The organism is Amycolatopsis sp. NPDC051128, assembly GCF_040682715.1.
Classification (GTDB): domain Bacteria; phylum Actinomycetota; class Actinomycetes; order Mycobacteriales; family Pseudonocardiaceae; genus Amycolatopsis.
The window spans coordinates 1-87654 of the sequence record NZ_JBFBBN010000044.1 but is presented as its reverse complement, the minus strand read 5'-3'; the positions used below and the strand labels follow the sequence as shown (position 1 = coordinate 87654).

The 87654-nt window shown below is 72.1% G+C and carries 69 protein-coding genes and 1 pseudogene; 31 read left to right on the top strand and 39 right to left on the bottom strand.

The genetic code is table 11. From position 1 onward, the window contains the following. Window positions 1-202: 202 nt before the first annotated feature. The 3 genes from AB0M82_RS34235 to AB0M82_RS34225 are packed head-to-tail and all read right to left on the bottom strand — an operon-like array spanning window position 203 to window position 3485. Entirely contained in the window at window positions 203-829 is a 627-nt protein-coding gene (locus AB0M82_RS34235; protein WP_364730981.1) for a TetR/AcrR family transcriptional regulator, read from the bottom strand. A 41-nt stretch (window positions 830-870) separates the two neighbouring features. After that, window positions 871-1839 (bottom strand): phosphotriesterase-related protein, encoded by a 969-nt coding sequence (locus AB0M82_RS34230; RefSeq protein WP_364730979.1) that lies wholly within the window; start codon window positions 1837-1839, stop codon window positions 871-873. Next, window positions 1839-3485, bottom strand: a complete 1647-nt coding sequence (locus AB0M82_RS34225) for an AMP-binding protein (protein ID WP_364730976.1) — start codon at window positions 3483-3485, stop codon at window positions 1839-1841. The genes AB0M82_RS34230 and AB0M82_RS34225 overlap by 1 nt, the downstream gene beginning before the upstream one ends. Before the next feature lie 343 nt (window positions 3486-3828). Between AB0M82_RS34225 and AB0M82_RS34220 the strand changes: the two genes are divergently transcribed. After that, window positions 3829-4668: a hypothetical protein gene (locus tag AB0M82_RS34220; protein ID WP_364730974.1), complete on the top strand. Its 840-nt coding sequence runs from the start codon at window positions 3829-3831 to the stop codon at window positions 4666-4668. Between the two features lie 43 nt (window positions 4669-4711). On the opposite strand, the gene AB0M82_RS34215 is transcribed toward AB0M82_RS34220, so the two are convergent. Further along, entirely contained in the window at window positions 4712-7813 is a 3102-nt protein-coding gene (locus AB0M82_RS34215) for a glycoside hydrolase family 2 TIM barrel-domain containing protein (protein ID WP_364730971.1), read from the bottom strand. A gap of 153 nt (window positions 7814-7966) precedes the next feature. Between AB0M82_RS34215 and AB0M82_RS34210 the strand changes: the two genes are divergently transcribed. Further along, a complete protein-coding gene (locus AB0M82_RS34210) occupies window positions 7967-8791 on the top strand; it encodes an enoyl-CoA hydratase-related protein (RefSeq protein ID WP_364730969.1) in 825 nt (274 codons plus the stop codon). 113 nt (window positions 8792-8904) lie between these two features. Beyond that, window positions 8905-9420: a dihydrofolate reductase family protein gene (locus AB0M82_RS34205; protein WP_364730966.1), complete on the top strand. Its 516-nt coding sequence runs from the start codon at window positions 8905-8907 to the stop codon at window positions 9418-9420. 18 nt (window positions 9421-9438) lie between these two features. On the opposite strand, the gene AB0M82_RS34200 is transcribed toward AB0M82_RS34205, so the two are convergent. The 3 genes from AB0M82_RS34200 to AB0M82_RS34190 all read right to left on the bottom strand — a co-directional run bounded on the left by AB0M82_RS34200 (window position 9439) and on the right by AB0M82_RS34190 (window position 11886). Beyond that, window positions 9439-10209 carry an SDR family oxidoreductase gene (locus AB0M82_RS34200; RefSeq protein ID WP_364730963.1) on the bottom strand — a complete coding sequence of 257 codons (771 nt, stop codon included), beginning with the start codon at window positions 10207-10209 and terminating at the stop codon, window positions 9439-9441. After that, on the bottom strand, window positions 10206-10958 hold the full coding sequence (locus AB0M82_RS34195; protein WP_364730960.1) for an SDR family oxidoreductase: 753 nt from the start codon (window positions 10956-10958) through the stop codon (window positions 10206-10208). Before AB0M82_RS34195 ends, AB0M82_RS34200 begins: the two co-directional genes overlap by 4 nt. A gap of 118 nt (window positions 10959-11076) precedes the next feature. Next, a complete protein-coding gene (locus AB0M82_RS34190; RefSeq protein ID WP_364730957.1) occupies window positions 11077-11886 on the bottom strand; it encodes an alpha/beta fold hydrolase in 810 nt (269 codons plus the stop codon). A 141-nt stretch (window positions 11887-12027) separates the two neighbouring features. Here AB0M82_RS34190 and AB0M82_RS34185 point away from each other — a divergent pair, with 141 nt between their 5' ends. Next, complete coding sequence (locus AB0M82_RS34185) at window positions 12028-12180, top strand: hypothetical protein (protein WP_364730954.1); 153 nt, start codon at window positions 12028-12030, stop codon at window positions 12178-12180. Between the two features lie 138 nt (window positions 12181-12318). Beyond that, window positions 12319-12897 carry a helix-turn-helix domain-containing protein gene (locus tag AB0M82_RS34180; RefSeq protein ID WP_364730952.1) on the top strand — a complete coding sequence of 193 codons (579 nt, stop codon included), beginning with the start codon at window positions 12319-12321 and terminating at the stop codon, window positions 12895-12897. Between the two features lie 22 nt (window positions 12898-12919). On the opposite strand, the gene AB0M82_RS34175 is transcribed toward AB0M82_RS34180, so the two are convergent. Continuing rightward, on the bottom strand, window positions 12920-16303 hold the full coding sequence (locus AB0M82_RS34175) for a TM0106 family RecB-like putative nuclease (protein WP_364730950.1): 3384 nt from the start codon (window positions 16301-16303) through the stop codon (window positions 12920-12922). Window positions 16304-16427: 124 nt separating this feature from the next. Between AB0M82_RS34175 and AB0M82_RS34170 the strand changes: the two genes are divergently transcribed. Together AB0M82_RS34170 and AB0M82_RS34165 are read left to right on the top strand one after the other, a co-directional pair. Then, window positions 16428-18014: an SMI1/KNR4 family protein gene (locus AB0M82_RS34170; RefSeq protein WP_364730948.1), complete on the top strand. Its 1587-nt coding sequence runs from the start codon at window positions 16428-16430 to the stop codon at window positions 18012-18014. 227 nt (window positions 18015-18241) lie between these two features. Further along, window positions 18242-18634, top strand: a complete 393-nt coding sequence (locus AB0M82_RS34165; RefSeq protein WP_364730945.1) for a hypothetical protein — start codon at window positions 18242-18244, stop codon at window positions 18632-18634. 13 nt (window positions 18635-18647) lie between these two features. Here the strand turns inward: AB0M82_RS34165 and AB0M82_RS34160 are convergent, their stop codons facing one another. Together AB0M82_RS34160 and AB0M82_RS34155 are read right to left on the bottom strand one after the other, a co-directional pair. Next, window positions 18648-19379: a metallophosphoesterase gene (locus tag AB0M82_RS34160; protein WP_364730942.1), complete on the bottom strand. Its 732-nt coding sequence runs from the start codon at window positions 19377-19379 to the stop codon at window positions 18648-18650. Then, a complete protein-coding gene (locus AB0M82_RS34155) occupies window positions 19376-20185 on the bottom strand; it encodes a nucleotidyltransferase family protein (protein WP_364730939.1) in 810 nt (269 codons plus the stop codon). Before AB0M82_RS34155 ends, AB0M82_RS34160 begins: the two co-directional genes overlap by 4 nt. 743 nt (window positions 20186-20928) lie before the next feature. Here AB0M82_RS34155 and AB0M82_RS34150 point away from each other — a divergent pair. After that, the gene (locus AB0M82_RS34150) at window positions 20929-21600 is read left to right on the top strand and encodes a lytic polysaccharide monooxygenase auxiliary activity family 9 protein (protein WP_364730937.1); all 672 of its coding nucleotides are present in this window, start codon (window positions 20929-20931) and stop codon (window positions 21598-21600) included. A 186-nt stretch (window positions 21601-21786) separates the two neighbouring features. Here the strand turns inward: AB0M82_RS34150 and AB0M82_RS34145 are convergent, their stop codons facing one another. The 6 genes and pseudogenes from AB0M82_RS34145 to AB0M82_RS34120 all read right to left on the bottom strand — a co-directional run bounded on the left by AB0M82_RS34145 (window position 21787) and on the right by AB0M82_RS34120 (window position 27614). Further along, a complete protein-coding gene (locus tag AB0M82_RS34145) occupies window positions 21787-22557 on the bottom strand; it encodes a sugar phosphate isomerase/epimerase family protein (protein WP_364730934.1) in 771 nt (256 codons plus the stop codon). A 174-nt stretch (window positions 22558-22731) separates the two neighbouring features. After that, window positions 22732-23121 (bottom strand): transposase family protein, encoded by a 390-nt coding sequence (locus tag AB0M82_RS34140; protein WP_364730986.1) that lies wholly within the window; start codon window positions 23119-23121, stop codon window positions 22732-22734. A 43-nt stretch (window positions 23122-23164) separates the two neighbouring features. Then, a pseudogene (locus AB0M82_RS34135) lies at window positions 23165-23452 on the bottom strand (IS5/IS1182 family transposase); the annotation flags it as partial. A gap of 697 nt (window positions 23453-24149) precedes the next feature. Beyond that, on the bottom strand, window positions 24150-24965 hold the full coding sequence (locus AB0M82_RS34130; RefSeq protein ID WP_364730931.1) for a hypothetical protein: 816 nt from the start codon (window positions 24963-24965) through the stop codon (window positions 24150-24152). Window positions 24966-25105: 140 nt separating this feature from the next. Beyond that, window positions 25106-26563, bottom strand: coding sequence for an RICIN domain-containing protein (locus tag AB0M82_RS34125; protein WP_364730928.1), 1458 nt, complete (start codon window positions 26561-26563; stop codon window positions 25106-25108). 199 nt (window positions 26564-26762) lie between these two features. Further along, on the bottom strand, window positions 26763-27614 hold the full coding sequence (locus tag AB0M82_RS34120) for a substrate-binding domain-containing protein (protein ID WP_364730926.1): 852 nt from the start codon (window positions 27612-27614) through the stop codon (window positions 26763-26765). Between the two features lie 411 nt (window positions 27615-28025). Here AB0M82_RS34120 and AB0M82_RS34115 point away from each other — a divergent pair, with 411 nt between their 5' ends. After that, window positions 28026-29399 (top strand): serine/threonine-protein kinase, encoded by a 1374-nt coding sequence (locus AB0M82_RS34115; RefSeq protein WP_364730924.1) that lies wholly within the window; start codon window positions 28026-28028, stop codon window positions 29397-29399. A 25-nt stretch (window positions 29400-29424) separates the two neighbouring features. Here AB0M82_RS34115 and AB0M82_RS34110 read toward each other — a convergent pair whose 3' ends face one another. Continuing rightward, window positions 29425-30396: a helix-turn-helix domain-containing protein gene (locus AB0M82_RS34110; RefSeq protein WP_364730921.1), complete on the bottom strand. Its 972-nt coding sequence runs from the start codon at window positions 30394-30396 to the stop codon at window positions 29425-29427. Window positions 30397-30874: 478 nt separating this feature from the next. Then, a complete protein-coding gene (locus AB0M82_RS34105; RefSeq protein WP_364730919.1) occupies window positions 30875-31993 on the bottom strand; it encodes a substrate-binding domain-containing protein in 1119 nt (372 codons plus the stop codon). Window positions 31994-32279: 286 nt separating this feature from the next. On the opposite strand from AB0M82_RS34105, the gene AB0M82_RS34100 reads away from it, so the two are divergent. From AB0M82_RS34100 to AB0M82_RS34065, 8 genes are all read left to right on the top strand, one after another. Further along, window positions 32280-33632: a protein kinase gene (locus AB0M82_RS34100; RefSeq protein ID WP_364730917.1), complete on the top strand. Its 1353-nt coding sequence runs from the start codon at window positions 32280-32282 to the stop codon at window positions 33630-33632. A gap of 250 nt (window positions 33633-33882) precedes the next feature. Beyond that, window positions 33883-35421: an amino acid adenylation domain-containing protein gene (locus AB0M82_RS34095; protein ID WP_364730915.1), complete on the top strand. Its 1539-nt coding sequence runs from the start codon at window positions 33883-33885 to the stop codon at window positions 35419-35421. Beyond that, window positions 35418-36629 carry a hypothetical protein gene (locus AB0M82_RS34090; protein WP_364730913.1) on the top strand — a complete coding sequence of 404 codons (1212 nt, stop codon included), beginning with the start codon at window positions 35418-35420 and terminating at the stop codon, window positions 36627-36629. The genes AB0M82_RS34095 and AB0M82_RS34090 overlap by 4 nt, the downstream gene beginning before the upstream one ends. A 10-nt stretch (window positions 36630-36639) precedes the next feature. Beyond that, window positions 36640-37419 (top strand): enoyl-CoA hydratase-related protein, encoded by a 780-nt coding sequence (locus tag AB0M82_RS34085; protein WP_364730911.1) that lies wholly within the window; start codon window positions 36640-36642, stop codon window positions 37417-37419. A gap of 1 nt (window position 37420) precedes the next feature. Beyond that, complete coding sequence (locus AB0M82_RS34080; protein ID WP_364730983.1) at window positions 37421-37930, top strand: sigma-70 family RNA polymerase sigma factor; 510 nt, start codon at window positions 37421-37423, stop codon at window positions 37928-37930. Further along, window positions 37927-38289 carry a zf-HC2 domain-containing protein gene (locus AB0M82_RS34075; protein WP_364730908.1) on the top strand — a complete coding sequence of 121 codons (363 nt, stop codon included), beginning with the start codon at window positions 37927-37929 and terminating at the stop codon, window positions 38287-38289. Before AB0M82_RS34080 ends, AB0M82_RS34075 begins: the two co-directional genes overlap by 4 nt. 279 nt (window positions 38290-38568) lie before the next feature. Then, on the top strand, window positions 38569-40050 hold the full coding sequence (locus AB0M82_RS34070) for an arabinofuranosidase catalytic domain-containing protein (protein WP_364730905.1): 1482 nt from the start codon (window positions 38569-38571) through the stop codon (window positions 40048-40050). Window positions 40051-40285: 235 nt separating this feature from the next. After that, window positions 40286-41314 (top strand): LacI family DNA-binding transcriptional regulator, encoded by a 1029-nt coding sequence (locus AB0M82_RS34065; RefSeq protein WP_364730902.1) that lies wholly within the window; start codon window positions 40286-40288, stop codon window positions 41312-41314. 304 nt (window positions 41315-41618) lie between these two features. Here AB0M82_RS34065 and AB0M82_RS34060 read toward each other — a convergent pair whose 3' ends face one another. Genes AB0M82_RS34060 through AB0M82_RS34040 form a run of 5 tightly spaced genes read right to left on the bottom strand, consistent with a single transcriptional unit; the run spans window position 41619 to window position 47316 of the window. Further along, on the bottom strand, window positions 41619-42647 hold the full coding sequence (locus AB0M82_RS34060; protein ID WP_364730899.1) for an ABC transporter permease: 1029 nt from the start codon (window positions 42645-42647) through the stop codon (window positions 41619-41621). Then, a complete protein-coding gene (locus tag AB0M82_RS34055; protein ID WP_364730896.1) occupies window positions 42640-44142 on the bottom strand; it encodes a sugar ABC transporter ATP-binding protein in 1503 nt (500 codons plus the stop codon). The genes AB0M82_RS34060 and AB0M82_RS34055 overlap by 8 nt, the downstream gene beginning before the upstream one ends. A gap of 35 nt (window positions 44143-44177) precedes the next feature. Next, complete coding sequence (locus AB0M82_RS34050; protein ID WP_364730894.1) at window positions 44178-45233, bottom strand: sugar ABC transporter substrate-binding protein; 1056 nt, start codon at window positions 45231-45233, stop codon at window positions 44178-44180. After that, window positions 45230-46003 (bottom strand): SDR family oxidoreductase, encoded by a 774-nt coding sequence (locus AB0M82_RS34045; RefSeq protein ID WP_364730892.1) that lies wholly within the window; start codon window positions 46001-46003, stop codon window positions 45230-45232. Before AB0M82_RS34045 ends, AB0M82_RS34050 begins: the two co-directional genes overlap by 4 nt. Then, complete coding sequence (locus AB0M82_RS34040; protein WP_364730889.1) at window positions 46000-47316, bottom strand: enolase C-terminal domain-like protein; 1317 nt, start codon at window positions 47314-47316, stop codon at window positions 46000-46002. Before AB0M82_RS34040 ends, AB0M82_RS34045 begins: the two co-directional genes overlap by 4 nt. Before the next feature lie 277 nt (window positions 47317-47593). On the opposite strand from AB0M82_RS34040, the gene AB0M82_RS34035 reads away from it, so the two are divergent. From AB0M82_RS34035 to AB0M82_RS34015, 5 genes are read left to right on the top strand one after another with little or no spacing between them, the layout of a single operon-like run. Further along, entirely contained in the window at window positions 47594-48445 is an 852-nt protein-coding gene (locus AB0M82_RS34035; protein ID WP_364730887.1) for a fumarylacetoacetate hydrolase family protein, read from the top strand. Next, window positions 48442-49293, top strand: coding sequence for an amidohydrolase family protein (locus AB0M82_RS34030; protein WP_364730885.1), 852 nt, complete (start codon window positions 48442-48444; stop codon window positions 49291-49293). The genes AB0M82_RS34035 and AB0M82_RS34030 overlap by 4 nt, the downstream gene beginning before the upstream one ends. After that, window positions 49290-49508, top strand: coding sequence for a hypothetical protein (locus AB0M82_RS34025; RefSeq protein ID WP_364730883.1), 219 nt, complete (start codon window positions 49290-49292; stop codon window positions 49506-49508). Before AB0M82_RS34030 ends, AB0M82_RS34025 begins: the two co-directional genes overlap by 4 nt. Further along, window positions 49505-50323 (top strand): asparagine synthase-related protein, encoded by an 819-nt coding sequence (locus AB0M82_RS34020; RefSeq protein ID WP_364730881.1) that lies wholly within the window; start codon window positions 49505-49507, stop codon window positions 50321-50323. Before AB0M82_RS34025 ends, AB0M82_RS34020 begins: the two co-directional genes overlap by 4 nt. Before the next feature lie 28 nt (window positions 50324-50351). After that, complete coding sequence (locus AB0M82_RS34015; RefSeq protein ID WP_364730879.1) at window positions 50352-51059, top strand: FadR/GntR family transcriptional regulator; 708 nt, start codon at window positions 50352-50354, stop codon at window positions 51057-51059. A gap of 555 nt (window positions 51060-51614) precedes the next feature. Here the strand turns inward: AB0M82_RS34015 and AB0M82_RS34010 are convergent. After that, a complete protein-coding gene (locus tag AB0M82_RS34010; protein ID WP_364730876.1) occupies window positions 51615-52382 on the bottom strand; it encodes an FCD domain-containing protein in 768 nt (255 codons plus the stop codon). A 361-nt stretch (window positions 52383-52743) separates the two neighbouring features. Here AB0M82_RS34010 and AB0M82_RS34005 point away from each other — a divergent pair, with 361 nt between their 5' ends. From AB0M82_RS34005 to AB0M82_RS33990, 4 genes are read left to right on the top strand one after another with little or no spacing between them, the layout of a single operon-like run. Further along, window positions 52744-54111, top strand: a complete 1368-nt coding sequence (locus AB0M82_RS34005; RefSeq protein WP_364730873.1) for an extracellular solute-binding protein — start codon at window positions 52744-52746, stop codon at window positions 54109-54111. After that, window positions 54108-55013: a sugar ABC transporter permease gene (locus AB0M82_RS34000; RefSeq protein ID WP_364730871.1), complete on the top strand. Its 906-nt coding sequence runs from the start codon at window positions 54108-54110 to the stop codon at window positions 55011-55013. Before AB0M82_RS34005 ends, AB0M82_RS34000 begins: the two co-directional genes overlap by 4 nt. Beyond that, window positions 55003-55935 carry a carbohydrate ABC transporter permease gene (locus AB0M82_RS33995; RefSeq protein WP_364730869.1) on the top strand — a complete coding sequence of 311 codons (933 nt, stop codon included), beginning with the start codon at window positions 55003-55005 and terminating at the stop codon, window positions 55933-55935. The genes AB0M82_RS34000 and AB0M82_RS33995 overlap by 11 nt, the downstream gene beginning before the upstream one ends. A gap of 25 nt (window positions 55936-55960) precedes the next feature. Beyond that, on the top strand, window positions 55961-57922 hold the full coding sequence (locus AB0M82_RS33990) for a hypothetical protein (protein WP_364730867.1): 1962 nt from the start codon (window positions 55961-55963) through the stop codon (window positions 57920-57922). Here AB0M82_RS33990 and AB0M82_RS33985 read toward each other — a convergent pair. From AB0M82_RS33985 to AB0M82_RS33955, 7 genes are all read right to left on the bottom strand, one after another. After that, window positions 57907-59250 (bottom strand): jacalin-like lectin, encoded by a 1344-nt coding sequence (locus AB0M82_RS33985; RefSeq protein ID WP_364730865.1) that lies wholly within the window; start codon window positions 59248-59250, stop codon window positions 57907-57909. The two genes, AB0M82_RS33990 and AB0M82_RS33985, sit on opposite strands and share 16 nt — an antisense overlap. A 173-nt stretch (window positions 59251-59423) precedes the next feature. Continuing rightward, on the bottom strand, window positions 59424-61319 hold the full coding sequence (locus tag AB0M82_RS33980; RefSeq protein ID WP_364730863.1) for a phosphatase PAP2 family protein: 1896 nt from the start codon (window positions 61317-61319) through the stop codon (window positions 59424-59426). Between the two features lie 136 nt (window positions 61320-61455). Next, on the bottom strand, window positions 61456-65712 hold the full coding sequence (locus AB0M82_RS33975; protein ID WP_364730860.1) for a glycoside hydrolase family 38 C-terminal domain-containing protein: 4257 nt from the start codon (window positions 65710-65712) through the stop codon (window positions 61456-61458). A 7-nt stretch (window positions 65713-65719) separates the two neighbouring features. After that, window positions 65720-67018, bottom strand: coding sequence for an extracellular solute-binding protein (locus AB0M82_RS33970; protein ID WP_364730857.1), 1299 nt, complete (start codon window positions 67016-67018; stop codon window positions 65720-65722). A 44-nt stretch (window positions 67019-67062) separates the two neighbouring features. Then, the gene (locus tag AB0M82_RS33965; RefSeq protein ID WP_364730854.1) at window positions 67063-67926 is read right to left on the bottom strand and encodes a carbohydrate ABC transporter permease; all 864 of its coding nucleotides are present in this window, start codon (window positions 67924-67926) and stop codon (window positions 67063-67065) included. A 47-nt stretch (window positions 67927-67973) separates the two neighbouring features. Then, on the bottom strand, window positions 67974-68945 hold the full coding sequence (locus AB0M82_RS33960) for a sugar ABC transporter permease (protein WP_364730851.1): 972 nt from the start codon (window positions 68943-68945) through the stop codon (window positions 67974-67976). Between the two features lie 184 nt (window positions 68946-69129). Continuing rightward, complete coding sequence (locus tag AB0M82_RS33955) at window positions 69130-70239, bottom strand: ROK family transcriptional regulator (RefSeq protein ID WP_364730849.1); 1110 nt, start codon at window positions 70237-70239, stop codon at window positions 69130-69132. 214 nt (window positions 70240-70453) lie between these two features. On the opposite strand from AB0M82_RS33955, the gene AB0M82_RS33950 reads away from it, so the two are divergent. Both AB0M82_RS33950 and AB0M82_RS33945 read left to right on the top strand, forming a co-directional pair. After that, window positions 70454-71374 carry a BadF/BadG/BcrA/BcrD ATPase family protein gene (locus tag AB0M82_RS33950; protein ID WP_364730846.1) on the top strand — a complete coding sequence of 307 codons (921 nt, stop codon included), beginning with the start codon at window positions 70454-70456 and terminating at the stop codon, window positions 71372-71374. Further along, a complete protein-coding gene (locus AB0M82_RS33945; RefSeq protein ID WP_364730844.1) occupies window positions 71371-73368 on the top strand; it encodes a hypothetical protein in 1998 nt (665 codons plus the stop codon). The genes AB0M82_RS33950 and AB0M82_RS33945 overlap by 4 nt, the downstream gene beginning before the upstream one ends. A 198-nt stretch (window positions 73369-73566) precedes the next feature. On the opposite strand, the gene AB0M82_RS33940 is transcribed toward AB0M82_RS33945, so the two are convergent. Next, window positions 73567-74571 carry a sigma-70 family RNA polymerase sigma factor gene (locus AB0M82_RS33940; RefSeq protein ID WP_364730842.1) on the bottom strand — a complete coding sequence of 335 codons (1005 nt, stop codon included), beginning with the start codon at window positions 74569-74571 and terminating at the stop codon, window positions 73567-73569. Between the two features lie 129 nt (window positions 74572-74700). Here AB0M82_RS33940 and AB0M82_RS33935 point away from each other — a divergent pair, with 129 nt between their 5' ends. After that, complete coding sequence (locus AB0M82_RS33935; RefSeq protein WP_364730840.1) at window positions 74701-75285, top strand: dihydrofolate reductase family protein; 585 nt, start codon at window positions 74701-74703, stop codon at window positions 75283-75285. A gap of 5 nt (window positions 75286-75290) precedes the next feature. Here AB0M82_RS33935 and AB0M82_RS33930 read toward each other — a convergent pair whose 3' ends face one another. Then, window positions 75291-75902 (bottom strand): TetR family transcriptional regulator, encoded by a 612-nt coding sequence (locus tag AB0M82_RS33930; protein ID WP_364730837.1) that lies wholly within the window; start codon window positions 75900-75902, stop codon window positions 75291-75293. Window positions 75903-75993: 91 nt separating this feature from the next. Here AB0M82_RS33930 and AB0M82_RS33925 point away from each other — a divergent pair, with 91 nt between their 5' ends. Both AB0M82_RS33925 and AB0M82_RS33920 read left to right on the top strand, forming a co-directional pair. Next, complete coding sequence (locus AB0M82_RS33925; RefSeq protein ID WP_364730834.1) at window positions 75994-76575, top strand: dihydrofolate reductase family protein; 582 nt, start codon at window positions 75994-75996, stop codon at window positions 76573-76575. 95 nt (window positions 76576-76670) lie between these two features. After that, window positions 76671-79052, top strand: coding sequence for a penicillin acylase family protein (locus AB0M82_RS33920; RefSeq protein ID WP_364730832.1), 2382 nt, complete (start codon window positions 76671-76673; stop codon window positions 79050-79052). Between the two features lie 28 nt (window positions 79053-79080). Here the strand turns inward: AB0M82_RS33920 and AB0M82_RS33915 are convergent, their stop codons facing one another. The 6 genes from AB0M82_RS33915 to AB0M82_RS33890 form a co-directional block, all read right to left on the bottom strand. Further along, window positions 79081-80217 (bottom strand): NAD(P)/FAD-dependent oxidoreductase, encoded by a 1137-nt coding sequence (locus tag AB0M82_RS33915; protein ID WP_364730830.1) that lies wholly within the window; start codon window positions 80215-80217, stop codon window positions 79081-79083. 407 nt (window positions 80218-80624) lie between these two features. Then, a complete protein-coding gene (locus AB0M82_RS33910; protein WP_364730828.1) occupies window positions 80625-82028 on the bottom strand; it encodes a tryptophanase in 1404 nt (467 codons plus the stop codon). Window position 82029: 1 nt separating this feature from the next. Further along, entirely contained in the window at window positions 82030-83184 is a 1155-nt protein-coding gene (locus tag AB0M82_RS33905) for a cation:proton antiporter (protein WP_364730825.1), read from the bottom strand. Beyond that, window positions 83177-84535 (bottom strand): tryptophan 7-halogenase, encoded by a 1359-nt coding sequence (locus AB0M82_RS33900; RefSeq protein ID WP_364730823.1) that lies wholly within the window; start codon window positions 84533-84535, stop codon window positions 83177-83179. Before AB0M82_RS33900 ends, AB0M82_RS33905 begins: the two co-directional genes overlap by 8 nt. Next, on the bottom strand, window positions 84535-86331 hold the full coding sequence (locus AB0M82_RS33895; protein WP_364730820.1) for an amino acid adenylation domain-containing protein: 1797 nt from the start codon (window positions 86329-86331) through the stop codon (window positions 84535-84537). Before AB0M82_RS33895 ends, AB0M82_RS33900 begins: the two co-directional genes overlap by 1 nt. Then, window positions 86324-87097 carry an alpha/beta fold hydrolase gene (locus AB0M82_RS33890; RefSeq protein ID WP_364730818.1) on the bottom strand — a complete coding sequence of 258 codons (774 nt, stop codon included), beginning with the start codon at window positions 87095-87097 and terminating at the stop codon, window positions 86324-86326. The genes AB0M82_RS33895 and AB0M82_RS33890 overlap by 8 nt, the downstream gene beginning before the upstream one ends. Between the last annotated feature and the right edge of the window lie 557 nt (window positions 87098-87654).

The following is an 87654-nucleotide window of genomic DNA, read 5'->3' as shown; positions in this document are numbered from 1 at the left end:
TACCGGTGCTCGCAAACGGCGGTGAATGTCGCATTGAGGGACATAGAGTCCCTCAATGCGACATTCACGGCCTTTCCTTGACCGCTTGCGCGGCAGAGGAATCCTTAACTACCCGGCCTTGGGCGTTCGGTGCATCCAACGCACCCAACGCCACATTGGGGCGCAACCCCGGGCCCCGTCAACGAACCTTGGACGCGCGGCACTAGCCGGCCGGCGGGCGCAGCGCGTCCAGGAGCAGGTCCGCGTAGTGGTCGCCGATCTGGCGCGCCGTCAGCGAGCCGCCGCGGCGGTACCACGAACCGAGGTGGTGCACCGCGCCGAAGAAGAAGTCCACGACGACGTCCGCCGGCTTGTCCGTGCGGAACTCCCCCGACGCCTGGCCCTCTTCGACCAGGCCGCGGAAACGCTCGTGGTACTTGCGGCGCTCGGCGCGCACCGCCTTCTGCTTGTCCGGGGACAGCTGGTGCATCGACTGCAGGAAGATCGTGTTGTCGTCGAGGTTGTCGATGCTGGACACCACGACGTCGGACGCCGCGGCGGCGAGGCGCTCCCGCAGCGGAGCGTCCGAAGAGGCGACGCTTTCCAGCTGCCGGGTCTGCTCGCGCAGGACGCGGGCGTAGATCTCGTAGAGCAGGTCGTCCTTCGAACCGAAGTAGTGGTACATCGCGCCCTTGGTGACGCCCGCGGCCTCGACGATCTCCTGGACCGACGTGCGGTCGAAGCCCTTCTTCGCGAACAGCTTCGTGGCGTGCTCCAGCAGCCGCCGGGGCACGGCGGCCTGGTCGTCGCCGGTGACCTCGCCCGGCTTACGGGCGCTTGCTCGCGTCACGGCAAGACCCCCTCCTCAAGTCGAACGCACAGGATAACGGCTCACGGCCGCCAGGCCAGGAACCGCCGTGGGTTGTCGACGAGCATCGTCGTGATGTCCGTTTCGGACACCCCGCGCTCGCGCAGCGCGGGCAGCACGTCCCGGGTGATGTGCAGGTAGTGCCAGTTGGGCGCGATCGACGGCAGCTGCTCGGCGGGCAGCCAGTCGATGTAGCAGGAGGCGTCGTGCGAGAGCACCATGCTGCCCGCGTAGCCGCGTTCGCACAGCGCGGCGACGGTGGCGACCCGCTCCTCGAACGGCAGCAGCAGGTCGAGGCCGAACCGGTCCATGCCGAGGAGCGACCCGCGGTCGGCGAGCTCGGTCAGGTACCCGAGGTCCGTCGAGTCGCCCGAGTGCCCGATCAGCACCCGGCTCAGGTCGACGCCCTCGGCCTCGAAGATCGCCTGCTGCTCCAGCCCGCGCCGTGTGCCCGCGTGCGTGTGCGTCATGATCGGCGCGCCGGTTTCGACGTGCGCCTTGGCGACCGCGCGCAGCACGCGCTCGACGCCGGGCGTCACACCGGGTTCGTCCGTGGCGCACTTGAGCAGCCCGGCCTTGACGCCGGTGCCGGCGATGCCGTCGCGCAGGTCGCCGACGAACATCGCGACGAGCGGGTCCTCGCCCTGCAGCAGCGTGCCGGGCCCGCGGAAGTGCAGGTAGTGCGGGACGTCGTTGTAGGTGTAGAGCCCGGTCGCGACGACGATGTTGACCTCGACCTCGGCGGCGACCCGCTGCACGCGCGGGACGTAGCGGCCGAGCCCGATCACCGTCGGGTCGACGATCGTGTCGATCCCGGCGTCCTTCAGCTCCTTCAGGCGCCGGATCGCCTCGGGGACGTGCTCGTCCTCCCGGAACCCTTCGTGCTCGGGGTAGTTGGCGGCGAATTCGGGACTGAGCACGAAGAGGTGCTCGTGCATGAGCACCCGGCCCAGCGCTTCCGGCGCGATCGCGCCACGGACGGTCTCGACCATCAGCCCCTCGCTCGCAGTTCACGGCGCAGGATCTTGCCGCTCGTGGTCTTCGGCAGCTCGTCGAGCACTTCGATGGCGCGCGGGTACTTGTAGGCGGCGAGCCGTTCCTTGCACCAGGCCACCAGCTCCCCCGGGTCCGCGGTCGCGCCCGGCGCCGGGCTGACGTACGCCTTTACCGTCTCGCCGCGGTATTCGTCGGCGATCCCGACGACGGCGGCTTCGCGGACCGCCGGATGCGTGTAGAGGACGTCTTCGACCTCGCGCGGCCAGACCTTGAAGCCGGACGCGTTGATCATGTCCTTCTTGCGGTCGACGACGTAGACCCAGCCGCGTTCGTCCATGAACCCGATGTCGCCGGTGAGCAGCCGCCCGCCGGGCAGCGCCTCGGCTGTGGCGTCCGGGCGGTTCCAGTAGCCGGAGACGACCATCGGGCCTTCGACGGCGATCTCCCCTGCCTGCCCAGGCGGCAGCTCTTCGCCGTTCTCCCCGAGGATCCGGACGATCGTGTCCGGCACCGGCAGCCCGATCGAGATGGTGCCCGACGCCGGGTCGATCGGGGCTTCGAGGGTGCCCGGCACGACGACGCAGCCGGCCGTGGTCTCGGTCAGGCCGTAGCCGTTGTGGATGTAGTGCCCGGTCTTCGCGCGGAAGGCCTCGACGACGGCGGGGGGCAGCGCGGCGCCGCCGGAGTAGAGCCGGGCGAACGACGCGAAGTGTTCCCGGCTGAAGGACGGGTGGGCCATGAGCGCCATGTAGGCCGTGGACGGCCCGACCGTGTACGACGGCTTGTGTTCGAGGAAGGCGTCGAGCACGACGCCGGGTTCGAAGCGGTAGGCCAGGGCGAGCGTGCCCTCGATGTCGATCGCGGAGCCGATTTCGCAGACCATGCCGGTGATGTGGAACAGCGGCGCGAGCCCGAAGAGCGTCGAACCGGCGGGAAGGCCGCTGAAGGCAGCGAGGCCGGCGGCGTTGGTGCCGACGTTGCCGTGGGTGTTGGTGGCGCCCTTCGGCGTGCCGCTGGTACCGGAGGTGTAGCTGATCAGAGCGGTGTCGCCGAGGGCGAAGCCGGGTTCCGGGGGCTTCGGGCCCGGGGTGGCGGCGGCTTCGAGGAGTTCCACGGCGCCCGGGGTCTCCTCCCGGACGACCTTGCCGAGCACGCGTTCGTCGTCGCGCGTCTGGAACTCCAGCTCGCTGGTGGTGAGCTTGATGTCCACGCCGGCGGCCGTCTCGCCGATGTAGTCGTTCCAGCCCCGCTGCGAGCAGACGATCGCCTTGACGCCGGCGTCGGTGAGCACGTGGGTGAGCTCGCGGTCGCGGTACATCGGGTTGACCGGCACCACGATCCCGCCCGCCTTCCACGCGCCCAGCAGCGCCAGCACGAACTGCGGGATGTTCTGCAGCACCAGTGCGAGCCGGTCGCCGCGGGTGAAGCCGTGCGCGAGCAGGTACCGGGCGATGCCGTCGGAGAGCTCGTCGACCTCGCGGTAGCTCAGCCGCGCGTCGAAGTACGCGATCGCCGCCCGGTCGGGGACGTGGTCCGCGGCGCGGCGGAACGTCTCCGGCAGCGTCGTCGGCTTCGCCGGTCCCGCGGCCCGCGCCCGTTCGTCGTAGCTCGCGAGCCAGGGCTTCGCGTCGTACCAGCTCATCCAGCGGCCTCCTTGCACACCGACCAGTCGGTATGCCGACGCTAGGAGGCCACAGCTGCCGCGTCAAGTCCCACTACGTGGCAAGAATTGCCCACGACAATTCCGGCGCGCCCAAACAATGCAGTCAGACGACACCCTTCACCGCAGTACACGTACCCCGGTTCGAAATGGTTCAGATGTACTTTTCGGACCGGATAACACTGGACAAACCCCTGGCAGAGAGGTCACGATGACAGCGGCGACCCTCCTGGGGCCGCCCCATCCGGAAACTCCGCCGCATCCCCCGAACGCGGCGGAGTACCCATATGTTCACGCTAACTCATTCACGAAAACGGAGTCATTCATGCCTGCTACCGGTGGACGACACCGCCTATCCCGGCGGACGAAGATCGCGACGGCGGCGTTCGCCCTCGCGATCGCGGGCGGCGCACTGGTGATCGCCACGACCGTCGGCGACCCCGGCGCCGCCAACGCTGCTTCCGGCGGCCAAGCGGCGGCCGGACAGATCAGCTGCCCCGACGTGGCGAGCAAGCTCCCGGCGATCCCCGCCCAGGCCCAAGCCGAGGTGCAACGCAACCTCACCTTGCTGAACACCCAGATCAGCGAAGCCAACAACCGCCTCGCCACCAGCGTCGGGCAGGGCGGCCCCAACTTCGTGCAGAACGCCATCCTCGGCCCGCTCCAGGGCAAACGCGAATCCACCATCGACCGGATCGCGATCGCCATCGGCCGTCAGGGTGAGAAGCCCCAGGGCCTCGGCGGCCTGGCGGCGTGCTCCGTCGGCGGGCAGTCCGGCGCGGGTGCCGGCGCGCCGGCACCGGCTCAGAACCCGGCCCAGAGCAGCGGAAACACGGGCAACACCGGCAACGCGGGCCAGAACGGGAACGCGGGCAACGCCGGGCAGATCAGCTGCCCCGACGTGGAAAGCCAGCTCCCGGCCATTCCCGCCCAGGCCCAGGCGGAGGTCCAGCGCAACCTCGAACTGCTGGACACCCAGATCGCCGAGGCCAACAACCGGCTCGTTACCAGCGCCGGCCAGGGCGGCGCCAACTTCGTGCAGAACGCCATCCTCGGCCCGCTCGAGGACAAGCGCGTGGCGACGATCAACCGGATCGCGACCGCCATCGGCCGCAACGCCGCGAAGCCGCAGGGCCTCGACGCGCTCGCTCCCTGCTCCCGGTGACCTCCGGGGCCCGGCGAGGGGTGCGCCTCGCCGGGCCCGCGGGTCAGCCGGCCGAGAGGGCGCTGATCCGCAGGAATCCCTTCGCGGTCATCGTGACCCGCACCTCCGTGGTGGTGACCGGGTCGAACGAGAACGTCGTCGGGTCGTTCGACCCGGTCCCCCACGTGATCTTCAGGTTCCGCACCGGTTCGAAGCCCCGGGCGGTGCGGTGGGCGACTTCGACGGCGGCCGGGAGCACCAGCGTCTTGTCCACGACGAAGTTCGCTGTGACGGTGCCCAGCCGTCGCGACGTCGGCCAAGCGAGCGAGACCCAGTCCTGCGCGCGCGGCCGGCTCACCGCCTTCAGCGTCGCGGTCGCCTGCTTGACGTAGAAGTTCGACCAGCCGGTCGCCGGGTCGCCGTCCAGCATCGCCGACGGCAGCGTGTTCGGCGCCCCCGAGTAACTCGCGTCCACCGCGGTGAAGGCCTGGCTCGGGGTCACGTCGACAGCCCGCGCTCCCGGGCCGTGGCGCTGCCCGAGGTTCGTGCCCGGCACGGTGACCTTCCCCGGCGCCAGTCCCGGCGCGCTCGCCGTCACGGTGATCGGGCCCCGGCCGCCGGTCGCCGCGATCACGGCGACGGCCTGGCCGCGGAACGCCGGGATGGTCGGCTGCTGGTAGCTCTGGGCGAGTTCCTGCCGCCCGTTGTCCACGCCGGCGACCCGCCCCGGGCCGCGGACGGCGAACCGCAGCTCCGGCTCGGCGCCGGGCACGACGACGCCGCGGGCGTCCACGACGGAAGCGGTCACGAACGTCATCGCGCCGGCCACCACCGCGTCGCCGCGGGATTCCGTGGTGAGCTCGACCGCGCGCGGCGGCCCGGCCGTGACGAGCTGGTCGCGGGCCACCTCACGGCCGCCCGAGCGGGCGATCGCGGTCAGCGTGCCCGGCTCGAAGGGCACGCTCCAGGTCAGGTGCAGCTTGCCGGCACTGCCGTTCGGGCTGGTGTAACTGCCGGAGGGGTCGTTCTTGTCGTCCCCCGCCGGTTCGGTGGTCTCCAGGTACGGCCGTCCGTCCACTGTGGTCTTGTGGTCGAACTTCTTCACCCCCAGCGACTTCCCGTTGAGGACCAGCTCGACGGTGTCCACAGTGGAGTAGACCCAGACCGCGACGGGTTCGCCGGGCCGGTGGTTCGTCCAGTCCATCGGGGTCAGGTGCACCATCGGCGCGGTGGTCCACTGGCTGCGGAACAGGTGGAAGGCGTCCTTGGGCAGGCCGGCGCTGTCGACCGCGCCGAAGAAGGACGTCTTGACAGGGAAGACGTCGTACGGCGTCGGCTCGCCGATGTAGTCCTGGCCGGCCCACAGGAACTGGCCGAGGCAGAACTTCCGGTCGCGGTCCTTCTTCAGCGAGTACTCGCCGCTGAACGTCCACGAGGCCAGGTTGTTGTCGTAGGACGACGTCGCCCGCTTGCCCGGCGTGTGGTTCTCCCCCGTGTTGAGCAGGTCCGGGTCCTGGTACACCCCGCGCGTCGAGGTCTCCGACGACGACTCCGACTCGAAGAAGAACTTGTCCGGGTACTTCGCGTGCAGCCCGTCGATCGACTGGGCGGTGTTGTAGTTGACGCCGAGGCCGTCGAGCTGCCGGAGGATCAGGTCCTGGGGCGAGCCCGGCGAAGGCACGCTGCGGTAGCGGTCCGTGCCCATGATGACCGGCCGGGTCGGGTCGATCCCCCGGACCACGGCGATCAGTTTCGCCGCGATGGCCGGGCCGGCCGCCATCGACGCGTCCGGGACCTCGTTGCCGATCGACCAGAGCACGACCGACGGCGAGTTCTTGGCCGCGTGGACCATTTCGGCGATGTCGCGTTCGCCCCACGCGTCGAAGTCCCGGTGGTAGTCGTACTCGACCTTGCCGGTCCGCCAGCAGTCGAACGCCTCGACCATCATCAGGATCCCGAGCCGTTCGCAGACGGTCACCAGCTGCGGGTCGGGCGGGTTGTGCGCGGTCCGCAGCGCGTTGACGCCCATCGCGAGCATCAGCCGCATCTGGTGCTCCAGCGCGGCGGGGTCGATCACCGCGCCGAGCGCGCCCTGGCTCGAGTGCAGGTTGACCCCGCGCAGCTTCATCGGCTCGCCGTTGAGCGAGAACCCGTGGTCCGGGTGGAATTCGGTGTACCGGAAGCCGAAGTCCGTGGTGGTCGTGTCGAGCACGCGGCCGCCCACGACGACGTCCGTGCGCAGCCGGTACAGCCGGGGCGCGCCGACCGACCACAGCTGGGGGCGGCTGACGCTCTGGGTGGTGACCGCCGTGGCCGTCCGTCCGGCGGCCACGGTCACGGTCGTCGCGCTCTTCGCCGCCACGCGGCCCGCCGGGTCGGTGACCGTCGTGCGCACCTCGGCCGTCACCGGGGCGGCGGAGTCGTTCGCGACTTCGGTGGCCACCCGAGCGCTGCCGCCGCCCGTGGCGACGTCGGGGGTGGTGACGAAGGTGCCGTGCCGGGCGACGTGCACCGGCTCGGTGACGACCAGCCGGACGCGGCGGTAGATCCCGCTGCCGGAGTACCAGCGGCTGCTGGGCAGCGGGTTGACCGCCCGCACGGCGAGGACGTCCGGGGTCCGGCCGTCGGTGTGCAGCCGTCCGGTGAGGTCGAAGGCGAAACCGGTGTAGGCGTACGGGTGGTTGCCCAGCAGTTCGCCGTTCAGGTACACGTGCGCGTCCGAGTAGACGCCGTCGAACTCGATCGAGACGCGTTTGCCGGCGAGCGACGGCGGCAGGGTGAACGTCTTGCGGTACCAGCCGAGGCCGCCGCGGAAGAACCCGGACCCGCTGCCCGTGCTCCCCCGGTCGACCGGCGGGAGTTCGATGCTCCAGTCGTGCGGGAGGTCGACGACCTGCCACGCCGAGTCGTCGAAGGCGGGCTCGGGCGCGCGGTCGTAGCGGCCGCCCGGATCCGTGACGTCGTCGGCGTTCGCGAGGACGAACCGCCAGCCGGTGCCGAAGTCGGTGGTCCGGCCGCCGACCGCGACCTCCGGCCGGGTGAGCGTGCCGGCGGCCCTGGCGACCGGCGCGAACGCCGACGTGACCACGGCGGCGCCGACCCCGCCGAGTACCAGCCGTCTGCTGGGACCCCTCTGCTCCGGTTCGGACGTGGGAGAATTCGGCATCGGAAATATCCCTTCCGGCGGCGGAGCGGGGTGCTCGCGGGCGCGGAAAGCACTATTGCACAAGGGTTTCCGGTCGATCAAAGGCTTCGACATTTTCGAACCGGATCCGCTGCCGCGCGTAGCACCTGGCGGATCGCCAAGCGACCGCTTAGCATGACGACCGACCCCGAGGAGGCGGCCATGACGGAGTCCACTGTGGATGGTGTGCGGTACGCGGTGGACGGCGCGGTCGCCACCTGCACGTTCGACAAACCGGACCGCGCCAACGCGATGGACGTGCCGATGCAGGCCCGGTACGGGGCGCTGCTGCGGCGGGCCGACGCCGATCCGCGGGTCCGCGCGGTCGTCGTCACGGGCGCGGGCAAGGCCTTCTGCCCCGGCGCCGACCTGGGGTTGCTCGACTCCATCGCCGCGGCTCCGCCGGCCACGGGTGGCGGGCACGAGAACTTCCGCGACGTCCTGGCGGCGGTCTCGGTGGGCGTCCCCGTGGTCGCGGCGGTCAACGGCGGCTGCGCCGGGCTGGGGTTCGTCATCGCCTGCTCGGCGGACGTCCGCTTCGCCGCGGCGGGCGCCCGGTTCACCACGGCGTTCGCCCGTCGGGGCCTGATCGCCGAATACGGCGTCGCGAAGCTGCTGCCGGAGCTCGTCGGCCAGGGCCGGGCCCGCGACCTGCTGCTGTCCGGCCGGACGTTCACCGCGGAGCAGGCGCTGGACTACGGCCTGGTCCAGGAGGTGGTCCCGGCCGGAGAACTCCGGCTGCGCGCGCACGCCTACGCGACCGAGCTGGCGACCTACAGCGCGCCGCGCTCGATGGCGGTGATGAAGGAGCAGTTCACGCGCGAGACAGCGCTTTCCCTGGAAGACGCCGCGCGGGAGGCGACGGCGTTGATGCTGGCGTCGTTCGGCCGTCCGGAGCTGGCCGAGGGCCTGGCCAGCTGGAACGAACGCCGTCCGCCGCGCTTCCCGCCTCGTGAGTGAGAAACTGTGGTGACCCTGTTTCCCACTCACGACGGCCGCGGCAGGACCGATGAGTTTCGGCGGCCCAGGGAGTCGGTACGGATGTTCCCGGCACTCGACGGAAAGCAGGTCCGATGGCCAAGCTGCTCTACGCCTTCAGCGCCTCACTCGACGGGTTCGTCGCCGGGCCCGGCGGCGACATGTCCTGGCTGACCCCGTACCTCGGCCCCGATCCGGTGGTCGACGAGCTGATCCCGCGGATCGGCGCCCTGCTCGTCGGCCGCCGGACGTTCGGGGGCGACGACCCCCACCGCGGCACCGAAGCCGAGGGCAAGGCCTTCGGCGGCGGCTGGGAGGGCCCACAGTTCGTGCTCACCCACCACGCCCCGGCCCCGGTGCCGGGCGTCACCTTCGTCGGCGACCTGGCCGAGGCCGTCACGGGGGCGAAGGAAGCCGCGGGCGAAAAGTACGTCAACGTCCTCGGCGCCGACGTCGCCCGGCAGTGCCTCGAAGCCGGTCTCCTCGACGAGATCCTCGCGCTACCCGTCCCGGTGCTCCTCGGTGACGGGGTCCGGATGTTCGACCGCCCCGGCGGCACCGCGATCAGGCTCGAGCGCCTGCGCCCGCACTGGTACCGGGTGCTCCGGTAGGCGCCGCCGACGGCCGGCTCACTGCGGCCCGAGGGCCTCTTCGACCTTTCGCTGCAGCTTGTTCATCCCGCCGAGCCAGCGGTCGGGCTCGGCGGCCCGCGCCGCGTAGTAGCCCGCGACCTCGGGGTGCGGCAGCACCAGGAACCGCTTCTCCTCGATCGCCGTGAACAGCGCGTCGGCCACCTGCTCCGGCTCGATCGCCGACGCGCCCATCAGCAGCTCGCCCGCGGCGCCGGCGCTCTCCAGCATCGCGGTGCGCACGCCCTGCGGGCAGATCGCCTGCACGGTGAGGCCCCGGTGCCGGTAGGTCGCCGACAGCCACTCGGCGAACGCCAGCGCGCCGTGCTTGGTCACCGAGTACGGCGCGGACCCGAGGCTGGTCAGCAGCCCGGCCGCGGAGACCGTCGCGACGAAGTGCCCCTTGCCGCGCTCGAGCCACGCGGGCAGCAGCAGGTTCGCCGCGCGGACGTGCGCCATGACATTGACGTCCCAGGTGCGCGCCCAGACCTCCTCGGGGCTTTCCGCGCCGCCGAAGGGCGCGATTCCCGCGTTCGCGCAGAAGACGTCGATCTCGCCGAGCGTCCCCCGCGCGCTCTCGACCAGCTTCGCGACGCCTTCGGGGCTGGCGACGTCGCCCGTGAACGCCGTCCCGCCGACCTCGGCCGCCACCTCGGCGGCCTTGTCGCCGTCGAGGTCGGCCACGACGACCTGGGCACCGTCGGCGGCGAAGCGGCGGGCCAGCGCGGCCCCGATGCCGCCGCCGCCCCCGGTGACGACGACGCCGGTCACAGGCCACCCCCGAGGGTCACGCCGCCGTCGAGCACCACGGTCTGCCCGGTGATCCAGCCGGCGTCGTCGGACAGCAGGAACGCGACCGCCCCCGCGATGTCGGACGGCAGGCCGAGCCGCTTCATCGGGTACGCCGAGGCGACCTCCTCCTCGCGGCCCTCGTACAGCGCGGTCGCGAACTTCGTCTTGACCACGGCCGGGGCGACGGCGTTGACCCGGATCTTCGGCCCCAGCTCGGCGCCGAGCTCGACGGTCAGCCGGATCAGCGCGGCCTTGCTGACGCCGTACATCCCGATGCCGGGCGACGCGCCGAGGCCGGCGACGGAGGCGACGTTGACGACGGCGCCGCCGTGCTCGCCCATCCACGCGTCGCGGGCGCGCTTGGTCCAGGCCAGCGGCGCGAGCACGTTCACGGCGAGGATCTTGGCCGCGGCGGCCGGGTCGATGTCCAGCGCCGGGCCGTAGGCGGGGTTGATGCCGGTGTTGTTGACGAGGTAGTCGAGCCTGCCGAAGGTCTCGATCGTCTTGGCGACCGTCTCGTCCTGGTGGTCGGTGTCGTCGGCCTTGCCGGCCACGAACATGGCGACGTCGGGGCCGCCGAGCGAGTTGACGGCCTCCTCGAGGGCCTCGGGCTTGCGCGCGGTGAGGCACACCTTGGCGCCGCGCTCGACGAGCGTCTTCGCGATCCCGAGGCCGATGCCCCGGCTGGCCCCGGTGACGATCGCGACGCGATCCTTGAACGAGTTCACGGCAGTGTGTCTCCTTCGGGTGTGGTGCCCGGCACATACCAAGCAGTCGGTCAGTGGCCATTATGCGCGATCCGGCCAGGGTCTCAAGGACGACCCACGTCACACCGGACGAGCGTGCTCAGCGCGGAACCAGCGACGTCACCGCCTCGACCAGCTCCCGCCCTTCGAGCAGCACCGGGTCGTTGTGGTCGGCGCCGGGGATCTCCACCAGCCGGGCGGACGCGGCGGCCGCCACCTCGCGGCTCTGGGCGGGCGGGACGATCGAGTCCCGGCTCCCGAGGACCACCACGGTCGGCACCCGCAGGCGCGCGACCTGCTCCTTGACCGGGAACCGGTCGCGCAGCAGCAGGCGCACCGGCAGGTACGGGTAGACCTCCGCGCCCACCGCGGCGAGGTCCACGAACGGGGACCGCAGGAGCAGCCCGGCGGGCGGGTGTTCGAGCGCCAGCTCCGTCACGACGGCGCAGCCGAGGCTTTCCCCGTAGAAGACGACGCGCCCCGGCGGGGTCCGTTCGGTCAGGAAGCGGTAGGCCGCGCGGACGTCGAGCGCCAGGCCGGCTTCGCTGGGATCGCCCGGGTTGCCGCCGTATCCCCGGTAGTCGAACACCAGCACGGCCAACCCCGCCTCCGCGAGCTTCGCGGCCAGCGGGGCCCGCCCGGCCCGGTTGCCGCCGTTGCCGTTCGCCACCAGCACCGCCGCCGTCGGCGCCCGTCCCGGCGGGCGGACGAACCAGGCGCCCAGCTCGAGCCCGTCGGCGGTGCGGAGGCGGACGTCTTCGGCGCCGGGCAGCACGCTCGCGGCCGCGGGCACCGGCGCGGGATCCGGCAGGTAGATCAGCCGCCGCTGGACGGCCCAGACGGCGGCGAGCACGAGGACCACGACCAGCACGGCCACCAGCATGACTCGCACGACCACGGTCCTAGTCAAGCGTGACCTCCACCCCGCGAGTATCCCCCGCGGGAAACGACATGGTCGCGATCTGGCCGGAAGCGGCGAACTTCTTCAGCGAGAAGGAACAGGCCGCAACTGGCCTTCACGGAAGCGGTCACGCTGATTGCCGACGGCGGCGTGCCGGATGACGTCTACGCCCGGGCTCTCAGGGAGTTCGGCGAGGCGGAACTGGCCCAGTTGCTCCCGCTGATCTTCAGCATCGACACGGGGAACCGCATCGCCATCACCACGGCCAAGGTGCCGGGCACGGACGAGCGAGTGGCCCGGTAAGCGCCCCAATGTGGCGTTGGGTGCGTCCAACGCACCCAATGTGGCATTCGGTGCATCCAACGCACCCAACGCCACATTGGGGTTTTCACTCGGAGGGGGGATTTCCGCTACGCCGCTCAGCTCTTGAGCGGCGCCTCGATGCTCCACTCACGAGCGGCCCGCCGCCTCTACGCCAGCGAAGGCCTGGAGGTTTCGATGGCGTCGGTGGCCCGCGAGGCCGGCGTCGGCAAGGCGACCCTCTCCCGCCGCTTCGCCACTCGTGACGAGCTCGTCAACGCCGTCTTCACCGACCGGATGGAGGCCTACGCCGCGGCCACGAAAGCGGCGCTCGGCGACCCCGACCCCTGGCACGGCTTCACGCACTACGTCGAGACCATCTGCGGGATGCAAGCCGCCGACCGCGGCTTCGCCGCCGTGCTCACCGTGAGCTTTCCCGGCGCGACGGCCGCCGAAGCCCGCCGGACCGAGTCCTACCGGGGCTTCCTGGAACTCATCAGCCGCGCCAAGGCCACCGGCCACCTCCGGGCCGACTTCACCTCCGAAGACCTCGTCATCCTGCTCATGGCAACGCCGGCGTCATCGCCGCCACCGGCGACGCCGCACCCGGCACCTGGCGCCGGCTCATCGGCCAGCTGCTCCGCGCCTTCGCCACGCCCGGCGCCCCGCTCCCGCCGATGCCCGGCTCACCGCCTTCCGCCGACCTCTACCGGGCCATGAGCCGCGTGCCCTGACGCCGCGGCTACCGCGTTGGCCAGGGCGCCGCTCCGGTCATCAGGCCGATCATGCCCGCGACCAGCCGCATCTCCGCCACCGTCCGGATGTCGGCCTCGACGAGCCGGGGCGAGCACACGAGGATCGCCAGTGCCTGCGCCCGCGAGAGGGCGACGTTGAGCCGGTTGCGGGACAACAGGAAGTCGAGCCCGCGGGGCAGGTCGACCGCCGACGACGACGTCATCGTCGTGAGCACGACCGGGGCTTCCTGACCCTGGAACCGGTCGACCGTGCCCACCCGGACGCCGGGGAACCCGGCCGCCTCCAGCGCCCGGCTCACCGTCCGAGCCTGCAGGTTGTACGGCGCGACGACGACGATGTCGGCGTCGCCGAGCGGCCGGGCCGGGCCGCCGTCCGTCCACAGGCGACCGTGCACATCGGACACGATGCGGACGACCGCGTCGGCTTCCTCCACCGAGCGGGTCGTGTTGCCGTGGTGGTCGACCTCGGCCAGGTACAGGCCCGCGGCGACGCCTTCGATCGCCCGGCCGGCGGCCGAGGGGTGGGCGTGCAGGCGCCCCGCGTAGGACAGCTTCGACACCGGTTCACACACGGCCGGGTGCATGCGCCGCGTCTCGTCCAGGAAGTAGCCGAGCTCCGGCGGCATGATGTCGGCCTCGCCGATCAGGTGCCCCAGCGCCGACGCCTCCGCGCCCGCCGGGTGCGTGCCCTGCACCACCTGGGGCAACTGCTGCGGATCGCCCAGCAGCAGGACGTTCTTGGCGCACATCGACACCGCGAGCGCGTCGGCGAGGGCGAACTGGCCCGCCTCGTCGATGATCAGCAGGTCGAAGGGCTCCTCGCGGATCGCGGCGTTGGCGAACGTCCACGCCGTCCCGCCGACCAGGTGCCCGGTGTCGTGCTCTTCCCGCCACTTCACCAGCGCCGGGTTGCTCTTCGGCTGTTCCCACGGCGCCGCCGGGTCCGGGGTTTTCTTCGCCCGCTTGGCGCACGGCAGCTCCGGCGCGGTCTTCTTCGCCGCGCTCAACACGTTCTCCACGGCCTTGTGACTGGTGGAGGTGACCGCGACGGTCCGCCCGGCGCGGACCAGGCGGGCGATCAGCTTCCCGGCGAGGTACGTCTTGCCCGCGCCCGGCGGGCCCTGCACCGCGAGGGCCGAGCCGTCGAGCGCCTCGACCGCGTCGATCACCGTGGCGACCAGGTCCTCCCCCGGTTCCGGCAGCGCGGCGCCACCCCGCAGCCGCGGGGGCGTCCGGCGGAGCAGGTCGACGCCGGGATGCCGCGGCAGCACCGGCAGCGCGTCGACGACCAGGCGGGCGAGATCGGCCACCGCCTCGTCCTTGGGCGAGGGCCGCACCGGGCTGCCGGGCAGGATCGCGACCGGCCGGTCGGCGGTGGTGGCGTCCGGCGGGCAGCTCTCCGCCAAGGTGAGTTCCACGGCGGAAGCGGCGACGACCTTGGCGTCGCGGGCGGTCGCGCCGTAGCGCAGCCGCACGTCGTCACCCGGCGCGAACGGGTGCGGGTGGTCCGGGTCGCACGTGACGAGCAACGTGCGCTTCGCGGTGCGGACCCGGCCGGCCGGCGGCACCCACTCCCCCGCTTCGAGCGACACCGGGACGGCGCAGGCGGTGTCGACTTCGAGATCGCCGAGCGGCGCGGCCAGCCGGCGGAAGTACTCCCACCACGAGGGGTTCGTCTCGCGGCGGTGGTAGCCGACCGACGCCGCCAGCAGCGCGCGGGCCCGCTCGTCGCCGGTGAAGTCACCCGGGTCGTCCGGCAGCCCGTCGAGCAGCGGGTCGACCAGCGCGGCCAGCTGGGCGGCGCGTTCGGCGCGGCGCTCGGCGGCGACGTCCTCTTCGGCCGCGCGGATCAGCGCGTCCTCGGCGGATTCCTCGGCGGCCGCCGGCGGTTCGACGCCGGCCTCGGCGCGGACCTGGTGGAGGAACTCGAACAACCGCAGCGCCGAAACGCAGTCGTACTCGGTGTTCTCCCCGATGCCGCGCAGGACTTCGGCCGCCCGTTCCGGCTCACCGGACCGGGCGAGCGTCAGGTACTCCTCGTACGCCTCGACGTCCGACATCGCGGTCTTCGTGCTGCCTTCACGGGTGCCCGGCTGGTAGAGCGGCTCGAGGTGCCGGATCGAGTACGACCGCTGCGAAACGCGCAACGCCTTGCGCACCACCGCGTGCAGGTCCACGACCGCGCCACCGCGCAGCAGTTGGTCGACGGCCTCCTCGCGGGTCCCGTGCACCGCCGCGAGCCGCTTGATCGCGGTGACTTCGTACGGCGCGTAGTGGTAGACGTGCGAGCCGGGGTGCTCGGCGACCCGGGCCGTGGCGAAGTCGACGAACTCCTCGAACGCCCGCTTCTCCTGGGCCCGGGTGTGCGCCCAGAACGGGGTGAACCGCCGGTCGCCCTCCGCGGTGAGCGCCCCGAACAGGTACTCCAGCCCCTCGCCCGCCAGCGCGTGCGGATCGCCCGCCAGATCGAGGAAGACGTCACCCGGGGCGGGCGCCGGCAGGCCGGCCAGCGCGCACGCGTCGACGATCTCGTAGGCGACCTCACCGGTGGCGTCCTGCCGCACCTGGAGCGCGGCCTGGGCGCGCAGGGTCGCGAACGACGTGACGGACAGGTCCCGCGGCCGGTCGCCCGGCGCGGCCGAGGCCAGCGCGTCGATCGAGCCCAGCCCGGCGGCGACCAGCTTGCGGCGCTGGTCGCCACGCATCCCGGCCACCAGCGAGAGATCGCGGTCGGCCTCCCGGGCCGACGCGCAGTGCTGGGCGAACCCGCAACCGGCGCAGGCCGGGCGTTCGTCGGCCCACAACCGGGCCGGCAGCCCCGGCGCCCGGCCGCGCAGCCGGGCCCGCAGGCGGTCGACCAGCGGCCGGAAGTCCTCGACCCGCAACGTCCGGGTGCTGCCGTCGTCCAGCCGCAGGTGCAGGTTCGGCCCGGTCGGCCACCCGGCCCGGCGCACCGCGTCGGCGCACGCGGTCAGCCGCACCACCGCGGCGGGCTTCGCCTGGCGCGCCGGCTTCGCGTCGTACACCTCGTAGCGGCCTTCTTCGTCTCGGATCAGGAAGTCCGCGCACGCCGAGGACTCGCCGTCGCGGAAGACGGCCCGGTGGATCACCGGCGCTCCCGACCGCAACGCCTCCGCCGTCGCTTCGGCGGCGGCGACCGAGTCGGCGTCATCGATCTCGACCACCGCGCGTCCTTCACCGCGGAGCCGGGCGAGCATGGCCTTCGCAGCGGCGCGGGCGCGCCGGACCTCGGCCGGATCCGGCCCGGAACCGGGCCGCGGCGCCCCCGGCAGGTCCGCGGCCAGCGCCTGGTTCAGCACGCTGCGGTGCTCGCATTCGAGCAGGTCGGCGAGATCGGCTGGGGTGTACATCGCCGCGGAGTCTGACACGACGGGAGACCCGGGCCGGAGCACCCCGCCCCCGACACGCCGACCGCCGGGCGGCCGCGCGGCGACGCGCGCGGTTTTGTCGGACCCCGTCGCTAGGCTCCGCCCCATGACCACGGGGGACGCCGGATTCGGCGAGATCGCGAGAGCCATGGCCGAAGCACTGCGCGCGGGCGCCGGCGCCGGGTGGTCGGCCGCCACCCTGCAGCTGCGGCACACCGGTGGCGCCGTTTCGTGCCACGCCTGGAGTGACGTGCGGACGCACCTGGCCGTCGACTACACGCCGATCGCCGAGGTCCTCTTCGAACGGCCGCCGGCGGCGCTGGAGGTCCGGCTGGCCGCCGGCGGTCACTACACCTTCACCGCCCAGCCGGACGTCGCTTCCGTGTCACCCGGGCGGATCGTGTTCGACGCGGAGTTCCGCTACCCCGGGCACCCGCGGCCCGGCCTGCCCCGGCCCGCGGCCGCGGCGCCGACCGGGGCGCCGACGGATCCGGCCGTGCTCGCCGACGTCACCCGGCTCGCCGGGGAGTTCGCCGAGCGGTACGCCGCGATCAAGGGCGCTCCCCCGCCGTGGCCGTCCGGCCGCACCGAGGCCGACCTGGCCGCCGCCGAAACCCGGATCGGCGTGCGGCTGCCGGAAGACCTGCGCGCGCTGTACCGCGTGGCGGACGGCGACCCGCGGGAGAGCGGCCTGCTCGGCCCCTACTCCCACGACCCCCTCGACCGGCTCGTCGAGACGTACCTGGGGGGCGAACCCGGTTCGTACGGCTGGGAAGACGAGCCGGACGACGACGGCGTCGTGTTCGAGACGGCGCCGCCCGGACGGGTGAAACGCCTGTCCCGCAACGACTGGTGGGTCACCTTCGGCGGCGACCGCGCGATGAACTACCTCGCCGTGGACCTCGACCCGGCCGAGCGGGGCCGCTCGGGCCAGGTCGTCGAATACGGCCGGGACATCTACGGGCCCCTGCGCTACGTCTCGGCGTCGATCACCGACATGCTCACCGAGGTCGTCGAGGCCCTGCGCGCCGGCCGGTACGAAGACCCGGGAGATCGGTACCTGTCCCCGGAGACCGGGCTCCGCGACGACCCGGCGCGGTCTTACTCCGAAGTCATCTCGGACGCGGCCGACCTGGACCTGGCCACGGTGGTGGCCGGGTTCCCCGGGCGGGAGCTGGTGCAGGAGGTCTACCTCAACGACCCCGGCGACGTCGGCCTGGCGGTGTTCGAACCGCTGCCGTCGCTGCGGCTGCTGAGGGTCAACCGCGCCGGCGCGGTGCTCCCGTCGATCGGCGGGCTCGGGGCGCTGGAGTCGCTGCAGATCGACGCGCGGCAGGTCGATCTCGCCGCGGTCGCCGGGCATCCGGTGCTGTGGGACCTCCAGCTGGACGGGGTCGCCGAACCGCTCGACCTCGCCGTGCTGCGCACGCTACCCCGGCTGACCCGGCTGGGCCTCGCCGGATCGGCGGTGCCGGACTGGGGGCCGGTCTGCGACCTGCCGGCCCTGCGGGTGCTGAAGCTGGACGCGGACCAGGTGCGCGCCCTGCTCGCCACCGGCCGGCCGCTGCCGCGGCTGGCCGCGTTGTTCGTCACCGGGCGGACGACGCTCCGGGAGATGAGCGAGCTGCGAACTGCCTTCGGCGGTGGCGATGACGGGGACGCGGTTATCGACATCTCCGGAGCCCTGCCGTGATTCGGTCACGCTGACACAGCCCAGGCTGACCGCGAACCAACAGCCACCATCCCCCGAACGAGCTACCCGCGAATGCCCACCGCATGGTGACGATTCCGGGCCACCGCGGCTCCAGCGTTCCGTCGCAGCCGCGCCGCCCCGGTTACGCCTACCGCCGGGGCCTGGTCACCTAGACGGACGTGAGATGCTCGACCGCGCAAGACAGTCCCAAGCGGAAGGCGGAGCAGGTGACCAGCTGGACCGACGTGATCAACTTTGTCCGGACCCGGTACGAGGTCCTGGAGGAGTCGGACGGCTGGCTGCGGTTCCGGCTCCACGGCCCCGGCGACCGGACCCAGCAGGCGACGGCGCACCACCTCCCCGACCAGGACGGCGCCGCCTGGGTGGAGATCTCCTCGCCGGTGGGCTGGGCGGACTCGATCGACCTGCGGAAGCTGCTCGAACTCGCGGGCGGCGCGGCGGCCGGCGGCGCGGCCGTGGTGGACGGGGTCGCGCTGCTCAAGCACACCGTGCCCCTGGAAGGGCTCAGCATCGAGCACGAGTTCGAGCGCCCGCTCAAGTCGGTCGTCGCCCGGGCGGACGCCTTCGAGCACGAGCTGACCAAAGCGGACGAGTTCTGATCCGTTCCCGCCGCTACCGGCGCGCCGCCAGCTCGGCCGGATGCAGCTCGTAGAGCGCGTACGCCTTCCTGATCACCGGTTGCGCCACGTTCCGCACGCGCACCCCGCCCGGCGTCACACCCTGTTCGCACCCGAAGTGGGCGTGCCCGTGCAGGGCCAGGTCCGCGCCCACCTCGTCGATCGGCTCGCACAGCAGGTACGAGCCGAGGAACGGGTGGATCTCGGGCGGCTCGCCGTGCAGGGTCCCGGAAATCGGCGCGTAGTGGGTCAGCGCGACGACGACGTCGGTGTCGAGGCTGCACAACGCTTCGCGCAGCGAGTCCGCCGACGCCATGGTGTGCTCGACGAAGTCCTTCATCTCCCGCTCGCCGAAGCGGCTGGCGCACTTGCCGGCAAACCCGCCGCCGAACCCCTTGACCCCGGCGACGCCCAGCGACCCGTCCGGCAGGTCGAAGCGGGCCGCGTGGCCTTCCAGCACCACGACCCCGGTCTCCCGGAGCAGGTTCGCGATCACCTCGCCCGAGTCGCTGTGGTGGTCGTGGTTGCCGAGGACCGCGGCGATCGGCACGCCCAGCCCGGCGAGCTCGTCGGCCACCACGCGGGCTTCCTCGACGGTGCCGTGCCGGGTGAGGTCACCGGCCAGCAGCAGGATGTCGGCGGTGCCGGCCAGGTGTTCCAGCGCCGGCCGGAGCAGGCCGCGGGAGTCCTCGCCCAGGTGCACGTCCCCGACCGCGGCGATCCTCATCGGCTGATCTCCTCCGCGCCGGCCGGTTCGCGGACGTCGGCGACCCGGACGTCGTTGTGCACCAGCTCTTCGGTCAGGTATTCGGCGACGACGGCGTCCACCTCCGCCTTCCGCGCGGGGCAGGTGACTTCGCCGGTCAGGTGGACGTGGTCGCCCCGCACGGTCACGTGCACGCCGAGCTCGGCGGTGCGGGGGTCTTCGGCCAGGACCCGGCTGAGCCGGGCGACGAGATACTGCGGTGGTTCGGGCACGAGTGCCTCCTTCGGGTCGATGACGGACAGGTCGCCGAGCAGGCTCAGGAACGCCCGGGCGTAGGGGGACGCCGACACCTGGACGGCGACGTCGGTCCAGTCGACCTGCTCGCGTAGGTCGCGGGCGATCTGCAGCAGCGGCTCGAAATCGCATCGGTGTGCGCTCAGCACGAGCAGCTTGTCCACGAGCAGGTCGGTGGCGGAGACGACCGGCGCCGCGGTGGACCCCACCCGCATCAGCGCGGCGCGGTCGAGCAGTTCGTCGGTCACCGGCCGGTGGTTGGGCCCGTAGATCAGGTCGACGAGGATGTCGCCGTCGTAGACCTTCGTCAGCCAGTCTTCCGGCGGGTGCACGCGGCGCAGCCCAGCGGCGGTGAGGACCTCCGCCGCGCGTTCGGCGTCTCCGGGTTTGAGGAACAGGTCGACGTCGTGGTCCGACGGCGGGCCGCCGCGGGCGTACACCGCCAGCCCGCCGGCGACGGCGAACCGGATGCCCGTGCCATCCAGCGCGGTCACGACGCGGGTCAGGCTCTGCAGCAGCGCCTCCGCTTCCATGCCCGGGGGTTACCCGCCACCGGGCCGGGCCTAACCGCCGTTCACGACCGGCGGGCCGGGGAGCCCGATGCCCGACCTTGGATGGGTTGAGTGGCCTGCCGCAACCGGTCGTGCGGAGCGCTCCGAACTCGCGTTCGCCGACAGCGTCCACGTGGACGGCGGGAGCGGTCGCCCGGATGATCGGCCTGCCACCGTCGCCGCGGGGCGCCGGCCCACCGGTCCTGCTGTCCTGTGTGGACGGTGAGCGGCACGCTGCCGCTGGAGGCGCTGTTCTGCGCCGTCCCGTTGATCGCCGGGTGCCGCGGGTCCCGCGCTGTCTCCTGCCGACCGGTTTATCCCGGAACCGCCCGGGTAGCCAGCCGCCCTGTCGATGGCTTCCGTCGGCACCCACCGAAGGCGCGGAAGTGCCTCTCCGGGTTAGTTCAAGTCCCCACCGGACACGGCGGTTCGTGCGCCCTCGCCCGCCCTCCGGTGACGAATTCTCCAGATACGCCTGGGCGGCGCAGTCACGCGGCGCCGCGCTCACGGCGCGTTCCCGGGCACGGGACCGATCAGGGGACGTGAACCGGGATCCCTCGGCCGTTCAGGAGCCGTTCAGTACGGCGCCGTGGCGGAAACCCAGGCACCACAAGGAGTTCCTGGTGGTTTGTTCCTGGCCACCGGCGACCGCGACCGCGTATGGTCACCGACGCATGATTGGGAGCGCTCCCAACCGATCGGTTCGCCGGACGAAGGAGGACAGTGTGGTTCCCCGACGGATTCGCCCTCGCAAGACCTTGCTCTCCCTGGTGGTGACGGCCGTGGCCGCCGTGCTGCTGGGCGGAGTGCTCACCGGCGTCGCCGACGCGCACGGTTCCGCCACCGACCCGCCGTCGCGCAACTACGGCTGCTGGAACCGCTGGGGCAGCGACTTCCAGAACCCGGCCATGGCGACGCGGGACCCGATGTGCTGGCAGGCCTGGCAGGCCGACCCGAACGCGATGTGGAACTGGAACGGGCTCTACCGCGAAGGGGTCGCGGGCAACCACCAGGCGGCGATCCCCGACGGGACGCTGTGCAGCGGCGGCCGCACGCAGAGCCCCCGGTACAACGCGCTGGACAAGGTCGGCGCCTGGCAGATGGCGAACAAGGACAACCGGTTCACGCTCACCATCACCGACCAGGCCCGCCACGGCGCGGACTACCTCCGGGTGTACATCACCAAGCAGGGCTTCGACGCCGCGACCCAGCCGCTGGGCTGGGGCAACCTCGAACTGGTCGCCCAGACGGGCCGCATCGCCCCCGCGGGGCAGTACCAGGTCACGGTGAACGCGGGCGCCAGGACGGGGCGGCACATCGTCTACACGATCTGGCAGGCGAGCCACCTCGACCAGTCGTACTACTTCTGCAGTGACGTGAACTTCTCCGGTCGTTAGCCCGAGCCGGGCCGCGGCCGTCGTCCCGCCGACCGCCGCGGCCCGGGCTTCGTACCACGCGGGCCGATGCGAAGAGAACTCGGTGGCGCCCCAAGATCGCACCCTGCCGCGGCACTACGCCATCCGGAGGATTCCGGAGATGCCCTCCACGTAACCGGCCAGGCGGCAGTCAGCCGAGTGGCCGCACTAACGCGGTGCGTGCCGGTCGACCCAGGCCGCCGCCGCGCGCAGCGGGACCTCCACCGGGGCGAGCTCCGGGTACCACGCCTTCTCCCACTCCAGGGAGACCCAGCCCGGCCACGAGCGCAGCAGCTCGCCGCATTCGCCGAGCGGGACGGCTCCCTCCCCCGGCGGCACCGGCGTCGGGTCGTCCCGGCTCACGGCGTCCTTGACCTGGAAGTAGCCGAGGTAGGGGCCGAGCACCTCCTTGGTGGTGGCCGGCTCCTCGCCGGCGCGCCACGGGTGGACCGCGTCCCACAGCACCGCGGCCAGGTCCGGCGCCCCGAACCCGGCGACCAGGCTCACGGCCGCCGCCCCGGTCGGGTGGGAGTCGTGCGTCTCGACCAGCAGCCGCACGCCGGCGTCACGGAGGTCGTCGAGGACGGCGGCGATCCGGGGATGCGCGTCGCCGTCGCCGCCCGGGAAGACGCGCACCGCCGGCGTGCCGATCCGGTGCGCCAGCTCGATCAGCGCCCGCAGTTCGCCGATCACCGGCCCGTCGGCGCCCGGCGCGGCGACCTTCGCGTACCCGGCCAGGCACGCGACGGCCAGCCCCTCGTCCGCGAGGCCGGACCGCACGCGATCGACGGCGGGGCCGGGCAGTCCCAAGTGGACCTCTTCGTCCGGGTGCACGCGCAGCTCCAGGCCTTCGCAACCGTGGGCGAGCGCGGTGCGTGCGGCGTCGCGCACCGGCTCGCCCGGCATGCCCAGCGTGCTGACCGCGAACCGCCACCCCATCGACAACCTCCACCCGTCGTGTCGATCATAACCCGGAAAGCGCTTACCGACCGTTCGCCACGGTCCACGGGTCCAGGTCGCGCCGGGCTGTGACGGCCGGGCTCATGCGCCCCAATGGGGATTTTTCATCCTGGTTTGTGCTGGTCGGGGTGGGTTGACAGGGTCTGGTAGTGGTCAGGCCGTGGCGTGCCGGGCGGTGTCGCGGGCGCTCTGCTCGTGTTGGGTGAGTACGAGCAGGGCGCGGATGAGGGTGGTGGCGTGGCGGGGGTGGAGGCGGAGTTTGTCGAGGATGTGCCAGGTTTTGAGGGCGGCGAAGCCGCCCTCGACCGCGCAGCGCAGCGCGGAGAACACCGTGTTCGCGGCCTGTTGGGCCTCGGTGAGCGGTCGTTTGGCTTCGGCTTTGTAGGGGGTGAGCACCACCTGCTCACACGGGCCGCCGCAGATGTCGCAGTCTCGTGTTTCGCGGACGTCTTTGTGCCAGCCGTGGAAGGCTTTGTCCGCGGCCGGGGTCAGCCGGTGCTGGTGGAGTTGTTCGCGGATGCGGTGGTGGCGGGCGGCGGTGATGTCGGCGGTTTTTGCCTGGCAGGGCTGCTGAGACGTAGAGCAGCCGGCCGTGTTCGTCGGTCAACCCGAGGACGTTGAGGCCGTGGTGTTTGTGTTTGCCGCTGTAGTGGCGGCGGTTGTTCTTGCCGGTGCGGCGGCGGGTGCGGATCAGGGTGCCGTCGGCCAGCACCACCACGGCCCCGCGGGCGGCCAGTCTGCGCAGGACCCGGGGCAGTCTGGGGGCGCGGCCGGCGAGCAGGGTGATGACTTCCAGCAGCCAGCGGCGCAGGGTGGAGGCGGAGATCCCGTTCGGGGTGGCCAGGTCCAGCAGGCGTTCGTCTTTGCGCAGCATCGCCAGGACCAGGATCGCCTGCTGGGCCGGGGTGACCTTGCGCCAGCGGGAGCCGATCTTCGCCCGGTGTGCGGTGATCAGGCTGGTCAGCCAGGCGATCGTGGCCGCTGATACCGGCAGGGCACTGCGGTAGGAGATCGTCGCGGTGGTGGGGTGTGAGACAGTGGGCGCGGAGCCCCCGGACGTTTTTTCTTGAGTCACGACTTGATCAACATCCGGGGGCTCCGCCGCGTTCCCGACCAGAAGCCGGCAACCACCAAACCCCGTTACCCCACAACCACAACCAGCGCTGTCAACCCCACTGACCAGCACCAACAGGATGAAAAATCCCCAATGTGGCATTGGGTGCGTCCAACGCACCGAACGCCACATTGGGTGCGTTGGACGCAACCAACGCCCAAGGCCGGGCAGTTAGCTGCGGCAGAGAGCTGTCAAGCTGCCCGATTAGCCCGATTAGCCCGGTTTCAGGTGCTCGCCCAAGGCCGTGAATGTCGCATTGAGGGACATAGAGTCCCTCAATGTGCCATTCACGGCCGTTCCGTTGACCGCTTGCGCGGCAGAGGAATCCTTTAACTACCCGGCCTTGACCCAACGCCATATTGGGGCGTAAGCCGGGCGGGCGCGGCGCACAAGAGCGTCAATGCCCGCACCCGGGGTGCTCCCGGGTGCGGGCAGTGGTCCGGTTCGCCGAGCGGAGCTAGCGGGCCTTGTTCTGACCGCGTCCGGCGGGGGCGTGGCCGTTCGTGCCTTCGGCGGGCTTCCCCGCCGGCTGCGTGACCGTCTGGCCGGACGGTGCCGGCGGTGCCGCCTTGGGGGTCGCGGGCTGCGGCGGCTTGACGGCCGTAGGCGCGGCAGGCGCCGTGGGGGCCGCCGGCTGTCCGGACGGGGACGGCTTCTCCGATGCGGGCTTCTCGGCGGGCAACGCGGCCGTGTTGTCCGACGACTGCGTCGCGGGCTTCTCTTCCGGTCGCGCGGCGGTCTCGTTCTCCGCCAACGGGTTCGACCGCCGGACCTGGACGACGGCCGCGATCGCGGCGGCCAGCACGCCGAGCGCCACCAGCCACGGCCAGCGAGCCCGCCGGGTGCGATCGCCGCGGGCCGCGCTCTTCGCCTCCTGGAGCGCCACGGCCAGATCGCGCTTCGCGGCCGCGACGGTCTTCCGCCGCCGACGGCCCGACTCGCCCGCCGACCCGACCACGGCCGCGACGGCCTGCGCCGCCTTGCGGCCCGGGTCGCGCATCTTCCCCGCCCTGGCCAGCACTTCGTCGCGGGCCGCCGTCGAGTTCGCCAGCACGTCCCGGCGCGCGGCCCGCGTGCTCTTGTCCAGTTCCTTGGTCGCCGCACGGCCCACCTTCGCGAGTTCACCCGCGCTTTCGGCCAGCTTCCGGTCGGTGATCTCGACCGCCCGCGCGGCCGCGGCCGCCCCCACCCGCGCGGCTTCCGCGGCGAGATCCCGTACGCCGGCCGCCGCCGTTTTCACCGATCGTCCGACCGGAGCGTCGCCCTGGCTCATGTGATCACCTCTCACTCGTCGCAGCAGGCGGAGGCCTGCCAAACCTCACAGTGAGGGCTACCCACTGGACGGCCGTCCGGAACCTGAACCACGCGAGCGGGCGAACTCCGGGGACGGGCGTTCACGTATATGTACGCCGTTCAGCCGGCGGCGACGATCTTCCACCTCTGGTTCCCGCTCGCGCTGTCGCCGTACTGGTCCAGGTCGGCGCCGCTGCCGGCGCTTCCCATGCCGTCGATGTACTTGCCGGTCGCCCGGTTCCTGATGCGCACGTTGTTGGCGTCGGTCACCACCGACCACTGCTGGTTCGCGCTGCCGCTGTCGGCGTACTGGGCCACGGCGGCCCCGTTGGCCGTGCGGCCCGCGCCGTCCAGGTAGAGACCGGTGGCGCGGTTCTTGATGCGCACGTAGTTGCCGGAGTTCTCGACGACCCACTGCTGCTCGGCCCGGCCGGCGCTGCCGCTCCCCTGGCCGGCGGTGGAGCCGGTGGCCGTGCGGCCAAGGCCGTCGATGTACAGGCCGGTGGCGGCGTTGACGATCCGGACGTAGGTGCCGCCCGCGTCCCCGGCGCCCCAGGCGTACTGCAGCCGGGCCAGCCCGGACGGATTCACCAGCGACAGCTTGATGCCCGCCCCGGTTCCGCTCTTGGTGGTCATGCTGTACCAGTCGCCGTCGCGCAGGCCCGGCCAGTACACGCTGCCCATGCCGAGGGCACGCAGTTTGCCGCTGACGCCGCGGATGTAGTCGGCGAAGAACGATCCGCTGGGAACGTTGTAGTCGATCGTGTCGTAGTGGACGCCGTTCTTGCTGCCGGGCCCCATCGGGCCGCCCCATTCGGTGGCGACGGTCCGGGCGGCGTACGCGCCGATGTAGCCGGCGATGTGGTTCGCCCACTCGGTTTCGCTTTCGTAGCCGGCGAAGAACGAGTAGTCGTGCACCGCGAGCAACGTGTTGTCGAGACGGTGGTCGTCGCCGACTCCGGCGACGTTCTGGGCCAGGCCACCACCGTCGAGGATGACCCGGCCGCGCGGCACGGCGGAGTACCGGTTCAGCCAGTCGTTGTACATGTTGTCGAGGCTGCCGATGTTGTAGCCGGCCGGCTCGTTGATGACCTCGAAGTAGGCGTTCGGGTTGCCGCCGTACTTCGCGACCACCTTGTCCCACATCTGGTAGAACGCGGTGGTGCTCACCGGTTTGCCGCCGGTGTACGCCCAGTAGGCCAGGATCACCTTGCCCTTGGTCAGCGCCGTGTCGATCGCCCCGGTGTAGGTTCCCCAATAGCTCGAAACGGTCGGCTCGTTGATCGGCATCCGCACCGTGTTCGCCCCGGTGATCGAGTACATCTGCCCGACCACCTGCTCCGCCACCGCGGCGGCGGACGTGTACGTGTCCCCGGAACCCAGCCCCGACGGGTACAGCACCCCGTTGACGAAGTTGTCCCGCTGGTCCGCCCAGTTCACGCCCTTGAACTGGGCGGTGGACGCGTTCGCCTGGTTCGGGCCGACGGCGAGCAACCCACCGGCGAGCGCGAACACCGCCAGCAGTCTGAGCAGAATGGAGAAAGCTCCGCGAGCAACCACCTGGTTCGGCGATCCCATGGGTCATCCTTCCCGAAGCCGGCGCCGGTGCCGGCCGAAGTCGGCGTCGGTACCATCGATAACGGAACCGGCCGCCGCGACGCCACGATGCGATCGGAAAAGCTCAGGAACGGTCAAAACCGAAGGCGGTATCCCGGTTCGACGGCGGCGACCTCCCGGTTGTTTCGACGATTCACGCCGAAATTCCCGCGATCGGCGATCACCACGGCGGCGGCGCGGTGCTCCCCCGGACCACCAGCGTGGTCGGCACGAGCGCGCGCACCTCATCCGAGCTGCCCGAGACGATCCGGTCGAGCAGGGTCCGCACCGCCCGGTGGCCGAGTTCGTCGAAGGACTGCCGGACCGTGGTCAACGGCGGCCAGAAGCACGCGGCCTCGGCCATGTCGTCGAAACCGGCGACACTGACCTCACGGGGCACCGAGCGCCCGGCCTCGCGCAGGGCGCGCAGCAGGCCCAGCGCCATCTGGTCGTTCGCGGCGAACACCGCCGTCACGGCCGGGTCCCGGCAGAGCACCTGCCCCAGCCGGTACCCGGAATCCGCCGACCAGTCCCCGACCACCGCCAGCGGGATGTCCCGGTCGTAGCGGATCAGCGTCTCGCGCCAGGACCATTCCCGGCGTTTCGCCGCGAAGGAGTCCATCGGCCCGGCGATGTGCCAGACGGTCTGGTGCCCCAGCTTCAGCAGGTGCTCGGTGGCCAGCGCGGCGCCCTGGACCTGGTCGGTGTCGACGACCGGATGACCGGCGCGCGGCCGCGAATCGACGACCACCACCGGCACGCCGTCCGGCAGCTCGATCTCGCGCCCGTTCACCTCGTGGTCCCCGACGAGGACCACCACGCCGTCGACGGCTTCCCGGTCGAGCCGCCCGACCACCTCCACGGGGATCAGGGTGGTCGCGTAGCCCTCGGCCGCCGCGGCGGTCGCGATGGCCTCGAGCGTCCGGCTGCTGCCCAGCGTCCCCAGCGTCGACGCGACCACGCCGATCGAGCGGAATCGATCGTGCCGCGGCACGTCCGCGATCCGTGTGGCGTCCAGGTCTTCCGGCTCCACCCCTGGACACCTCCCGGTAGCCCGCGAGAACCACTAATCGTCCCGCGCGGAGACTAAGGAGAACGGGGCGCCACCGCAAATCCCGCGATCGCCGCGCCGTCGTGATCATTTCGACACACCAGGTCGCGACCACTTTCGCGGAGCCGGCTCGCCGAAGCGCCCGGACGGAGCAACCGCCAGGCCCACTTGGCCGCCGCGAGCACGAAATCACCGAATTCGACGAGGCCGGTGCGCGCACGGACGGCCGTCGGGCAACTTTCCCGCCGCAAACCGGCGGAATGAGACCTGGGACACATCGGTCATCTGCTAAGAAGTGCACCGTCAATACCGTGCCGCTGATTCAGCCGGGCCGAAAGACTGACGCGGATTCGAGCCGGCGGCCGGTTTCGACAATCGTCGTGAGGATCCGGGGTGGGTTTCGAAGAACGCGTGATCAACGGCCGGTACCGGTTGCTGGACCGGGTCGGCCGCGGGGCGATGAGCGTGGTGTGGCAGGCCAAGGACGAGCGGCTGGACCGCGTGGTGGCGGTCAAACAGCTGCTGCAGGACCCGGGCGCCGAGCCGGCCACGCTCTTCGACAACTGCGAGCGGGCGATCCGGGAGGCCCGGCTGGCCTCGCGGCTGAGGCACCCGCACGCGATCGCGGTGCACGACGTGTTCGAAGACGCGGGCTCGATGTACCTGGTGCTGGAATACCTTCCGTCCCGGTCGCTGACCGACCTCCTCGTCGAGCAGGGGCCGATGACCGAGCACGACGTGGCCCGGATCGGGCACCAGATCGCCTCGGCGCTGGCCGCCGCGCACGCCGCCGGCATCCTCCACCACGACGTCACGCCGAACAACGTGCTCGTCACCGACGACGGCACCGCCAAGATCACCGACTTCGGCGTCGCGCGCTCGCTCGGCGAAAGCCCGATCACCGGGGACGGCGTCGTGGTCGGCACCCCCGCCTACCTGGCCCCGGAAGTCGCCGCCGGGCACGGGGGCGGCCTGCCTTCCGACGTGTATTCGCTCGGCGCCACGCTGTACACCGCGCTGGAGGGCGCGCCGCCGTTCGGCTCCGGTGACGACCTGATCGCCCTGCTCCGGCGGATCACCGACGACGAACTCGTCCCGCCGGCTCACCCGGGGCCGCTCGCCGGCGTGGTGGTGCGGATGCTCGGCCGCGACCCCGCGGGCCGCCCGTCGATGCCGGAAGCGGCGAGCCTCTTGGCCTCGGTCGCGGCGCCCGCCGCCGCCCCGCCCGTGGTCGCGCGCCCGCGACGTCCGCACCGGGCGGCCGCGGCCGGGATCGCCGCCGGGGTGCTTTCCGCGGGCGCGGTGTTCGCTCTGACGCCGGCCGGCCGTCCCGAGCCGGCGGCGGCCCCCCTCGAACCGCCGCCGGCCACCGTGACCGCGAACCACACCGTCCACGCCACCACCACGGCCACGCCGGCGCCCGCGCCCCGGCGGACGGCCTCCGCGGTCCCCTCGGCCCGCTCCGGCTGCACCGCGCGCTACGAGGTGACGACCTCCTGGCCCGGCGGGGCCCAGGTGCAGGTGACCGTCCACAATGAACAACCGGCGCGCCTCGGCGGCTGGGTGGTCAGCTGGGTGCTGCCGCCGGGGACGGACATCCGCGACCTCTGGAACGGCACCTTCGTCGAGAACGGCTCGACGGTGGTCGTCACCGACGCCGGCTGGAACGCGTTGCTCGAAGGACACGCCACGACGACGTTCGGGCTGAACCAGAACGTCACGAACAGCGGCGGCGAAGTCCCCGTCCTCACCTGCCGGCCGAGCTGACCGGCGCGGCGATGGGGCGCATGCCTCACTCCGCGGTGCTATCGGGCACCACCGCGGTGGAGAGCAGGCCCTGCTGAGCCGCCCGCATGCCCGCCTGGAACCGGGTTCGCACGCCGAGGCGGTCGAGCAGGTCACTCGTTCGCCGGTGCAGCGTCCGCAGGCTGACGCCGAGCTGCCGGGCGATCGCCTCGTCCTTGAGGCCGGCGGCGAGCAGGAGCAGCAGCCGCTCGTCGAAGCGGTTCTCCGGGTTCCCGGCGTCCGCGCGCCGGTCCGGCGGCACCGACGCCTCCCACAGCATTTCGAAGAGCAGGACCAGCACGCCGAGCAGTTGCGGCGACCGCACCACCAGCACCCCGTCGGCACCGGCCGGGCCCGCCACGAAGGGCAGCAGCGCGACCGCGCGGTCGGCGATCACCAGCTCCGTCGGCGGCCGGTCGTGGATCCGCACCTGCGTGGATTCGCCGACGGCGCGACCCGGGACCGTCCAGTCCGCCGGGGAGCAGATCCGCCGGCCACGCACGCCGCGCCGGCCGGGATCCGGCCAGTCGTCGTCACCGGGCTCCGGCGCGTCGGCGCCGGGCAGGCGGCCCAGGACCAGCAGCTCCCGCTCCGCCGTGGCCAGCACCTGCCGCAGGCGGGCCCGCACGGCCCGGGGACCCGCGACGAGCTCGAGGCGGTCTTCACCGCGCTGGGAATCCGCCGAGGGAAGCATGGCGAGTAACAGCTCCGCCTCGGCCTTGGCCAGCGCGGCGGCCTGCCGGTACCGCGCGAGCACCACCTCGACCGCGGTGTCCGGGGCGGCGGCGACGTACCGCGCGGGGCGGCCCGCGAGCGGGCTCACCACGCCGAGTTCGGTGAGCCGTGCCAGCGCGCGGCCGACGGAGCGGTCACCGAGACCCGCCTTCTCGGCGACGTCGGCCCTGGTCAGTCCCGGGTTTCGCAGCAGGACCAGGTACACCTGATCGTCGTCGGCCGGGACGCCGAGCCGTTCCAGCATGCCTGACCTCCCAGGTCGTCCTCCTGGGAACACGGAAACGATCAGCGCAACCCGTTGGACCGAACGGGCCATCTTCGGTTTGGCCAAAGGCGGCTTCGAGGGGTTTCTTGGTCTCGAATGCAGAAACCGGTGGCCGGCCGGGCGCGATACATCAGCCGGCCACCGGCGATCGGGGATGTCCGGGCAGCGTCTTCACCGCCACGAACATGAATGATTTTCACGAAAGGTAGGGCACCGCCGCCTGCCGGTCAACGGCGGGGGGTCGAAGACCAAACCGTATTGTGACGAAAGCCCGGCGCGACCGGCCACCCGACGGTTGATCATCGTACGAATGAACGCGATCGCCGACGAGCAATTGGCACAAACCAGCCAGCCGGACGGCCTGGCCGATTCCTGCCACCGGCGCGCTGAGCACGGGCCACCGCCTCGACGCGGCCGGTGGGCGAATCGTCGAATTCCCGCCCGCCCGGTATTTCCGTCATTCCCCGGCCGGAGCCGTCGCGAGCGCGCCACACGATTCCCGCACGACCAGGGTCGGCCAGAGCTGGACCCGGTGGACCGGCCGGTCACCGGCGTCGGTGACCCGCGCCAGCGCCAGTTCCGCGGCCAGCACGCCCAGCCGGTGCTTCTGCGGGCAGACCGCGGTCAACGGCGGGTCGGACGCCGCGGCCACTTCGTCGTCGTAGGTGACGACCGCGAGGTTCCCCGGCACCGCGACGCCGCGATCCCTGGCCCGCTCGACCAGCCCGATCGCCTCCCGGTCGGAATGCACGAGAAGGGCGCGGACCCCGTCGCGGCACAGGCGGGAAAGCAGGTCGTCGTACGACTCCGCCCAGCCCGCCGAGCCGTAGGGCGGCACGTCCGTGTCGCCGGACCCGCCCGCCTCCAGCCCGAGGGACTCGATGGCCTCGCGCCACCCGCGGCGCAGGGCGTGGCTGGTCGGGCTGGAGCGCGACGTCACGAGCCCGACCCGCCGGTGGCCCAGGCTCACCAGGTGGCGCACGGCCAGGCCGGCGCCGAGCGCGTGCGCCGTCGTGGCGGCGTCCAGGCCGAGGGTCGGCAGGTCGGGCGGCGGCAGGCGCTCGACCAGGACCACCGGGACGGTGAGGGAACCGAGCCAGCGGAGCAGTTCCCGCCCGGCCCGGCCCTCGGTCGACGGGGCGACCAGGAGGGTCTGCACGCCCCGTTCCAGCAGGTTCGCCACCTGGCGCCGGTCTTCGGCGGGGTCGTAGCTCGACGCGCGCAGGACCAGGCGCCCGCCCGCGGCGGCCACCGTCGTCTGGGCACCCCGGATCACCGGCGGCCAGTAGTACTCCACCGACGGCGCCACCATGCCGACGACCGCGCCGGGCGCCACCGGACCGGAGGCCGGCCGGAGGCCGCTCCGGTGGGGCTCCGGCTGTCCCGCGCGGACACGGGACAGCGTCACGCCGCCGTGGACGCGGTCGAGCAGGCCGCGATCGGCCAGTTCGGTCACGTCGCGCCGCACGGTCACGGCCGAGACGCCGAGCCGCTCGACGAGGTCGGCCAGCCGGACGGTGCCGTGCCGCCGCACCTCGGCGAGGATGATCTCGTGGCGCTCCGCGGCCAGCATCATCGCGCACGCTCGCCGCGGCGGGGAACCGGCGCACGGCCCGGGGAATCCGAGGAGACCACGGTGCCTCCCGATCGTTCCTGATCGAATTCGAGCGAGTTGCCGACCGGGAACTATGCCACACGGGGAAGGGCGGCCCCACCTTTCCGGGAAAGGCACAATCCGTTGCGCCGCACGGACCCGAACGGCCGAATGCCGCCACCCAGGTCAGTGAGATCCGCCGAACCACCGAACCGATCGCCGTTCGCCGCCGTATCCCCGGTAGAGATCGTCGAGGCGGGGAGCACCTGTGGCGCACGAAGGCCAGCTGATCGCGGCGCGCTACCGGCTGCTGAGTGCGATCGGCCGGGGCGCGGCGGGCGTGGTGTGGCGGGCCTGGGACGAGCGGCTCGAGCGCGTCGTGGCGCTCAAGCAGCTCGCCCGCGAGCCCGTGGCCGACGCGGCCGCGCCGTTCCGCTCCGTCGTGCGGGCCATGCGCGAGGCGAGGGTGACCGCCCGGCTGAGACACCCGCACGCCATCACCGTGCACGACGTCGTCGAGGGCGACGGAACCCCTTACCTGGTCATGGAGTACTTCGCTTCCCGGCCGCTGACCGAACTGCTCGAAGAACACGGGCCGCTCGATCCCCGGCGGGTCGCGCGGCTCGGCAGGCAGGTCGCGTCCGCGCTCGCCACGGCGCACGCCACCGGGGTGCTCCACCGCGACGTCTCGCCCAACAACATCCTGGTCGCGCCGGACGGCACCGCGAAGATCGCGGACTTCGGGGTGTCCCACGCCATGGGCGAGGGCACGATGACCGGCGGCGGGCTCGTCGTGGGCACGCCCGCCTACCTTTCCCCCGAAGTCGCGAACGGCACGGAGGCCGGCTACCCGTCGGACGTCTTCTCCCTGGGCGCCAGCCTGTACACCGCGGTGGAGGGCCAGCCACCCTTCGGCGTCGGGGAGAACCCGCTCGCGCTGCTCAAGCGCGTGGCGCTGGGCGAAATCGGCGCACCGCTCAACGCCGGGCCGCTGACGGCGGTCCTGGAGCGGCTGCTCCGCCGCGATCCCCGCGAGCGGCCCGGCATGGCCGACGCCGCCACCCTGCTCGCCGCGGTGGCCGAAGATCGGACGCCGTCCCCGCCGGCCGATCCGGGCCGGGCGGCGGCGCCGTCCGCGCGCCGCCGCGCCCTGACGCGAGGGGCCGTGGCCGGCTTCCTGGTCGCGGCCGGTGTCCTCGTCGGCGTTTCCGTCGTGCCCGGCTCGGGAGCGGACGCGGGCCCGGCGGTCCAGGCCCGGGCCACGGTGTCCTCCTCGGCCGCACCCGCGCCCTCGGACGTCCCGGCGGCTTCCCCGCCGGTCTGCAGTGCCCGCTTCGAAGTCACCAAGTCGTGGATGGGCGGGTACCAGGTCCTGGTCACCGTGCGCAATGACGGCCCGACGCCGCTCGGCGCCTGGACCGTGACCTGGAAGATGCCCGGTGGCGCGCGCGTCGACGACCTCTGGAACGGCAAGCTCGTCCAGCACGGGCCGACCGTGACCGTCGTCGGCGAGAAGTGGAACGCCACCGTGCGGGCCGGGGAGTCGACGACCTTCGGGCTGATCGCCGTGGCGAAGACACGGCTCGAAGCCATGCCTGCCCTGGCGTGCGAGACCCGCTGACGCCGGCCGTGGCGCATCGCGCCTCGCGAGTGTCCTCTAAGGACGGACCAGGCGAGCCGAACTACGTGAATCCTTGAGACAAAAGGGAAACCGTTCCCGACCCATCTGCGGCGATCTTGGAAGCGCTCCCATACCCGAGGGTAGCTTCGCCGTGCCGGTTTGTAAAGGCCGTGTCCGGATTGAACAAACGGCGGGGGTATCTCGTTCCAGTGGGTTGACCGCGACAGCTCGATGAAGGGGCACATTCATCGTGACAGCACCGTTCCAGCTCTCCGCGTTGCACCCGCTCACCCCGGCCGACCGCGCGACCTTCCAGCTCTTCGGGGCCGGACCAACGGCTCTGCCTCCGTTCAGCCGAATTCACCACGCCATCCAGGCGTGGGCCGCCCGCTGTCCACATGAGACAGCCGTGGAGCACCTCGGCGAGTCCCTCAGCTACGCCGAACTCGAGCACCGGGCCGATCGGCTGGCCGGCCTGCTCACCGGGCTCGGCGTGCGCCCGGGCGACCGGGTCGGGCTGTTCCTGACCCGGTCGATCCCGATGGTCGTCGGCATCCTCGCCGTGCTCAAGACGGGTGCGGCCTATGTGCCCCAGGACGTCAGGATCACGCCCGCCCGGCAGCTCCGCGACATCGTGCGCACCGCGGGCATCGGCATCGTGCTGACGACCGCGGCGCACGCGTCGAGCCTGCCGGCGGGCATCGGCGAGATCGTCCCGATCGACACGGTGCCCGACGGGACGCCACCCCGGCCGGCCGGGCTACCCGGCGGCGACACCGCGATGGTGATCTTCACGTCCGGGACGACCGGGCGGCCCAACGGCGTCCAGGTCACGCACGCCAACCTGTGCAACGTCCTGCTCACCCGGCCGGGTTCGCTGGGCATCGGGCCGGGCCGGCGCGTCGCCCAGCTGCTGAACATCGCGTTCGACATGGCCGCGTGGGAGATCCTCGGCACCCTGGCCAACGGCGGAACCCTGCTGATCCGCGATGACGACATCCAGCGGGCCGCCGGCCGCGCCGACGTCATCATCGCGACGCCCAGTGTCCTTTCCGGACTGGACCCGGACGCCTGCGGCCGCGTCCGCACGGTCGCGGTGGCGGGCGAGCGGTGTTCGCCGGCGCTGGCCGAAACGTGGTCGCGCCGGGCCGTCTTCCACAACTCCTGCGGCCCCACCGAGGTCACGATCGTCAACACGGTGCAGCGCTACCGCCGTGACGGTGTCCTCACGATCGGCCGTCCGGTCCCGAACACCACGGTGTACATCCTCGACGACGAGCTGAAGCCGTGCCCGGTCGGCGAAGTCGGCGAGATGTGGGCCGGCGGCGCGTGCGTGACCGCCGGCTACCTCGGCAACGAAGTCCTGACCGCCGAGCGCTACCGGCCCGACCCGTTCCTGGGCGGCCGGCACCGGATGTTCCGCACGAGAGACCTGGCGCGGTGGACCCCGGACGGGCAGCTGGAACACCACGGCCGCACCGACGACCAGGTGAAGGTGCGCGGCTTCCGGATCGAACTGGACGCCGTCACCTGCGCGCTGGAGCAGAGTCCGGGCTGCGTGCGGGCCTCCACCGTGCTGCACGAGGGCCGGCTGGTCGGGTTCGTCAGCCCCGGCACCGTGTCGCCGGATTCCGCGCGACGGACGGTCGAGGAGCGGTTGCCGTACTACAGCGTGCCGACGGTCATCCTGCCCGTCGACCGGCTGCCGGTCACCGACCGCGGCAAGGTCGACCGCCGCGCGCTGCTGTCGCGGCTGGACCAGCCGGGAGTGCTGGAGACCGTGGCGTGACGGAGACACCGACGCGGCGGACCACGGTGCCGCCGGCCGAAAGCTCGCTGCGCGCCCGGCTCCGGCGTCGCCCCTTCACCCCGCACAACCGGCTCGCCGCCGCGGTCGTGCTGGTGAATCTCGGGTGTTTCGCCGTCGACGCCCCGGCCATGATCGCCGCCAACCTCACCCTGGCGGTGCTGATCCGGCAGCAGTACGTGATCAACCTGCTGTTCCGGCTCGCCACCGGCGCGCCGAAGCACTGGCCGCTGCGGGTCCGGTGGGCGCTGGGCAAGGTCTACCACTTCGGCGGCCTGCACGTCGGGGCCGCGTGCTGCGCCACCGCGTGGTTCCTCGTCCTGGCCGCGACCACGCGGGCGGACATCCTGACGTGGACGATCGCGGCACTCCTGGTCGCGCTGGTGGGGTTCGCGCTCCCCGCGGTCCGGGCCCGCCGGCACGACCGGTTCGAACGGACCCACCGGTTCGGCGGCTGGGCCGTGCTCGTCCTGCTCGCCGTCCATTCGGTGCTGTCCGGCGACCGGATTTCCCTCTGGCTCCTGCCGGTCGTGGTCGCCAGCGTGGTGCTGCCGTGGCTGCGGCTGCGCCGGGTCCCGGTCCGGATCGTCCGGCCCTCGCCGCACGTGGCCATCGTCCACTTCGACCACGGGGTGACCCCGTTCGCCGGGTCCTCCACCGCGGTGAGCCGCAATCCGTTGGTGGAGTGGCATTCCTTCGCGAACGTGCCCGCTCCCGGCCGCACCGGGTTCCGGCTGACGATCTCGCGGGCCGGGGACTGGACCGGCGCGCTCATCGACGACCGGCCCGCTCGCGTGTGGGTCAAGGGGATCCCGACCGCGGGCGTGGGGAACATCGACAAGCTCTTCACGTCGGTGGTGTGGGTGGCGACCGGCAGCGGGATCGGGCCGTGCCTGCCCCACCTGCTCTCGGGTGCCACCCCGGCGCGCCTGGTCTGGTCGACGCGCCATCCCCGGCAGACCTACGGCGACGCGCTCGTCGACGAAATCCTGGGGGCCCAGCCGGACGCGATCGTCTGGGACACCGACAGCACCGGCAAACCCGACCTCGTCGCGCTGGCCTGCCAGGCCTGGGCCGAATCCGGCGCCGAGGCCGTGATCTGCATTTCCAACAAGAAGACCACCTGGCACGTCGTCGAAGAACTGGAAGCCCGTGGCATCCCGGCCTTCGGCGCGATATGGGACTCCTGAGGAGACGGCAATGGACTACCGGACACTCGGCACCGAGACGCGGGACGGCATCACGACCGTGACCGTGACCCGCCCCGAAGCACGCAACGCCCTCTCCCGCCGCACGCTCACGGAGCTGCTCCACGTGGTCGGCGGCGCCACCGGCCCCCTGATCCTCACCGGCGCGCCCGGGCCGGCGTTCGTCGCCGGCGCGGACATCCGCGAGATGGCCCGGATGACCCCCGAAGAGGGCGAGGAGTTCGGACGGCTCGGGCAGGCGGTCACCAGCCTGCTCGAATCCGTCCGCGTCCCGGTGATCGCCTGCGTGGACGGCTACGCGTTCGGCGGCGGCTGCGAGCTCGCGCTGGCGTGCGATTTCGTCTACGCCACCGAGAAGTCGGTGTTCGGTCAGCCGGAGGTGACGCTCGGGCTGATCCCGGGCTTCGGCGGGTGCGTCCGGCTGCAGCAGCAGGTGGGGCCGGCCCGCGCGCGGGAGCTGATCTACTCCGGCCGGCGGGTGGACGCCGCCGAAGCACAGCGGATCGGTCTGGTGAACGAGCTCTTCCCCGACCGCGACGCCATGCTCACGGCCGCGCGGCACACGCTGACCGCGATCGGCCGGAACTCGCCGTCCGCCGTCTCCCTGTGCAAGGCCACCATCAACGCGGCCCGCGGGCAGGACGTCCGCACCGGCCTGCTGGCGGAGCTGGCCGCGTTCCGGCAGGCGTTCACCACGCCCGACCGGCACGAGGGCACCGCGGCCTTCCTCGCCAAGCGCGAGCCCGCGTTCTCGCGGCACTGGGAGGTGTGACATCAACGAGAGCCGCACCGCCCAGCTGCGTGTCCTGCACGACGAGCACGCGCCCGGGCTGTGGCGCTACGTGCTGCAGCTCACCGGCGACGACCAGTTCGCCCACGACGTCGTCCAGGAAGCGCTGCTGCGCGTCTGGAAGACCCCCGGCATCCTCGAACAAGGAATGGCCGCGGCGCGGGCGTGGCTCTACACGGTGGCCCGCAACGTGGTCATCGACGAGCGGCGCAGCGCGCGGGCCCGCCGGGAGGTCGGCAGCGAGCACGTCCCGGAGCCCCAGCGCACGGACCCGACGGAATCGGCGCTGGACGCCTGGCTGGTGGCCGACGCCCTCGTCCAGCTGACCCTGGACCACCGGACCGTGATCCTGCGCGCGTACTACCTCGGGCAGTCGGTCGCCGAGCTGGCCGAGGTCCTGGAGATACCACCGGGCACCGTGCGGTCGCGGCTGCACTACGGTCTCCGCGCCCTCCGCCTCGCGCTGCAGGAGCGGGGGGTGACCGGGCCTTGAACACCCCGGCGGACCCGTACCGCGACTGGGATGTCGCCTACGTACTGGGCTCGCTCTCCCCCGCCGAACGACGGGAGCTCGAGCGTCATCTCGCCGAGTGCCCGACCTGCGCCGGCAACGTCGGCGAGCTGGCCGGGATGCCGGGCATCCTCGCCTCGTTGTCCCCCGAGCGGGCGCTCGAGCTCCTGGACCCGGCCGGGCCGCCACCGCAGGCCCCGCCGCGCCGGCTTTCCCGGCTTTCCCGGCGACGGGAACGAGCCCGCTTCGCCGCGGCCCTCGCCGGCGCCGCCGCGGCCGGCGCCGCGCTCGCGCTGGCCGCCGCCCGAGCGAGCCGCGGGAACCAGGCCCGGCGCCGGTGACGCGATCGGCGTCGTGGCCCTGAAAATTACATTTCCGGGATGAAAGTTACGTCCGCGCCGAGGCGGTCGAAAGCCGTTGATGAGTAGTATCCCATCGACTCCGCGGCTCGTCCGGAAAAATCTCGAACCAGGCCATGCCGTGCTCTTGACTGGGTACCGGACCAAGCGCTGTCATGGGTGGCCAGGATGAGCCGGACTCATGGGGGAACGAGTCCGCGCGGCGAGCACCAAACTCAGCAGCCAACGTCCTCCTCGGACGGCGACCCCCGGGAGCAAGCCATGAATTCCGCGTCCTCGCTGAGGAAGCGCTTACTCCGTCCGGTACCCGTGCTGACGGTGCTGGCGGCGGTCCTGGCCGGCACGGTGACCATGCCGGCCGTGGCGTCGGCGGCCTCGGCGCCACTGGTGAGCGCGGCGTCCGGGCGGTGCCTGCAGGCGAAAGGCGCCGTGGACACGCCGGGGACGGCGCTGGAGATCCGGGACTGCACCGGCCAGGCGAGCCAGGCGTTCGAATTCACCGCTGCCGGTGAGCTGCGGGCGGCGAACGGCACCCGGTGCGTGGACACCGCCGCCAGCCCGCCCTCGGCGGGCACCGCGGCGATCATCGCCACGTGTGGCGGGCAGGCCGGCCAGCAGTGGCGGGCGAACGCCGACGGCTCGGTCACCGCTGTCCAATCAGGACTCTGCCTGGACGTCAACGGGGCGCAGACGGCCAACGGCACCGCGGTCATCGTGTGGACCTGTCACGGGCAGACCAACCAGAAGTGGAGCCAGCCCACGACGCCGCCACCTCCAGGTGCCAGCCCCTGCGACATCTACGCTTCCGGTGGGACACCGTGCGTCGCGGCGCACAGCACCGTGCGGGCGCTGTACAGCACGTACAACGGCAACCTCTACCAGGTCCGGCGCTCGTCGGACAACACGACCCGCAACGTCGCCGTCCTGGCCGCGGGCGGTGTCGCGAACGCCGCGACGCAGGACTCGTTCTGCGCCGGGACCTCGTGCGTCGTCACCGTGGTCTACGACCAGTCCGGCCGGGGGAACGACCTGTGGTACCAGGGTTCGAGCCAGGTGCCGGGGTCGCCCCAGAGCAAGCCCGCGAACGCGACGTCGGAGTCGCTGACCGCCGGCGGGAACAAGGCCTACTCGCTCTACATCAACCCCGGCAACAGCTACTGGCGCAACGGTTCCGCCACCGGCGTCCCCACCGGGAGCGCGCCGGAAGGCATGTACATGGTGACCAGCGGCACGCACGTCAACAGCGGCTGCTGCTTCGACTACGGCAACAGCGAAACCACGCGCAAGGCCGACGCCGCGGGCGCCATGGACGCGATCAACTTCAGCAAGCAGTGCTGGTTCGGCGGCTGCTCCGGCACCGGCCCCTGGGTCCAGGCCGACCTCGAATGGGGCCTGTTCCCCGGCGGCAGCAAGAGCTGGAACCCGAACCAGCGGGCCTTCACCAGCAAGTTCGTCACCGCGACGCTGAAGAACAACGGGACGACGCGGTTCGCGATGAAGGGCAGCAACGCGCAGTCCGGCAGCCTCGCCACGCTGTGGGACGGCGCGCTCCCGTCCGGGTACAACCCGATGAAGAAGCAGGGAGCGATCATCCTGGGCAGCGGCGGTGACTGCTGCAAGCCCGACGGCGGCGCCAACCTGAGCGCGGGCACGTTCTACGAAGGAGCCATGGTCTCGGGCTATCCGTCCGACGCCACCGAGAACGCCGTGCAGGCCAACATCGTCGCGGCCGGCTACCGCTGAACCGGAGTCTTCGCCGGCGACCCGCGCCGGGTCGCCGGCGAACCCCTGCCCACCACCGGCCTTCGAGGGACCCTGACATGAGGCGACACCACCTCGGCGCCGCCCGCCGGGCCCTGGCGACGGACGGCCGGATGACCCGCCTCCCGGCGGTGAGGGGGAAATCCGTGAAGCGCCAGTACCTTTCCGGTCCGGAAAGCGTCTTCTCCCCTTGCGCGAAGCCGCTACCCTTGACCCGATGAATCCTGACGGCGAGGTACCCGGAACGCCCACACTGGCCGACGTGGCGCGCGCGGCCGGCGTGTCGACCGCGACCGCGTCCCGGGTGCTCAACGGCTTCGCCCGGGTGCGGCCGGAAACGCGGCAGCAGGTCGAAGCCGCCATGCTGGCGCTGGGCTACGCCCGCCGTCGCGCGGTGGCACTGAAGGACCTGCGGCGCACCGGGTCGATCGCGCTCGTGGTGTGCGAGGAGATGCGCCGGCTGTTCACCGACCCCTACGTCGGACGAGTGGCGACCGGGGCGAACCGGGAGCTGGCCGGGGCCGGCCCCCACCTCGTGCTGCTCACCGTCCCCGCCACGGAGAACGGCCGCGCGTCGGCCATGCGTTACCTGGGCGAGGGCCACGTGGACGGAGCATTGGTCGTCAGCATGCGCGGCAAGCGGTCGCTCGAACCGGGCCGGCTCGGCGTTCCCGTGGTCTTCTGCGGGCGTCCCCCGGGCCGCGAGGACGCCGACCGCTATTCCTATGTGGACGCGGACAACCGGGGCGGCGCGGAGCAGGCCATCCGGCACCTGATCACCGGCGGCCGGTCTTCGATCGCGACCGTCGCCGGACCGCAGGACATGGCCGCGGGCGCCGACCGGCTCCTCGGCTACCAGCACGTGACCCGCGAAGCCGGCTGCTTCGATCACCGGATGGTGGTGTTCGGCGACTTCGGTCAGGCTTCCGGCGAGCACGCCACGGCCCGGCTGCTGGAGCGCAAACCGGAGGTGGACGCGATCTTCGCCGCGTCCGACCTCATGGCCGTCGGCGTGCTCCGCGCGTTGCGCCGGGCGGGCAGGCGCGTCCCCGACGACGTGGCCGTGATCGGCTTCGACGACCTCCCGATCGGCCGGCACGCCGACCCGCCGCTCACGACGGTGCGCCAGCCGGTCGAGGACATGGGCGCCCGCATGACGCGTGAGCTGCTGACGCTGATCACCGGGCCGGACACCCCCCGGCGCGCGGTGTTCGACACCGAGCTGGTGATCCGCGAATCAGCCTGACGCCCACGATTCCGGCAGCACAGCCCGGCGCCGCAGCGGCCCAGCTCATGCGCCCCAACGTGGCATTCGGTGCATCCAACGCACCGAACGCCACATTGGGTGCATCCAACGCAACCAACGCCACATTGGGGCGCTTCAGACCGGCCGGACGCCCACGATTCCGGCAGCACAGCCCGGCGCCGCGACGGCCCAGCTCATACGCCCCAATGTGGCATTCGGTGCATCCAACGCACCGAACGCCACATTGGGTGCATCCAACGCAACCAACGCCACATTGGGGCGCTTCAGGCCAGCGGGCGCGTCGTCAGGTTTGCCGCTTGCCGCTGGTGATGCGGGACATCACCAGCGCGACCAGGATGATCGTCCCGTTCAGCGCGCCGATCCACTGCGCCGGGACCCCGGCCAGGGTCAGCACGTTCTGGATCATGTAGAGCAGGAGGATGCCGGTGAACGCCCCGAACAGCGTGCCGCGGCCGCCGTTGAGGCTCACGCCGCCGATGACCGCGGCGGCGAACACGGTGAAGATGTAGCCGTTGCCCTGCCCCGAGGCGACCGAAGCCAGCCGTCCGGACAGCAGGAGCCCGCCGAGCGCGGCGAGCACGCTCGCGCCGATCAGCACGATCCACACGACGCGGTCGGTCCGGATGCCCGCGGCCTTCGCCGCGTCCGGGTTGCCGCCGATCGCGTAGAGGCTGCGGCCGAACCGCGTGTACCCGAGCAGCACGATCCCGCCGGCGAACAGCAGCACGCAGATCCAGATCGACGCCGGGACCCCGGCCCACAGGGTGGTGCCGAGGTACAGCATCCCGTCGGGCAAGCCGAAGAAGGTCTGGCCGCCGGAGATCCCGGTGAGCAGGCCGCGCAGGACGATCAGCATGCCGAGCGTCACCACGAACCCGCTCAGCCCGAACCGGACGATCAGCACCGCGTTCAGCGCGCCCACCAGCACCCCGACGGCGAGCACGACCAGGACCGCGGCCCACCCGGGCAGCAGCCCGAGCGAATGGCCGCCGCCGACGGTCAGCCAGGCCGCCACGCCGGGGGCCAGCCCGAACGTCGATTCCAGCGACAGGTCCATCTTGCCGACCACCAGGACCATCGTCTGCGCGAGCACCAGCAGCGCGATCTCCGACATCGTCTGCAGGATGTTGATCAGGTTGTCGTACTGGAGGAACACCGGGTTCACCAGCTGGCCGACCACGGCGATCGCGATGATGCCGGGCACGAGGGCGAAGTCGCGCAGCCGGGCGAGCGCGAGCCGGTGCGCACCGGGCGCCGCGGGGGCGGTGGCCCTCGGCTCGGCGTCGTGGAGCGCGGTGGGGGTCTCAGGCATCGAGGTCGACTCCTTCCATGGCGGCCACGACCTCGCGGTCCTGCCAGCCTGCGGGGAATTCGGTGGCCGGCCGGCCGTGGGTCAGCACCACCAGCCGGTCGCACAGGCGCAGGTCGTCCAGTTCGTCGGAGGCGATCAGCACCGCGGTGCCCGCCTCCGCGGCTTCGGCGATCTTGCCGAGGAGGAACTCCTTGGACCGCACGTCGACGCCGGCGGTGGGGGTGATCAGGACGAGCAGCCGTGGGTCGCCGGCCAGCGCGCGGGCCAGCACGACCTTCTGCTGGTTCCCGCCCGAGAGGGCCGAGACCGGCAGCTCCGGCCCGGGTGTCTTGACGGCCAGCCGGGTGATCATCGTCCCGGCCAGCCGGTCGCGCTCGGCGGACCTGACGAAGATGCCGGGGCCGAGCCGGTCCATGACGGTCATCGTGGCGTTGTCCGCGATGGACATCTCCGGCACGAAACCCTGGTGGTGCCGGTCTTCCGGGACGAACCCGACCCCGGCGGCCAGGGCCGCCGGGACGTCACCGGGCCGGATCCGGCGGTCTCCGATGTGGACGGTCCCGGCGTCGGCCTTGCGCAGCCCCACGACGGTCTCGGCGACCTCGGTCTTGCCGCTGCCGCCCGCCCCGGCCAGCCCCACGATCTCGCCGGGGGCGACGTCGAAGGACACCCCGGCGTAGACGGGATCGAGACTCAGGTCGCGCACGCGCAGCACCGGTGGCGCACCGCGGCGCGCCGACGTCGTGCGGGCCTCGGCCGCCGAGCCGGTGTCCTCCCCCGTCATCGCCGCCACCAGCCCGGCGCGCGGCAGGTCGGCCACCGGCGCGGTCAGCACGTGCCGGGCGTCGCGGTAGACGGTGACCGTGTCGCAGATGTCGTAGACCTCCTGCAGGTGGTGGCTGATGAACAGGAACGTGACGCCCTGGCGCTGGAGCTCGGCGATGTGCTCGAACAGCCGCGTGATCGCGGCGCCGTCGAGCTGCGCGGTCGGCTCGTCGAGGATGACGAACCGCGCGCCGAACGACAGCGATCGGGCGATCTCGACGAACTGGCGCTGCTCGACGCTCAGCTCCCCCGCCGGACGGCGGACGTCGACGGCCACCGACCAGCGGTCGAGCAGCTCCTCGGCCGCCCGCCGGACGGCGGACCAGCGCAGCAGGCCACCGCGGGTCTCCTGCCGGTTGAGGAACAGGTTCTCCGCGACGGACAGGTCCGGGATGATCGTGGACTTCTGGTACACGCACGCGACCCGGGCGCGCCACGCGTCCCGGTCGGCCGCGCGCGGCGCCGGTTCCCCACCGAAGAGAACGGTTCCGGAGTCCGGGCCGGTCAGTCCGGTGAGGACGGACACCAGCGTCGACTTGCCCGCGCCGTTGCGGCCGACGAGGGCGTGCGTCTGTCCCGGAAGGACAGTCAGGTCGGCGTGGTCCAGCGCGACTGTGGCGCCGTAGCGCTTGCACACCTGGTGCGCCTCGACCACCGGCACGGTGCTCATGTTCGCTTCCTCTCTGAAGCGGGACGCCGGTGGCGTCAGCCCTTGCTGTTGCCCCACAAGGACTGGTCGTCGACCTTGACGCTGGGCACCGGCCCGAAGGTGGCGCCGTCGGCGGTGACCAGCGGCGCGGCCAGCTGGTCCTCCATCAGACCCTCGCGGATCTGGAGGATCGTGCTGTCGTGGTCGGTCTTGCCCGGCACCGGCTTCTTACCCGCGATGGCGTCCTTGACGTACTGCAGGGCGTATTTGGCGAACTGGTCCGCGGGCTGCGAGACGGTGGCGTCGATCTCGCCGGCGCGGATCTTGTTCAGCTCCTCGGCGATCCCGTCGTTCGACACGATGAACACGTGCTTCGGGTCCGTGGCGGGGACGAGCAGGCCGCGCTGCTTGAGCAGCTGGAGCGTCCCGGCCAGCGCGAAGCTGGACTCCATGTAGACGCCCTTGATGTCCGGGTTGGCCGTCAGCCGGGTCTGCAGCTTCTGGGCCGCGGTGTTCGCTTCCCAGTTGGTGGCCTCGCCGAACACGGTGACGCCGGGGAAGTTCTTCGCCATGCACTCGTTGAACGCCTCGGTGCGGTCCCGGCCGTTGATCGAGTCGAGACCGCCTTCGAGCATCACGACCTTGCCCTTGCCGCCGAGCTTGGTCCCGAGGAACTGGCAGGCCTTCTCACCGTAGGCGCGGTTGTCCGCGCGGACGACCATGTAGACGTCACCCTGGTCGGGGCGGGTGTCCACGGAGACGACGGGGATCTTCTTCGCCGCCAGCTGCTGCAGCGTCGGGACGATCGCGGCGGTGTCCTGGGGCGCCATGACGACGCCCTTGACGCCCTGGCTGATCATGGTCTGGACGTTCGCGGTCAGGTTCGCGATGTCGTTCTGGGAGTTGGTGGTCTTGAGGTCGAGGGCGAGTTCCTTGGCGTACTGGGGAACGTACTTGATGTAGGCGTTCCAGAAGTCGGTGTCGGAGCGGGGGTAGTCGACGCCGACGACCGTGCTGCCGGAGGCCCCGGTCGAGCCGCTTCCGCTGCAGCCGGCCAGCGTGGCCGCGGTCAGCACGCCGGCTACGGCGGCACACAGGACTGAGAACTTCATGACCTCTCCTCGTTGAGCGGTGGGGGACGGAGCCGCAGGCCGGCCATGCCGCCGTCGACGGCGAGATCGGTGCCGGTGGTCGCACCGGCGTCCGGGCCGGCCAGGTAACAGATGGCCGCGGCGACTTCTTCGGCCGTGACCAGCCGTCCGGTCGGTTGCCGGGCGGCCAGCGCCGCCAGCTCGGCTTCGGGGTCTTCGGCGGCGGCCAGCAGCCGGTCGATCCACGGGGTGTGCGCGGTGCCGGGGTTGACGCAGCAGACCCGGATGCCTTCCCGCAGATGGTCGGCGGCCATCGCGCGGGTCAGCGCCAGCACCGCGCCTTTCGTGGCGCTGTAGAGGGCGCGCTGCGGAAGCCCGGCGGTGGCGGCGATCGAGCAGGTGTTCACGATCGCCGCGTGCCGGGAGCGGCGCAGGTACGGCAGCGCGGCCCGGCTCACCCGGACCATGCCGACCACGTTGACGTCGAACACCCGGTGCCATTCGGCGTCGTCGTTGTCCTCGACGGTGCCCTGCGCGCCGATCCCCGCGTTGTTCACCAGGATGTCCAGGCCGCCCAGCCGGTCCACGGCCTTGGCGACCCCGGCGCGCACCGACTCGTCGTCCGACACGTCGGCGAGAACGCCGGTCAGCGGCGGCCCGGCCGTTTCCTGGAGATCGAGGCTGACGACGTCGGCGCCGCGGTCGGCCAGGAGCCGGGCCGTGGCCAGCCCGATGCCCGAGGCGCCACCGGTGACGACGGCACGCAGGCCTTCGAACCCCCGCGTGCTCACGCGACCACCGCCTTGGCGGTGTCCTGCCACACCGGGCCGTCCGGGAACCGGTACCGGGCCACGGATTCCGCGTGCAGGCGCGCCCCGAGTCCGGGCCGCGTCGGGGCTTGGTAGTGCCCCGCCGTGATCCGCACCGGATCGACGAAGTGCTCGTGCAGGTGGTCCACGTACTCGATGACCCGGTCCTGCTGGGTCCCGCTGACCGCGACGTAGTCGAACATCGACAGGTGCTGCACCATTTCGCAGAGCCCGACCCCGCCGGCGTGCGGGCACACCGGAACGCCGAACTTCGCGGCCAGCAACAGGATCGCGATGTTTTCGGTGACACCGGCGACGCGGCTCGCGTCGAGCTGGAGGATGTCGATCGCCCCGGCCTGCAGCAGCTGCTTGAACATCACGGCGTTGTGGGTGTGCTCGCCGGTGGCGACCTTGATCGGGGCCACCGCCCGCCGGATGGCGGCGTGGCCGAGCACGTCGTCCGGGGACGTCGGTTCCTCGATCCAGTACGGGTCGAACTCCGCCAGCGGCGCCAGCCATTCGATGGCCTGGTCCACGCCCCAGGCCTGGTTGGCGTCGAGCGCGATCCGGATGTCCGGTCCCACCACCGTGCGGGCCAGCCGCAGCCGGCGGACGTCCTCGTCGCGGTCGGCGCCGACCTTCAGCTTGATCTGGGTGAACCCGTCCCGCACGGCTTCGGCCGCGAGCTTGGCCAGTTTCTCGGACGAGTACCCGAGCCAGCCGGGGGTCGTGGTGTAGGCCGGGTACCCGGTGGCGAGCAGCTCGGCTTGGCGCCGCGCCCGGCCCGGCTCCGCGCGCCGCAGGATGTCCAGCGCCTCTTCGCGGGTGAGCGCCTCCCGGAGGTAGCGGAAGTCGACCAGCTCGACCAGCTCCTCCGGCGGCATCTCGGAAAGCAGCCGCCAGACCGGCTTGCCTTCGAGGCGGGCCTTCAGGTCCCAGGCCGCGTTGACGATCGCGGCGGCGGCCATGTGGATGGCGCCCTTCTCCGGCCCCAGCCACCTCAGCTGGCTGTCGCCGGTGAGCCGGCGCGAGAAGCCGCCGAGGTCGGAAAGCGCTTCCGCCAGCGGCATCCCGAGCACCAGCGGGATCAGCGCCCGGATCGCGGCGACCTGGACGTCGTTGCCGCGCCCGACGGTGAAGGCCAGGCCGAACCCTTCGTGCCCGCCGCTGGTCCGGATCGTCACGTAAGCGGCCGAGTAGTCGGGTTCCGGGTTCATCGCGTCGGATCCGTCGAGATCGAGCGAGGTGGGGAACCGGACGTCCACGGCGTCGACGGCACTGATCACTTCGACCACGCGGCCACCTCTCACTAGGCTTCGATGCCCGGCGCCCCGATGCCGGTGAACGGCGCTTAAAGCCGGGAGACAACATATGTATGGCTACGCGGAGGGCGGGCGATTGTCCAGACCGTGTCCGTAACGCGGCGATAACTTGGACTCCGCGTGACTGGTGTTGACACCGAGTAGCACCGGTCGCGATCCGCCGAAGAACTCTCGACCGAGACATCATATGTCTGTTAGGTTCCGAAGCGGCTCGATTGGGCAGCAGCGTGCACTCGCGGAGGACTCGACGATGCGTTTCCAACGACTGGGCGACCGCGGCCGGGAGATCCCCGTCGTCCTCGACGCGACCGGGCGGGCGTGGGACCTCCGGCCACTCACCGCGGACATCGACGGGGCCTTCCTGGCCGGCGACGGCCCCGCCCGGGCCGCGGCGGCCCGCGGCCGCGGGACCCTGCCGGAGCTGGACACCGAAGGTCTGCGCGTCGGCGCGCCGGTGAGCCGCCCGGGGAACCTGGTCTGCATCGGCCTGAACTACTCCGACCACGCCGCGGAGACCGGCGCCGAGCCGCCCCGCGAACCCGTCGTGTTCCTCAAGGCCACCAACACGATCGTCGGCCCCGACGACACCGTCCTGCTCCCGCGGACCAGCGCCAGGACGGACTACGAGGTCGAACTCGCCGTCGTCGTGGGCCGGACCGCGCGCTACCTCGCGACCCCGGACGACGCCGCCGGGGTCATCGCGGGCTACGCGGTCTCCGACGACGTCAGCGAGCGCGACTTCCAGCACGAGCGCGGCGGGCAGTGGACGAAAGGCAAGTCCTGCGAGACCTTCAACCCGCTCGGCCCGTGGCTCGTGACCGCCGACGAGGTGAGCGACCCGCAGGCACTGGGCCTGCGGCTGGCGGTCAACGGGCAGCCCCGCCAGGAGGGCAGCACGAAGAACATGCTCTTCGGCGTGCACCACATCCTCTGGTACCTGAGCCAGTTCATGGTGCTCGAGCCCGGCGACGTCGTGAACACCGGCACGCCGGCCGGGGTCGCCTTCGGCGCCAACGACTTCCCCTACCTCGCCGAAGGCGACGAAGTGGAAGTGAGCATCGACGGCCTGGGCACCCAGCGCCACCGGGTGGGCCAAGCATGACCCGGGTCGACGCCCACCACCACCTCTGGGACCTGTCCGCCCGCCGTCAGGACTGGCTGGAGGGCGCGGAGATGACGCCGATCCGCCGTGACTTCGGGGTGCCGGACCTCGAAGCGGTGACCGGGCGCGCCGGGGTCGGCCGGACCGTGCTCGTCCAGGTCCTGCCCGACCTCGACGAGACGGTGGAGTTCCTGGCGCTGGCCGCGGCGAACCCGCTGATCGCCGGCGTCGTCGGCTGGGCCGACCTGACGTCGTCCACTGTGGACGCCGACCTCGCGCGGCTGCGGGCCGCGCCCGGCGGAGAGCTCCTGGCCGGCATCCGCCACCTGGTCCAGGCGGAACCGGATCCGCGGTGGCTGGTCCGCGACGACGTCCTGCGCGGCCTGCGCGCGGTCCGCGACGCCGGCCTCGCCTACGACCTGCTCGTCGTGCCGCACCAGCTGCCCGCGGCGATCGAAGCCGTGCGGGCGGTGCCCGGTCTCGCCTTCGTCCTGGACCACCTCGGGAAGCCCCCGGTCGCCACCGGCGAGACCGAGCCGTGGGCGGGCCACCTGAAGACCCTGGCCGCCGAACCGGGGGTGACCGCCAAGCTCTCGGGCCTGGTCACCGAGGCCGACCGCGAGCGCTGGACGGCCGCGGATCTCCGCCCCTACGTCGAGACCGCGCTGGCCGCGTTCGGCCCGGACCGGCTGATGCTGGGCTCCGACTGGCCGGTGTGCCTGCTCGCGGCCGGCTACGAAACCGTGTGGCGGGCAACGGAATCCCTGCTCACCGAGCTGACCGGCGCCGAGCGCGCCGCGATCTCCGGCGGCACCGCGAGCCGGGTCTACCAGCTGGATCGGCGATGACGACCGTCAAGCTCGCCCGCGGGCGAGCCGGGCTCGACCTGACCATCGACCCGGCGGTTTCCGAAGCCGGGCCACCGCCGCGCGAGCTGTTGGTCCCGGCGATCCTCGAAGGGCCGGCCGGGATCGTGCGGCGCGACGACGTCGTCGCCGCGGCCCACCGGCCCGGGCCGCTCCTGCGGGCGGTCTCCGCGCCCGCCGTCGCGGCGGTCCGGTGAGCACCGCCCGCCGGGCGGGCTCGCTGGTCGACCGGCTGGCCGCGCTCGGCCCGGTCGCCGTCGCCTTCTCCGGTGGCGCCGATTCGGCGCTGGTCCTCGCCGCCGCCGTCCGGGCCGCCGGGCCCGCCGACGTCCTGGCCGTCACCGCGCATTCCGCCGGCCTCGCCGCGGCGGAACTCACCGCCGCGCGGGCGTTCGCCGCCCGCCTGCGCGTCACCCACCTGACCGCGCCGGCCGCCGAGCCGGACCAGTCCGCGAACGGCCGCGACCGCTGCTCCTTCTGCGGGGCCACGGTGCTCGGCACGGTCACCGCGCTCGCCCGGTCCCACGGCATCGCGGTCGTGGCCACCGGCACGAACGCCGACGACGCCATCGGCCCGTTCCGCCCCGGCAGCCGGGCGGGCGGCGAAGCCGGCGTGGTCACTCCCCTGCGTGACGAGGGCCTCCGCAGAGCGGAAGTGCGGGCGATCAGCCGGCTGTGGGGTCTGTCCACAGCGGACAAACCGGCGATGCCCTGCCTGGCCGGCCGGGTGCGGTACGGCGTCCCGGTCACCGTCGCCACGCTGGCGAGGATCGAGCGGGCCGAAGCCGCCGTCCGGTCCGTGCTCGGCCGCCGCGGCCTGGTCTGCCGCCGGCTGCGCGTCCGCGACCTCGGCGGCCGCGCCCGCGTCGAGCTCGACCGGCCGCTGGCCGAGCGGCTCTGCCACGACACCGAGCTCCTGGGCGTGGTCCGGTCCCAGGGCTTCGCCGAAGCGGCCGTCACGGTCTTCCGCTCCGGCGCGCTCAACCACGCGCCCGCCGGGCCACTAGGGTGATCAGCAGGCGGAATCCGAGGAGCACACCATGTCGAGGTCCTTGACCGACGAGGCGATCGACCGGATCCGGGGCTTCGTCCAGTCCGGCCGGTTCCCCGCCGGTTCGAAGCTGCCGCCGGAGCAGGAACTGGCCACGGAGCTCGGCATCTCCCGCAGCCCGATGCGCGAGGCGGTCAAGGCGCTCACCCTGGCCCGCGTCCTGGAGATCCGGCGCGGCGACGGCACCTACGTCACCAGCCTGGCCCCCAGCCTGCTCCTCGAAGGGCTCGGCAGCGCCGTGGCCCTCATGGGCGGCGGCAGCGTGCTGGAACTGACCGAGGTGCGCCGGCTGCTGGAGCCCGCCGCCACCGGGCTGGCCGCCACCCGCATCACCGACGAGCAGCTCGCCGGGGTGGCGGAGCTCCTCGACGCGATGCACGACGCGGTCGACGACGTCGAGCGCCTCACCGTGCTGGACGCGGCCTTCCACCGGACGGTGACCGCCGCGACGGGCAACGAAACCCTGACCACGCTGCTGGACGGGATCTCCTCCCGCACCCTGCGCGCCCGGGTCTGGCGCGGCACCGTCGACCGCGGCGTCACGGGCACGACGCTGGCCCAGCACCGGGCCATCTACACCGCGCTGGCCAACCGCGATCCCGGCGTCGCCACCGCCGCGGCCCTGATGCACGTGGACACCTCGGAACGCTGGCTGAAGGCGCACCTCGCGGACGTCGAGGAGCTGACCGGCGAGTAGGGCTGCGGCCGGGAAGGTGCACCGGTTCGGGCCAGGTGGCGACGGTCGCGGCCCGGCATCATGCGCCCCAATGTGGCGTTGGTTGCGTCCAGCGCACCGAATGTGGCGTTCGATGCGTCAGACGCACCCAAAGTGGCATTCGGTGCGTCCAGCGCACCCAAAGTGGCATTCGGTGCGTCCAGCGCACCCAAAGTGCGTTCGGTCAACGCCGGGCAGTTAGCTGCGGCAGCGAGCTGTCAAGCTGCCCGATTGGCCCGATTAGCCCGGTTTCAGGTGCTCGCCCGGAAGGCCGTTCGGTGCGTCCAGCGCACCCAAAGTGGCATTCGGTGCGTCCAGCGCACCCAATGTGGCATTCGGTGCGTCCAGCGCACCCAACGCCACATTGGGGCGCTTGAAGCCGACCAGACGGCCAGGGCCTGACCGGCGCCTACTGTCCACATCGGATAGAAAGCGGTTCCCATTGACATCCAGCCGGGGTTCACCGACGAGAACGCGATCAACGAGAACTCGGTGCTCGCCTGGGTCGCCGCCTTCGTGAGCGGCCGGGCCGCTCGGTCAGCCGAAGACCCTTCGCTGGATTTCGCGGCGGTAGTCGTCGAGGGTGTTGTCGAGGTGCGTGGCGGTCGCCTGGGCCGCCACCTCGGGCTCGCCGTTGCGGATGGCCCGGTAGATCGCCGCGTGCTCCTCGACGGCCGCGGCCACGTGACCGCCGAGGGTGCCGTGCAGCGCGATCGTGCTCGACTGCCGCTGGAGCCTGCGTGCCTCGCGGACCGCGGTGACCAGGAAGAAGTTGTGCGACGCGGTGGCGATCCCGATGTGGAAGTCGTCGTCGCCCTGGCCGAAGAGCTCGGTCCGGTCGGTCAGGTGCGCGTGGCGGCAGGTCTCGACCGCGCTCTCGATCGTCTTCAGCTCGGCGGGGGTCGCGCGGGTCGCGGCCAGCCGCGCCGCCTCCATCTCCTGGACCCGGCGGAACTCGAAGAGCATGTAGATGTGTTCGAGGTCGGTGGGCAGGAAGAACCCGCCCCAGCGGCCGGCGCCCAGCATGCCCTCGTCGTCGGCGACGTAGAGCCCCCGGCCCTTCTGGGCCTTGACCCGGCCGATCGCGGAGAGGATCTTGACCGCCTCGCGCACCACCGTCCGGCTCGTCTCGAGGTGCGCGGCCAGCTCGTTTTCGGTGGGCATCCGGTCGCCGGGGCGCAGGCCCCGCTCGGCGATCAGCTGGAGCACCTGCTCGGCGACCAGCTCGTACCGCGGCCGGTAGGTGCTTTCGGCGACCGCCGGCGGTGGCGTCGTGGCGTTCGGGGGTGTGGCAAGACCGTCCACCGGCGTCCCTCCTCGGCTAGCGTTCTTCCAGTATGCCCTACCTGGCCGCAAAGAGGCCGCCCTTCCGGTACTTACCTGAAGATGAGTCGTACTCATTACGCCATTCTTCACGCCAGACGGCGGTATCCGTGCCGCCAATAGGCGCAGTGCCCTGGCGCGAGCGGCTCTCCGCCGACGGGATAAGCAGGCTTAACCCTTGACAGCCCGCCGGGCCGGATGACCTAATACCGCTCTAACAGCCTTGAAGCGTTCGACCTGGTGCCTCCCTGGACAGCGCCCGCAGCCGGCGTTCGCGTCCCGGGCCCTGCCGCAGCACATGAGTACGACACATCGAACCCGCCCACGACGCAGTGGAGCCCCCATGACCTCGATGCCCCGAACCAGCCCCGGTCCTCGGAAGTCCCGGCGCCGCCGCGCCGGCCTGGCCCTCGCCGGCGCGCTGGCCCTCACCCTCACCGCGTGCGGCGGGGGTGGCGGTGGCGAGACCACGACGAAGGACGGCTTCGCGCAGGCCCCCCAGACCGACGGCCCGCTCACCGTGTGGGTCGATTCGAGCCGGCTGCCCGCGGCGCAGCTCTACGAAAAGCAGCACCCCGGGACGAAGCTGGACATCGTCACCTACGACGGCGACGCGAACGGCTCCAACTACCTGCAGACGAAGGTCGGGCTGTTCAACCGCACCGGCAAGGGCTGGCCCGACGTCGTGTTCAGCTCGCAGAACAACGAAACGTCCTGGGCCGCGACGAAGGCGTTTTCGTTCACCGCGCCGCTGGACAAGGGCCTGGTCCCGAAGGACACTTTGGACAAGTTCGCGCCCGGCGCGAACGATCCGTGCACTGTGGACGGAACGCTGTACTGCCTGCGCAACGACCTTTCCCAGGTTGTGCTCTGGTACAACAAGTCGCTCCTGGACCAGTTCAAGTACCAGGTCCCGGCCACCTGGGAGGAGTACCAGGCGCTCGGGGAGAAGGTCGCCGCCGAGCACCCCGGCTACCTGGTCGGGGACGCCGGGGACACGTTCACGCCCGAGATCTTCCTGTGGGCCGGCAAGTGCGGCGCGAACCAGATCACCGGCGCCAAGGCCGTGAAGGTCGACACCACCAGCGCGAACTGCACCCGCATGGCGACGCTGATGGACACCCTCATCCAGAAGGGGTCGATGTCGGTCAGCGGCGTGTTCAGCACCGACTTCGCCAAGAACAAGGCCGACAAGATCCTGGCGATGCCCGGTCCGGCCTGGTACGGCGGGGCGGTGTTCAAGGACACCTTCAAGGTCCCCGCCGGGCAGATCGCCGTGGCGCCCCTGCCGCAGTGGGCCGGCGACCCGGCGCCCTCGACCGGCAACGTCGGCGGCGGCACCTGGCTGGTCTCGGCGCATTCCGCGCACCTCAAGGCCGCGGTCGACTTCCTGACCTGGGTCACCACGTCCGACGACTACCAGGGCGCGCTCGCCCCGGGCTATCCCGCCTACGGCCCGGCGGCCACGACCTGGCTGGCGAAGCAGAAGGCCGGCGGCTACTACGCGAACGACATCACCGGTCCGCTCCAGAGCGCGGCGGGGCAGGTCTGGTCCGGCTGGGGTTACGGCCAGTTCAGCCAGGAAGCGGTGTGGGCGGCGACGGTGAAGCCGGGGCTCACCGGCGGCAAGACCATCGTCTCGATGCTGCCGTCGTGGGCCGACGCCATCGGCGACCACGCGAAGGCCGCCGGCTACGAGGTCACCCGGTGACCGGTGCCGCCCTCCGGTCCGGTTCCGCACGGGCCCGCGCGCCCAGGCGGAACCGGGCCGGTCTCGGCTTCGTCGCCGGGTACCTCGTCCTGCTGGTCGCCTTCGGGATCCTGCCGACGGCCTACGCGATCTACTTCGCCTTCACCGACGCCGAGGGCGGCTTCACCGGGTTCGCCAACTTCGCCGACGTCGCCGCGGACTTCCGCTTCGCGGACGCGATCGGGCACGTCGCGTTGTACCTGCTGTGCTGGCTGGTGACCTTGGTCGTCGTGGTGGTCGGGCTGTCGCTGGTCCTGCACCACGTCGCGGCCCGCGGCGTGGGCAAGGGCCTGCGGTTCGTCTACTACGTGCCCGGCGCGCTGGCAGGGGCGGCGAGCGTCATGGTCTGGCTGTTCATGCTCGACCCGACGGTCAGCCCGGTCAGCTTCCTGTTGCGGCAGTTCGGGTTCGAGACCTTCGGCCAGGTGATCGACCCCGGCCACCTGCCGGTGCTGTTCACGCTCATCGCGTTCTGGACCGGCGCGGGTGGCTGGATCGTGGTGATGCACGGCGCGCTGAACAACATCCCGCCGGACATCCTCGAGGCCGCCCGGATCGACGGCGCCGGCGTCTGGCAGACGGCCTGGCGCATCCAGATCCCCCTGCTGCGCAAGTGGATCGTCTACATGGTGATCATCGCGTTCGCCGGCGGCGCTCAGCTGTTCGTCGAACCGCAGCTGCTTTCCCAGGCCAGCGTGGGCGTCGCCGGCCGCAACTACTCCCCCAACCAGCTCTCCTACACCTTCGCCTTCGAACTGAACAACGTGAACGGCGCCGCCGCGATCTCGGTCGAGCTGCTCGTCGTGAGCGTCGTGGTCGCCGCCCTCTTCATCGCACGGTCGGGGTTCTTCGATGCTGACTGACCAGACGCCCGTCACGCGGACCCCGCTCCGGGCCGGGGCGCCCAGACGGTCGACCTCCCTGCGCCGCCACGCGCCGGCGGTGCCCGCCTTCGTCGTCCTCGCCCTGTTCCTGGTCTTCTTCGCGCTCCCGTTGCTCTGGCTGCTGCTGGCCGCCACCAAGACCGACGACCAGCTCGTGCACGACAGCCCGCTGTCGTTCGGGTCATGGACCGCGCTCAAGGCGAACTGGGACGCGCTGTCTTCCTTCCAGGACAACGCCATCTTCCGGTGGCTGGGCAACTCGCTGACCTACTCCTCGCTCGCGCTGGTGCTCACGCTGGGCGTGGCCGTGCCCGCCGGGTACGGGCTCGCGATGACCGAGTTCGCCGGCCGCCGGGCCCTGCTGATCCTCACCCTCGTGGTGATGCTCATGCCCAACGCGACGCTCGTCGTGCCGATCTTCCTCGAGACCAACGCCGTCGGGCTGATCGGGTCGATGTGGTCGGTCATCCTGCCGTTCGCCTTCTACCCCTTCGGGGTGTACCTGACCTACATCTACTTCAGCACGACCGTGCCCCGGGAGCTGCTGGACGCGGCCCGCCTCGACGGCTGCTCGGAGTTCGGGGTGTTCCGGCGGGTCGCGCTGCCCCTGGCGCTGCCGGTCATCGCCCTGGTCGGGTTCTTCAGCTTCGTCACCAACTGGACGAACTACTTCCTGCCCTACGTGCTGCTCCCGCAGGACGACCAGCTGCCAGTCCAGGTCGGCCTCGGCACGCTGCTCAACAACGTGCCCTCGTTCAACCCGACGGCCACCACCGCCGCCGTCGAGCGTCCCGAGCTGGCACTGGCCACCCTGGTCGCCATCACCCCGGTCCTCGCGGTCTTCCTGTTCTCCCAGCGCTTCCTGATCGCCGGAATGCTCGCGGGCTCGGTCAAACACTGAATCGCCCTGCCGAAACGGAGCTCCCATGGACACGCCCGCGCCCCGGACACCCGTGGTCGTCGCGTCGGTGCCGCTGCTCGAACCCCCGGGCTGGGCCCTCGCGCAACGGCAGCTGTTCGACCTGCTCGACCACGCGTGGCGGCGCTTCGCCCGCGAGTTCACCGACGACGACGGCCGGCTGCGCTACCGCGACCGGCTCACCTCCCGCGACGGCGTCGACGACTTCTACGAGGTCTTCTTCAACTGGCCCCAGCTCTACCTGCTCGGCGGCGCCGACGACCTGCTGCCCGAGTCGGAGCGGCACTGGGAGGGCGTCACCCGGCAGCTGACCGAGCTCGGCATGCTCACCGACGAGTACGAGCGCGGCTACGACTGGTTCCACCAGGGCGAAAGCCTGCTGCTGCTGTACTTCCTGTCGATGGCCGCCCCCGAGCGGTGGGCCGGGCGGGCCCAGCGGTTCGCCGACCTGTACGTCGACCCGGCGCACGGCAACTACGACCCCGAACGCCGCATCATCACCCGCGCGCACAACGGCAGCGACCCGGACCGCGAAGGGCTCTTCGACGGCGACGCCTACCCCTGGCTGCCGCAGGAGGAACAGGCGTACGGGCTGCCGCTGGACTGGCTGGGGCCGGCCGGCGCGCCGGTGCCCGACCTGGCGCGGGATCCCCGGCTGGGCAAGGAGATGCGCGAGCGGATCGGCGTCGGCGACACCGCGGTGAACCTGGCCGCGGCCGGGCTCGTCCTCAACGCGCTGATCCTCTCCGGCGAAGAGCGCTACCGGACGTGGATCACCGAGTACGTCGGCGCCTGGCGGGACCGCGCCGCGGCCAACGACGGCGTGCTCCCCGACAACGTCGGGCCCGACGGCGTGGTCGGCAGCCGCCTCGACGGCCGCTGGTACGGCGGGCACTACGGCTGGTCCTGGCCGCACGGCTGGTACAGCGTCGGCCAAGCGGCCCTGATCGCCGCGCAGGCCGCGGCGGCGGTCACCGGGGACGAGGGCTTCTTCGACCTCGTGACCCCCGCCCTGGACACGGTGATCCGCCACGGCAAGGTCATCCCGTACACCGACGCCGACTCCAGCCTGCCGTCGCGGTGGCGGGCGCAGCTCGGCGACGACGTCGGCACCCCGACGCTCCACGTCCCGTTCCGGCACAACGACGACGGCTGGTTCGACTACAACCCGATGCTGACCGCGGTGCCGATGGCGTTGTGGCACCACACCGCCGCCGACGCCGACCGCGAACGGCTGGAAAAGCTCCGCGCGGCCAGCGGGTACGACTGGCGGACCGTGCGCCCGTTCCGGACCAAGGAGGAGGCGGGGCACGAAGAACCGTGGTTCGCCTACCTGGCCGGGGACAACCCGGACTACCCGGAACGGATCCTCGCGGCCGCGCAGGCCCAGGTGCGCCACCGGCTCGCCCGGATGGACCGCTACCGCGACACCGACGTCCGCGAGCCGGACATCCACCTGTGGCAGCAGTCGAACCCGGTGGTCACCGAGGCGCTGGTGCAGCTGACCTGGGGCGGGCCCCAGGTCGTCTACAACGGAGGGTTGCAGCAGGCCCGCGTCCGCTATTACGACGCCGACGCCGCCCGGCCCGGGCTGCCGGACGCGGTCGCCGCGCTCGTCTCGGGCATCGACCCCGCCGCGACCGTCGTCGAGCTGGTCAACCTCGCCCCGGACGGCGACCGGACGGTCGTCGTCCAGGCCGGGGCCTTCGCCGAGCACGACATCACCGCGGTCCGCTACACCTGCTGCCCGGACCGGTCCTGGATCGGCGACCTCTACGACTACGGGCACCGCGAGCCCGTCGTCGACGAGTCCACAGTGGACGGGAATGGCCCCTGGCTCACCGTGCGCCTGCCCGCTGGCACCCGGATCCGGCTCACCCTCGCGCTCGCCCTGCGCGTCCGGTTCCCCTCCTACCGCACCCCCTTCGACGAAGGCGGCGACGCCGTGACCGGTCAGCTCCGGGTGTAGACGAAGCCGAGCTTGTCGACCTCGTCCCCGGCGCGGCCGTGGAACCCGGTGATCTGCCAGCCGGCCGGAGCCGTGCGGGTCACGCAGTCGGACGTGGTCGAGCCGCCGGTGAGCGCGCGGCCGAGGTTGGTCACGAACCTGGCCGAGAAGATCCGGGTGTGCCCGCCGGAGCTGCCCTGGCACAGGGTCGCGGACGTCACGTACTCGCCGCTGCCCAGGGCCAGCGTCGACGCGGTGCCGCCCCCGCCGCCGTGCGTCAGGGTGGCGCCGGTGGTCAGGGTGATCCCGACCTGGTCGATCCGGGAGCCGGCGCGCAGCGAGATCGACCGGGCCCTGGCGCCGGCGGGAACCGCGGCGACGTCGGTGAAGTAGTCGCCGTGCGGGCCGCCGTACTGGTCCGACAGCTGGAAGGCGGGGTTCCTGGTCCAGCTGAACCCGGCCGCGATCGGGTCGTGGTCGGACAGCATCGCGCCGGACGCGTCGAGGAACTTCGCGTGCTCGTTGCGGTACGAAGTCGCCTGCAGCGTCACGAGGTTGCTGCCGCGGTAGAGGATCTTGTCCACGACCTCGCAGTCGTCGGTGACCGCGGCCGGGTCACAGACCAGCGCCGGTGTCCCCGGCGCCGGGGCCACCCCGCCGCGGATCAGCCTCACCCAGGCGTCGGTCAGCCCGTTCGCCGCGGTGAACCCGGCGATCGTGTCCGCCGCGCGGGTGTAGCGGGTGTTCGTGTCACCCATGACCACCACGGCGTTGCCCGCCGAATGCGACGCGATGAACCCGGACAGCTGGGCCAGGTTCGACGCCCGCGACGCCTCGTCGCCGTCGTTGGTCCCGGCGTTGGTGTGCAGGTTGTAGAAGTCGACGTAGACGCCCTCGGCGAGGCGGACCCGCATGAACGTGAAGCCCTTGGGGGTCAGGCAGTCGCCCGAGTCGAACTGGCACGAGTTCCAGCGCACCCGCTCGAAGTCGTCGGTGTCGTAAGGAAACCCGGACATCGTGTTCAGGCCGCTGCCGATGCCCGCGCCGCCGCTGGTCGGCGTCCGGTACGCGTGCGTGTCCGCCGCGTAGAGGTAGGCGTGGTAGTTGAAGTCCTCCTGGGCGTGGACGACGTCGTAGCCCGCGATCCGCTGGCCGATGGCCGTCGTGGCCGGCTTGCGCGGGGTGGGCGCGCTCGAAATGCCTTCCGGCAGCCCCGCCACGTTGACGGCCAGCACGGAGAAGGACCCGCCGTCCGCCGCCTGCGCGGTCGCGGGCGAGAAGGCGACGGTTCCCGCGCACAGGACGAGAACCGGGGCCACGATCGCGGCGATGCGTCTACGCTTCCACACTGGTGCTCCCAAGGATTCGTGGAACTTCGGATCGAACTTTCGTGCCGGTCGGCGCGGTGGGCATCCGGTCGGCTTGATGCGCCCCAATGTGGCGTTGGTTGCGTCCAACGCACCGAACGCCACATTGGGTGCGCTGGACGCACCGAAAGCCACATTGGGGCGCTTGAGCCCGGCTAGCCGTGGTGGCGACGGAGCCGGACCGAGAGGCCGGTGGCGGTGTATCGCGGCACGACGTCGTAGCCATCGGCCTCGACGGTGATCGTGGCGAAGACGCCCCGCAGCCCGCGCGCGGTCAACACCGGCAGGACCTCGCCGTTCCCGGGCGCGCACCCCGGCGCCAGCCGGATCTTCAACGCCGCACCACGGTCCACAGTGGCCAGTCCGGCGACCTCGAGCGCCGGGCCGTGCGGGCGAAGGGTGACCACCAGCGTCGAGCCCGCGGCCTGGCGGTACGCCCCGGAAACCCGGGCGCCGGCCGCCACGTCGAGGACGCCACCCCGCACCGTCACGTCGCCGCGGCCGAGCGCGTCCGGGGAGGCCGCGACGAGGCCGCCCGCCTCCAGCCGCGTGCCGCCGCGGTAGCGGTTCGCCCCGGTCAGGGTCAGCACGCCGGTGCCGGCCTTCACCAAGCCGCCGCCGCCCGCGATGTCGTTGTGCCACGTGTCGGCGGCGTTGAACCCGCCGCGCTCGGCGTTCAGCTCGACCCGGACGTCGACGTCGAAGGCGCCGAAGCCGTCGGCCGCCGCGAACAGGTTCAGCCGTCCCCACTGCTCCGGCCCGTCCAGGAGCGCGTACCCCGACGGCAACGCGGTCGTCCGCAGGACCTCCCGGCGCTGGGCCGCGTCCAGGTACGGCTGCCGCGTCTCCAGCAGGACCTCGGCGCCCTTCGGCACCACCATCGGCACGTGCGTCCCCTCGCGGGGCAGCCCGTAGGTGAGCCGGCCCGCGACCAGCGCGGCGTTCGCGCGGCGGTCCGCGTAAGGATCGGCGCCGGTGTGCGCGCAGGCGAACAGCGTGTCCGCGGTGACGCCCAGCTTCTGCTGGAAGTAGGTCGCCGCCTGGGTGTGCGCGGCCTGCTTCAGGGTCGCGTTCTCCGGATCGGCCAGCGTGGCCGCGGCCAGCGCGGTCGCGAGGATCCGCCCGCCGATGACGTCGACCGGCGAGTGCATACCGGCGACGATGCGTGTGTCACTCAGGTCGAACGCCCGGGTGACCAGTTCCTGGAACCGCTCCGGGACGGCGTAGGCGTAGGCCAGGCAGGCCAGGTGGAACGCGTTGGTGTGCCCGCTCGGGAAGCCGCCGTCGTCGACCGGGCTGGTGTTGCGCTGGCGCAGCAGCTGCGGCGCGACCACCACGTCGGAGGCGTAGACCGGGAACCCGAGTTCGTCGACCTTCCCGGTGTCCACGACCCGGCTGTCGGTGGTCATCCGCCAGGGCCGCGGGTACTGGTAGGCGTACTTGCTGGGGTTGCCCGAAGCGAAGTTCCCGCGCACGGTGTTCACCAGCCGGACGACCAGGCCGAGCTCCGAATCCACGGCGCCGGCGCCGATGTCCGAACCCGCCGGGGCCCCCGCCGGGATCGCGTCGTCGATCTTGGTGGGCGGGGTGCCGTCCGGCGCCGAGGTGATGCTCGTGACGGCCTTCGCCCCGGCGCGGTAGAGGTCGGCCAGCGGGCCGAGCCCGCCGATCGACGAATAGCTCTGGTGCTGCCGGTCGCACACGAACGCCCGCCGCGCCTCGGCGTCCGTGCGGGAGCCGGTGACCCGCACGCAGTGCCGCATGCTCGCGTGCAGCACCCGCGGGTCGAGGACGACGCCGCCGTCCCAGCTCGCCCCGGTCTTCCACACCCGCTGGAATCCGCTCAGGATCCGGACGGCGGCGTTCGTCTCCGGGGTCAGGTTGCCCGGCTGGTTCGTCCGGTACAGGTCCACGAACGCGAACTCCGGGGTGGCCGCGGCCGCGGGGCCGGCCAGCAGCGCCGGCACCACGGGGGCCGCGACCAGTCCCGCCGGGACGATCGCCGACCAGCGCAGGAAGCCCCTTCGGTCCAGCTCATGCCGATTCCGCACATCCGCTCCCGGGTGATCGAGACCGGCAGTGTGCCGGTAAGCGTTTTCTGAACGACCGCTGGGATCATGCGGCCCCACGGTGACCCGCGAGTGCAGGCGTCGTGTCCGGCCGATGAACAGGCCTATAATATGAATCTTATTCACGATTGCTAGAGCTGTTCGGCCCAACGTCGCCGGACGGACCCACGACGCGGATCGCCACGGACCGGCTGTAGTGCAGCCGCCCGTGCGCGGCGACCCGGACCAGTGCCCACCAGTGCGCGCCCACCCTGGCCGTGGCGGACGCGGCCAGCCGCAGGGAAACCGTGGTCCGGGCACCCGCCGCGACGGTGAACGGCTGGGTGCGCGGGCCCGCCGACACCGGAGCGCCCCACGTGCCGTACGGGCTGACCAGCGTCACCTCGCCGTGGACCTCACTGTGCGCCGGATTGTTCAGGAACACCGGGACGAACACAGTCCCGCCGGGCGTGAGGTCGACGGCTTCCACGCCGAGGTCGACTTCGAAAAGGTCGCCCGCCGCCCGCTCGCCGACGACGAACTCCGCGGTGTCTTCGAGCGTCTGGCCGAGATCGTCCCGGATCCGGGCGGCGAGCACGAACTGCCCTGGCGTGTCCGGCGCGCGAAGGGCAACGGTGAAGCGGGCGTGCTCGCCGGGCTCGAGCCGGTAGCCGACGTCCGCCGGTGCTGTCGCCCGCCAGCCCGGCGGTACCACCAGCTCGACTGTTCCCTTCGCCGCGCGGCCGCTGCAGCTCACCGTGACCCCCAGTTCGGCGGAGCCGTTCTCCGCCAGCCGGCTCCGGGTGGGCGTGACGTGCACGCTCACCGGCAGGTTGCCGAGCGGCGCCGGACCCGCGTTGTGGAGCCAATAACGCGTGAAGACCGGCTGCACGGGCTCCCGGGTCCTGGCGAGGTCCACTTCGGAATCCGGGACCCGGCGGGCCGGGTCGAGCCGCAGCGTCGCCACGTCGGCCGCGGCGAGGTCGAGCCGCAGCCGGTCGCCGTCGATCGCCAATGGCCGGCCGTCGCCTTCCTCCAGCAGATCGGTCCGGGCGGCCGACCGCACCCCGCCGTGCACCGCGACCGTGGCCGTCACCGGTGCCCCCGCCGAGTCGTAGATCCGGAGCGTGAGCGCCGTCCCCGGCCGGGCCGGCTCCCCCACCGCCAGCGGGTTGCCCGCCGGTTTGACCGCGGTCAGCAGGACCTGCGCCGGCTCGACCGAGATCAGGCTCAGCTCCCGCGGCAGGTCACCGGCACCCGAAGCGACCGGTCCGGTCCACAGTGGATGGCTGACGTCCTGGGCGGCCCTGGCGAACCCGGCCTGCCGCCAGTCACCCTCGCCGGCCAGCAGGCTGAAGGCGAACGTGTGGGTCCAGTGCTGCCAGGCGAAACTGGACCCGTCCGGAACGGTCCGGCGTTCGCCGTCGATCCAGACGCCGCTCGGCCAGCCGCCGCACGCCCGCATCAGCGAGAGGTGGAACGACCCGGCGGGGTCCACGACGAACCCCGGGGTGCCGTGGTTGACCACGGCGACCGAATACCCGTCGGCGGGCTCGTTGGTGCCGTCGAGCCCTTCGGGCAGCGGCACCTCCACGCACGCGTCGGCGAGGTCGGCGGTCAGCGCCTCGATCGCCGCCACCGGATCGGGTCCGTCGACGATCAGCACCGGCAGGTCGCGCGGTCCGCGGAGGTCGGCGTCCGGGCCCCAGGCTTCGCGCCGGGTCCGCGTCGCCGGGACGAAGACCCGGCCGTGCTCGGCCAGTGCCGCCCGGTAGCGCGCTCCCACCGTCTCGAGGACGGCGTCCGCCACGGGGTTCCCGGCCCCGAGGACGATCCGCACGTCGGGCAGGTTCGAATCGACGTCGAGCGCGCCGTAGCGCTGGCCACCCGGCCGGGTGCAGGTGGCGGTGACGCCCTTCGCGACCAATGCGGCCATCAGTGCCCGGACCGGGCCGGCGAGGTGCCCGTCCCCCGGTTCGACCAGTTCGGCGACGCCGATCGCGTGCGCGGTCCGGGTCCCGTCCGGGCGGGTCAAGGCGATCCGGGCCGTGGCCGACAGCCCCGCCCAGGTGTGCGCCGGGCTGTCCAGTGTCCACAGGTGCTCGGCGGCGTCGACGTCGGGGAACCCGAACGACCGCCCGACGGCCGCGAACCCGACCTCCGCGACCGGCAGCGCGCCGGGCACGTCGAAGTCGAACCGGGCGCGCAGCAGGTGGTCCCGGCCGATCGAGCCGTCGACGTGGCTCCGGACGTCCACACGGGGAATTCCTTGCCACAGCGTGGTTTCCTGGGTGATCTCCAGCCCCGCCAACGTGGTCTTCGCGACGATCCGCGCGCCGAGCGCGCAGGTTTCGACGACCACCTCGGCCGGGCGCGCGCCGGTCCCGTGGCCGGGTCCCTTGGGCAGCAGGTGCCACGGCCCCTCGCCCCAGACGGGGTGCTCGCTGTGTTCGGCCTGCAGCACCAGCTCCGCGCCGAGCCCGCCGGGGCGCAGCAGTTCCCGCCCGTCCCGCCGGTCGCGGATGCTGCACAGCGCGCCACCGCGGGCCGGGTCGGCCTCGACCAGGAACGCCTCGTTCTCGATCGACACCCGGCCTTCCCGCCGTTCCCACCCCGGGGGCACCGTGGGCGCGTCCAGCACGCGGTAGACCCGGTAGCCCAGTGCGGGCACCTGCCGGGCCAGGAACGTCAGCGTGAGCTCCGCGAGGGTCCCGTCCGGGTGCCGGACGGGACCCTCGGCGACGGCGGGCACGTCCCGGCCCGCCGGATCGGCCACCCGCGCTCCCCGGACCCCGGGCTCGGCGAACGTCACCGTCACCGTCGTCACGGCGTCCCGGGGGAACGACAGGCTGTTCACCGCGAGCACGGCCGTGCCCTCACCGGCCGTGTCCACGTGCCCGGCCAGGTGGCCGATCGAGCCCGCCAGCACCTCGCGGCCGAGCTCGTCCGCTTCCCGCCAGCCGGTGAGCAGGTCGAGGTAGACCTGGTCGGACTCGGTGCCGGTGACGGCGTCGTGGTGGGCGCCGTAGACCAGCTGCCGCCAGGCCTTGTCCAGCGCCTCGTGCGGGTACCGCGCGCCCAGCAGCGTGGCGAGGGTCGCCAGCCGTTCACCGTCCAAAACGGACACTTCGGCGGCCCGCTGGGCCTGTTTCGTGTCGATGTAGGAGACGTCCTTGCCGGTGTAGACCGGGTTCATGTCGCGGGTCTGCGGGCTGATGACCGTGCCGCGCGCGGCCGCGTCGGCCCGCACCGCGGCGAAGAACTCCCGCGGCAGCCCCACGACGAACCGCGGCCAGACGTAACGGGCGTTCCACTCGCGGTGGATTTCGGTGCAGAACCGCGACGGGATGTTGTGGTCGTGCCCGACCGGCAGCAGGACGTTGCGGGTGGCCGCCACCTGGCGCAGGGTGCTGAACTGCCGGTAGGCCTCCTCCATCGCCTCGGCGAGGGTGTCCCGCCGTTCGAGGGCCCAGCCGGCGACGTAGTGGTCGGCCATGTACGCGGTGAGCAGGCCACGGCCGCTCGGCGCGATCCATTCGAACTCCGACGGGAACTGCATCCGGCCGATGTCCCCGGTGTGCCGCTTCGCCCCGACGTGGTGCCACGGTCCGCGCGCCCACGCCGAGGAGTCCAGACCCGCGTCGGCCATCAGCCCGGGGTAGGCGGGATCGTGGCCGAACACGTCGAGCATCCACGCCGAGCGGGGGTCGGCGCCCAGCACGTCACGCTGGTAGCCGACCCCGTAGACGGCGTTGCGGATGGTCGACTCGGGGTGGGTCAGGTTGGTGTTGGCCTCGTTGTAGTTGCCGCCGACCAGTTCCACCCGGCCGTCGCGGATGAACCGGCCCAGGGTGGCGCGGTCCTCCGGGAAGGTGTCCCAGTGCGGCTTGAGGTAGTCGACCTCGGCCAGCACGAACCGGTAGTCCTCGTCGTCGCGGGCGGCTTCGAGGTGGGCCCGGACCAGGTCGAACGCCGAACGCTGGAAGTTCATCCGCTTCTCCTGCGCGAGCGGCAGGTCGAGCCACGTGTCGGTGAACCCCGCCTGGGTGTTCCACCACACCGGGTCGTAGTGGAAGTGGGACACCATCCACATCGTCCAGCCGGTCTCCGCGACGACGAGGTCCGCCTCCGCCGTGACGCGCTGCCCGGCCGACTCCGCGACGACGGTGACCCGGTGCTCGGAGCCTTCCGGCGCCTGGAAGACGACGCCGACTTCCACCGTGACGCCGTCCGGGTGGACGTCCGCGGTGACAGGCTCCGGCGTGAACACCCGCTTGCCCTCGACCCGGACCCGCACCGACGCCCGCGGCCCGCTCATGGTCACCCTGACCACCTGGCGGGCCGCGGTCGCGGAGCCGACGAACAGATCGGTGCCCCGCACGGCCGTGATGCGCACGAATCCCCTACTTCGCGTTGGCGAGCGCCGCCTTGGCGTCGCTGAAGAACTGGGTCACACCGGCCGCGATCGTCATCTTGCCGAACGCGATCTGCTTGGCCGCCGAGTCGAGCGCGGTCTTGACGTCGCCGTAGCCCGGCGGCGCGGTCGGCGCCGTGGGCAGGGCGTCCTTGGCGACCTGCGCGGCCACGTACTCGCCGAACTCCATGTCCGCCTTCTCGGGGGCGGTGGCGGTCGGCGCGAGGAGGTTCTTCGCCTTGTCCGACGGCGGCAGCCCGCGCTGCAGCTTCATCGTCTTGATCGCGTCGTCGTCGTTGAGGAAGAAGTTGATCAGCTTCGCCGCGCCCTCCGGGTTCTTGCTCTTCACCGGGACGCACAGCAGCACGCCACCGGACAGCGCCTGGCCGGTCTTGCCGTTCGCGCGTGGCACGACGACCAGCTTGAGCTCGTGCTGGGTCAACGGCTGCATCTGGGCCAGGCCCCAGCCGGTGGTCATCGCGATCTGCCCGGTGATCAGCGGGTGGTTGCCGGTCGCCGCGTCGGTGTTGCTCAGCAGCGTCGGCGGGCAGATCGCGCCGGCCTTGCGCAGGCCGTCCCAGAAGGTGAACCACTCGGTCAGGTCCTCGGGACCGAACCCGAGTGTCTGGTCGGGGGTGTAGAGGTCCTTGCCGCGCTGGCGCAGCCACGGCTGCAGCGCGCCCGAGTCGTCCTTCGACGCGTCCAGCGCGCCGTACTTGTTCGGGCCCCACGCTTTGGAGACCTCGGTGGCGATGGTGCCGAAGTCCTGCCACGTCCAGTCGCTGGTCGGGGCGGTGATCTTGAGCTCGTCGAAGACCGACTTGTCGAAGAGGACCGGGGCGTTGCCGGAACCGGAGGGCACGCCGTAGGTCTTGCCCTTCACCGCGCCCGCCGTGCGCACCGGCGCGTACAGCGTGTCCAGCCCGATCGTGCCCGGGATGTAGCTTCCCAGGTCGGTGAGTACCCCGCGCCCGGCGTAGGTGCTGACGTACGCGGTGTCCATCTGGAAGATGTCGGGCGGGTTGCCGCCGGCGAACTCCGTGTTGAGCTTGTCGAAGTAGCCGTCGTAGCCGGAATACTGCGTGGTGACGGTGATCCCGGTCTTCTCGGTGAAGATCTTCACCGCCTTCTGGTAGGCGTCGTTGCGGGCGTTGCCGCCCCACCACCGGAAGGTCAGCGAGGTGCTCGAACCGCCGGAACCGCTGCTGGACGGCGCGAAACCGCAGCCGGCGAGCGCGGCGGTGGCGACACCGGCACCGGCGACGCCGAGGAATCCTCGCCTGGACATGCTCTGGGACATGGCGGGCTCACTTTCTCCGAAATGGGACGGTTTCAGCCTTTGATGCCGGTGTTCGCCACGCCGTCGACGAGACGTTTCTGGGACACCAGGAACACGACGACCGTGGGCACGAGGGTGACGACCGACATCGCGAGCATGCCGCCGTAGCTGGACCCGCTGGCCCGGTCGATGAACGAGTTGAGCCCGAGCGGGACGGTGTACCGGGTCTTGTCGGACAGGTAGACCAGCTGGCGCAGGAAGTCGTTGAACGTCCAGATGAACGTCAGCACCGCGGTGGTGATCAGGGCCGGGCGCAGCAGCGGCAGGATGACCGAGAAGAAGACGCGGGCGTGCCCGGCGCCGTCGATCGCGGCCGCTTCGTCCAGCTGGCGGGGAATTCCCCGGATGAACTGCACCAGCAGGAAGATGAAGAACGAGTCGAACGCGAGGAACTGCGGCACCACCAGCGGCAGGAAGGTGTTCACCCAGTTCAGCTTGAAGAAGATCGTGTACTGCGGGATCATCGTGGCCTGGAACGGGAGCATGAGCGTGCCGAGCATCAGCCCGAACCACAGCTTCCGGAACGCGAAGTCCAGCCGGGCGAAGGCGTAGGCCGCGAGCGAGCAGGAAACGATGTTGCCGACGACGACGCAGAGCGCCACGACCGCGGAGTTGGCCAGGTAGACCGTGAACGACGTGCCGGTGGCCGTCCAGCCGCTCAGGTAGTTGTCCAGGGTGAAGTGCCACGGGACCGGGTCCAGCGTGCTGAAGATCTGGTTCTCCGGTTTGAACGACGCGCCGACCAGCCACACCAGCGGGTAGATCATCACGACGACGCCGGCGAGCAGCACCACGTGCGCTCGCCAGTGTTTCGGCGCCTGCCGGGTGACCCGGCCGGCGGTGGTCCTGGTCGCCATTTCGTTCCTTTCGCGCGCGAAGTGCGGTTTCGGGGCCGTCGGCTCGGTCATTCGGCGTAGGTGACCCAGCGTCGAGAGGACGCGAAGTACACCGCGGTGAACACGCCGATCACCGCGAACAGCACCCACGCCATCGCGGAGGCGTAGCCCATCTGAAGGCTGGTGAAGCCCTTCCGGTACAGGTAAAGGGTGTAGAGCATGGTCGAGTCGATCGGACCGCCGAGGCCGCCGCTGACCACGTACGCCGGAGTGAACGTCTGGAACGCGTTGATGGTCTCGAGCACCAGGTTGAAGAAGATCACCGGGGACAGCATCGGGACGGTGATCCGGAAGAACATCCGGATCCGGCCGGCGCCGTCCAGCTCCGCCGCCTCGTAGAGCTCCTTCGGAATCTGCTTGAGACCGGCCAGGAAGATCAGCATCGGGGTGCCGAACTGCCACGCCGACAACAGGATCAGCGTCCAGAGCGCGAACCGCGGGTCGCCGATCCAGTCCGCGCCGCGGACGCCGAACCAGCCGAGCACCTGGTTCAGCAGGCCCTGCTGGGCGAAGATCTGCCGCCACATCACCGAAACCGCGACGCTGGCGCCGAGCAGGGACGGCAGGTAGAAGACCGACCGGTAGAAGCCCAGCGCGCGCAGCCCGCGGTTCAGCGCGGCCGCCACGAGCAGCGCGGCCGCCAGCTTGAGCGGCACCGAGAACACGACGTACTCCAGCGTCACCTTGACCGACTGCAGGAACTTCTCGTCGTGCCACATCGCGGTGTAGTTCCCGAAGCCGATCCACCGGGGCGCGCTCAGCAGGTCGAACTTCGTCAGGGAGAGGTAGAACGAGTAGCCCATCGGAATGAGCACGAAGCCGAAGATGCCGGCGAACCACGGAGCCAGGAAGGCGTAGGCGGCGCGGTTGTCCCGGCGACGGCCCCTTTTGCGCCGTACGTCCGGAACGCGCTTCGCCGGCGGCGGTGCGTCGGGGACGGCCGGGCGTTCGGCTGCTTCAACGGGATCGGCTGTGGGCATCGGTACTCCTGGGACGTCGTGGTGCTGGGCGGCCGGTCGCCGCGAACCCGGATCGCCGGGGATCGCGTTTCGGCCACGGAAGAACAACCCATCACACGCGATTCCAGAGGTTCCGTCCCAGGGAGCTGGAAGCGCTTTCTCGGCACTGTAGGCAGCCGGTGGAGCAGTGTCAACACTGGATCGATCACGGCTCGGCGAGGACCGCGCGGATCCCCTTTTCCCGCGCCAGGTGGGCCGCCCCGACCACGGTCGCGCGCTCGCCCAGCTCGCTGACCACGACGTCCACCGGCCAGCTGAGCGCGCGCACGGTGCGCACGACCCCGGGCAGCAGCAAGGGGTTCCGCCCGACCCCGCCACCGAGGACGACCAGCCCCGGGTCCAGCAGCGCGGTGATCGAGGCCGCGAGTTTCCCCACCTCCACGGCATGCTCATCGACGATTCCGACGGCGCCCGGTTCCTCTTTCCCGGCCAGGGCGAACAGCGCCGCGGCGGTCTTCGGCGCCGCGCCAGCGCCGTCCGGCCACCGGGCCCGCGCCCGGCGCAGGAGGCCGGCCGAGCCCAGTCTCGCCTCCAGGGCCTCGTGCCCGGCCGGGACGTCGTCGGCCCACGGGTAGGCCAGCCGCGCGACCTCGCCCGCCGCGCCGTTCACCCCCCGGACGAGCCGGCGCCCGATCACGACCGCGGCGCCGATCGCCATGCCGACCTGCAGGAACACGAAGCTGTCCCGGCCGGTTCCGGCCCCTTCGCGCAGTTCGGCGATCGCCGCGCAGTTCACGTTGTTCTCGGTGTCCACGGCCGCCCGCGCCGGCAACCCCAGCGCGGCCACGGTGTCGCGCACCCGCGCCACCGTGGCCGGGTCACCGCCGCCGGGCGGGGAGACCACATCGGACACCGCGACGACCACCGCGCGCAGCGGGCCGCCGCGCACCCGGCGTCTCAGCGCCGCCTGGATCATCTCCCCCGCCGAGGCGGGCCGGGAGGTGCGGTCCTCCCCCAGCTGCTCGCCGTCGAGGCCGATCGCCCGGACCGCCACCTGCGTCGATCCCCGGTCTACGCCGAGGACGTACCCCGCGCGGGAACCCAGCCGGTACACCGCCGCGGACCGGCCGGTGGCGCCGTGCGCCGTGCCGCTGTGCTCGACGAGCCCGGCCCGTTCCAGCTCGGCCACCGCCACCGAAACCGTGGGTTTCGACAGCCCGCACGCGAGGGCCAGCTGGGGCCGGGTGCCCTGACCGGCGGCCGCCAGCGCGGCGAAGACCGCACCGGCGCTGTCACTCAGTCCCGCGTCCGCCACAGCCGGCCCACCTTTCGTCGCACCTTCGGATCATCCGCTCTTCCGGCCCAGGCGTTCCCCCGAACGCACAGCCGTTCGCCCGAGACCGTTGACAAGGACCCGGTTCGTTTGTTTACTGCCTAACCAACGCGGGTCCCAGCCGCATCATCGCGTTCCGACCGGGCGCGAGCAAGTACGTTCCCCTCGACCGCCCCGTGAATCCGGGAGGAAATCCTTGCCGGCACCGCACACCGGCGCGCTGGTCGGCCTGGACGTCGGCGGCACGAAGACCCACCTCCGCGCCACGTGGCGGTCCGAGATCATCGCGGACACCGTGGTTCCCAGCGGCGACTGGACCGTGGCCGACGTCGACAAGGCCGCGGCCCGCCTGTTCGAAGTCGTCGAACACGCCCTGCCGCCGTCGACGCCGATCGCGGCACTGGCGGTCGGGGCGAACGGGTGCGACAGCGCACTCCGGTGCCTGCAGCTGCAAACCGCGCTGGAGCGCGCCCTGCGCGTGCCGTGCCTGGTCCGGAACGACGCCGAGCTGCTGGTTCCGGCCGCGGGCCTGACGGCCGGAATCGGGCTGGTGGCGGGCACCGGCTCGGTCGCGGTCGGCCGCGCCGCCGACGGCAGCCCGGTCTTCGTCGGCGGCTGGGGCTGGCTGCTCGGCGACGAAGGAAGCGCTTCCGGGCTGCTGCGCGAAGCGACGAAGGCGAGCCTCGCCGCCCGCGACCGCGGCGAGCGGCCGGACCTGCTCGCCGAACTGCTGCTCCGCTCCTACGGGGTCGCCGAGGTGGCCGACCTGCCCGACCGGCTGGCCGCCGAGCCCGGCGGGAGCGGCTGGGGCCGCCGGGCGACCCTCGTCTTCCAGGCCCTGGAGGGCGGTTCCGCCCTCGCCGCGCACGTGGTGGAGGAAGGCGCGGCCGCGCTGGCCCGGCTGGTCGCGGGAGTGCACTCCCGCGCTCCCGGCGCACCCGACGTCGTCGTCGCGGGCGGCGTGATCCTCCGTCAGCAAAGCCTCTTCACCGCCTTCGAGCGCCGGCTGTCCGCCGTCCTCCCGTCGATCAGGATCCACCGGCTGGCCGTCGCGCCGGTGCACGGCGCCGTGCGGCTCGCCGAGCGGCTGGTCCGGGCCAGGGGGTGGCCGGAGTGACCCCGGTTTCCCTGCCGAGCCAGCACGCGAGCCTGCACGACCTGCCCGACGACCGCGCGCACCTCGACGGCGTCCTCGACGGCGCGGTGCGGGCCGCCCTCGCCCACCAGCAGCCGGACGGCAACTTCGAAGACCCGGCTGCCGACGACGACATCGGCGACATGGCGCTCGGCGTCGTCTCGCTCCTTTGCCTTGCGTGGCAACGGAAAGCGACGGACCGCGGCGAGCTGCCCGAGGCGGTGCGGCGAGGCGTGGAGTTCGTCCTCCGCCACCGGGTCTTCCGCACCGACAACCCCGGCGAGCCGTTCCTGCGGATCCGCGACAGCGGCTATCCGTACGCCCGGTACATGCCCGGCGAGGGCGAGCACCCGTTCGGCGACTGGCCGAGCACGGTGTGGGCCCTGCTGCACGCGGTCAACGTCCTCGACCTCGGCCGGGGTCTGCTCACCGGCGACCAGTACGCCGAGCTGACCGAGGTCGCGATCGGATACTGGCGGTGGCTGACCGAAGCCAGCCTCTTCAACCCCCAGCAGACGGCCAACCAGGCGATCGGCGCGGTGACCGGCGGGCTGATGCTCGGCCGCCGGCTCGAAGCCCAGGCCCGCACCCGCGAGGGCAGGCGGATCAGCGTGGCGGCGACGCGCTGGTACACCGAGGTGATCCGGCCGGCCAGGGTCGCCGATCGCGGGTTCGCCCTCCCCGCCGAGCACGGCGGCGGGCACGACCAGAACTACCTGCCGATCTCACTGTCCTTTCTCGCCAAGGCCTACCTGGTCAGCGGCGACCGGCTGTTCCTCGACGACGGCGTCGAGATCGCCCGCCACCTGGAGTGCCGGCTGTCCGCGCGCGGCTTCGACTACGGCGGGCCGCGGTACAGCGAGCAGCACGTCGGCGCCGAAGGCCTGCTCGGCCTCCGCTTCTTCAGCGGCCGGATCCACGCCGACCTCGGCCGCTACCTCGGCGATCGCCGGGTCCCCTACTACCCGGTGGCGGCCACCGGCGCGCCCAGCGGCCACTTCGCCTTCACGACGGTGTGGTTCTGCCAGGACGACGGCGAATGGTTCCGCGACGGCGGAAGTCCCGTGCTCACCACGCATTCGCTGCGGGGCCGGACGGCGTCGATCTCGTTGACGGCGGAGCTCACCCCCTACCTGGTCGACGCCGCCGGGACGGCCGTGATCGAGTCCGTGGCCGACCACCAGCACGGCATCGGTCCCCTCGTCCGGTACGCCGACGGCACCTCGCTGCTGCTGACCCGCCCGCTGGGTCCGACGCGGACCCGCGACGCGCGGGCGGCCGGGCTCGTCGCCAAGCTGGTGACGAAGGCGGTCGTCACCCGGGAGCAGGCGATGCTCAGCGTCCGGCAGCTCTCGGTGTGCGACGGCGAGCGGATCACGCTGGTCACCGCGGTGCCCCGCACCGCCATCCCCGCGGACGCCGAGCTGTGGTTCCTGGCCGGGCTGCCGTACGCCCGTGCCGTCGGCGCCCGGCAGGACAAGATCCTCACGGTGGCGGAGCCCGCGGGCCCGCCGTTCGACCTGTCCGCTCCGGGGGCGGTCCTGGAAACCGGCGGATCGCTGTGCGCGGGCGAGTTGCTGATCACGTCGGGCGCGGGTCTGCGGGTGGTCAACCCGGCCGCCGGGCGGAACCACTTCAGCAGCCCGGAAACGGCCGGGATGACCCAGGAGAAGCTGGCGTTCTCCCTGGCGGACGACCCCCGTGGCTACGGCAACCCGGACAGCGGCTGGCGACGGGTCACGCAGACCAACCAGGTGCTCGCGGACCCGCTCCCGGGCACACCACCGGAAGTCGCGGTGTTCGCGGTCCGCTACGGCCCCTCGGACGACGGCCCGTTCCCGGTCGAGGTGAGTTTCGCGGGCGGAGACGTCCGGGTGACGACGGACCACTTCGCGGCCCTGATCGGCGACGCGGCCGGTGATGCCGGCGGCGAGCCGGTGCTGCGACTGGAGTCTCGCGCCGACGCGGGTTCGTGAGCCCGGCGATGCGCCCCAATGTGGCGTTGGTTGCGTCTGACGCACCGAACGCCACATTGGGTGCGTTGGACGCACCGAACGCCACATTGGGTGCATCCAACGCAACCAACGCCACATTGGGTGCATCCAACGCAACCAACGCCACATTGGGTGCATCCAACGCAACCAACGCCACATTGGGGCGCATCGCCCCTGGCGTCAACCGACTTCCGACGTCCCTCGGCTCCGCGGCAGCCCGAAGGCCGGGAGCACGCTGCTCTCGAAGCGGACCATGCCGCGGATCCGGTCACCGGCGAGGGCGAGGACGTAGACGCCGGTCCCGTGGCGGGTCCCGTCCGGACCGCGCAGATACGCCCCGAACGCCGGCTGGCCGTTGGCGCGGGTCGGCACGAGATCGAACCGGCGGCCCACGGCGAAGAGGCGGGCGCAGAACCGCGCCACGGCGTCCCGGCCCTCGTACTCGTGGGGCAGCGGTGGCATGGACACGAAGGCGTCGTCGGTCAGCAGGGTCACCAGCGCGTCGACGTCGGCGGCTTCCCAGGCGCGCACGAACTGTGCCACGATCGCGTTCTCGGCGGCCGAGCCGGTGGCGGGCGGCGGTTCGTCCACCGGCCGGCGCCGCAAGCCGGCCCGCGCCCGCTTGAGGGCGCTCTTGACCGATTCGACTGTCGTGTCCAGCATGCCGGCGACCTCGCTCGCGGGGAATCCGAGGACATCGCGCAGCACGAGCACGGCCAGCTGGCGGGGCGGCAGGACCTGGAGCGCGGTCACGAAGGCGAGCGAGATGGATTCGCTCTGCTCGTAGCGGGCCTCCGGGCCGAGCGGCACGGCGAACGCGCCGTCGAGGAGCGCGTCGGGAAACGGTTCGAGCCAGACGACTTCGCCGAGCCGGGTCGGCTCGGGCGGTTCGACGCCGGGGATGTCCCACGCCTTGGCCGGGCGACGGGCGGCCGAGCGAAGCGTGCTGAGACACCGGTTGGTGGCGATCCGGTAGAGCCAGGTGCGGATCGAGGCGCGGCCGTCGAACCCGCCGAGCCCCCGCCAGGCGGCCAGCATGGTGTCCTGGAGGGCGTCCTCGGCGTCCTGGAACGAGCCGAGCATCCGGTAGCAGTGCACCTGCAGCTCGCGGCGGTGCGGCTCGGTCAGTGCCCGGAACGCCTCGCCGTCCCCCGCCCGCGCCCTGCTGATCAGGTCGGCTCCCATCGACTCCACCTTTCCCCGGCGTTTCCATCCTGTACCGACGTCGGCGAGGCCCGGAAAGGGGCGCCCCCTTTCCGGGCGGCGCGGCGTCTGGATCAGGAGTAACCGGCAACGCGACACAGGAGGACCACCATGGGAAAGATCGTCATCAGCGAGAACGTCACGCTCGACGGAGTCATCCAGGACCCCACCGGCGAGGACGGCCTCGGCCGCGGCAGCTGGTTCACCCGGATCAGTGACCAGGACCGCGAAGCGTGGGCCAAGGTCGAATTCGAGGAGGCGCTGGGCGCCGCGGCCCTCCTGATGGGCCGGCGGACCCACGCGTACTTCCTCACGCGCGGGTGGGCGTCCCGCGGTGGCGAGTGGGCGGACCGGTTGCGGAGCCTGCCCAAGTACGTCGTCTCCTCATCCGCGCTCGAGGGTGCCGGCTGGGGCGAACCCACCGTGCTGACGGGCGACGTGGCGCGGGCGGTCGCGAAGCTGAAGGAACAGGTCGACGGCGAAATCGTCGTCTACGGCAGCGGGCGGCTCGTGCACACGCTGCTCGAGCACGACCTCGCCGACGAGCTGCGGCTGATGACCTACCCGTTCGTGGTCGGCGCGGGCGGGAGGCTGTTCCCCGAGACCAGCGGCGTCAAGCCCGCGCGCCTGGTCGGCACCCGCACCGTCGGGGACAGCCTCGCGTTGCTGACCTACCGGCTCGTCCGGGACGCCTAGACCGGCTACCGGTCGGCCCGGAACGGCGTCACCGGCGCCTCGGGCTGACCGGCGAGCAGGCGGTCCACCAGGGCGGTGACCAGCTCACGGCGCTGCTGATCGGTGAGCAGGCCGGGCAGGGTCAGCCGCTCCATGATCAGCCAGTTCAGCGCCAGCCACAGCAGGACCACCATCGTGCCGTCGCCGGGCAGGCCGGACTTCTCGTGGTAGGCGACGTTCAGCTCCACGTCCGCGCGGATGCGGGCGGTCAGCACCTCCCGCAGCTCCGGCCGGCGGGCGGCCTCCAGCCGCAGTTCCAGCAGCGCCAGGAAACCCGTGGGGAACGCGGCCACGCGGTCCACGAGCCCGTGCATCAGCTCGGTGAGCCGGGCCCGGTCGCGCGGTCCCGCCAGACCGTCCGCGAGCACCGCCTCGTCGGTGAGCCGCTCGTACACGCGCTCACCGGCTTGCCGGAGGAGGTCGTCGCGGCTGGCGAAGTAGTTGGAGGCCGTGCCGGCCGGCACCCCGGCCTGCTGGTCGACCGCGCGGAAGGTGAGCCCGCGCGCGCCTTCGCGGGCCAGGACGTCGATCGAGGCGTCGAGCAGCGCCGCCCGCCGTTCGGGGTTGCGTCGGACCATGATGTTGACACCACTCCAGTCGTAGTACTACGGTTCGAACCACTTCAGGCAAAGTACTACATTCAGAGTGATTTCAATAGGGGGACATCCCATGCGCAAGCTCGTGTACTTCACCGGCGTCAGCATCGACGGCATGATCGCCGGCCCGGCCGGGGAGACCGATTTCCACCCGCTCGACCCGGACATGGTCGCCCACGTGCGGTCGGAGTTCCCGGAGACCATGCCGACCCACCTCCGGCCGCTCATCGGGATGGCCGTGGACACGCCGAACAAGCGGTACGACACGGTCATCATGGGCCGCGGCACCTACCAGGTCCCGCTGGACGAAGGGGTGACCAGTCCGTTCGCGCACCTGCGGCAGTACGTCGTGTCGCGGTCGCTCACCGAGGTCGCCGACCCGGCGGTCACGCTCGTGCCCGGCGACCCGCGGGCGCTGGCGCGGCAGCTCAAGGAGGAGGACGGCGGCCTGGACATCTGGCTGTGCGGCGGCGCCGAGCTGGCGGGGCAGCTGCTGCCGGAGATCGACGAACTGGTGATCAAGTCCTACCCCGTGATCGCCGGCGGCGGGCTGCCGATGTTCAGCGGCGGCTTCGCGCCGCGCGGGTTCACCCCGGTGGAAGTCCTGCCGTTCGGCCACGGCGGCGCGATCACCACGTACCGCCCGGCGAGCTGACCCGGTCGCCCCCTAAGGGGCTCGTGGAACCGCGCCGGCGGCGAGTAGACATCGAACGGCGAACCCGGTCCCGAGCCCCGAACGAGGAGATCACCATGGCCCCACGCCGATCGGCCATCCGTGGCCTGCTCCTCGCCCTGGTCGTGCTCTGCCTGGCGCCGGTTCCGGCCGTGGCGGCGGCGACCGGACCGCGCTACGCGGCCGCCGGGCTGCACCGGCCGGTCGAGCTGCTGGTCGACAAGTGGGGCGTACCGCACATCTACGCGGCCGACACCAGCGACCTCTTCTTCGCCCAGGGCTTCAACATCGCCCGTGACCGGCTGTTCCAGATCGACACCTGGCGCCGCCGCGGCCTCGGCGCGCTCAGCGAGGTGCTCGGTCCGTCCTATGTGGAGCAGGATCGGGCCGCCCGGCTGTTCCTCTACCGCGGCGACATGGACGCCGAGTGGGCGTCCTACGGCCCGGAGGGCAGGCTGGCCGCGACCCGGTTCGCCGAGGGCATCAACTCCTACGTCGACTGGCTGGGCCGCAACCCCTCCGCGCTCCCGCCGGAGTTCGGCAAGCTCGGCTACCAGCCCGCCCGCTGGCGTCCGCAGGACGTGGTGCGGATCCGCACGCACGCCATCGGGGAGAACCTGACGTGGGAGGTCGCCCGCGCGAAGCTGGTCTGCCAGGCCGGCCCCGGCGCGAGCCGCTACCTGCGCGGCCTGTATCCCACGCACGAGGCGGCGGTGCCCGCCGGGCTCGACCCGTGCTCGGTGCCGGACGACGTGCTGAAGGTGTACAGTCTCGCGACCGCCGCGGTTTCCTTCACCGGCAGCGGCTTCCAGACCGAGGACAGCCGGAACAAGGACATCGCCGACGCGACCTCCGGCAGCAACGCCTGGACGATCGGCCCGTCGCGGACCGCGTCGGGCCGGCCGATCGTGGCCAACGACCCGCACCGCCGCTCCGACTCGCTACCCTCGGGCCGGTACGTCGCGCAGCTGTCCGCGCCGGGGCTGAACCTGGCCGGCGCCGGCGAGCCGTGGAACCCGGGAATCGCCATCGGGCACAACGAAAGCGTCGCGTTCGGGCTGACCAACCTGCCGATCGACCAGACCGACCTGTACGTCTACGAGCTCGATCCGAACGACCACACGCGGTACCGCTACGGCACCGGCTGGGAGCGGCTGACCACGGTCACCGAGACCATCCCGGTCCGGGGCGGCGCGTCCGTCACCCGGGAGCTGACGTTCACCCGGCACGGCCCGGTCGTCAAGGTCGACGAGGCGGCGCACCGGGCGTTCGCGGTCCGCACGGCGTGGACGCAGCCGGGCAGCGCGGCCTACCTCGGCAGCCTGAACTACCAGCGGGCCGGGAACTTCGGCGAGTTCACCGCGGGCATGCGGACCTGGGCCACGCCGGGATCGAACCTGGCGTACGCCGACGTGCGCGGCAACATCGGGTACGTCCCGGCCGGCCTGACGCCGCGCCGCACCGGAGCCGGCTACGACGGCCTGCTGCCCGTGCCCGGCGACGGACGCTACGAGTGGAACGGCTTCCACGCGAACAGCGAGCTGCCCGGCCAGTACAACCCGGCATCCGGATTCTTCGCCTCGGCCAACGACTTCAACATCCCGCCGGGCCACCCGGTGGTCTCCAACTACGAATGGCAGCTGCCGTACCGCAAGCAGCGCATCGACGAGCTGATCAAGTCCCGCCCGAACGCGACCGTCGCCGATTCGCTCGCCCTGCAGAAGGACGAGAAGTCGTTGGTGGCCACCCAGCTTCTCGCCTTCGTGCGAGGACTGTCCTCATCGGACCCGGACACCGCGCGGGCGCTGGAGCTGCTGCGCGGGTACGACGGCGTCGCGTCGGTGGATTCGCCGGGTGCCGCGCTGTTCGAGACGTGGATCATGAAGTACCTGCACTACGCGTGGGCACACGCGGTGCTCCCCCAGGCTGCCGCGGACACGTTGGCGGGCACCATCAATCCCGAATTCAGCCTGGTCATCGCGTCCTTCGCGGACCCGGCGGGGTGGCTCGGCCCGGACGGCGCGGCGACGCGCGACAAGCTGATCCTGGACACGCTGCCGCTCGCGTTCCGCGACGTCGCCGGCAAGCTCGGGGCCGACCCGTCGACGTGGCGCTGGGGTTCGCTGCACTACCAGGAGTTCGTGCATCCGCTGGGCGGCCCGAACGTCGGCCCGAACCCGGTGGGCGGCTCGTACCACACGATCCACCCGTCCTTCTTCCATCCGCTGACCTACCAGCAGCTCAACGGCGCGACGTTCAAGATGGCCCTGGACGTCGGGAACTGGAACGGCTCGGCCGCGATCAACGCGCCCGGGCAGTCCGGCGACCCGCGGAGCCCGCACTACCGTGACCTCAACGCCCTTTGGGCCGCCGGCGGCTCGTTCCCCCTGCTGTACAGCCGGAGCGAGGTCGAACGCAACCTCGACGTCCGGATCCGGCTGGAGCCGGCCGCGGGGTGACCGGGGCGGCGACGCCGGGCCCCGCCGCTCAGGACGTCCGCTCGTGTTCGGCGAGAACGTCGATGAAGCTCTGGGGGACGTCGTCGCCGAACAAGCTCTCCAGGAGGACGGCCTCGTCGATCGGGGTCGCGCCGCGGATGAACATCTCCCGCTCGTATTCGGCGATGGCGGCCTCGACGTCACCCGGATGTGCGGCGAGGGCCTTGCCGAGTTCGGCGCCGTCCAGCATGGCCAGGTTGGCGCCTTCGCCGTTCGGGGCCATGAGGTGAGCCGCGTCGCCGACGAGGGTCGCTCCCGGCACGCGATCCCACCGGTGCCCGACCGGCAGGGTGTGGTGCGGGCGCAGGACCGGCGCGGTGTCGCCGCCGGTGATCAGGGCGACGAGTTCCGGGGCCCAGCCGTCGAATTCGCGCGCGATCCGCGCCCTGGCCGCGGCCGGATCGGTGAAGTCGATGGCGGCGAACCAGTCCAGCGGCTTCGTGAGCTGCACGTAGGTGTGCAGGGTGTCGCCGCTTTCCCGGTGCGCGTGGATCGCCCGGTCCGGGCTGGGCCCGTTCGCGAACATCGCCCCGCCGCCGACCGCTTTCGCGGTGGCGGGGTGGCGGGTGCCGGCGTCGAACAGGTAGGTCTCGACGAACGCCGTGCCGGCGTATTCGGGTGTGGCGTCGCTGAGCAGCGGCCGGACCCCCGACCACGCGCCGTCCGCGCCGACCAGCAGGCTCGTGACGACCGTGGAGCCGTCGGCGAAGGTCACCTCGTGGCGGCCCTCGCCGAGGGCGCGGACGCCGTCGGCCTGGTGGCCCCACCGGACGGTGCCGTCCGGGAGCGCGTCGAGCAGCATGCGGCGCAGCTCGCCGCGCAGCACTTCGGGGCGGCCGCCCGTGCCGTCGTCGGCCTTCTCGAACACGACGGCTCCGGTCCGGTCGAGGATCCGCATCGCCTGGCGGCCGTCCAGGACCAGGCCGCGGAACTCGTCCACCAGGCCGGCCGCCTCGATGGCGAGCTGCCCGTTGTAGTCGTGGATGTCGAGCATCCCGCCCTGCGTGCGCGCCATCGGGGACGGCTCCGCCTCGTGGACCACGGCCGCGATGCCGTGGACGTGCAGCACGCGGGCCAGCGTGAGCCCGCCGAGCCCGGCGCCGATGATCGTGACTGGGGTGTGCATGGAAGCTCCTTCGCGAGGGGATTCTGGAATTACGTTCCAGATCCTCACGCGGGCCGCTGGCAAGTGCCGCACACGGCACTGGCACGGGGCTGGCAGGCCGGGCCAGGAGCGGCCGCACCCGGTCAGGCGGTCTCGACGGCGAGGTCTTCGGGTGGCGCCCACAGCGGCGCGGCGTCCACGCGTCCGGGGTGCAGCCACCGGTGCCGGTCGGCGGTTTCCCGGGCGATCCGGAGAAATTCCCGGGGCTCGCGCCGGTGGTGGCGGCGACGGTCTCGGCCACGCCGCGGGCGGGACGCTGGTCTCGCCCACAGCCGTGAATGGCCCATTGAGGGACATAGAGGCCATTCACGGCCTTCCGTTGACCGCTTGCGCGGCAGAGGAATCCTTGACTACCCGGCCTCACCGGCTCACCTCGTGTCGAAGATGCTCGCCCCTGAGACGGGTTTGAACCGGGCTTGGAAGAACCGCAGGTGCCGCGGCTCGTAGGCGAAGGTCAGCCCGCACGCGATCCGGTCCCGGTCCCGGTGGACGGCGATGACGGTGTCGGCCACCAGGTCCATGTGCGCACGGGTGTAGACCCGGCGGGGAATCGCGAGCCGCAGGAGTTCCAGCTTCGGCAGGCGGTTCACTCCGGTGACCGGGTCCCGGCCGGCGGTGACGGCGCCGCGTTCGACGCCGCGGACGCCGGCTTCCAGGTAGATGGCGCAAGCCACCGTCTGGGCCGGGAAGTCGGTCCGGGGCACGTGCGGGAGCGCCGCGGCCGCGTCGATGCACACGCAGTGCCCGCCGATCGGCCGGGTGATCGGCACGCCCGCGCGGTCGAGGCGTTCGCCGAGGTATTCGACCTGGGCGACCCGGGCGCGGATGTGGTCCTCCTCGACCGATTCGGCGATGCCGACCGCGATGGCTTCCATGTCGCGGCCGGTCATCCCGCCGTAGGTGTGCAGTCCTTCGTAGACCAGGACGAGACCGCGGGCCTGCTCGGCGAGCACGGGGTCGCGCAGGGCGATCCAGCCGCCGATGTTGGCCAGCGAATCCTTCTTGGCGGACATCACCGCCCCGTCGGTCGGCGCGCACAAGGCCAGCAGGATCTCCGCGACCGAAGCACGCGCCCAGCCGGGTTCGCGTTGCTTGACCAGCCAGGCGTTTTCGACCGCGCGGGCGGTGTCGAGGAACACCGGGATCCCGTGGGCGTGCGCCAGCGCGCACGTCTCGGCCACGTTCGCGACGCTGATCGGCTGGCCGCCTGCCATGTTGACCGTCGCGGCGAGCGACACGTACGGGATCGCGTCGGCCCCGAACTCGGCGATGACCGCGCGCAGCTTGCCGAGATCGACGTCGCCCTTGAACGGATGCTCCGACTCGGCGTCGTGGGCTTCGTCGACGATCACGTCGTGGAACGTCGCGCCGTTGAGCTCCTGGTGGGCGCGGGTGCTGGGGAAGTACATGTTCCCCGGGACGTGCGTGCCGGGGCGGATCAGGCAGCGGGACAGGATGTTCTCGCCGCCGCGGCCCTGGTGCACCGGGATGACGTGCTCGTAGCCGTAGAAGGCGCGCACGGCCTCTTCGAAGACGTAGAAGCTGCGCGCGCCCGCGTAGGCTTCGTCGCCGCGCATCAGCGCCGACCACTGCCGGTCCGACATCGCGTTGGTGCCGGAGTCGGTGAACAGGTCGACGTAGACGTCTTCGGAGCGCAGCAGGCACGGGTTCCATCCCGCCTCGCGCAGCGCCTCCTCGCGGTCGTCGCGGGTGGTGGTCCGCAGCGGCTCGACCATCTTGATGCGCCAGGGTTCCGGTGGGTAGACGGGCATGTCACACTTCCTCGCGTTGCTGGGTCAGCCGGGTGAGCAGGGGGCCGGTCATCGCCGTGGTCACCAGCGCCATCACGACCATCGCGGTGTAGAACGCGCTGTCGATGACGCCCAGGCCGAGCCCGATGCTGACGAAGACCAGTTCGGTGACGCCGCGGGTGTTCATCAGCGCGGCGAACACCCCGGCCGGCCGGGGGGACACGCCGGCGAGCCGGGCGCCCAGGTAGGCGCCGCCGCCCTTGCCGGCCACGGCGACGACGACGATCGCGGCGGTTTCGACGGCCAGGGCGGCGTCGAGGCCGCCGAGTTCGACGGCCCGCCCGACGAGCACGAAGTACAGCGGCACCAGCAGCGCCCCGGCGGGCGTGACCAGCCCGGCCGGGTCGATCGCCGGGACGGCGTGGCCGAGCGCGGCACCGGCGAAGAACGCCCCGATCGCCGGGTGCAGCCCCGCCGCGGCCGTCACCGCCGCGGCCGCGCAGGCCAGCGCGACCAGCACCGCCGTCGCCGAGGACCGGGACTGCCGGGCGATCCAGCGGCGGAACCGGGACCGGCTGAGGACCGGCAGCGCGGTCATCGCCGCCATGGCCGCCAGCGGCGCTGTCATCGACCGGCCGTGCAGCGACGCGGCGGCGATGGCGAGCAGCGTCCACGCGGCGACGTCCGTGACGGCGGCGGCGCTCAGCGCCCGTTGTCCGGCGATGTCGTCGAGCAGGCCGCGTTCGGCCAGGATCCGGGCCAGCACCGGCAACGCCGTCACCGCCATCGCGGCCGCGACGAACACCACGAACGGTCCCGGACCGGCGGGGGCGTGCCGCCGGGCCAGCCACACCGCCAGCGCCGCGCCCAGCGCCAGTGGCACGAGCAGGGCGCCCAGCGCCGGGACCACGGCCGCCTTCAACCGGGTGGCGGTCATCGCCGGGGCCAGGTGGGCACCGGCGGCGAACAGGAACAGCACCAGACCCAGCTGGGCGATCGCCGAGAGCGCGGACTCCACCGGCGCCGGCAGGACGCGACCCGCCGGCGCGAGCGCCACACCGCACAGGATTTCGCCGAGCACCGCGGGCTGCCCCAGCGCGGCCGTCAGCCGGCCCGCCAGCCGCGCGAGGCCCAGCAGCACGGCAAGGGCGGCGAACAGGACGGCGAACTCAGGCATCGGGCACCTGCCAGCGACGGCCGTCGGCCGAGGACGCGAGGCCGCCGGGGAACATCGGCGGCTCGTCGCCGGCGGCTTCGCCGTGCAACCCGCGCAGCTGAAGCTGGACGCCTTCGCCGAGGACCTCGCCGAAGGCGTCGAAGTCGCTCGAGGACACCCCGCCGACGAGGTCGACGAACGCGGTGCGGTCGTCGCCGTGGTGGGCGGTCACGCGGTGCGCGTGCCGGTAGTAGGACCGCTGGTCGGCCTCCAGCCGGTAGAAGCCACGCAGGAAGTCCCGGAACAGCCCGAACTCGCGGCGGTAGCGGGCGTCGAACTCGGCGAAGCAGCGGTCCTCGGGAACCAGGCCGGCGAGGGTGCTGTTGATCGACCGCGCGGCCAGCAGCGCGCTGTAGGTGGCCAGGTGGACGCCGGAGGAGAACACCGGGTCGATGAAGCAGGCGGCGTCGCCGACCAGGACCATCCCCGGGCTGTGCAGCTCCGTCCGGTCGTAGGAGTAGTCCTTGCGCACCCGCAGCCGGTCGTACGGCGGCTCGGTGGCGCGCCGGGCGTCGCAGAGCAGCTTGCCGATCAGCGGGCAGTCCGCGATCAGGCCGCGCAACGCCGTCTCGGGGTCTCCCTGCACCCGGGCCGCGGCGTCGTGCCGGACGACCGCGCCGACGCTGGTCAGGCTCGCCGACAACGGGATGTACCAGAACCAGCCGGCCTCGAACGCCGCGCACAGGATGTTGCCCGAGTCCGGTTCGGGCAGCCGGTCGCCGCCGAGGAAATAGCCGAACAACGCCACGTTCCGGAACTCCGCGGAGTACTCGCGGGCGCCGCCGACGGCGTGGTGCAGGCGGCTGGTGTGCCCGGAGGCGTCGACGACGAACCGGGCCGTCGCCACCCGTTCACGGCCGGTCTCGTCGAGGTAGCGGACGCCGGCGATCCGGCCGTCCGTCCGGATCGTGCCGGTCACCCGGTGTCCTTCCCGGACGTCGGCGCCGAGACGGCGGGCGTTGCGCAGCAGGATCGTGTCGAACCGGGTGCGTTCCACCTGGTAGGCGTAGGAGGTCGGGCCGGCCATCCGGTCGGACGCGGCGAAGGAGAACGTCCACGGTTCGGGGCTGCTGCCCCACCGGAACATGCCGCCGCGTTTGCGGACGAACCCGGCGCGTTCGATTTCCTCGCGCACCCCGAGCAGCGCGCAGATCCCGTGCACGGTCGCCGGGAGCAGTGACTCCCCGATCTGGTAGCGCGGCAGGTGTTCCCGCTCCAGCAGCAGGACGCGGTGGCCGTCGGCCGCGATCAGCCCGGCCGCGGTCGACCCACCGGGCCCGCCACCGGCGACGATGACGTCGAAGTCGGTCATCACTGCCTCCCTTCAGTACTGTCCGAATTGTTCAAACTGTTCGAGCTGTCGGGGACGAGGTCCGCCAGCCGGCCGACGGTGCGGCGGCGCAGGACGTCCTGCAGCGAGCACGGCACGCCGCGGGCCCGCAGGCGCGCCGCCAGCGCCGCGGCGGACAGGCTGTGCCCGCCGAGGGCGAAGAAATCGCTGTCCGCGGCCACCGGGTCGAACTGGGAGAGCCCGAGCTGGCTCCGGAACGCCGCCGCCACCACGGACTCGGCCGGGGTCAGCCGGCGCGGCGCGATCCGGACGGCGGCGCGGTCGACCTTGCCGGTGCGGCCGACGGGCAGCGCGTCGACCTCGACGACCGTCGCGGGCACGAGGTATCCGGGCAGCGTTTCGGCGAGCCGGCCGCGCAGGCCACGCAGGTCGCGCAGGTCATCATCGGGGCCGGCGTCGGGGACGACGTACGCCACCAGGCGCAGGTGGTCGCCGGCGCCTTCGCCGCGGACCATGGCCTGCCGCACGCCGGGCAGCGCGAGCAGGGCGTGCTCGGCCTCGGCCGGTTCGACCCGGTGGCCGCGGATCTTGACCTGGTCGTCGAGCCGGCCCAGCCAGCGCAGGGTGCCGTCGGGTTCGCAGCGGCACCGGTCGCCGGTGCGGTACCAGCGCTGGGGCGCGGCCCCGAACCGGGCGGACGTCAGCGCCGCGTCGCCGAGGTAGCCCAGCGCGAGTGACGCCCCGCCGACGAGGAGCTCGCCGGGCTCCCCGACCGGCACCGGCCGCAGCCGCGGGTCCACGACCTGGACGCTGGTGTTGGCGATCGGCCGTCCGATCGCGGGCGTGTCCTGCTCCCCCACCCGGCAGAAGGTGGTGAAGACGGTGCATTCGGTCGGGCCGTACAGGTTCACCGCCACGAGGTCCGGTGTCGCCCGCAGCCGGGACCACAGCGCCGGCGCGACCGCCTCACCGCCCATGAGCAGCATCCGCGGACGTCCGTCCCCGGCGAGCAGTCCCGCGTCGACGAGTCCCGCGAGCTGCGCCGGGACGGCTTCCACCACCGACAGCCGCCGCTCGCGGACGAACCGGACACAACGCTCGGGATCGGTGCGGACGTCCTCCGGCACCAGGTGGACCTCGTGCCCGCCGAGCATCCACAGCAGCGGGTCCCACGACGCGTCGAACGCCAGCGGCAGGCCGTGCGCCACCCGCCACGGCTCGCGGCCGGCCGGGAACAGCCGCGCGGCGAGTTCGCCGTACAGGTTGACCAGGCTCCGGTGCCCCACCACGACGCCTTTGGGACGTCCGGTGGAGCCGGACGTGTAGATCACGTACGCCGGGTTCCCGGCGCCGGCCGGTGCGGCCGTGTGCTCGGGGCGGCGGGCCAGTTCGTTCATCCAGTTCTCCGGGGACAGCACCACGTCCGCGCCGTCGGCGAGGTCGGCGATGTCGGTGAGCAGCACCGCGGGGCGGGCGTCGGCGAGGATCAGCGCGCGCCGGGCCGGGGGGAGCGTGGGATCCAGCGGCAGATAGGTGGCGCCGGTCTTCGCGACGGCGAGCGGAGCGAGCACCGCCCGCACGGACCGGGTCATCGCGCAGGCGACCACCGAGCCCGGCCGCGCCCCGGCCGCGCGCAGCACGTCGGCCAGCCGTCCGCTCCACCGGCGCAGGTCGGCGAAGCTCCACGAGACGTCGTCGGCGACCAAGGCCGTCCGCTCCGGGAACGCGCGTGCCCGCAGTTCGAACAGCTCCTGCCAGCCGACGCCGGGGATGAACCGCCGCTCGCCCTCGACGACGGACGGCCTGTCGTCAGCCATCACAAACCCCTGCCGCGACGAGATTCCGCTCGACCTGCCGCATCGACGTCCAGAACTCCGCGCCCCGGCCCGGCGCCAGCAGCCCGAGGTGACCGCCCGGCACCGTCGCGGCCAGGAACGGGCCGGTCGTCCACGTCCGCCACGCCTCGGTCGCGTCCTCCGTCCCGACGGGATCGGCCGCACCGCGCAACGCGGCGAGCGGGCAGCGCAGCGCCGTCGTGGCGGGACCCGGGTACGCGGCGGTCAGCTCGACGTCACGGCGCAGCAGATCCCGGGCGTAGGCCCACACTTCGAAGGAGGCACGATTCCCCTGTCCTGGCACGAATCCTTCGCCACCCAGCACCTCGGCCAGGGTCTCCTCGCCGAGCCGGGCGTACCGCCCGCGGACCCGCCGCTGCGGCGCCGGCGTCCCGATGACCACGACGGCCGCGGGCACCACGCCACCGTGGGCGTGGAGCCGCTGGGCCAGCTCCACCGCGAGGAACGCGCCCATGCTGAACCCGACCAGGACCGTCCGCCCCACCGGCGCCGGTGCGGCGAGGAGCTCGGCCGTCAGCTGCTCGGCGAGCTCCTCCAGCGAGCCGGGCAGCGGGATGTCCCACCGGTCGCCCCGGCCCGGGTACTCCACCCCCCAGATCTCGACGGGAGCGGCGGCGGCGATCTCCCGGAGCATGCCGACGGTGCCCCCGGCCGGCGGCAGGCACAGATAGCGGCAGCCGTTGCCGGAACGGTCCCCCCGGACCAAGGATCTGATGGCAGAGGGCATGATTAATCCTTCGAAGAATGACTGATTGTTCCGCTTTCCATCAGGAAACGGAATTGACAATTTTACGTATTCGATAAGGGCCGGAAGACGCTCCTGTGCGTCATTCCGGCTGCTTGCTCAGTGACCCGCCGGGCGCACGCCCGAGGTCATGATCCACCACGGCCGATGCCGGCCATGCCGACGGGCTCAGCCCGTCTCACCCCCGGACGTCCCTCCACAAGGGACACGCAAGGTCGAAGCCGACCAAGCTGTTCACCGCCGTCACCCATGTCGATCATCCGTCCGAGTACCCATGTCGATCATCCGTCCGAGTCGAAAGATACGGCTCGGTGGGTCCATTTGTCGAAACGGTTTGATCGCAACGCCGGAAGATCACTCGATGGACTCCGGACAATCCCCCTGTGGGGTGACATTCTTGAGAAGAAGGCCCGTCGCCCGCCTGCCACCCGACCCTGGACGACGGCTTTGTCGCCCAACGAGGCGACCGTCCCGCTCGGGCACCGCACGGTGACGACGGCCGCGCTCTCGAGATCGGACTGTCCACCGAGGACATCGTT

Coding starts and splice junctions, on each gene's coding strand:
- AB0M82_RS34230 (WP_364730979.1), bottom strand. CDS start 1,839: ATGGTCGAGACCGTCCGTGGCGCGATCGCGCCGGAAGCGCTGGGCCGG.
- AB0M82_RS34225 (WP_364730976.1), bottom strand. CDS start 3,485: ATGAGCTGGTACGACGCGAAGCCCTGGCTCGCGAGCTACGACGAACGG.
- AB0M82_RS34220 (WP_364730974.1), top strand. CDS start 3,829: ATGCCTGCTACCGGTGGACGACACCGCCTATCCCGGCGGACGAAGATC.
- AB0M82_RS34215 (WP_364730971.1), bottom strand. CDS start 7,813: ATGCCGAATTCTCCCACGTCCGAACCGGAGCAGAGGGGTCCCAGCAGA.
- AB0M82_RS34210 (WP_364730969.1), top strand. CDS start 7,967: ATGACGACCGACCCCGAGGAGGCGGCCATGACGGAGTCCACTGTGGAT.
- AB0M82_RS34205 (WP_364730966.1), top strand. CDS start 8,905: ATGGCCAAGCTGCTCTACGCCTTCAGCGCCTCACTCGACGGGTTCGTC.
- AB0M82_RS34180 (WP_364730952.1), top strand. CDS start 12,319: ATGCTCCACTCACGAGCGGCCCGCCGCCTCTACGCCAGCGAAGGCCTG.
- AB0M82_RS34175 (WP_364730950.1), bottom strand. CDS start 16,303: ATGTACACCCCAGCCGATCTCGCCGACCTGCTCGAATGCGAGCACCGC.
- AB0M82_RS34170 (WP_364730948.1), top strand. CDS start 16,428: ATGACCACGGGGGACGCCGGATTCGGCGAGATCGCGAGAGCCATGGCC.
- AB0M82_RS34160 (WP_364730942.1), bottom strand. CDS start 19,379: ATGAGGATCGCCGCGGTCGGGGACGTGCACCTGGGCGAGGACTCCCGC.
- AB0M82_RS34155 (WP_364730939.1), bottom strand. CDS start 20,185: ATGGAAGCGGAGGCGCTGCTGCAGAGCCTGACCCGCGTCGTGACCGCG.
- AB0M82_RS34145 (WP_364730934.1), bottom strand. CDS start 22,557: ATGGGGTGGCGGTTCGCGGTCAGCACGCTGGGCATGCCGGGCGAGCCG.
- AB0M82_RS34130 (WP_364730931.1), bottom strand. CDS start 24,965: ATGAGCCAGGGCGACGCTCCGGTCGGACGATCGGTGAAAACGGCGGCG.
- AB0M82_RS34125 (WP_364730928.1), bottom strand. CDS start 26,563: ATGGGATCGCCGAACCAGGTGGTTGCTCGCGGAGCTTTCTCCATTCTG.
- AB0M82_RS34110 (WP_364730921.1), bottom strand. CDS start 30,396: ATGCTGGAACGGCTCGGCGTCCCGGCCGACGACGATCAGGTGTACCTG.
- AB0M82_RS34105 (WP_364730919.1), bottom strand. CDS start 31,993: ATGATGCTGGCCGCGGAGCGCCACGAGATCATCCTCGCCGAGGTGCGG.
- AB0M82_RS34085 (WP_364730911.1), top strand. CDS start 36,640: ATGGACTACCGGACACTCGGCACCGAGACGCGGGACGGCATCACGACC.
- AB0M82_RS34070 (WP_364730905.1), top strand. CDS start 38,569: ATGAATTCCGCGTCCTCGCTGAGGAAGCGCTTACTCCGTCCGGTACCC.
- AB0M82_RS34065 (WP_364730902.1), top strand. CDS start 40,286: ATGAATCCTGACGGCGAGGTACCCGGAACGCCCACACTGGCCGACGTG.
- AB0M82_RS34060 (WP_364730899.1), bottom strand. CDS start 42,647: ATGCCTGAGACCCCCACCGCGCTCCACGACGCCGAGCCGAGGGCCACC.
- AB0M82_RS34055 (WP_364730896.1), bottom strand. CDS start 44,142: ATGAGCACCGTGCCGGTGGTCGAGGCGCACCAGGTGTGCAAGCGCTAC.
- AB0M82_RS34050 (WP_364730894.1), bottom strand. CDS start 45,233: ATGAAGTTCTCAGTCCTGTGTGCCGCCGTAGCCGGCGTGCTGACCGCG.
- AB0M82_RS34035 (WP_364730887.1), top strand. CDS start 47,594: ATGCGTTTCCAACGACTGGGCGACCGCGGCCGGGAGATCCCCGTCGTC.
- AB0M82_RS34030 (WP_364730885.1), top strand. CDS start 48,442: ATGACCCGGGTCGACGCCCACCACCACCTCTGGGACCTGTCCGCCCGC.
- AB0M82_RS34025 (WP_364730883.1), top strand. CDS start 49,290: ATGACGACCGTCAAGCTCGCCCGCGGGCGAGCCGGGCTCGACCTGACC.
- AB0M82_RS34015 (WP_364730879.1), top strand. CDS start 50,352: ATGTCGAGGTCCTTGACCGACGAGGCGATCGACCGGATCCGGGGCTTC.
- AB0M82_RS34005 (WP_364730873.1), top strand. CDS start 52,744: ATGACCTCGATGCCCCGAACCAGCCCCGGTCCTCGGAAGTCCCGGCGC.
- AB0M82_RS33995 (WP_364730869.1), top strand. CDS start 55,003: ATGCTGACTGACCAGACGCCCGTCACGCGGACCCCGCTCCGGGCCGGG.
- AB0M82_RS33990 (WP_364730867.1), top strand. CDS start 55,961: ATGGACACGCCCGCGCCCCGGACACCCGTGGTCGTCGCGTCGGTGCCG.
- AB0M82_RS33970 (WP_364730857.1), bottom strand. CDS start 67,018: ATGTCCAGGCGAGGATTCCTCGGCGTCGCCGGTGCCGGTGTCGCCACC.
- AB0M82_RS33965 (WP_364730854.1), bottom strand. CDS start 67,926: ATGGCGACCAGGACCACCGCCGGCCGGGTCACCCGGCAGGCGCCGAAA.
- AB0M82_RS33960 (WP_364730851.1), bottom strand. CDS start 68,945: ATGCCCACAGCCGATCCCGTTGAAGCAGCCGAACGCCCGGCCGTCCCC.
- AB0M82_RS33940 (WP_364730842.1), bottom strand. CDS start 74,571: ATGGGAGCCGACCTGATCAGCAGGGCGCGGGCGGGGGACGGCGAGGCG.
- AB0M82_RS33935 (WP_364730840.1), top strand. CDS start 74,701: ATGGGAAAGATCGTCATCAGCGAGAACGTCACGCTCGACGGAGTCATC.
- AB0M82_RS33930 (WP_364730837.1), bottom strand. CDS start 75,902: ATGGTCCGACGCAACCCCGAACGGCGGGCGGCGCTGCTCGACGCCTCG.
- AB0M82_RS33925 (WP_364730834.1), top strand. CDS start 75,994: ATGCGCAAGCTCGTGTACTTCACCGGCGTCAGCATCGACGGCATGATC.
- AB0M82_RS33920 (WP_364730832.1), top strand. CDS start 76,671: ATGGCCCCACGCCGATCGGCCATCCGTGGCCTGCTCCTCGCCCTGGTC.
- AB0M82_RS33915 (WP_364730830.1), bottom strand. CDS start 80,217: ATGCACACCCCAGTCACGATCATCGGCGCCGGGCTCGGCGGGCTCACG.
- AB0M82_RS33910 (WP_364730828.1), bottom strand. CDS start 82,028: ATGCCCGTCTACCCACCGGAACCCTGGCGCATCAAGATGGTCGAGCCG.
- AB0M82_RS33905 (WP_364730825.1), bottom strand. CDS start 83,184: ATGCCTGAGTTCGCCGTCCTGTTCGCCGCCCTTGCCGTGCTGCTGGGC.
- AB0M82_RS33900 (WP_364730823.1), bottom strand. CDS start 84,535: ATGACCGACTTCGACGTCATCGTCGCCGGTGGCGGGCCCGGTGGGTCG.
- AB0M82_RS33895 (WP_364730820.1), bottom strand. CDS start 86,331: ATGGCTGACGACAGGCCGTCCGTCGTCGAGGGCGAGCGGCGGTTCATC.
- AB0M82_RS33890 (WP_364730818.1), bottom strand. CDS start 87,097: ATGCCCTCTGCCATCAGATCCTTGGTCCGGGGGGACCGTTCCGGCAAC.